This is a genomic window from Streptomyces sp. PL-29, from assembly GCF_058344425.1.
In genome coordinates this window covers 3703862-3818181 of record NZ_CP136996.1, presented here as the reverse complement: position 1 = coordinate 3818181, position 114320 = coordinate 3703862, and the positions used below count along the sequence as shown (strand labels likewise).

Here is a 114320-nt window from a genome sequence, read left to right as displayed (position 1 = left end):
AGAGCGCCGGCTGCCATGCGGGGGCGGGCCATCTTCGCTTCGTGCTCGTTCTCGCTCACGGATCGGACTCTAGCCGCCCGCGACGACGCCCAGTCTGCGGGCCAGGTCTGCCACAGGATGGGCAGGCCGACCCCTTGTGCCGCGTATCCATCCGATGACCAGTTCCCGGCTCAGGTAGTGGTGCCGCACCTGCTCGGGGGCGGCCTGTTCCGCTTCCAGCAGGACGGCCAGGGCTTCGTCGGTGCGGTTCCAGGAGCTCAGCGCCCTGGCGACTTCGAGGCTGTGCCGTACGCGCCGCTCCACGGGCAGAGCGGTCGTGTCGATCCGTGAGCCCAGGTCCGCAGCAATCTGGATGTCGCCGAGCTCGCCGGCGGTGGCCACGCAGTGGATGGCCACGTTGGTCGGGCCGAAGGCCGTCCACATGTGATTGGCGTCGGCGCCGAGTCGTTGCGCCGCCTCGTTTGCCTCGCGGAGGAAGGTCTGCGTGGTCGCCCGGTCTTCTGCCCGTGCGGCGGCCATGGCGCCGGTGAGGAACAGCGTGCCGTACACCGAGAGGTACTCGTCGTTGGCGTTGCCCAGCTCCGGCTGCATGACGGAGGCCGCGTCGTTCACCAGCTGGACCGCGGCTGTGAAGCGGCCGGTGGCCAGGAGGCAGTGGGTGACCGCCCGGAAGAGCGATCCCGTGACTTCACTGCGGCCGCTGTGCTGCGCTGCGGCCAGACCGCGGTCCGCGGCGATCCATGCCAGCTCGGACTCCCCGACCTTGCCCAGCACCATGGCCGCCCCGTGGTAGGCGAGGGCGAGCAGGGCGTGGGCCTCCTCAGCCTCGTGCGCCGAGTAGGCGCGGGACGCGGCGAGGGCATCGGCCAGGACAAGGGGAAGACGTCGGGTGGCGAAGCCGTACCGCGACGCCTGGTAGGCATCGAGCACGTCGGCCACGCTGCCTCGGAGATCCTGCAGGGCAGGTGGTTCCTCGTCGCTGGCGGCGCCGAGTAAAGGGGCGAGCTGCTTGTAGTCCATGAGCGTTTCCCGCAGCGCGGGAACCGTGCGGTGACCGCTGTCGGCCGACCACTCCATGAGGGCCGGCTCGGCAAGCAGGTCTCCGAGGGAGACGTCGAGGGCGTCGGCGAGTGAGGTGATCACCGTGAGGCGATCGAGCTCGATCCGGTTGTTCTCCGCTTTGCTCAGCCAGTCCGTGGTACGTCCGACAAGGCCGGCCAGAACCTCTTGTGAGAGGCCGCGCCGACGCCGGTACCAGGCGACGCGCTCGCCGATGGTCAGGTTCTCTGTCATACCTCGCATGTCCTGATCATCACCTCGTGGCCGAAGTACACCCCGGAAGGTTTTTCCGGGGTACCGCCGGAAGCCCTGGCTACTGTCGCAGCAGACCGAGAACACCGCTGGGAGATGCGCACAAGTCGTCCTGCATCAACTGGCTTTGGCTAACGACGCTCGTCCGTTCCGCCCGTCTTCTTCAGGCAGAGAGATCGGAGATGGCCCAGCCATGAAGCCCGCACCGAAAGACTCCGAACGAGCGATCCAGGCCGCATCGCAGCGCCCCGTGACCGTCGAAGCCGCGGCCGGCTGGAGTTCGCTGCCGGAGTGGCTCACGGTCCGCGCACTGGTGATCGACACGGGCACGGGCCGCCGGGGTGAGGTGCAGCCGTGGCCTTACTACTCCGAGAGTCCGCCCACGAGTGCCTGGCTGCGGCCGGAGGGCGGCGGAAAGGAGTGGACGGCGCCGATCGACGGCCTTCGGCCGGCCCGCGGCCAGCCGGCCGCGTGAAGCCTCAGCAGCTGTGGCAGCGGTTCGAGTGGGCGGCTGGAAGCTGTTTCCGCTGCGAACGGCTCGACGTCGAGGTGACCGTCATCGGATCCATCGCCGCGGGCGACGTCGAGGTCGAGATCCACGCATGCAGGAAGTGCGTTTTCCGCCTGGAGCAGCTGCACTGGGCCCTCGTCGGACGACAGTCTCGGCCACTTGGCCGATAAGCCTTACATCTGTCAACTAACTGGCACAGAAGGGGGTTTCGACGCCGGTAACCTCAGGCGGGCGAGGCGCCGAGCGCCCGTCATATGGCTTGCCTGAAAGCTGAAAGGGAACCGATGGCCCAGGATCAGGAAAACACCGTGGAGCGCACGCTCGTCCTTCTCAAGCCCGACGCGATGGTCCGCGGATACGCCGGAAAGATCATCGCCCGGTTCGAGGACGCAGCACTGAAGATCGTCGGCATCAAGATGAAGCAGATGGACGCCGAATTCACCCGGCGCCACTACTTCGACCTGGAGGAGCGGCTCGGCGCCGACGTCTACAACCTCACCTCCACGTTCATGCAGCAGGGCCCGGTGATCGCTCTCGTGCTGGAGGGCTTCGACGCCGTCGCCACCGTACGCAAGATCGTCGGCAGCACGTACCCGAACGAGGCCCCCGCCGGCACGGTTCGCGGCGACTTCTCGCACTACAGCCGGGGCGCCAGCGTGGCCTCCGGCAAGGCCGTCGCGAACCTGGTGCACGCCTCCGGCAACAAAGCCGAGGCCGATCAGGAGCTGGAGCTGTGGTTCGACAAGGACGAGCTGCACGACTACCGGACCCTCGCGGAGATCTTCACGTACTGAGCCCTACCGATGTCACCAATCGGCTGTCGACGCGTTGAACACCACCAGGCACCAACGTAGGAGAGAAGACGTCATGACCAACCCGACCCGCGTCGCTTCCCTGGCCGAGCTGGAGAACATCTTCCAGCAGGAGCTGCCCACCGACCGATGGGCCGCGGCCGAGACCGCCTTCGCGCTCGCCGTCCGCAGCCGTGACACCGGCGACTGGGAGAAGTCCCGCGAGTGGGTGGCGCAGTGCCTCCAGCTGCTGGAGGGCTTCCCGGACGAGACTGAGGAGCACGTCGCCACCAAGCGCGTGTCCGTCGGTGGCGTGCCGCTCCCGAACTACCTGCACGAGGGTGTCGTGCGTGACCGCTTCGGCGAGCTCGCCTGACGCTCATCCCCGCCGGACGGTGCGGCGCGCACCCGCGTACCGCACCGCCCGGACGCTTGATCAATCACACACCGCACTGAACTGAGCCAGCCCCGCTTCGCCTGGCTCGGGCGGATCACCCATGCCCGATTCCGTAAGGGAGCCACTGTGGCCATCGAGATCGAGATGCGCGCCCGCTTCGACAAGGACGCGCACGAGCAGCTCGTCGAGCGTCTGACACGGGAGGCCGAGGACCTCGGCTGTGACGACAAGAACATCCACTTCTACGTGCTGCCCGACCAGCTGCTGAAGGTCACGGACAACATCGCGGCTGGCTCCGCGAAGGTCACCCTCAAGGCCAGCAAGATCGGCCAGGGCGCCGCTTTCCCGGAGACCGAGTTCGCCATCGGCCGCGAGGACGTTCCGGCCGCCGTGCGGATCTTCAACGCCCTCGGCTTCGAGGACACCATGCACCAGGCGTTCAACCAGCGCCACAACTTCCGCTTCCGCGGTGTCGAGATCGCCGTGAAGTGGAGCGACGCCTGGGGGCACCACGCCGAGTTCGAGGTGCTGCTCGACGACGAGGCCAGTGCCACCGCGCGAGACGAGGCCGTCGCCCGCATCGGCGCCGTGGCCGACGAGCTGGGCGTGCACCTCATGACCGAGGAGGAGCTCGCCGAGTTCACGGCCGCATTCGAGGCCGCCGAGCAGGCCCGCAAGGCGGCCCAGGCCGCGACTGTCAGCTAGGCATCCGCTGTCGCAGACCACCGAGGGGGTGGGCCCGATGAGCACGACTTCGCCGGCCGACAGTCTGGTCGAGCTGGCTGCACGTAAGCAGCTACCGCACCACCAGTTCACCGATCCCGCCACCGTCCGCTGGATCGCCGCCAACCGGCCGGTCCTCTCGGACGGCCCGCCTCCCCGGCTGCGAGCGACTTCGCAGAGGCTCCTTTCCCGCTCGGCCATCCCTTCCGGGTGGCTGGCCGAGGCGAAGTGCCTGGACTCCCTCCACGGGATCCGGCATGCGATGCGCACCGCCGCTCTGGCCGCATTGCTCGCGGAGGCGGCAGGGCTCAGCGACGACGACACCGCGACGCTGGTCCTGGCCGCCGCCGTGCACGACTGCCGGCGCCTCCATGACAAGGACGACCGGGGCCATGGGGCGCGTGCCGCCATCTGGCTCACGGACAACGCCGACATCGTCTGGAACCACTTCGGGCTCGTGGCGACGCCCAGCCGGATCACGACTGCCGCGACGGCCGTGCGGCTGCACGACCTGCCGTACGACGCCTTCTCCGAGGACGATCAGGCAGATCACGCCCGCGCCGAGGACGTCTGCGACCTCCTCAAGGCCGCGGACGCCCTGGACCGCTACCGGCTGCCGAAGCTGCGCTGGTGGCCGGACCCCGCCCAAGTCCGGTCCGAAGGCTTCAGCGGCTTACGTACGACCGCCTTCGAGCTCGTCGTCCGGTCGGAGACCGCGTGGCTGGCCGGGGCGACCAGCGCGGAGGCGGTCCTCGCAGGACTCGAGCAGCTGGAGCTGACCGGCTGATGGACTTCCTCGACGCCTACCAGCAGTGGGCCGACGCCCACGCCTTCTTCGACACGACCCTCATCCCCAGCGCTGTGGACGGCCAGGATCCACTCGCCGAGCAGACCTCCGCGTGGGAGAGCAGGCTCGTGGCCGAGACACCCAACGGCCGGCTGCTCCGGGACAACGCCCTGTTCCGGGCCCTGGGCGGGGACGGCAAACTGCATCTGCTGCACGTCACGCACGCCCTGGAGCAGATCAGCGAGCACGGCTCGCTCTACCCCTCCGGTGGCTGCCTGGTCGGCAGCGTGTACTGCGCGCCCCTCACTCCGACCGAGCGCGGGTACCGGATGCACAACCTCGCCGAGTACGTGCTCACCAGGGAGGCGCCGGCCTTCGTGGCGAAGGCTGGTGTACCCCAGCGCGTGCCGACTCCGCTGATCTTCGAGATTAGTCTGCCGCCCCAGGCGTACCGCGGACTGGCAGGCGTGGACTACCTCCGCCTAGGCTCGATCCACCTCCAGATCTACTCCCGCCTGGAGTACCTGCTCTCCAAGACCGAGCGGCACCAGCTGCGCGAGACCATCGTCAGCAGGATCAAGAACTCCACTGCCTTCCTCGCCCTGGCAGCTGCCGTCGCCTACCAGGGCGCCGTCGTCCAGCCCGCTACGTTCCTGCGGCTGCTGGACGAGACGATCCCCCGACTGCCCATCCTCGGGTACGTGTACTTCGAGGCCCTGGCGGAGTACCTGATGCTGCACTCCACCACGCCCCAGACCAGGGAACGGGCCGAGCTCGGAGAGTTCGACAACTGGCTATACAAGGACATGCTCTTCGCGTCCTTCCCCCACATGGCAGGCAAGTTCGATCTCGCGAAGTTCCGGCCCTCCCCTGACGAGCTGGGCGCGCTCCTCTCCCGGATCGACCCCGGCCTCGACGCGGCCCACGCCCGTGCCTACCTCACCGAGCGGATCAGCCACCTCGTCGCGGCCCGGCTGTTCACGCCCGGCCAGGTCCCGGAGGCCTGGCACCACACCCGCTGGGAGTTCGACAGCCTCTCCACCCAGCTCGGCCCGCTCCTCGGGCACCTGATCCACCGCGAGCTGCGGACCTTCGGCCGGTACCCGGACTTCTACTTCTACTTCGACCAGCACAAGGCGCTCCAGGCATGGAATTACTGGAACCACATGGACATCATCGCGCCCTTCAACGGCACGATCCCCAAGGGCGAGATCGGCATCAACCCCGCGTACCCCGATCTCGACTACCGCGTCTGGCGCGCCGAGCAGGACGACAACGGCCGGCTTCATCCCACCGAGGGACTGACGCTGACCATCGCCCCGCGCCTGGTCGACATCAAGTACACGCTCATGCGCAACAACCAGTGGACCTCACCCACCCCTGCCACGACCTGACGCGAGAGGACGCAAGGCTGATGAATGCCCACCGTACGGACGGCTCCTCCATCGATCTCCTCGGCGAACAGATCATCGCCCTCCTCGCCGACCCGGCCACCACCCATGGCCTCGCGCGCACCCTCCGCGCCGCGGCCAAGGAGATCGAACTCAGCCGCTACCACCGCGCCAGCCAGAAGGCGTTCCCGTCGGGCCGGCTCGACTCCGCGCCGAAGAAGGTCCAGGTCGGCGGTGGATCCCACCGTATCGACGGCTTCTTCAACATCGACGCCGTGCCGCCCGCCGACCTGCTCTGGGACGTCCGGGAGGGGATCCCGTTCCAGGACGACTCGGTGGAGGTGCTGTTCTCCGAGCACTTCCTGGAGCACATCGACTACCCGGTGTCCGCCAAGCAGTACGCCCGCGAGGCCCACCGCGGCCTCGCCCCCGGCGGCCGTCTCATCACCGGGGTTCCGGACGCGGCCTTCGTGCTCGGCACGTACCCGGCCGGACCCCAGCAGGCCGAGGAGATGATCTCCCGCTGGTACGCCAAGCGGGCCTGCCGCAAGGACATCAACACCTACCTCGACCTGATCAACTACGTCTTCCGCGACCAGGACGACGACCCCACGTACAACCCGCACTACTGGGCGTACGACTTCGAGAAGCTCAGCCAACTGTTCACTGAGGCCGGCTTCGCCACGGTCGAGCCTTGGGACTTCGACCCGCGCATGGCCAACCCCAAGCGGCAGTGGGCGAGCGTCTACGTCGTCGCGACCAAGTAGCCGGCTGGCGCAACCTCGCTGGGCTTCCACCTCAGGCAGCCCAGCGAGGCCGGAGCACGCACCTATTGCGTTGCGGGTATCGCGCCCGCTTCCTACCCTCTTGCCCAACGCGTCGACGGAGACGAGTAGCCGAAGATCACGCGAGCAGAGAGAGCCGCCGGTAGCTGGGAAGGCGGACTCGCGCCCGAGGTGAAGACCCTCCTGAGCGCGGGGAGGAACGGCCGCTCGGCCCAATGCCCCGCCGGTTCGCCCCCGTCACAGGGCTGAATGAGGCTGCTGCCCTCGGGTGGCGGCGAAAGTGCGGTGGTACCGCGAGTTCCCTTCTCGCCCGCACTCCCAAGGGATCATGACGACGCCCCTGGAGGGCTGCGATGATCCACACTACGAGCCGCGTTCTGACCTCTGACCTACGCGGCCACATCGACCAGACCGTCTCTGTCTCCGGCTGGGTGAACGCACTCCGGCTGCAGCGCAAGATGCAGTTCGTGATCCTGCGCGACCACTCCGGCATGGTCCAGGTGACCCACAAGCGCGACGGCGGCCCGCTGGAGGCCGTGCTCGAGTCCCTCACCCCGGAGTCCGCCGTCCGGATCACCGGCCGCGTCGTGGACGCGGCCCAGGTCAAGCTCGGCGGTCTGGAGCTCGTCCCCGAGTCGGTCGAGGTGCTGAACCTGGCGGAGGCGCCGCTGCCGATCGACGAGCACACCGGGCCCGAGCACCGGCTGGACTGGCGGTTCCTGGACGTCCGGAAGCGGGAGACCGCCCAGCTGGTGTTCGCCGTGCAGACGACCCTGGAGCATGGGCTGCGCGAGTACGCCATGGAGCACGGCTGCACGGAGATGCACACCCCGAAGCTGATGGGGACCGCCTCGGAGTCCGGGGCGGAGGTATTCAAGCTCGGGTACTTCGACCGGTCGGCCTACCTGGCGCAGTCACCGCAGTTCTACAAGCAGATGGCGGTGGCCGCCGGCATCGACCGCGTCTTCGAAATCGGACCGGTCTTCCGGGCCGAGCCGTCGTTCACCTCCCGGCACGCGACCGAGTTCACCGGGGTCGACGTGGAGCTGTCGTGGATCGACGACGTCAAGGACGTAATGGTCTTCGAGGAGCAGATGCTCGCCCACGCCATCGCCAAGGTCGCCGAGGTCCACGGGGAGCGGATCCGAGAGGTCTTCGGGGTCGAGGTGGCGGTACCGCAGACTCCCTTCCCGCGGATCACGATGGCCGACGCACAGGAGGTCCTGCGGGCCGGCGGTTGGGACCCGGAGGGCGTGAAGGAGGACCTGGACCCGGACGGTGAACGTCGGATCGCCGCGCACATGAAGGAGCAGACCGGGCACGAGTTCGCGTTCATCACCCACTACCCGGCAAGCATTCGGCCCTTCTACCACATGCGCCCTGCGGACCGACCCGACCTGACGCTCAGCTTCGACCTGCTGTGGAAGGGCCTGGAGGTCACCACCGGCGCCCAGCGCGAGCACCGCTCCGACGTCCTGCTGAAGCAGGCGGAGGAGAAGGGCATGAGCACCGAGCCGATGCAGGACTACCTGAACATCTTCCGCTTCGGCTGCCCGCCCCACGGCGGCCTCGGAGCCGGCCTCGGGCGGATCCTGATGGTCATGCTCGGACTGGACTCCATCCGCGAGGCGGCCTTCCTCTTCCGCGGACCGAACCGTCTGACTCCCTGATCGAGTGCGTACCTGCCGCTGCCCCCGCCGCCAGTCTGGCGGTGGGGGCAGCTTGTCCGCGTTCGCGCCAACCTACGGGAGGTTGCGCTCCCGCCATACGGCGTCCATTTCGGTCAGCGCGGTCATCGCGTGGGCGATGGTCTCGCGGGTGACGGCGCGGCCCGGTGCCTGGTACTGGGGGTCGTACCTGGCAAAGGTCTTGGAGCCCCGCGTCTGCGCCAGCGACGTTACGACATCGCACAGGAGATAGGTCGCGACCCTGCGCTGCCGTACGTCTTCCTTGATGCGATCCCGGTACTTGTTCCATGCCTGAAGCACGGTGAGTTCGCCCGTGGTGACCAAGTCGGCGAGGTCAGGGGCCTCGGTGCGGAGGCGGGCCAGGTGCTCTTGGCTGGCTCGTGCCCGGACCTTGTTGGTCAGCGCGATCTCGTGGGCCTTGTCCAGACTGACCGTACGCGTGATGACCGGCTCAACGAGCTCGGGCTCGTGCCGCATGACCATGTCGGCCAGCTCCAGTCGGCCAATGGAGACACCGATCCTCGCGCTGAGGGAACGCATCGCCTCCTCGGGGGAGAGGTGCTCGTTCGTCTCGGTGCCGGCTTGGGCCTTGGTGGCGATCATCGCTGCCTGCCCTGTGGTCAGGTTGCGCTGGCGGATGTTGACGGACAGGGCGAATCCGTCGGGATCGTCGCCTTCGTAGGTGGTGAAGTGGGGCTCGACTCCGAGCACATTGCAGACGGCGAGCCGGTGGCGGCCGTCGAGGAGGGCTCCATCGGGGCCGAGGACGATTGGGTGACGCAGGCCGTGGGTCCTGATCGACTCGGTCAGCTCGTGGAGCTCCTCGCCGGTGAGCGGCGGGAACAATGCAGCGGTGGGGTGGACCTTCAGGGTGGTGCTCCTTGTGGTGTGGGTGTGCCGACGGCACCGTGAGGGTGCCGTGCGGCTCGGTGGGGATGGGCGCGGGGCCCGGCATTCAAATGGTCTGGGGAATCCCCGGTTTGGCTAACCGGGGATCGTCGGCTATACGTGTCGGCCCGCTCACGGCGATCGCGTCCGCATCCGCCTGTGCGCTTCGGTCCGGAGGACAGCCATGGCGGCGCCTGGCCACATGAGCACAGCTGAAGTGTGCTGCGGGGACAGGCATGTCCTGCTGGGGTGCACGGCGGTGCCACTGGCGAAACTCCAGGGGTCAGCGTCGCGGGCGGCTGGGCTGGCTGCTGGGTACTGCTGGCGGCTGTGCGGCGGTTGCCTGCCGACCGGTCACCGACGCCGTGGTGCGGCGGCGGGCGGCTTCGGCGCGAGGGTTCGGGCTGGGGTTCCGGCTGGTGTGCTGGAGGCGAGTGATCAGGACGCGGGCGGGTTGGCGGGCGGTGCTCAGTTCACGCTGGGCTGCGGCCTCCTTCAGGAGCTGGTGGGGTTGGTGGCCTCGGGCTTCCGCGTCGGCGAGGACGGCGGCGAGGGCGGGCCAGCAGGGGTCGGTGAGGATGCGGTCTGCGTGTTCGGGGACCGCGGCGCGTACGTCGTGGGCGAGAGTGCGGCGTGCTTCCTGCTTCGGTTGACGCTGTTCGAGTACGACGAGCGTGGGGGTGAGGGCCTGGTCAGCGGCTGCCTGCAGGTGGTGGAGGGCTTGACGGGCGGCGTCGGCTTGGTGGGCGTGGCCCTTGGCCTCGTGCCAGCGGTTGGCGATGATCGCGGCCCACAGAAGGGCTGCGAGGAGTGCGGCGAGGGCGCTGCCGTCGGGGCCGGTGGCGGTGTGGACGATGTCGCGGACCGCGTAGCGGATGGCGTGGGCGGCGCGGTCTTCTGCCCGGATGTGGGAACGCTGGGCGCGTGCGAACGCCTTCGACGCGGCTTGGAGTTCGGCGCGGAGGTGGGTGGGGGCTTTCTGGGCGGTGGCTTCGAGGAGTTCGCCGAGGGCGGTGATGTGCGCCTGGGCGTGGGTGTCGTCGGCGAGGTCGGTGCGGAAGGTGTCGAGGGCTTCGGCGGCCTGGTGCCAGGCGGTGGTCGGGCGGTTGCGGCGGGCGGTGGGGTGTTCCTCAGGTTGGCCGGCTTTGAGGCGGGCCTGGAGCTTGGGGAGGGTGAGGTCGGGGGCGATCTTCCCGCCGGGGTGGAAGACCTGTTCGCCGTCCTTGTTGAGGTCGCCGGGGCGGCCGGCGGAGTAGCCGAGGAGGTCTCCGGAGGGGCCGCGCCTGGCCTTGATCGCGATGCCGTCGGCTTCGAGGTAGGCGAGGAGTTCCTCGGCGGTGCGGGCGTGGGGGATGGCGGCGCGGATGCGGTCCTGAAGCCATTCCCGGCTGGTCTGTTCCCAGCCGAGGCGCTGGGCCTTGTGCATCTCGGCCTGGGTGGGAGCGCGGGTGCCGGTGCGGTCGCCCTTCTTCAGGCGGCGCAGGCCGTAGTCCTTCTCGATCTGGCGGCATGCGTCGCCGACGCGGATGCCGCTGTCGTGGAGCTTGGGGCGGCGGCCGTCCTCGCGGACGGTGGTGGCCAGGATGTGGATGTGGTCGTCTGCGTGGCGTACGGCGATCCAGCGGCAGGACAGGTCGTCGCCTTCGGGGGCGATGCCGGCCGCGGCAACGATGCGCTGGGCGATCTCGCCCCACTCGGCGTCGGAGAGATGGCGGTCCTCGGGAGCGGCGCGGACGGGGCAGTGCCAGACGTGGTCGATGATCTTCTTGCCGAACTCGCCGTTGCGGATGCGGACGGGTTCGTCGAGGTAGCGGGAGAGCTGGGTGAGGGTGGCGCTCTCGTCGCGGCCGGGGTCGGGCATGCCGAGCATGGCGAAGCCGGCCACGATGTGCGGGTCGGTGTGCTCGTCGTGGCGGCCGGGGCCGTAGAGGTAGGCGAGCAGTCCGCGGGTGTTGGCGCCGGCGGGCTTGATGGCGGCGATCACGATCGTCAGACCTCCCTCGGGTCGGCGGGTTCGCGCAGGGCCTCGGCGATCACCGTGAGCAGGTCGTGGAGTTCGTCGAGGCGCTGGCGTATGTCGGGCGAGGTGAGGTCGCTGTTCAGGGCGCGGGCGATCTGGTTGATGTTGACGCCGATGCGGTTGCATTGGCGGAGGACCTGAGCGCGGAAGACGTGGGTGCGACGTCGGTCTTCGGACAGGGGGAGGTTGGCGGTGAACCGGCCGTCGATGAAGGCCAGGACGATGTCGGCGGCGAGGCCGGATTCGCCCTTGTAGTTGTGCTCGGCGGCGGCCTCGATCAGGCGGGCGCGCTCGGTGCGGGTGAAGCGCAGCGGGCCGACGCGGTCGGTGCGCTTGTTGCCGGTGAAGCGGCGGATCGTGGGCTGGACGCTCTGCACCGTCGGCTCGCCGGCGGCGGGCTGGAGGCTGGGCTCGGTGCGGAGGATCTCGCGCTGGATGGCGCGGAGCTTGTCCTGGTCGGGGCGCCCCTCGGACCCGACCTCCCGGTCTGGCGCCCCCTGGCGCTGGGCCGTCTCCGACACCCCCGGGGCGGAGATCCCCGAAGGCCGGCCTTGAGTCGGACTCGGGGTACTACTGGCTCCGCCAGGGGCCGTCATCCCGAACGCACGCTGCCAACGGTCGGTCAGACTAGGCGATTTCGAGACCGGCGAGGGCGTGGAGTCGGGGTCGTTCGGGTCGAGTGTCACAAGGTGCTTCTCCGATGCAGGGGTGGCTGCTGGCGATGCGGGGACAGGCGGGGTCGGCAGGCGGGTGCCAGCGGCGTTGGCAGAGGTTGCGGCACGCGGTCAGCGAGGAGATGACCGGAAGTCCGACGGTCCCCGGAATACGCGGATGGCTGCCCCGGTGCAGGAGACCGTGGAGTACGGATCGCGGGCTGGGGACGGGGGCCGGTGGTCGGGGACGCGGGTTCTACGGTGATCGCCGGGGACCGTGGCCAGCAGGCAGCCACGGTCCCCGTCCGGCCTTACCGGCGTTGACCTGCGGTGAATATCGGTCAGTGTCCGGGGGCGGTTCCGCTGAGGGCTTGCTGCCTGCGGAGGCCCACGAGATCCTTCTTCACCTTCCCCAGGCGCTCGTTGCTGATCGAGTGGCCCTCGGCTTCGATGGCCGCCCGCATCTGCTTCAGCGTCGGCTTGCCTTCCAGCTTCTCCACGATCGCGAGGAACTCGTCCAGGTCACCGGTTGTGGGTCGGCCGACCTTCCGGGAGGGGACGGCGGGCGGGTCGGCTTTGTGCGGACCGGCATCCAGGTCCGACTCCTCGGCAGCCTCGGCGGCATTGCCACCGGAATCCTCCGGCTCCTCGCCCGCGCGTGCGGGCTGGCATCCGAAGACTTGCCCATCGTCGGGCAGGAGCTGGGCGGCAATCGCCGCAGGGTGGTGGCGGTCGTCCGAGGGACGTGGGGTTGCGGGTTCGGCGACGTGCTGGTGGATCTGCCGCATCAGGGCACCGAAGGCCATGAGGGCGGCGGCCGGGGGGATGGCGGCGATCACATAGTCCAGGAGCGGGACCTCGGTGGTGCCGCGTGTGCCGTAGACGCCGGCCACGTTCAGGGCGATGGATCCGAGGGAGCCGGTGGCGGTCAGGGCGATCGCCCACCAGTCGGTCACGCGGCGCAGGCTGGCGCGGAGCATCAGGAGCTCGCCGGAGACGATGAACGCGTCCAGGGTGGCGGGCCAGGCCCACTGGCGTTCTGGGGCGTTGCCCAGGCCGTGGCGTCCGGCGACCTCGGCCAGATGGGCGTAGGAGAGCCAGAACCCTGCGGCGGTCAGCGCGACGATCACGCATCCGGCGGCGGCCAGCACGTACCGCTCGGCGGTCGGGGCGGTTCTGAGCATGGGGGTGGGTGTGGTCAAGCGGGTGCGCTCCAAGGGCTGAGGAGTGGCCACCGGGCTGTGGGTGGCTGTGAAGGGTGGGGACTCGTCCCACTCGTCCTGTCGCTGGTCAGGGCAGGCACGGGTGCTCGGCTGATGTCGAGTTGACTCGTTGCACTCGTCCGATACCGCGTGCCGGGCGGTCGGTGAGACGAGTTGGTACGGGTGCCGACTCGCGCGTCCTGGGAGCCGCCTTACGGGCTGCTGCATGCCTCCGCCGGGAGGTTTCACCAGGTCAGCAGGCTGGTGATGTCGAGTCGACTCGTTGCGCCTCCCCCACCCGTCCCCGAGCTGACCTGCGCGGGGACGAGTGGGACGAGACGTGGAGGGTCAGGCGCCGGTGGCGGGCGGGGCCTCCGCGGCGGGATTCTCCACCGGGCAGTACCGGGTCCAGGCGTCGGTGAACTGCGCGGGGGTGAAGCCCTTGGCCTGGTTGCCGTCGGGGAAGCGGCGGTTGCCCGAGCCGATGCCGTAGTCGTCGAGCAGGATCTGCAGTCCGCGCGGGGTGAGCCCCTTGGGACTGTGTTCGGACCACGGCGCCTCTGGGTCGGCGTTGAGGAGGTCCAACAGGTGGGTGGTCCGCAGCGCGGGCGGATTGCCGACGCTGGCGAAGGCTTTCCGGATGTCGGTCAGGATGCGGATCTTCAGTCCGCCGTCCTGGTCCCGTCCGGACTCGTAGTCCGTCATGGCCTTGCACGCCGTACGGGCCATCATCGGCCAGCGTCCGCCCGCGAGATCGGCGACGCTGATCAACGGCTCCCACGTGTCGGCGGCGCGGTCGTCGACCGGGAGCTTGGGCTCCAGCGCGATGGCCTCGTCCCGGACGCTGGCCAGCCAAGCTGCGAGCCGCTCCCGCAGTGCCCTGACCGCCAGGTCGTCGCGGCCGTAGCGCCAGGCGGCGACCTTCTCGCTGCGGGCGCGGCGGCGCATGCGGATGACCACGGACCGGTCCATGATCGTGTCGGGCAGGTCTCCGATGCCGGCCAGGGCGGCCATGGCGAAGGTGGAGAACTTCTGCACGTCGTGGTTCGGGCCCGAGACGCGCAGGGTGGGGCGGTTGCGCTGATGTCCCGCGTTGAGCAGGCCGCGCATCTCCTCGTTCTTCTCCGCGACTTTCGCCGACCCGAAGATCGTGTCGACTTCGTCCACCAGCAGGGTCGGCGGGTTGTCCTCGCTGATCGAGCGGAAGATCGCCGCCGCGGACGCGTTGACCGTGATCAGCGGTTCGTGGACCGCCTCGATCAGGACCTCCAGCAGCCGCGACTTCCCGCACCGCCTCGCCGGTCCGACCACCGCCAGGCGCGGGGCGTGCTGCCACACCGTCTGGAGGTGTGTGGCCGCCGCCCACAGCGTGGCGGCGGTCAGGGCCTCCTCGCTGGGCATCACCACGTACCGGCGGATCGTGGCGCGCAGCTCGTCCAGGATCGCCTCCCCCTCTGACGCGGGGGTCGACGGTGCGGGCAGGGGAACTTCCGCCTCAGCGGGGCCTTCGACGGCCGTGTCGAGGCCCCCGGCCGGTGCGTCGTGCAGGTGGGCGCCGGGCTGGCCGGGGACCGCGACCGCAGGCCAGGTCGCCTTGGCAGGTGCGGCAGGGGGCGTGGATGTCGTAGGTTCCAAGGGGCAGCTCCTTCTCGTGTGGCCGCGTGCGTGCTGGCCACTCGGGTTGACCGTGTGATTGCGGGTGGGGATGTTGCCGGGGCCTCCGACGTTGGCGCGTCGGGGGCTCACTTGTTTCCCGTGAGCCCTTGGAGGAGCCGGGCGACGACGAACAGTACGTCCGACCCCTGGCACAGTCCAGCGTTTCTGTGTCAGCTCCGCGCAGAATGGTCTGCTACCTTCTCTCGCCCTCAAGCGGCCAGCCCAAGCAGGTTCACCAGGTCCGCGGTCACCACGCGGTACGCCTTGCCCAGCCGCAGGACCTTGCACGGGTACTCGCCCCGCTTGGCCAGCTCGTAGCCCTTGCTCCGCCCGAGACCGAGCGCACGGTTGCTGGTGTCCAGGTCAATGGCTGCCGGTAGGGCCAGTATCTCCTCGCGACCCATCCCCTTCGACCCGGTTTCAGTCGGGTTCTCGCGCACGCAGTGCTCCTCTCGTCACAGCCGTCGGCGAACGCGGTCCTCACGTCCGGCTCCGGGCCTACGAGAAACAAGTCTGTTCGAGCTAATGTGTCTCCATGACACAACGTGGTTTCGATGATGAAGACGAGGACGACTTCCCAGAGTGGGTGGACCAGGTCATGGCAACCGTGGCCAAGGAGGTGCGGCGACGCAGGAAGGAATTGGGCATGAGCGCCCAGGAGCTGGCCGATGCCTGTGAGGAGATCGGCCACCGGATCCCGCGCAACGTGATCGCCAACATGGAGTCAGGCCGCCGGGCCAGCCTCCCCTTGGTCGACGTCATGGTGCTGGCCGAGGCACTCCACACGAACCCGATCTGCCTGATCTACCCCGTCGGCTACGTCGAAAGGGTTCAGAAACTCCCCCTGCGGGACAGCGAGCAGACCTGGAGTGCCATGCGGTGGTTCACCGGCGCCGAACCCGGTGAGCCGCTCGCTCTCGACCGCATGCTGCGCCTGTTCCATCGGCACGAGAGCGAGCAGCAGGCCCTCAATGCCGCCGAATCCAGCGAGCAACACGAAGCCTGGAAGGCCAAATCGGCCAGCAACGCCACTCAACGCGAAGAGGCCCTCAGCGCCCAAGCCTTCTACGCAGAAAGAGCAGCGCTCGCCAAACAACGGCTGCGCAGCGTACGCGCCTCCATCCGTGAGGAGGGCGGCACACCCCCGCATCTGATGCGAACCCGGTTCATGAGCCCGTTCGACGACGGCTACGAAGAGGAAGACATTTGAAGGGTTCTACCTACCGCCGCTGCTCCTGCCGCGACCCCAAGACCGGCAAGGAACTCGGTGCTTCCTGCCCCAAGCGCAACAGCAGGAACCACTGCACCTACTCCATACGCCAGGAGCTGCCTTTCCGCGAGGACGGCAGTCGGCGTTCGTTCGCCCGTGGCGGCTACACCAACGTCAAGGCGGCACAGGCCGACCTCGACCACGTGCGCGCCCTGCTCGGGCTCGCCGAGGCCGACGACCCCGAAGGCATCCAGCTGCTCGCGGAGATGCTGGCGGAGGTCAGCGGCGAGAAGCTGCCCCTGCCCGACGTGGAGGAGACCCGGCGGCGGCTCAAGGCCGGCCAGGATCTCGTCGGCAGCCTGACCGTCGCCGAGTGGCTGGACCGGTGGCTGGCGGGCAAGCGGATCCGGAAGTCGGGCATCAGCCGGTACGAGACCGACATCCGTGTGCACCTGAAGCCTCACATCGGCCACCGGCGCCTCGACCGGCTGCGCGTGAGTCACCTGAGCGAGATGTTCACGGCCATCGCCGACGGTAACGCCGAGATCCTGGAGCAGAACGCCCAGCGGCGGGCAGCCGTGAAGGAGTTGGCGACGATCCCGTGGAAGGGGGCCGAGAACCGAGCTCGCCGGAAGGCACTGAAGGAGGCGATCGACGCGATGCCGGCCTTCCGTCGCGTGACCGGTCCTGCCACGCGGCAGCACGTGAAGGCCACGCTCCGCGCGTCCCTGAACGACGCGATCGGGCAGCAGATCATCACGTTCAACCCTGCGGCCCACGTCGAGATCGACCCGGTGCGCAAGCCGAAGGCGCTGGTCTGGACGGACGAGCGGGTCGCCAAGTGGGAGCAGACCGGCGAGAAGCCCTCCCCGGTGATGGTCTGGACGCCGGAACAGACGGGCGCCTTCCTCGACTTCGTCGCCGACGACCGGCTGTACGCGATGTGGCACCTGATCGCGTTCCGCGGTCTGCGGCGCGGCGAGGCGTGCGGGCAGCCCTGGTCGGAGACCAACCTCGACCGGCACTCCCTCACCGTGACGGCGCAGCTGGTGCAGGACGGCTGGGAAGTCGAGGAGTCCGAGCCGAAGACGGACAGCGGGTTCCGCGTCGTCGCGCTCGACGACGACACCGCCGGCGTCCTGGAGCGGCACCGCAAGCAGCAGGAGGCCGACCGCTTGGAGTGGGGGTCGGCCTGGGTGAACACCGGCCTCGTCTTCACCCAGGAGGACGGCTCCTGGCTCCACCCGGGCAAGGTGACGGACCTCTTCGAGCGGCTCGTCGCGGCCTCCGGCCTGCCGCCGATCCGGCTGCACGACCTCCGGCACGGCGCGGCCACGCTCATGCTGGCGGCCGACATCGACATCAAGATCGTGTCGGACACGCTCGGGCACAGCGACACCCGGATCACGCGCGACATCTACCAGAGCGTGCTCCCCCACGTCGGCAAGAGCGCCGCCGAGGCCACCGCGAAGTTGGTCCCTCTCCAGCGCAAGGCCGAGCAGGAAGCTCAGGCCAGCAAGGCCGCCAAGGACGCCAAGCGGGCCGCGAAGGCGAAGGCCAAGGGGAAGAAGAAGGGCAAGGCTAAGAAGGCCGCCAAGAAGGGCTGACGGGCCCTCCGCTCACGCATCGCTCACGCACGCAAACCTGCGGCACCCCCGCCGCATGCCCTGCCATGCCCCGAGCAACAGAAAAGGCCAGGTCAGAAAGTATCTGACCTGGCCTTTCTCTGAGCCGCCTTCGGGATTCGAACCCGAGACCTACGCATTACGAGTGCGTTGCTCTGGCCAACTGAGCTAAGGCGGCACCGCTGATCCGACGAGTATTCCCTCGAAGAGGTGCTCTCATCAGCAGCGGCGCCAAGTCTACAGGGTGCGAGGGCGTGCACCGAACCAGGTTTCACACATGCGGATATTTGCCGTAGATCCGGCGCCCCTCGCGGCTCCGGCCCCCGCCCGGCGGGTCAGCACTTCTTGCCGTCCGCCGGGGCCTTGCCCTCCAGCAGGTAGCGGTTGATCGCGGTGTCGATGCAGTCGCTGCCGCGCCCGTACGCCGTGTGGCCGTCGCCGTCGTAGGTGAGGAGGGTGCCCGACTCGAGCTGGTCGGCCAAGGCCTGGGCCCACTTGTACGGCGTCGCGGGGTCACGGATGGTGCCGACGACCACGATCGGCGCGGCGCCCTTCGCGGTCAGCGGCCCCGCCGTGCCCGTGGGCTTCACCGGCCAGTACGCGCAGTTCAGCGAGGCCCAGGCCAGGCCCGCTCCGAAGACCGGGGAGGCCTTCTCGAAGGAGGGGAGGGCCGCGTCGACCGCTTCCGGGCCGCTGAAGGCCGCGGGCTGGTCGAGGCAGTTCACGGCGGCGTTCGCGAACATCAGGTTGGCGTACTTCCCGTCCGCCCCGCGCTCGTAGTAGCTGTCGGCCAGACCCAGCAGGCCTGCGCCGTCGCCGTTCATCGCCGAGGCCAGCGCCTCGCGCAGCTGGGGCCAGGCGTTCTCGTCGTAGAGCGCCGCGATCACCCCGGTCGTCGCGAGGGCCTCGCCGAGCGGCCGCTTGTCGTCGCCGCTGGGCACGGGCTGCGCGTCGAGCTTGCGGAAGAAGTCCTTCAGCCGGGCGGCCACCTCCTGCGGGCCGCCGTTGCCCAGCGGGCAGTCGGGTTGCTTCGCGCAGTCCTTGGCGAAGGAGGTGAAGGCCGTCTCGAATCCCTCGGTCTGGTCCCGGTTGAGGTCGAGGGCCTCACGCGCGGGATCCATCGCGCCGTCCAGGACCAGCCGGCCGACCCGGTCCGGGAAGAGGTTCGCGTACGTCGCCCCCAGCAGGGTGCCGTACGAGGCCCCGACGTAGTTCAGCTTCCTGTCGCCGAGCACGGCCCGCAGCAGGTCCATGTCGCGGGCGGCGTCCACAGTGGAGACGTGCGGCAGGACCCGCTTCGAGCGGGCCTCGCAGCCGGCCGCGAACTCCTTGAAGGCGGCCACCAGGCGGGCCCGCTCGGCTGCGTCGTCCGGCGTCTGGTCCACCTGGGTGTACTTGTCCATCTCCGGGCCCGTCAGGCACTCGACCGGACTGCTGCGCTCCACGCCGCGCGGGTCGAAGGAGACCATGTCGTACCGGGCGCGCACCGGGGCGGGATAGCCGATGCCCGCGTACGCCTGGAGGTAGCCGATGCCGGATCCGCCGGGTCCGCCCGGATTGACCACGAGCGAGCCGAGCCGCTTGCCGGGGCCGGTCGCCACCCGGCGGGCCACCGCGATGTCCACGTCCCCGCCGGCGCCGGGGTTCGCGTAGTCCAGCGGCGCCTTCATCGTGGAGCACTGGAATCCGGGGACACCGCAGTCGCGCCAGGTCAGCTTCTGCTCGTAGTACGGGCGCATCGCGGTGGCGTCGGGGGACGGCGGCACCGACGCCGTGGCGCCGGCCTCGCCTCTCGCGGACGCGGCGGTCCGGAGCGTCTCCGACCCGCCCGAGGTGCACCCGGAGAGCAGCAACCCGGCCGCTGCGATCACGGTCCCGGTGGTACGCAGCACGCGACTGGTGTCCATCCCAGGAGCCTACGTCCTGCCGAGGGGAGCGGGCGGGTCCCCTGCTCCGGACGGACCCCGGCCGCGCGTGGTGTCCGCCCGGCCGCGCCCGGACCGGGCCCGTTCCGGCCCCGACGGCCGGTTCCCCCTTACGGATGAGGCGGTCAACCCGTTGTGGACCCCGAGCGGAGGCCGGGCAGCAGGCGGCAGGCGGCAGGGGTGCCGGATCAGCCCGCGCGCAGCGACATCGTCATCGCCTCCACCGCGAGGAGCGGGGCGACGTTGCGGTCGAGGGCGTCTCGGCAGGCGATGACCGCCTCGATGCGGCGCAGGGTCCGCTCCGGGCCGGAGGCCTTGGCGATGCGCTCCAGGTCCTGCCGTATGTCCTCGTTGGCGATACCGAGGGCAGAGCCGAGCTGGAGGGCCAGGACATCGCGGTAGAAGCCGGTGAGGTCGGTGAGCGCCAGATCGAGGCTGTCGCGCTGGGTGCGGGTCCGGCGCCGCTTCTGCTTGTCCTCCAGCTCCTTCATCACGCCCGCCGTCCCGCGTGGCATCCGCCCGCCCGTCCCGGCGGCGGCGCCCAGGGCCGCCCGGAGCTCCTCGGTCTCCTTGCCGTCGACCTCCTCGGCCATCTGCCGGGCGTCCTCGGAAGCCGCGTCGACCAGTTCCTGGGCGGCCTTGAGGCAGGCGCCGATGTCGTCCACCCGCAGCGGGAGCTTCAGGACCGTCGCCCTGCGCTCCCGGGCCCCCGCGTCGGTGGCCAGCCGGCGGGCACGGTCGACGTGCCCCTGCGTTGCCCTGGCGGCGGCCAGGGCAACCGGCGGCTCGACGCCGTCCCGCCGCACCAGCATGTCCGCGACGGCCGCGACCGACGGGGTGCTGAGGCCCAGGTGGCGGCAGCGGGAGCGGATGGTGGGCAGCACGTCCTCCAGGGAGGGCGAGCACAGCAGCCACACCGTACGGGGCGCCGGCTCCTCCACAGCCTTGAGGACGGCGTTGGCGGACTTCTCGTTCAGCCGCTCCGCGTCCTCGACCAGGATGATCTGCCAGCGGCCCGTCGCGGGGGACGTGTAGGACTTGCGGACGGTGTCGCGCATGTCGTCGACGAGGATCTGGCTGCCGACCGCGGCGACGGTGGAGACGTCCGCGTGGGTGCCGACCATCGTGGTGTGACAGCCGTCGCAGAACCCGCAGCCGGGCTCACCGCCGAGGGCGCGGTCCGGGCTGGTGCATTGCAGGGCCGCAGCGAAGGCACGGGCGGCGGTGACGCGGCCGGCTCCCGGCGGTCCCGTGAAGAGCCAGGCGTGGGTCATCTTCGACGCGGCGGGCGGCGCGGTCCCGTCCGCGGCGGCCGTGACCAGCGCATCGGCATCCCGGGCGGCGGCGGCCAGCTGCGTCCGGATCCGCTCCTGGCCCACCAGGTCGTCCCATACGGGCATCCCGCCCACCACCTCTCACTCTCCGTGCACCCATTGTGTCGGGCGCCACCGACAATTGCGTGCGGCCAGCGCCACCGCGGCGGCCGCCGCCCCCAGCGCCGGCGTACGTCAGCGGCGGCGGCGCGCTCCCCGTTCGCCCTCGTCGTCGTCCCCGTCGTCCCGGCGGCGACCCAGCAGCTCGTCCGCCAGCGTCGGCAGGTCGTCGAGCGGGGTCTCCTCCGCCCACTCCGGTCGGGGACGACGCGGCCGGCCCTCGTCGTCGACGACCGGGAGCTCCCGCGTCCGGTCGTTGCTCGAATCCCGGAAGATGCCCGACGGAACCCGGTCGGCCGGGTCCTCCTCGGTGCGCCGGGCCGTCGGACGCGTGGCGGACCGGTGGCCGGCGCTGTCGCCTCGGCGGCCGCCCGCACCGGAGCGCTCGCCCTGCGGTGCGTCCGGGCGTACGGGCGGCAGCACCGCCGTCTCGTCGGCCGGACGCACCGGTGGCAGGACTGCCGTCTCGTCCGCGGCGGAGACCGGGTCCGGGGCCGGGGCCGGGGCGACCTTCGGCACCGGGACGGTCTCGGTGACGTCGTCCGGGCGGAGCACCCGCTTGACCACGGGGGTCTCGACCGTGACCGCGTCGTCCGGGTGGTGCGGGGCCTTCGTCATGTCGATCCGGGGTCCCGAAGCGGCCGGACCGGACGCCGGAGCAGCGGCGGCAGCGGCCTGGGCCTCCGCGGCTGCGGCAGCGGCGGCGGCCTTCGCGGCGGCCTCGGCCGCCGCGGCCTCCACCAGCCGGCGCGCCTCCTCGGCCTTCAGCAGGGCCTCCTCGGCGCGCCGCTGCTTCTCCAGCCGCCGCTCCTCGGCCTCCGCCCGCAGCCGGGCCTCCTCCTCCGCCTGCCTGCGCAGCCGCTCGGCCTCCGCCGCACGCGCCTTCTCCTCGGCCTCCGCGCGCAGCCGCTCGGCCTCGGCCCGTGCCCGGGCCTCCTCCTCGGCCCGCAGCCGCTCCTCCTCCGCCTTGCGGGCGGCTTCGGCCTCCGCCCTGACCCGGGCCTCCTCGGCCTCACGGGCCTTGCGCGCTTCCTCCTCGGCCCGCAGCCGCTCCTCCTCGGCCTTGCGCGCCGCCTCTTCCTCGGCCTTGCGGCGCGCCTCCTCCTCGGCGAGGCGCCGGGCTTCCGCCTGAGCGGCCACCTCCGCCTCGGAGAGCGGGAGCATCCGGTCCAGCCGGTGCCGTACGACGGTGGTCACCGAGTCCGGATCCTGCCCGGCATCGACCACCAGGTAGCGGCCGGGGTCGGCGGCGGCGAGGGTGAGGAAGCCCGACCGCACCCGCTGGTGGAACTCCGCCGGCTCCGACTCCAGCCGGTCCGGGGCCTCCGTGAACCGCTCGCGCGCCGCCTCCGGCGACACGTCGAGCAGCACGGTCAGGTGCGGTACGAGCCCGCTGGTCGCCCAGCGCGAGATCCGGGCGATCTCCGTCGGGGAGAGGTCGCGGCCCGCCCCCTGGTAGGCCACCGAGGAGTCGATGTAGCGGTCGGAGATGACGACTGCGCCGCGCTCCAGCGCCGGCCGCACCACCGTGTCCACGTGCTCCGCGCGGTCGGCCGCGTACAGCAGCGCCTCGGCGCGGTTCGACAGCCCGGCCGAGGACACGTCGAGCAGGATCGAGCGGAGCCGCTTGCCGACGGGCGTGGCGCCCGGCTCCCGAGTCACGACGACTTCGTGCCCCTTGCCCCGTATCCACTCGGCAAGCGCCTTGACCTGGGTGGACTTGCCGGCTCCGTCGCCGCCCTCCAGCGCGATGAAGAATCCGGTGGCGGCCGGGGCCTGTACGGGCTCGCCGCCGCGCAGCGCGTCGCGCAGGTCGCGTCGCAGCGGCACGCCGCTGCGGTCGTCCGCCTTGGTGAGCACGACCACGGCGACGGGCAGCAGCAGCACGCCGACGATCATCAGGGTGAAGGCGGCCCCGCCGTGCGGGACGGCGGTCCCGGTTCCGGTCAGCCGGTGCGGGCCGATCACCGCGGCCAGCACCGGGGCGGCGACGGCGCCGACGGCCACGGCCACCCGCACGACCGCCTGGAGGTGCTCGGTGACCCGCGCCCGGCGGAACTCCTCGGTCTCCTGGTCCAGCAGGGTGTGGCCGGTGTTGGCCGCGACGCCCGCGGCGGTGCCGGCAAGCAGCGAGAGGAACTGCACGGTCGCCATGTCCGCGACGAGGCCGCTCAGCAGCAGCGCGAGGCCGGCCGCCGCTGTGGCGAGGGCCAGCAGCCGGCGCCGGGACAGGCCGGGCAGCACCTTGCCGGCCTGGGCGGCACGGATGCCTGCGGCGGTACCGCCGACCAGGGCGAGGACGAACAGCGCGAAGGCGGCCGGCCCGCCGCCCAGGTCGAAGGCGTGCAGGACGGACACGGCGACGGCGCAGGACACGGCTCCGGCGACGGCGGCGCAGCTCAGGACGAGCAGGGGGATGGCGCCCGTACGGCCCTTGTCCGGCCGGTCGCCCGCCTTGGGGGCGCGCAGGCCCTCCAGCGGCGAACGGGGCCGCGGGGTGGCGGCCGTGGGCAGCACCAGGGGGAGCAGCAGGGACACCGACGCGGCGAAGAGGCCGGCGGCCACGTACGAGCCGAAGGCGGCCTGGTTCGCGGCGAACCAGGCAACGCCGAGGCCGAGGGCCTTGCCGACGAGGGTCGCGGCGAGCAGCGCGGCCGCCGCGACGGGGAGCGCCGCGAAGGCCGTGCGCAGGGTCAACCGCCGCAGGGCGTCCAGGTGGTCCGGGAGCGGCCGTACGGTGGCCCCCTCCGGCGGCGGCTCCGGCAGCAGGGCCGGTGCCGCGCTCTCCTTGGCCAGCGTCCACAGCCGTTCGGCGGCGCCGGACACGAAGACGGTGGCCAGCAGCGCGGTGAGCGCGTGGGCCGCGATCCAGTCGAGCCACAGCGGGGCGACGACGAAGAGCGCGAGGCGCACCCCGTCGGCTCCGATCATCGTCCAGCGGCGGTCCAGCCGACCGCCGGAGCCGAGGAGTCCGGCCAGCGGGCCGAGCAGGACGGCGCCGAAGAGCAGGGTGGCGAGGATCCGGACGCCGAAGACGGCGGCGACGGCGAGGGCCGCACCGCGGTATCCGCCTCCGAAGGCGCCTTCGGAGGCGGCTGCCTGAAGGGCCAGCAGAACCAGCACCAGCAGGGCGAGGGCATCACCGATGCCGCTCACCAGCTGGGCGCTCCACAGGCGGCGCAGCCGGGGGGTGCGCAGCAGTGCGCGCACCGCACGCTCGCGGGAATCCGCGGCTAGGGCTTCGTCGTAGGTGGGGTTCGCCGGGGCGGTCACGACCGCCGGCTGCTCGGCTCGCGTCATCCGCCCAGCCTATCCGCTGCGCATGGCAGCTGCGGAGGCCTGTGGACGAGCCCGGGTGTGAGCCCGGACCCACCTTCCGGAACCGGTCCCGGACCCGGTCCCGGCCGCTCCGCCGGATACGGCCGGCGGACGCACGAGGGCCCCGCGCTCCGCGCGGGGCCCTCGGCTCGGCTACTCCTCCGCCGGGGTCGCGGCCGTCTTCTTGGCCGCGGTCTTCTTCGTGACCGTCTTCTTCGCGGTCGTCTTCTTGGCAGTCGTCGTCTTCTTGGCCGCCGTCTTCTTCGCGGCCGCGGTCTTCGTCGCGGCCGTCTTCTTCGCCGGGGCCTTCTTGACGGCCTTCTTCGCCGTCTTCTTGGCCGGGCCCTTCGCCCGCTTCTCCGCGAGCAGCTCGTAGCCCCGCTCCGGCGTGATCGTCTCGACGTCGTCGTCCCGCCGCAGCGTCGCGTTCGTCTCGCCGTCGGTCACGTAGGGCCCGAAGCGGCCGTCCTTGACCACGACCGGCTTCTCGCTGACCGGGTCGGTGCCCAGCTCCTTCAGCGGCGGCTTGGCCGCCGCGCGGCCCCGCTGCTTGGGCTGTGCGTAGATCGCCAGGGCTTCGTCGAGCGTGATCGTGAAGAGCTGGTCCTCGGTCTCCAGCGACCGCGAGTCCGTGCCCTTCTTGAGGTACGGGCCGTAGCGGCCGTTCTGGGCCGTGACCTCCACGCCCTCGGCATCCGTACCGACGACGCGCGGCAGCGACATCAGCCGCAGGGCGTCGTCGAGCGTGACCGTGTCGAGGCTCATGGTCTTGAAGAGCGACGCGGTGCGCGCCTTGACCGCGTTCTTGCCGGTCTTCGGCGTGCCCTCGGGCAGGATCTCCGTCACGTACGGCCCGTAGCGGCCGTCCTTGGCGACGATGTCGTTGCCGCTGACCGGGTCCTTGCCGAGCTGGAACTCGCCGCTCGGCTTCGCGAACAGCTCCTCCGCGTAGGCGATCGTCAGCTCGTCCGGAGCCATGTCGTCGGGGATGTCGGCGCGCTGGTGACCCTCGGAGTCCTTCTCGCCCCGCTCCACGTACGGCCCGTAGCGGCCGACGCGCAGCACGATGCCCTCGCCGACGGGGAAGGAGGAGATCTCCCGTGCGTCGATCGCGCCCAGGTCCGTGACCAGCTCCTTCAGGCCGCCGAGGTGGTCACCGTCGGCCGGCACGACCTCGGTGGCGTCCTCGGAGCCGAAGTAGAAGCGCTTCAGCCACGGCACGGCCTGGGCCTCGCCCCGGGCGATCCGGTCGAGGTCGTCCTCCATCTTCGCGGTGAAGTCGTAGTCGACGAGCCGCCCGAAGTGCTTCTCCAGCAGGTTCACCACGGCGAACGAGAGGAAGGAGGGGACGAGCGCGGTGCCCTTCTTGAAGACGTAGCCGCGGTCGAGGATCGTGCCGATGATCGACGCGTACGTCGACGGCCGGCCGATCTCGCGCTCTTCGAGCTCCTTGACCAGCGAGGCCTCGGTGTAGCGGGCCGGGGGCTTGGTCGAGTGGCCGTCCGCCGTGATCTCCTCGGCGGCGAGCGCGTCGCCCTCGGCGACCTGCGGCAGGCGCCGCTCGCGGTCGTCGAGCTCGGCGTTCGGGTCGTCCGCGCCCTCGACGTAGGCCTTCATGAAGCCGTGGAAGGTGATCGTCTTGCCGGACGCGGTGAACTCGGCGTCGCGCCCGTCCGCGGCTCTGCCGCCGATCTTCACCGTGACGCTGTTGCCGGTCGCGTCCTTCATCTGGGAGGCGACGGTGCGCTTCCAGATCAGCTCGTACAGGCGGAACTGGTCACCGGTCAGACCCGTCTCGGCGGGGGTGCGGAAACGATCGCCCGAGGGGCGGATCGCCTCGTGCGCCTCCTGCGCGTTCTTGACCTTGCCCGCGTAGACGCGCGGCTTCTCCGGCAGGTAGTCGGCCCCGTAGAGCTGGGTGACCTGCGCCCGGGCGGCCGCCACCGCGGTGTCGGACAGCGTGGTGGAGTCCGTACGCATGTAGGTGATGAAGCCGTTCTCGTACAGCTTCTGGGCCACCTGCATCGTCGCCTTCGCACCGAAGCCGAGCTTGCGCGAGGCCTCCTGCTGGAGCGTCGTCGTACGGAACGGGGCGTACGGGGAGCGGCGGTAGGGCTTGGACTCGACCGACCGGACGGCGAAGGTGGTGTCGGCGAGGGCTGCGGCCAGCGCCCTCGCGCCTCCCTCGTCGAGGTGCAGCACCTGGCTCTTGAGCTGGCCGTTGGCACCGAAGTCACGGCCCTGCGCGACACGCTTGCCGTCCACCGTGTTCAGGCGGGCGACCAGCGAGGACGGGTCGGACGGGTCCCCGGCGCGGCCGGTGGAGAAGGTGCCGGTCAGGTCCCAGTACTCGGCGGAGCGGAAGGCGATGCGCTCGCGCTCGCGCTCGACGACGAGGCGGGTGGCCACCGACTGCACGCGGCCGGCCGACAGACGCGGCATGACCTTCTTCCACAGGACCGGCGAGACCTCGTAGCCGTAGAGGCGGTCGAGGATGCGGCGGGTTTCCTGGGCGTCGACCATGCGCTGGTTGAGCTCGCGCGGGTTGGCGACGGCGTCGCGGATCGCGTCCTTGGTGATCTCGTGGAAGACCATCCGGTGGACGGGGACCTTGGGCTTGAGGACTTCCTGCAGGTGCCACGCGATGGCTTCGCCCTCGCGGTCCTCATCGGTGGCGAGGAAGAGTTCGTCGGACTCGGCCAGCAGCTCCTTGAGCTTGCGGACCTGCGCCTTCTTGTCGGCGTTGACGACGTAGATCGGCTGGAAGTCGTGCTCGACGTCCACGCCGAGGCGGCGGACCTCGCCGGTGTACTTGTCGGGAACCTCGGCCGCGCCGTTCGGGAGGTCGCGGATGTGCCCGACGCTCGCCTCGACGACGTATCCCGGGCCGAGGTAGCCCTTGATCGTCTTCGCCTTGGCAGGGGACTCGACGATGACGAGTCGGCGGCCGCCCTTTGCGGTCTCGCTAGTCGGGGACAACTTGGCTCTTCTCTCCGGTCGGCACTCGGTCGCAGTACGGCGACGCTGCGGAGTGTGACGGTACAACCCGCCCCCGTGTCAAACGGCACAAGCCCGCAACGGCCACTCGAACGGTAACCCGACAAGTGCCGTTTCTGCCGCCCGGATGCCGCGCCGGACCCGTCGCGATCACCGGGCCGAGTGGCCGGGGGGCCGTCTGGCCCCGCGCCGGTGCCGCGTCCCCGAAGGCCCACGAAGCCCGCCGGGAAACCCCGCAAGCAAGCGGAAGCAGGAGTTCGACCGTGACGGGGCGCGCACGCGCGACCACCGGCGCACAGCGGCCGGTGCGCGCTCCCGTCCAGGCCTACAGAGCAGCCCCGAACAGCGGGAATCACAGCCCCGCGAAGATCGCCGGACCGCGTTCCACGCCCTTCCCCCGCACCCCCGGGCCACTCTCGGGACCCCCCCCGGACCCCGCTGCGCCCCAGTCTGCCGCCCTTGGGGATACGCCGGGCGAACCCCGGGTTACATCACGGTGCCGGCTCCCGCCCGGGGCCCGCCACGGGTTACATCACGGTGCCGGCTCCCGCCCGGGGCCCGCCACGGGTTCCAGGAAACCCTGCTCGACCAGCAGCCGGATGGCCTCCGGAGTCCGGTCCCGCAGCACCACGGGATCCTCCTGCATCAGCTGCGCGATCGCGTCGAGGATCCGCCCGGCGCTGAGTGAGCCGTCACACACTCCCGCGAAGCCCGCGCCGACCGTGTCGACCTTGGTGGCGCGCCGCATTCCGCGGTTCTGCCGGAGCACGACGTGTTCCGGGTCCTCCGCGCCGGGCGCGCCGACCTGCTCCTGGACCACTTCCTCCACCAGCACGAAGCGGGCCTCCAGCAGCGCCGCGTCGTCGTGCTCGCGCAGGTAGTCCTGACGGGCGAAGTGGGCGAGGACGGCCTCGCCGAGCGGCTGCTCCACGGTGTGCGGCCACTCCTCGACCACGATCGAGGGCTCGGCGGCGTCCGTCCGGCGCAGGGTGATCCACCCGAAGCCGATGCTCTTGGTCTTGCGGGCCTCGAACTCGTCCAGCCATTCCTCGTACCGCCGCGCGTACTCGGCGGGGTCGGTGCGGTGATCGCCGGCGTCGCGCAGCCACAGCTCCGCGTACTGGGTGACGTCCTGCACGTCGCGCTGGACGATCCAGGCGTCACAGCCGCGCGGCACCCAGGAGCGGAGCCGGTCGTGCCAGTCCTCACCCTCGACGTGCTGCCAGTTGCCGAGGAACTGCGCGTACCCGCCGGGGTTGAGCCGGGCTCCCGCCTCCTGGACCAGGGTCCGGCAGAGGTCGTCGCCGCCCATCCCGCCGTCGCGGTAGGTCAGCCGGGCGCCCGGGGAGATCACGAACGGCGGGTTCGACACGATCAGGTCGTACGTCGCGTCGCCGACCGGCTCGAAGAGCGAGCCGGTGAGCAGCTCGGCCTCCGGCGCCCCGGAGAGGGCCAGCGTCAAACGGGTGAATCCGAGGGCCCTGGGGTTGACGTCGGTGGCGGTGACCCTCGTCGCGTGCCGGGTGGCGTGCAGCGCCTGGATACCGGATCCGGTGCCGACGTCGAGCGCGGAGCCGACCGGCGTGCGCACGGTGATGCCCGCGAGGGTGGTGGAGGCCCCTCCGACTCCGAGGACGACGCCCTCCTCCCGGCTGCCGATCCCGCCGGCCCCGCCGACCGCGCAGCCGAGGTCCGAGACGATGAACCAGTCCTCGCCGTCGGGACCGCCGTAGGGACGCACGTCCACGGTGGCGTGCACGGTGCCCTCGCCGTCGGCGGCATCCTCGCGCCGCAGCCAGCCGTCGGCCAGGGCCGCCCCGACCGGCATCGCCGCAGCGGCGTGCCCGTACGGCACGGGCTGCTGAAGCAGGAACAGCCGGACCAGGGTCGCGAGTGGGCCGTCTCCGCCGCCCCGGGTGGCGCGCAGGGCGGGGACCGTCTCACTGCGGGCCAGCGCGGCGTAGGCGGGAGCGCCGAGCAGGTCGAGCAGCCCGTCGGCGGTGAAGCCGGCGGCCAGCATCGCGCTGCGGAGCTCGGCGGCGTGGTCGGGGGTGGGGAGGCTGGTGGTACTCACCCGTCCATTGTGTCCGCTGAGGCCCGTCCCGCCGCTCACCACGGGCCCGGATGTACGAAAGGGCGGCCGCGGCCCCCTCCCGGGAGCCCGGCCGCCCGGGTCTTCGTACGGTGCGCGCCCCGTACGGTCCTGCGTCGCCGGTGACTGCCGGACGGCCTACGGAGCCGCGACCTGACAGCCCTTCTGGTTGCTGATGGCCTTGTTGAGACCGCCCGCGTTGAGCGTGGCGAGCGCGTCCTGGCCGCCCTTGTTCGCCTCCTGCAGACCGCCCGCGACCTCCTTGAGGCCGTCGGCGAACTTCGTCTTGTCCGCCGGGTCGAGGGCGTCCATCTTCGCCTTCAGGTCGGCGTACCCCTTCGAGGTCGCCTCGAAGCCCTTGACGGCGGCCTCCTGGGTCGTGGAGCCGTCCTTGACCGGCGGAACACCCGCCTGCTGCAGGGCGCCGCCCATCGTCTTGTACGACTCGGACATGGTGGCGAAGGCAGCCGAGTCCGTCTGCTTGACCTCGTCGGGCTTGCTGCTCTCCGTGGCCACGCGCTTGATGTCGGCGTTGGCGGTCTCGATCTTCTTGAGTTCGGGCTGCCACTGGTCGCAGACCTTCTTGGCCCAGGCGTTGGCCTTCTCGTCGCCGTCGTCCCCGCCGCAGCCGGACAGCACGAGCATCAGCACGGCACTGCCCGACAACGCGGCTGCAAGCTTCTTGTTCACCGGATTGGTCCCTTCGAAGGCTCTCGGCCCGGAAGATACACGCCTGCCATCCGGGGACGCGCAAAGGCGGACGGACGGCGCGTCAGTCCGCGCCGCCTGTCCGCCGTTCGGGCGCACGGCCGGCCCTGCCCGGCCGGGCCCGTCCTTCGAGTGGTGCCTCGGTCAGGAGACCGTCGCCGGGTCGGCCGACTGAGCCACCCGTTCGGCCGTCCCGTCGCTGTCGTCGCCCACCGCGATCCCGCGGCGCTTGGAGACGTACACGGCGCCGATGATGACGCCGATCGCGAGGACCGCGACGATCGCCCGTACGGTCGGGCTGGTGTCCGGGCCGTAGCTGAACTGCACGACGGCGGGTGCGATCAGCAGCGCCACCAGGTTCATGACCTTGAGCAGCGGGTTGATCGCCGGTCCGGCGGTGTCCTTGAACGGGTCGCCGACCGTGTCGCCGATGACGACCGCCTCGTGGGCTTCGCTGCCCTTGCCGCCGTGGTGGCCGTCCTCGACCAGCTTCTTCGCGTTGTCCCAGGCGCCGCCGGAGTTGGCGAGGAAGACCGCCATCAGCGTGCCCGTGCCGATGGCACCGGCGAGGAAGGAGCCGAGCGCGCCCACGCCGAGGCAGAAGCCCACCGCGATCGGCGTCAGGACGGCGAGCAGACCGGGCGTGGCGAGCTCGCGCAGCGCATCCTTGGTGCAGATGTCGACGACGCGCCCGTACTCGGGCTTCTCGCTGTAGTCCATGATCCCGGGGTGCTCGCGGAACTGGCGGCGCACCTCGTAGACCACCGAGCCCGCGGAGCGGGAGACCGCGTTGATGGCGAGGCCGGAGAACAGGAAGACCACGGCCGCGCCCAGGATCAGCCCGACGAGGTTGTTGGGCTGTGCGATGTCCAGGCTGAGGTTCAGTTCCCCGGCCTTGGCACCGACCTCCTTGACCGCGGCGGCGATCGCGTCGTTGTACGAGCCGAACAGCGCGGCCGCGGCGAGCACGGCGGTGGCGATGGCGATGCCCTTGGTGATGGCCTTGGTGGTGTTGCCGACGGCGTCCAGGTCGGTCAGGACCTGCGCGCCGGCGCCCTCGACGTCGCCGGACATCTCGGCGATGCCCTGGGCGTTGTCGGAGACGGGCCCGAAGGTGTCCATCGCGACAATGACGCCGACCGTGGTGAGCAGGCCGGTACCGGCCAGGGCCACCGCGAAGAGCGCGAGCAGGATGGACGTACCACCGAGCAGGAACGCCCCGTAGACGCCGAGACCGATCAGCAGGGCCGTGTAGACGGCGGACTCCAGGCCGACGGAGATGCCGGCGAGAACGACGGTGGCGGCACCCGTCAGGGAGGACTTGCCGATGTCCCGGACGGGACGGCGGTTGGTCTCGGTGAAGTAGCCGGTCAGCTGCTGGATCAGGGCCGCCAGCACGATGCCGATGGCGACGGCGACGACGGCCAGGACGCGCGGGTCGCCAGCGTGGTTGGTGATCGCCGCGTTCTCGACGCCGACGAGGTCCTTGTAGCTGGACGGCAGGTAGGCGTAGACGGCGATCGCGACCAGCACCAGGGAGATCACGGCCGAGATGAAGAAGCCGCGGTTGATGGCGGTCATGCCGCTGCGGTCGCTGCGGCGCGGGGAGACCGCAAAGATGCCGATCATCGCGGTGATGACGCCGATGGCGGGGACGATCAGAGGGAAGGCCAGACCCAGGTCGCCGAAGGCGGCCTTGCCGAGGATGAGCGCGGCCACGAGGGTGACGGCATAGGACTCGAAGAGGTCGGCCGCCATTCCGGCGCAGTCTCCGACGTTGTCGCCCACGTTGTCGGCGATGGTCGCGGCATTGCGCGGGTCATCCTCCGGAATGCCCTGCTCGACCTTGCCGACCAGGTCGGCGCCGACGTCGGCGGCCTTGGTGAAGATTCCGCCGCCGACGCGCATGAACATCGCGATCAGGGCGGCGCCGAGACCGAAGCCCTCCAGGACCTTGGGGGCGTCCGCGGCGTAGACCAGGACCACGCAGGAGGCGCCGAGGAGGCCGAGCCCGACGGTGAACATGCCGACCACGCCACCCGTACGGAAGGCGATCTTCATCGCCTGGTGGGAGACCGTGGTCAGGTCCTTGGCGGGCTCCCCCTCGGCGGGGGTGGCCTGGCGGGCGGCAGCGGCGACGCGCACGTTGGCGCGGACCGCGAGGCGCATGCCGATGTAGCCGGTGGCCGCCGAGAAGATGGCGCCGACGAGGAAGAAGGCGGAGCGTCCCGCCCGCTGATTCCAGTCGTCGGCGGGGAGCAGGAAGAGCAGGAAGAAGACCACGACGGCGAAGATGGCCAGCGTGCGCAGCTGCCTGCCGAGGTAGGCGTTGGCGCCTTCCTGGACGGCGGCGGCGATCTTCTTCATGCTGTCGGTTCCCTCGTCGGCGGCGAGGACCTGGCGGACCAGGAACTGCGCGACGACGAGTGCGGCGAGTGCGACGGCCGCAATGACCATCACGATGAGCCGATTGTCATCGGTGAGTACTGCGGATGCCAGATCAGCGGCGCTATCCGGCGCGAGAGGGGTGAAGAGCCCCGTCATTCGTCCTCCTTGACGTGATGAGCTCAAGATGTGGACGGATTGTAGGGAGCGCACACCGATCAAAACAGTGCGCAGGAAACACAATTGGCGTGCTCCTGCTCCTCAGCAATAGATCACGTCACTCCATTACCCTCGAAAGCGGTAATGGGGCAAAGGCGTTGACGGATGGTCATTGATCCAGGGAAATGAAAAAGGCCCTGCTCAGCAGGGCCTTGATAAAGATCAGAAGATAGGAGGGAATGCGCGCTCCGCGGATCTCACGAAAGATCGGAGGGCGCCGAGACGGGCCAGCTCATCCGGATGGTCCCGCCCGATTCCCCACTGGTCACCTCGACGTCGTCGACGAGCCCGCTGATCACCGCGAGCCCCATCTCGTCCTCGGTGTCCCCGTCGGAGTCCTGGACGGCGGCCATGCCGGACACGGTGTCGGCGGGGATCCCGCCGGGGCCGGGCACCTCGTCGCCGACCTCGATGGAGAACGTCTTGTCCTCTTCGGTCAGCACCACCCGCACGGGTGCGACCAGCCCGTTGCTCCGGTGGAGTCCGACGGCACGCGAACAGGCCTCGCCCACGGCGAGGCGGACCTCGTCGAGGACGGCTTCCTCCACGCCGGCCCTGCGCGCCACGGCGGCCGCGACCAGGCGGGCCGTCCGGACGTGTTCGGGCTGGGCGCTGAAGCGCAGTTCAACGGTGGCCATGCGCATCCCCCTCGGACTACGGGCGTGCCTTGCCAGAGGCCCGGACCGTCAATGGCCCGGTGCCCCTGCTCTCCTTGCCGGCCCCCAAGCTGCCCGGAGACTGCCGGGGGCCGCCTGGAGCCGTCAGTCGGTGGCGTTGACGGCGTCGTCCACCGTGGTGTGGATCGGGAACACCTTGGTCAGACCGGTGATGCGGAAAATCTTCAGGATGCGCTCCTGGTTGCACACCAGGCGGAGCGAACCCTCGTGCGCACGGACGCGCTTGAGACCTCCCACGAGCACACCCAGTCCGGTGGAGTCGAGGAAGTCCACTCGCTCCATGTCGACGACCAGGTGGTAGCTGCCGTCGTTCACCAACTCGACCAACTGCTCGCGCAGCTTGGGCGCGGTATACACATCAATCTCGCCACCGACCTCCACGACCGTACGGTCGCCGACAGTGCGAGTCGACAGGGACAGGTCCACGGATCCTCCAGCACCTTGCTATCGAGCGGCGCCCCCCAGGGGCCTCCCCACCCGAAGGTAGGTGAGGGATTGGCTGCCGCAATGGCATTCAATCACTTACCGGCAGGCGCGCACGACGCCTTCCGACCATTGTCCCGCACGCCGGTGACACACTCGGTCCCGATGGCCAACACTCACGGTCCCGGACGGCCCACGGCAGACGCGGACTCCCGACCCACCCCCGGCACGGTCCTGGACCGCCTGTCACGGGGGCCTTCCCGCTCTGCGCGCATCACCCATACGGAGCACTTGCCCCCTCGGGAGGGCCGTCATGCAGTCTGGCCCGACCGCATCCGAACGGATGTCGTAGCGGCCATCCAGTCCGCCGGGATCGGCCATCCGTGGGAACACCAGGCCGCGGCCGCCGAGCACGCCCTGGACGGCGAGTCCGTCGTCGTGGCCACCGGCACCGCGTCGGGGAAGTCCCTGGCCTACCTCGCCCCCGTCCTCTCGGCCCTCGCGGACGGCGCGCAGGCACCGAACGGCCGGGGCACGACCGCCCTGTACCTGGCCCCCACCAAGGCCCTGGCGGCCGACCAGCGGCGTGCCGTAAGGGACCTGGCCGCCCCGCTGGGCAACGCCATCCGCCCCGCGGTCTACGACGGGGACACGCCCGTCGAGGAGCGCGAATGGGTGCGCCAGTACGCCAACTACGTCCTGACCAACCCCGACATGCTGCACCGCGGGATCCTCCCGGCCCACCCGCGCTGGTCCGCGTTCCTGCGCGCCCTGCGCTACGTGGTGATCGACGAGTGCCACACCTACCGCGGGGTGTTCGGCTCCCACGTGGCGCAGGTCCTGCGCCGGCTGCGGCGGCTGTGCGCCCGCTACGGCTCCGATCCGGTGTTCCTGCTGGCCTCCGCCACCGCGAGCGACCCGGCGTCCGCCGCCTCCCGGCTGACCGGCGTACCCGTGACGGAGATCACCGACGACGCCTCACCGCGCGGCGAGGTGGTCTTCGCCCTGTGGGAGCCGCCGCTGCTCACCGACCTGCGGGGCGAGAAGGGTGCCCCCGTCCGCCGTACGGCCACCGCGGAGACCGCCGACCTACTGACCGATCTGGTGATCCAGGGCGTCCGGACGGTCGCCTTCGTGCGCTCCCGGCGCGGCGCCGAGCTGATCTCCGTGATCGCGCGGGAACGCCTCGCGGAGGTGGACCGGTCCCTGCCCCGGCGGGTCGCGGCCTACCGGGGCGGCTACCTGCCCGAGGAGCGCCGGGCCCTGGAGCGGGCGCTGCACTCCGGCGAGCTGCTGGGACTGGCCGCCACGACCGCCCTGGAGCTGGGCGTGGACGTCTCCGGCCTGGACGCCGTACTGATCACCGGCTACCCGGGAACGCGGGCCTCCCTGTGGCAGCAGGCGGGCCGAGCCGGGCGCTCGGGCCGGGGCGCCCTGGCGGTGCTGATCGCCCGGGACGATCCGCTCGACACCTACCTGGTGCACCATCCGGAAGCACTGTTCCGCCAACCGGTGGAAGCCACCGTCCTGGACCCCGACAACCCGTACGTCCTCGCCCCCCACCTGTGCGCGGCGGCCGAGGAGCTCCCGCTGACCGAAGCGGACCTGGGGCTCTTCGGCCCGGCCACCGGGGAGCTCCTGCCCCAGCTGGAGGCGGCCAGGCTGCTGCGCCGCCGGGCGACCGGCTGGCACTGGACCCGCCGGGAGCGGGCCTCGGACCTGACCGACATTCGGGGCGGCGGCGGTCGCCCGGTGCAGATCGTCGAGGCCTCCACCGGACGGCTGCTGGGCACCGTCGACGAATCGGCGGCCCACACCGCCGTCCACGAGGGGGCCGTCCACCTCCACCAGGGCCGCACCTACCTGGTGCGGCACCTGGACCTGGAGGGCTCCGCGGCCCTCGTGGAGGCGGCGGACCCGCCCTTCTCCACCACGGCCCGGGACACCACCTCCCTCTCCGTCCTGGAGACCGAGACCGAGATCCCCTGGGGCTCGGCCCGGCTCTGCTTCGGCTCCGTGGAGGTGACCAACCAGGTCGTCTCCTACCTGCGCCGCAAACTGATCACCGGCGAGGTCCTCGGCGAGGCCAAGCTGGACCTGCCGCCCCGCACCCTGCGCACCAGGGCCGTCTGGTGGACGGTGACCGAGGACCAGCTCGACGAAGCGCGGATCAACCCCGAAATCCTCGGCGGCGCCCTGCACGCCGCGGAACACGCCGCCATCGGCATGCTGCCGCTGTTCGCCACCTGCGACCGCTGGGACATCGGCGGCGTGTCCGTGCCACTGCATCCCGACACCCTCCTCCCCACGGTCTTCGTCTACGACGGCCACCCCGGCGGCGCCGGCTTCGCCGAGCGGGCCTTCCACACGGCCCGCGCCTGGCTGACGGCGACCCGCGACGCGATCGCCGCTTGCGAGTGCGAGTCCGGCTGCCCGTCTTGCATCCAGTCCCCCAAGTGCGGCAACGGCAACGACCCCCTGCACAAACGCGGTGCCGTCCGACTGCTCACCCGCCTCCTCTCCGAGTCCCCGCGGAACCCCTCCCCCGCCCCCTGACCCGCGGGACACACCCGGGGGCGCACCTCGGCCCCCGGCTGCGCCGGTGCGCTCCCACCCCACACCTCGCCGGGCTCTCCCCGGCAGGTCCCCGGCGCGGCACGGCGTCAGCCCGTCGGCTCCCGGGGCGGCCCCGCGCGGGCTCGGATCTCGGGCCTGAACGGGCCCGCCGCGACCCGGGCGGCCACGTCGGCGACTTCGCCCCCGAGGTGGCACCAGGCGAGCTCCGCACCCTGCGCCCGGGCCACCCGGAGCGCCGTGGTGCAGGCGGTGTCCGGCCCGTGCGCCCAGGTGGCCGCCGCGGCGAGCGCCGCCAGGTCGGCTGCCGCCGCCGCCCGGTGGCGGGCCAGGACGGCCTGGCCGAGCAGCAGCACGCCCGCGAACACCGCGCCCAGCGCCGTCGCCACCAGCGCCGCCCAGACCGTGGCCGAGCCCCGGTCGCGGTTCCGGCTCACGGTGGCGGCCCCACGCTGTCCTCGGCGAGGGCCACCACCTGCGCGCCCAGCCGCAGCGGTATGCCGGCCGGCCCCGGGGCCGGCGCCACGACCCGCACCCGCCAGAGGTCGCCCACCCGCTCCAGCTCCACCCGGGCCCCCGCCGGCGCGGCCTCGCGGGCCGCCGCCACCGCCACCTCCGGGGGCTCCGACCTGGACGCGGCCCGGGCGCCCGCCCGGGCCGCGTCCACGCACCGGATCTGTCCGGCCGCCGCCATCAGGGCCCACACCAGCGACGCCGCGAAGAGCACCAGCGCCGGAATCACCAGGGCCGCCTCCGCCGTCACATATCCCCGGTCCCGCATTCCCCGGCCGCGGCCACCGGACTTCTCCTCAGAACGGCACATCGAGCGCCTTCCCGATGGTGGACTGAAGGGCCGTGGCGACGACGTCACTCGTCACCACCTTGTAGAGAACGGCAGCGAACGCACAGGCCGCGATCGTGCCCATCGCGTATTCCGACGTGGACATCCCCGTATCACTCCGGCGGCCGGCAAGAGCCGTCCGCACACGAAACCAGATGATCCTCATGGCAGTCTCCTGTGGATTTCCGTTATTTGTGTGGTCATTGCGACTTCAGGGGCTGGAGAGAAGTCCTGAGGCCATACCGATCACCACCGGCGCGACCCCGATCGAAAGAAATGCGGGAAGGAAGCACAGCCCCACCGGTGCGGTGACGAGGACCGCCGCCCGCTGCGCCCTGGCCCCGGCCCGGCGGGCCCGGTCCTCCCGGAGCCCGGAGGCGAGCCGCGACATCGGCTCCGCCGCGGGCGCACCGGTCCGCGCGGCCCGCTCCAGGCATTCGGCGAGTCCCCGGGCACCCGGTATCTCCGCCAACCTCCCCCACCCCGAACCCGGTTCGCTGCCGAGCCGCAGCTCCGCCCCGGCGCTCGCAAGCCGTTCGCCCACCGGTCCGCCCAGCGACTCGCCCACCACCTCCGCCGCCTCCACCGGCCCGGCTCCGGCCGCCAGGCACGCGGCCAGCAGATCGGCGGCGAACGGCAGCTGGCGCTCGCCCTCCTGCGGATCCGCCCGGGCCGTCTGCGGCCCGGACCGCAGGCGCCGCACCACGGCCGCGGCCAGACAGCCGACAGCCGCACCGGTCGCTCCGCCGACGAGCACCCAGCCCGCCAGCAGCGCCCCGGCCGGAGCGGCCCACGCCACCGCCGCCCTTCGCAGCACGGAATCCGACACCGGCCCGCGCGGCACTGACCGCGCACCCAGCAGCGCCGCGGTCCTGCGCCGGACGGCGCGCTCCCTGACCCGCGCCGCCAAAGCCGACACCATCCACAGGGCCGCCGCCGCACCCAGGACGATCCCCAGCCTGTGGACGAAGAATCCGGCCATCACCGTTCGCCCGCCCGGACGATCCGCCGGCACCACAAGAGCCCCAGCGCCTCCAGCACCCCGCCCGCCAGCAGGCAGCCCCACCCCATGGGGGTGTGCAGCAGAACCCGCAACGGGTTCGCGCCCAGCCCGGTGCCGATCAACAGACCCACCAGCGGGAGCAGCGCGAGCACCAGCACCGTCGACCGCGCGCCCGCCAACTGGGCCCGCAGCGACTCCTGCCGGTCCCGCTCGGCCCGCAGGGCTCCCTCCAGCCGGTCCAGCCCGGCGGCCAGCCCCGCACCGCCGTCCGCCGACACCCGCCAGCAGGCGGCCATCCCGGCCAGCCCCTCCGCTCCGGGCTCCTTGGCCGCCTGGCGCAGCGCCCCGGACACATCCCCGCCGAACGCCGCGGCAGCCAGCACACCCGCTTCCGCCGCACCCGGACCACCCGGGCCGGCGGCCGTCCGCCGCATGGCCGCCGTCAGCGCCTGCCCGGGCTGGGCTCCGGCCCGCAGCTCGCCCACCGCCGCCCCGCACAGGGCCACCACCTCGGCGGCCCGGGCGGTGCGGGCCCGCTCGCACGCCCGCGCCCGCAGCCAGCGCCGCACCAGTGGTACCGCTCCCGCCCCGACCAGCAGCGGGAGCACCGACCCGCCCAGGACCGCGATCACCGCCCCGGCCGCGAGGCAGGCCCACTCCCGCCACCGCCCGGCCCGCACCCGCAGGGCGCCCAGCAGCAGCTCGCGGCGCGGCGGGCGTCCGCACCCGGGCGGCTGCCACCCTCCGGCGAGCACCGCCCTGGCCCGCCGGGACCCCCGGTCGCCGCCGGTGATCCCCCAGGCGGCCGCGCCCGCGCACAGCACTCCGGCGAACAGCGGCAGCGGCAGCACCGCCCCGGCGCTCACCGGGCACCTCGCAGCAGGGGGCGCAGCCGGTCCCAGCCCTGCTCCCGTACGAAGCCCCGGGCTGCCCACCTCAGCGCCGGTACGGTCACCACCAGTCCGGCGGCGTCCCGCTCCAGCACATGCACCTCGGCCACCCGGCGCCGCCCTTCCCGGTCCCGCACCAGGTGCAGCACCAGGGTCAGCGCGGCGGCCAATTGGCTGTGCAGTGCGCCCCGGTCGAGCCCCGCGGCCGTCCCCAGCGCCTCCAGCCGGGCCGGGACGTGAGCGGCCGCGTTGGCGTGCACCGTGCCGCATCCCCCCTCGTGACCGGTGTTCAGCGCCGCGAGCAGGTCCGCCACTTCGGCGCCGCGCACCTCGCCGACCACCAGCCGGTCGGGCCTCATCCGCAGCGCCTGCCGGACCAGGTCCGCCAGCGTGACCAGCCCCGCCCCCTCCTGATTGGCCGGCCGGGTCTCCAGCCGCACCACGTGCGGATGGTCGGGGCGCAGCTCGGCCGAATCCTCGGCCAGCACGATCCGCTCGCCCGGCCCGACCAGCCCCAACAGGGCACTGAGCAAAGTGGTCTTGCCGGTCCCGGTCCCGCCGGAGACGAGGAATGACAACCGGGCCTCGACCATGTCCCGCAACAGCCGCTGCCCGCCCGGTGGCAGCGTGCCCGCCGCGACGAGCTCGTCCAGTGTGAAAGCCCGCGGCCGCACCACCCGCAGAGAGAGGCAAGCCGAGCCGACCGCGACCGGTGGCAGCACGGCGTGCAGCCGCGTGCCGTCGGGCATCCGGGCGTCCACCCAGGGCCGGGCGTCGTCGAGCCGCCGCCCGGCCACAGCGGCCAGCCGCTGGGCGAGCCTGCGCACGGATCCCGCGTCGTCGAAGGTCACCCCCGTCAGCTCCAGCCCGCCCCCGCGGTCCACCCACACCCGGTCCGGGGCGGCCACCAGCACGTCGGTCACCTCCGGATCAGCCAGGAGCGGCTCCAGCGGGCCCGCACCGACCAGTTCGGAGCGCAACTCAGCTGCCGCACCCAGTACTTCTTCGTCGCCCAGCAGCCTGCCCTGTGCGCGCAGGGCGGCCGCCACCCGCGCCGGGGTCGGCTCCGCCCCGCTCTCGGCAAGCCGCCGGCGCACCGCGTCCAGCAGTACCGCGCTCATGCCGGCACCCCCTGACCGGCGCCGAGGGCCCGCTGCCAGAAGCCGTCGCAGAAGCGGGAGAGAGCACCGCGCCCCTGCGCCCCCGGCGGCTCCCCCTCGGCCACCCGTCCCGGGAGCCCGACCTCGACGGGCACCTCACCGGCCAGCGGAGCCCCCAACAGCCCTGCGACGGACTCCGGATCGAGACCGCCGGGGCAGCGGCCCCGGACGACGACGCGGACGTCCCGGGCCACCATCCGCACCCCGGCGGCCACCCGTCCCGCCGCCGCCACCGAACGCAGCTCACCCGGCACCACCATCAGCACCAGGTCAAGCTGAGCGAGGACCTCGGCCACGGCCTCGTCCACCCGGCGCGGGAGGTCGACCACGACGACGCCGCCCCGGCGGCGCGCCGCGGCCACCACCGCGCGGACAGCGGCCGGAGGCACGACCACACGGTCTCCCCGGTCCCAGCTGAGCACCCGCAGGTCGTGCAGTTCGGGCAGGGACTCCTCCAGCGCTCCGGCTCCGACCCGTCCCCGGGAGGCCGCGAAGTCCGGCCAGCGCAGCCCCTCGGCACCCTCGCCGCCGAGCAGGACGTCCATGCCGCCGCCCAAGGGGTCGCCGTCGATGAGCATGGTCCGCTCACCGGCACGGGCGGCACGGACGGCGAGGGCGCAGGCGAGGGTGGAGGCGCCCGCCCCGCCACTGCCCCCGATCACGCCGACGGCGAGGGCGGGCCGTCCGGCCCCTTCGACGACGTCGGCGATCCGGTCCACGAGCCGGCTCTCGGCGTCGGGGAGGCGCAGCACCTCCTCGGCGCCGATCTCCACCGCCCTTTGCCACACGAGGGGATCGTCCGGGTCCCGTCCGACGAGGAAGACCCCGGTCCTGCGCGGCGCACCCCGCACACGCCTCGCGGCGTCGTCCCCGACCAGCACGAGAGGGGCCGACTCCCAGCCAGCACCGCCCGTGTTGAAGCCAGTCGCGGAAACGGCCGGATCGACCCCGCTCGGGACGGATCCGCCCTCCGCTTCCACGACCGCGCCGCCGCGCGCCGGCATCGTGTGGAGCACGTGCGGTTCGGCCCCCGCCGCCGCGCACAGCCGCAGCAAGTCGTCGAGCAGCAGGGGGTCTTCGGTGATGATCAGCGGTCGTCCCCCAGCGGTCCCGGCCGCGGGCGCGGCTGCTGCGCCGCTGCCCGCCTCCTGCTCCCTTCCGTTCCTCACGGACTTCGGCGTTTCGCACGACTTCGATCGAGCCACGATCTCCGCCCCCTTCTCACTGCAAATCCCCAGCGCCGCGGACTTCGCGGCTGGAATCACCGTGCAGGGATCGGGAAAAAGAAGTGGATCTTGCCCAATAACTGTGGACAACCCATCGATTGTGAATAACCCGGTCACTCTCACAGGTGAGTTCCAGAGCGCACGGGAATCACTACGCAGCGTCACGAGTCTGACGTGGTGAGGGTGCGGAACCGGCGCGCCCCACACAGGAGGAGGGCCGAGGAGATGGCCGTTCAGGGCCGGAGCAAGGGACGCGAACTGCGTCCGGACATGCGACGACCCCCGCCGGGGGGGAGAGCGGGGGTCGTCCCCACGGTCCGACTCGGGGGGGGAGGAGCCAGACCGGGTTAGCACGGTCGCGAACGATCCGTGACTTCCATGGTGTACCCGAGAGCCCTCTCAGGCAAACCCACGCGCCACACCTTACGCCGAATGGTGGGCGCATATGCTCGGTGCGTGGAAAATCAGCCCATGCCGCACTCCTCGCCCCGCACCGCCGCCTTCTTCGATCTGGACAAGACGGTCATTGCGAAGTCGAGCACCCTGACGTTCAGCAAGTCCTTCTACCAAGGCGGCCTGATCAACCGGCGAGCCGTGTTGCGGACCGCATACATCCAGTTCATCTTCCTGGCCGGCGGCGCCGACCACGATCAGATGGAACGGATGCGGGAGTACCTGTCCGCCCTCTGCAAGGGATGGAACGTGCAGCAGGTGCGGGAGATCGTCGCGGAAACCCTGCACGACCTCATCGACCCCATCATCTACGACGAAGCCGCCTCCCTGATCGAGGCCCACCACACGGCCGGCCGCGACGTGGTGATCGTGTCGACCTCCGGAGCCGAGGTGGTCGAGCCGATCGGGGAGATGCTCGGCGCGGACCGGGTCGTCGCCACGCGCATGGTCGTGGGTGAGGACGGCTGCTTCACCGGTGAGATCGACTACTACGCCTACGGGCCCACCAAGGCGGAGGCCGTACGGGAGCTCGCCGAGTCCGAGGGCTACGACCTCTCCCGGTGCTACGCCTACAGCGACTCGGCGACCGACATCCCGATGCTGGAAGCGGTCGGGCACCCGCACGCGGTCAACCCCGATCGGGCGCTGCGCCGGGAAGCGACGGCACGCGAATGGCCGGTGCTGGTCTTCAGCCGGCCCGTCCGGCTGAAGCAGCGGCTCCCCGGGCTGTCGATGCCCGCCCGCCCGGCGCTGATCGCCGCAGCAGCGGTGGGCGCGGCAGCCGCCACGGCCGGGCTCGTCTGGTACGCGAGCCGCCGCCGGGCCCACACCCTGTCGGCGGCCGCCTCAGGCTGATTGCCCCACCTGCACCGATTCAGGCTGCCCGGTTCGCCCCCGGTCGTCCGGAAAGTAAAAAGTGGAGCCAGGGGTTTCGCATAGCAGCGAAGCGGAGTACAAATAAAGCAACGGCCCGCGAGACCAAAGAACATCCGAGAGGATCATCTTTAAAACGCAGTAAGGCCCACGGACCGAAGCATGAACGCCGAGCACCCACGCGACGTCGACCCGTCGATTACGGGCCAGCCGCACCAGGTGACGGGCAAAGTACCCGACCTGATGGGCAACCTTCGAGGACGCTTGGTAACTGGGCGTAAGTGCCAGCGGCGACACCAGAGCAGTACGGTGTCGCCGCAACCCATGTCCGGGCCCGGAACCTCGCGACCGGTTCAGGCCGCGCCGCGCTGCAGGGCCTCGCAGACCGCCGTCGACTCCCGCACGCCGAGCTCGATCGCACGTCCACAGTGCGCAATCCAGGCCGCCACACCCTCCGGGGTCCCGGAGAGATAGCCCGCGAAGGCGGCCAGATAGGCCTCGGCGCCCTGCTCGGCGTGACCGACCTCCGCCGGGCAGATCGCCTTGGGGTCCAGGCCGCTGTTGATCAGGACGATGCGCTCGGCCGCGCGCGCGACCAGCCCGTTGTAGGAGCCGAACGGCCGCAGCGCCAGCAACTCACCGTGCACGACCGCCGCCGTGACCAGGGCCGGGGCCGAACCGCCCGCGATGACGATCCGGGACAGGCCGTCGAGGCGGCCGGCGACTTCGTCCGCCGTCGGCAGCGGCGCCTCCACCAGCGGCTCGACCACCGACTCGCCGGCGAGGCGCGGGCGGCCCACCACGTCGCCCCCGGCCGTGGAGCCGACCGCGACGAGATGCAGGCGCGCCAGGACGCGCAGCGGGGACTGGCGCCAGATGCTGAGCAGCTGCCCGGCCTCCGCCGTGAGCCGCAGCGCAGCCCCCACGGTGAGCGCCTCCGGTTCCGAGCCGAAGTCGGTACGCCGCCGCACCTCTTCCAGAGCCCAGTCCGCGCCGGACAGCGCCGCGCTGCCGCGGGCGCCGCGCAGGGCGGCCTCCGAGGTGATCTCACCGCTGCGGCGGCGCATCACCCGGTGCCCGTAGACCCGGTCCACGGCCTTGCGTACGGAATCCACGGAATCGGCGACACCCGGCAGCCCGGCCAGGGCGGCCAACGGGTCAGAAGCGCTACTCATAAGTAGGGAGCCTACGCACTGTGCGGGCGCGACACCGACCCCTCCTTGGAGTGGTCTTCTTCACTCACCTTGACAACTCAGCGCTACGCAGCCGCTACGCTTGGTGAACATGAAGATCGCTTTCGTGGGAAAGGGCGGCAGCGGCAAGACCACGCTGTCCTCCCTCTTCATCCGCCACCTCGCCGCCAATGAGGCCCCCGTCGTCGCGGTGGACGCCGACATCAACCAGCACCTGGGCGCCGCGCTCGGGCTCACCGAGGACGAGGCGGCCTCGCTGCCCGCCCTGGGCGCCCACCTGCCCCTGATCAAGGAGTACCTGCGGGGCTCCAACCCGCGCATCGCGTCCGCGGAGACGATGATCAAGACCACCCCGCCCGGCCGGGGCTCACGCCTCCTGCGCGTCACCGAGGACAACCCGGTGTACGAGGCCTGCGCGCGAACGGTCGTGCTCGACGGCGGGCCCGTACGCCTCATGGCGACGGGGCCGTTCACCGAAGCCGACTTGGGCGTGGCCTGTTACCACTCCAAGGTCGGTGCGGTCGAGCTCTGCCTCAACCACCTCGTCGACGGGCCCGACGAGTACGTGGTCGTCGACATGACGGCGGGCTCGGACTCCTTCGCCTCGGGCCTGTTCACCCGCTTCGACATGACCTTCCTGGTCGCCGAGCCGACGCGCAAGGGCGTCTCCGTGTACCGCCAGTACAAGGAGTACGCCCGGGACTTCGGGGTCGCCCTCAAGGTCGTCGGCAACAAGGTGCAGGGCCCCGAGGACATCGAGTTCCTCCAGGACGAGGTCGGCGAGGACCTACTGGTCACCGTCGGACACTCCGACTGGGTGCGGGCGATGGAGAAGGGCCGCCCGGCCTCCTTCGAACTGCTGGAGGCGGCCAATCGGTTCGCGTTCCAGGCGCTCCAGGACACCGCCGACGACTCCTACGCGCACCGCGACTGGACCCGGTACACCGAGCAGATGGTGGGCTTCCACCTCAAGAACGCCGAGAGCTGGGGCAACGCCAGGACCGGAGCCGACCTGGCGGAGCAGGTCGACCCCGGCTTCGTCCTGCGCGAGGGCCTGCGCACCCCCGGCGCTATCGACGGCGGCGCGAGCGCTGAGGAGGTCGTCAGCCCTCGTCACCAGTCCCCTCGGCCGGCTCCGCAGCCGGCTTGACGCCGGCGGGGGCGGCCGGCGGCGCCGGCGGCCCCACGGTCAGGAACTTCGTCCAGCCCTCCTTCGGCGCCTCGCCGACGTCGAGGGTGCGCATCCACTCCAAGGCCTTCGGGTCCTGGGCGTCCAACCAGTCCACCAGTTCCCGGAACGGCACGCAGCGGACCTCCTTCTGCGTGCACATGCCCTTGATCGACTCCTCGACGGCACGCATGTAGGTGCCGCCGTTCCAGGACTCGAAGTGGTTGCCGATGATCAGCGGCGCACGGTTGCCCTGGTAGACGCGGTCGAAGGCCTGCCGCAGGCCGTCACGCATCTGGTCGCCCCAGTAGGCATGCTGCGAGGGGTCGCCCTGCGAAGTCGTCCCGGACTGGTTGACCATGTAGTTGTAGTCCATGCTCAGGGTGTCGAAGGCGCGTCCCGGCATGGGCACCAACTGGAGCGGGATGTCCCAGAGCCCATCGGTCTTCTTGGGCCAGATCTGCTTGCTGATCCCGCTGGAGTCGTAGCGGAATCCCATGTCCTTCGCAGCCAGCATGAAGTTCTTCTGGCCTTCGAGGCAGGGGGTGCGGGCACCGATGAGCTCCTTGTCGTAGTCGAAGGGGAGCGCCTCTTCCTTCTTCAGGCCCGCATTGGTCTTCCAGTTCTTGACGAAGGACTTGGCCTGGTCGATCTCGCTCCTCCACTCCTCCACGGACCACGTCCCGACGCCGCCGTCGGGCCCGCAGAAGTGCCCGTTGAAGTGGGTGCCGATCTCGTTGCCCTCCAGCCAGGCCGCGCGGACCTGGGCGGCAGTGTCCTTGATGCCCTGGAGGTCGCCGAAGCCGATGTCGGAGCGGCCGGGCGAGTGCTGCGGAGCGGTGTAGAGGAAACGCTTCTCCTCAGGGAGCATGTACACGCCGCTGAGGAAGTACGTCATCCGGGCGTCGTACTTCTTGCCGACCTCGCGAAAGTGCGAGAAGAGCTTCTGACTGTCCTCGCCGGCCCCGTCCCACGAGAACACCACGAACTGCGGGGGCTTCTCCCCCGGCTTCATCTTCTGGGGCTTCCGCACGTTCGGCTGCGGTCCGGTGTACGCGGTCGAGCCGTCACCGATGGGACGGTTGACGCTGCCGGGGGCCTCAGGTGCAGCCTTGAGCGCGTTGGGGCCTCCGGCGGCCGGGCGCTTCGCGGGTTCCGAGGCGGTGCACCCGGCGACGCCCAGGACCAGCGCCGTGGCGACCAGGCCGCCGGCGATCTTCTTCGTGGCGGCGATCATCCGCCCCACCTCTCCCTCGCTGTTGCATCGCAGGACTTCCGCGCCGCAACGTCCCATGCGGCCCCGGACGAGGAAGGTATGACAAGCCGGACAAAATGCTTAATCACCCATGAGTGCTAATTCGTAGTCCATTTGCCCGAATTGTTCGCTACTCATCTTTACTCTCCATTACCATCCATTTACTGAGTGTTGAGATTCCCGCCGCTTCACCCCTCATCCCCGAGGAGACGGGACCCCATGACAGCCACTTCCCCCACCAGCACACCCCGAGGGGTCCGCAAAGACCTCCCCGCGGACCTCTCCGCCTCCATCACCGTCTTCCTGATCGCCATCCCGCTCTCCCTCGGCATCGCCCTCGCCACCGGAGCCCCTCTGCAGGCGGGCCTGGTCGCGGCCGCGGTGGGTGGGATCGTCGCCGGACGCCTGGGCGGCGCCCCCCTCCAGGTCAGCGGGCCGGCCGCCGGACTCACCGTGGTCACCGCCGAGTTGATCCAGCGGTACGGATGGCGCACCACGTGCGCCATCACCGTGCTCGCCGGTGTCTGTCAGCTCGGCCTCGCCGCCCTGCGCACCGCCCGGTCCGCGCTCATGGTCAGCCCTGCCATCGTGCACGGCATGCTCGCGGGCATCGGCGTGACGATCGCACTGGCCCAACTGCACATCGTGCTCGGCGGCACTCCGCAGAGCTCGGCCGTGGCGAACGTCCTCGGCCTGCCTGCCCAGCTGGCGGACCTGCACCCGGTGGCGCTCGGAGTCAGCGCACTGACCCTGGTCGTCCTGCTCGGCTGGCCGCGGCTGCCCGGGCGGCCGGGCCGTGCACTGCGCAAGGTGCCGGCACCCCTCGCCGCCGTCGCCACGGCAACCGCCGTCGCCGCACTGGCCGGGCTCAGCCTGCCTCGGGTGGACCTGCCGTCCTGGCGCAGCCACGCCCTTCCGGAAATGCCCGAGGGGCCGGTCCTCGGCCTCATCGCCGCCGTACTGACCATCACCCTGGTCGGAAGTGTGGAATCCCTGCTCTCGGCGGTCGCGACCGACAAGCTGATCGCCTCCGAGCGGGGCACGGACAACCGCCCGCCCCGCGCCGACCTCGACCGGGAGCTGCGCGGGCAGGGCGCGGCGAACATCGTCTCCGGAGCCCTGGGCGGGCTGCCCATCACGGGTGTGGCCGTGCGCAGCGTGGCGAACGTCAAGTCCGGCGCGGCCAGCCGGAAGTCCACCATGATCCACGGGTGCTGGGTGCTGCTCGCGGCCTTCCTGCTGGTGCCCCTCCTGGACCTGATCCCGCTGGCCACGCTGGCCGCCCTGGTGATGGCGGTGGGCGTGCAGATGGTCAGCATCACGCACCTGCGCAGCGTCACCCGGCACCGGGAGGCCCTGGTCTACGGGACGACCATTGCGGCCGTGGTGCTCGGCGGGGTGCTGGAGGGCGTGGCCGTGGGCATCGCGGTCGCCGTGGCCCTGGCCCTGCACCGCCTCGCCCGGACCCGGATCACGCTGGAGCGGCTGGACGGCGGCGCCCACCAGGTGCGGGCGCACGGCCAGTTGACCTTCCTCGCGGTGCCACGGCTGAGCCGCGTGCTGGGCCAGATCCCGCACGACGCGCACGCCGTGCTCGAGCTCGACGGCTCCTTCATGGACCACGCGGCCTACGAGACCATCCGGGACTGGCAGCTGTCCCATCTGGCGCACGGCGGAACCCTGGAGGTCACCGGCCGCTCGGGACAGGCAGCCCGGATCACCGGGGCCGAACAAACCGGGGACGGCGGAGCGCACACGCCCGACGGAGCGGACCGGGCCGACGTCCCGGGCGGGGCGCACGCGCCGGGCAGCGGCCACGACGTCCGCCACGCCGAGGGCGGCCACCAGGGCGAGCGGTCGCGTCGCGCCCAGCAGCGCGGGACGCACCAGTGCTGCCGTCCCTGGACCCCCTGGCAGAACCACTGCGACCACCGCGCCGCTTCCACCCGTACCGCCACCACGGCCGCGACGATGGCGGCCGCGGCGGCCACGGACACCGCGGGCGGTGAGGGGCAGGCCGGGGCGCCGGCGCCCCGGCTGCGCGGCGCGGGCCAACTGGCCAGCGGGATCAGCGCCTTCCACCGCGACACAGCACCCCACGTACGGGACGAGCTGGCCCGGCTGGCCCGCGAGGGGCAGCGGCCCTCGCAGCTGTTCATCACCTGCGCGGACTCCCGGCTGGTGACCAGCATGATCACGGCGAGCGGCCCGGGAGACCTGTTCACCGTGCGCAACGTCGGCAATCTGGTGCCGCTGCCCGGCGCGGAGTCCACGGACGACTCCGTCGCTGCGGCCATCGAGTACGCGGTGGACGTGCTGCAGGTGGACAGCATCACGGTCTGCGGGCACTCGGGCTGTGGGGCCATGCAGGCCCTGCTCAGCTCGGCGCCCGGGGTCGCGATGACTCCGCTGCGCCGCTGGCTGCGGCACGGACTGCCCAGCCTGGCGCGGATGTCCAGCCGCCACCACGCCTGGGCCCGGATCGCCGGCAGGCTCCCCGCGGACGCGGTGGAGCAGCTGTGCCTGACCAATGTGGTCCAGCAACTGGAACACCTGAGGGCCCACGAGTCGGTGGCCAGGAGGCTCGCGGAGGGCACCCTGGAGCTGCACGGGATGTACTTCCACGTGGGCGAGGCCCAGGCGTATCTGCTGTCCGAGGGGGATGACTTCTTCGACTGCAGGGTCTTCGACACGGTCGGCCAGCACGCCTGAACCGATACCCTCCGATATCCGTGCCACCGTTTGGCCCCTTCCCGCACCCTGCAGCGGGGAGGGGCCCTTCGCACGCCGTTCCTGCGCGGGCCGCCTTCGTGATATAGGTCTAAACCAATTTCAGGTTACCCCTTGTCACCTGGGCCGCAGACTGATGAGCTATGCCCGGGGACACAACGGACACCCTGGGAAAGGGAGATGTCGTGAGCAATGAGAGCCTGGCCAATCTGCTCAAGGAGGAGCGGCGGTTCGCACCGCCCGCCGATCTGGCCGCCGCCGCCAATGTGAAAGAGGCTGCGTATGCACAGGCCGACGCGGACCGGCTGGGCTTCTGGGCCGAGCAGGCCCGGCGGCTGACCTGGGCCACCGAGCCGACCGAGACGCTCGACTGGACCAACCCGCCCTTCGCGAAGTGGTTCGCCGACGGCAGGCTGAACGTCGCCTACAACTGCGTGGACCGCCACGTGGAGGCCGGCAACGGCGACCGCGTCGCCATCCACTTCGAGGGCGAGCCCGGCGACAGCCGCGCGATCACCTACGCCGAGCTCAAGGACGAGGTCTCCAGGGCCGCCAACGCCCTCACCGAGCTGGGCGTCGAGGCCGGCGACCGCGTCGCCATCTACCTCCCGATGATCCCCGAGGCGGTCGTCGCGATGCTCGCGTGCGCCCGCATCGGTGCCGCGCACTCCGTGGTCTTCGGCGGCTTCTCCGCCGACGCCGTCGCCTCCCGCATCCAGGACGCCGACGCCAAGCTGGTCATCACCGCCGACGGCGGCTACCGCCGCGGCAAGCCCAGCGCCCTGAAGCCCGCCATCGACGAGGCCGTCGCCAAGTGCCCGCAGGTCGAGCACGTGCTCGTGGTACGGCGCACCGGCCAGGACACCTCCTTCACCGAGGGCCGCGACGTCTGGTGGCACGATGCGGTCGCCCGCCAGTCCGCCGAGCACACCCCGCAGGCATTCGACGCCGAGCACCCGCTCTTCATCCTCTACACCTCGGGGACCACGGGTAAGCCGAAGGGCATCCTGCACACCTCCGGCGGCTACCTCACGCAGGCGGCGTACACCCACCACGCGGTCTTCGACCTGAAGCCGGAGAGCGACGTCTACTGGTGCACGGCCGACATCGGCTGGGTGACCGGGCACTCCTACATCGTCTACGGGCCGCTCGCGAACGGCGCCACGCAGGTCATGTACGAGGGCACGCCGGACACCCCCCACCAGGGCCGCTTCTGGGAGGTCGTGCAGAAGTACGGCGTCACGATCCTCTACACGGCGCCCACGGCCATCCGCACGTTCATGAAGTGGGGCGACGACATCCCCGCGAAGTTCGACCTGTCGAGCCTGCGCGTCCTGGGCTCGGTCGGCGAGCCGATCAACCCCGAGGCCTGGGTCTGGTACCGCAAGCACATCGGCGGCGACCGGTGCCCGATCGTGGACACCTGGTGGCAGACCGAGACCGGCGCGATGATGATCTCCCCGCTGCCGGGCGTCACGCACACCAAGCCCGGATCCGCCCAGCGGGCCCTGCCCGGAATCTCCGCCACCGTCGTGGACGACGAGGCGCACGAGGTCCCGAACGGCGGAGGCGGCTATCTGGTACTCACCGAGCCGTGGCCGTCGATGCTGCGCACCATCTGGGGCGACGACCAGCGCTTCATCGACACCTACTGGTCGCGCTTCGAGGGCAAGTACTTCGCGGGCGACGGTGCGAAGAAGGACGACGACGGCGACATCTGGCTGTTGGGCCGGGTGGACGACGTGATGCTGGTCTCCGGCCACAACATCTCGACCACCGAGGTCGAGTCGGCACTGGTCTCGCACCCGTCGGTCGCCGAGGCGGCCGTGGTGGGCGCCGCCGACGAGACCACCGGCCAGGCCATCGTGGCCTTCGTCATCCTGCGCGGCAGCGCCTCCGAGACCGGAAGCCTGGTCACTGACCTGCGCGACCACGTGGGCAGCACGCTCGGCCCGATCGCCAAGCCCAAGCGGATCCTGCCGGTTCAGGAGCTGCCGAAGACCCGCTCGGGCAAGATCATGCGCCGCCTGCTGCGCGATGTGGCGGAGAACCGCGCCGTCGGCGACGTCACCACGCTCGCCGACTCCTCGGTGATGGACCTCATCCAGAGCAAGCTCCCGGCCGCCGCCGGCAGCGAGGACTGACCCGGCGACACCGGCGATCCACGCGGAAACGGGCACTCGGCACGACGCGCCGGGTGCCTGTTTCGCGAATAAAGTAACGATCGCCGGATGCACCGTTGCGTACACCCTGTAAAGTGTTTAAGCGTAAAGAAAGACCACAGGGTGCGCCGGGAAGTCTGGTCGGCAACGAGTTCCGCCATGCCGTCCAACCGCCCCCGGAGGTGCCCCCCGTGGCCGCGCCCAGCCCCACCGACCACAAGAGCCGCAAGCTGCTCGGCCGCCTCTCGCTGCCCGAGAGCCGCTTCATCGCCGACGCCCTGCGCGCCGAGACGGTAGGCGGCGTCCTGCTCCTGGTGGCCGCGATCGCCGCCCTCCTGTGGGCCAACATCCCCGCCGTATCGGACAGCTACGCGAGCGTCCGGTCCTTCCATATCGGACCCGCCTCCCTCGGCCTGGACCTCTCGCTCCAGCACTGGGCGGCCGACGGCCTCCTCGCCATCTTCTTCTTCGTCGCGGGCATCGAGCTCAAGCGCGAACTCGTCGCGGGCGACCTGCGCGATCCCAAGGCCGCCGCGCTCCCCGTGATCGCAGCCCTCTGCGGCATGGCCGTGCCGGCGCTGGTCTACGCCCTGGTCAACCTCACGGGCAACGGCTCGATGGACGGCTGGGCGGTTCCGACGGCCACCGACATCGCCTTCGCGCTCGCCGTCCTCGCCGTCATCGGCACCTCACTGCCCTCGGCCCTGCGCGCCTTCCTGCTGACCCTCGCCGTCGTCGACGACCTGTTCGCCATCCTGATCATCGCGGTCTTCTTCACCAGCGAGATCAACTTCCTGGCGCTCGGCGGCGCGCTCGTGGGCCTGGCCCTCTTCTGGTTCCTGCTCCGCCGCGACGTCCGGGGCTGGTACGTCTACGTCCCGCTCGCCCTGGTCGTCTGGGGCCTGATGTACAACAGCGGCGTGCACGCCACCATCGCCGGCGTCGCCATGGGCCTGATGCTCCGCTGCACCCGTCGGGAAGGCGAGCGAACCTCCCCCGGCGAGCACATCGAGCACCTGGTCCGGCCCGTCTCGGCCGGACTCGCCGTGCCGCTCTTCGCCCTCTTCTCCGCCGGCGTCTCGCTCTCCGACGAGGCCATCGCACAGGTCTTCACGCGCCCCGAGACCCTCGGCGTGGTCCTCGGCCTCGTCGTCGGAAAGACCGTGGGCATCTTCGGCGGCACCTGGCTGGCCGCCCGCTTCACCAAGGCCGAGCTGAACGAGGACCTGGCCTGGCCCGACGTACTCGCCGTGGCCACGCTCGCGGGCATCGGCTTCACCGTGTCCCTCCTCATCGGCGAGCTCGCCTTCGCCGACGACGCGACCCTCGCCGACGAGATCAAGGCCGCCGTCCTGTTCGGCTCCCTCATCTCCGCCGTGATCGCGTGCGTCCTGCTCAAGCTCCGCAACCGCCGCTACCGCGCGCTCACCGAGGCCGAGGAGCGCGACGAGGACCACGACGGCATCCCGGACATCTACGAGGAGGACAACCCCGACTACCACCTGCGGATGGCGAAGATCTACGAGGACCGGGCGGCGGAGCACCGCCGCAAGGCGGAGAAGGCGGCGGCCGCCGCGCTGCGAACCGCGGCCGGGTCCACCACCGAGGCCGACCGTCCGGCATGATCTGAGGGACGACGCAGGGACACGCACGGCGCCGCCGGGTGGCGGACGACGACAGAGGGAGAGAGCGATGAGCGCAGTGGACCAAGAGGCGCAGGGAGCCGAGCGCACACTCGGCCAGCTGGTCGCCTCGGCCACCGCCGAGATGTCCGCCCTGGTTCACGACGAGATCGCCCTGGCCAAGGCGGAACTCCGCGAGGACGTCAAGCGTGTGGGCAGCGGTAGCGCTTCCATCGCCGTCGCAGGAGTGTTCGCCGTCTTCTCCCTCCCGGTGCTGACCTTCGCGGCCGCGTACGGGATCCACAACCTGGGGCTCGGCCTGGCCTGGTCCTTCCTGATCGTCGGCGGCGCGTTCCTGCTGATCGCGGGTGTCCTCGCGCTGATCGCCGTACGGAAGTTCAAGAAGATCAAGCCGCCGGAGAAGTCCATCGCCTCGGTCAAGCAGACCGCCGCGCTGGTCGGGACCGTCAAGCCGCACCCGCGGCCGGTGAGTGACCAGGCTGTGGGTGTGGCACGCTCGTCCTCATGACAGCGCCCACGCCGGACCCCAGCATTCCGCCCACGGCCACCACGGCGGTGCGGCTCGGCCTCCCCGGCGGGGAAGCGGTGACGCACCGGGACGTGGCCGCCAACGGTGCCCGCTTCCACGTCGCCGAGCTCGGTGACGGCCCGCTGGTGCTGCTGCTGCACGGCTTCCCGCAGTTCTGGTGGACCTGGCGGCACCAGCTGACCGCTCTGGCCGACGCCGGGTACCGGGCCGTCGCGATGGACCTGCGCGGGGTCGGCGGCAGCGACCGCACCCCGCGTGGCTACGACCCCGCCAACCTGGCGCTCGACATCACCGGGGTCGTGCGGTCCCTCGGCGAGCCGGACGCCGCTCTCGTCGGGCACGACCTGGGCGGGTACCTCGCGTGGACGGCGGCCGTGATGCGGCCCAAGCTGGTACGCCGGCTCGTGGTGTCCTCCATGCCCCACCCTCGGCGGTGGCGCTCGGCGATGCTGTCGGACTTCGGTCAGTCCCGGGCGAGTTCACACATCTGGGGCTTCCAGCGGCCCTTCCTGCCCGAGCGGCAGCTCGTCGCCGACGACGGCGCCCTCGTGGGGGACCTGATCCGCGACTGGTCGGGGCCGCGTCCCCCCGAGGAGGAGGATCTCGCCGTGTACCGGCGGGCCATGTGCATCCCGTCCACCGCACACTGCTCGATCGAGCCGTACCGGTGGATGATGCGGTCGATGGCCCGGCCCGACGGGCTGCAGTTCAACCGGCGGATGAAGCGGCCGGTCCGGGTGCCGACGCTGCACCTGCACGGTTCGCTCGACCCGGTGATGCGCACGCGCAGTGCCGCCGGATCCGGCGAGTACGTCGAAGCCCCTTACCGGTGGAGGCTGTTCGACGGCCTCGGGCACTTCCCGCACGAGGAGGACCCGGCCGCCTTCTCGACCGAGCTGGTGAACTGGCTGAAGGACCCCGAGCCGGACCGCTGACCACCCGTCGCACGAGGGGCAGTTCGGCAGTCCGATCGTCCTATGGGCTTTCAATTGCCGCGCGCATAGGCCAATTGGACGTCGCGTACGGGGTTACGGACCTTGGGGCCCGGGCACAGAGCCGAGTATGAGCTGGACGCACGACTACGGTGACACCGCGCACGAACGCCGCTCGGCAGCTACGCCGGGCACGCACGAGAGGGCCGGCCGGCACGGCCACGACCCACGGCTCGGGATTTCCCGCATCCTGCGCCGCCGGGCCCGCTGGGTCTCCGCACGCCTGCGGCATCCACGGACGTAGGGACCCGGCGGCGCCGCGTCAGAGGGCGCAGCCCTGGCTCTCGACCCGGCGCTCGGCGGTCCGGCCCTTCTCGATGTCCTCGCGGATCTCGTCCACGGTCAGGGCGTAGCCGGTGTTCGGGTCGTCGAGGGACTTCGCGAAGACGACGCCGTACACCTGGCCGTCGGGCGTGAGCAGCGGGCCGCCGGAGTTGCCCTGACGGACCGTCGCGAACAGCGAGTAGACGTCCCGTCGGACAGTACCGCGGTGGTAGATGTCCGGTCCGTTGGCGTTGATCCGGCCGCGGACCCGGGCCGGGCGGACGTCGTACGCGCCGTTCTCCGGGAAACCGGCGACGATCGCGTCGCTGCTGCTCACCGCGTCCTTGTCGGTGAACTCCAGCGGCGGCGCCTTCAGCTTGGGCACGTCCAGGACGGCGATGTCGCGCTCCCAGTCGTAGAGCACGACCTTGCCGTCGTACAGCCTGCCCTCGCCGCCGATCTGCACGGTCGGCTCGCCGACCCCGCCGACGACGTGCGCGTTGGTCATGACCTTGCCGGGCGCGAACACGAAGCCCGTGCCCTCCAGTACCTTGCTGCAGCTGGGCGCCGTACCGACGACCTTCACGATCGAGCGCTTGGCCACGTCCGCTACGGGGCTGGTGGCGAGCGCCGGATCGGGCGCCTTCACCTCGGTGATGGGCTCGTTGGAGAACGGGCTGAACACCTGCGGGAAGCCGTTGCGCGCGAGAGTGGAGCTGAAGTCCGAGAACCAGCTGTTCGCCTGGTCGGGCAGCACCCGCGCAACGCCCAGGAGCACCTTGGAGTTGCGGACCTCCTTGCCCAGGGTGGGCAGCGAGGTCCCGGCCAGCGCGGAGCCGATCAGCCAGGCCACGAGCAGCATCGCGACCACGTTGACCAGGGCCCCGCCGGTGGCGTCGAGCACCCGCGCCGGGGCACCGGTGATCTGCCGCCGGAGTTTGCCGCCGAGATGGGTGGTCAGCGCCTGGCCGACCGAGGCACAGATGATGACCGCCACCACGGCGATGACGACGACCGTGGTGGACACCTGGGTGCCGTTGTCCGTCACCCGGTCCCAGATCAGCGGGAGCAGGGAAACGGCGACGAGGCCACCGCCGAGGAAGCCGATCACCGACAGGACGCCGACGACGAACCCCTGGCGGTAGCCGACGATCGCGAACCACACGGCGGCGAGCAACAACAGGATGTCCAGCACGTTCACGTGGGCCACCGTCTCACGCGTGCCAGTCGAGCGGGACCTGGCGTGATCGGTCCCACGGACGTTCCCAGCCTGCGAAGTGCAGGATCCGGTCGATCACCCCGGCCGTGAAACCCCAGACCAGAGCCGATTCCACCGTGAAACCGGGGCCCAGGTGGCCCCGCGGGTGGACCGTCGTGACCCGGTGCTCGGGGTCCGTGAGATCGGCCACGGCAACCGTGAACACCCGGGCCGTCTCGGCCGGATCCACCACGCCGACCGGGCTCGGGGTGTGCCACCAGCCCAGGACCGGAGTCACGACGAACTCGCTGACGGGGATGTAGAGGCGGGGCAGCACCCCGAAGAGCTGCACGCCGGAAGGATCAAGCCCGGTCTCTTCCTCGGCCTCGCGCAGCGCGGCCGAGAGCGGGCCCGTGGTGTGCGGATCCCCGTCCTGCGGGTCCAGTGCGCCGCCCGGGAAGGACGGCTGGCCCGCGTGCGAGCGGAGGGTGCCGGCGCGCTCCATCAGGAGCAGCTCCGGACCCCGGAGCCCCTCCCCGAAGAGGATGAGGACGGCCGACTGTCGCCCCCGGCCGTCCTCGGGCGGCAGGAACCGGCTCAGCTGCCGCGGCTCCACGGTCCGGGCGGCCTCGACGACGGGATCGAGCCAGTCAGGCAGCCCCGCGGTGGTGACGGCCGGGCCGCCCCCCGCGCGCACTCCCGCAGCGACCCCGGCCTCGTCCCGTGTACCGCGCGTCATAGGCACCCCTGTCCGCGTTCCTCTGTCAACAGCGTCTCCCACACCGCAAACGCGGTCCGGGTACCGATTCGTTCCTACGCCTGCCGCTCCGCGCCCGCGCCAAGCGGCGGCGCGGGCCGGCCCGGGTAGTCCGGGGGCGGGCTCAGCCGCTGGCCCGGCTGGCCGCCCTTCTCGTACTTGAGCAGCTTCTTCGCCTTCTCCGGGTCCGTCTCGCCCTCCCCGTACGCCGGGCAGAGCGGGGCGATCGGGCAGGCTCCACAGGCGGGCTTGCGGGCGTGGCAGATGCGGCGGCCGTGGAAAACGACCCGGTGCGAGAGCATCGTCCACTCGCTCTTGGGGAAGATCGCGCAGATGTCCGCCTCGACCTTCTCCGGGTCCTCCTGCTCGGTCCACTTCCACCGGCGCACCAATCGGCCGAAGTGGGTGTCCACGGTGATCCCGGGAACGCCGAAGGCGTTGCCGAGGACCACGTTGGCGGTCTTGCGGCCCACGCCCGGCAGCTTGACCAGGTCCTCCAGCCGGCCCGGCACCTCGCCGCCGTGGTCGTCCCGCAGCGCCTGCGAGAGGCCCAGCAGCGACTTGGCCTTCATCCGGAAGAACCCGGTCGGGCGGATGAGCTCCTCCAGATCCTCCGGAACGGCCGCCGCCATGTCCTCGGGGGTCGGATAGGCCGCGAAAAGAGCCGGGGTCGTCTGGTTCACCCGCAGGTCGGTGGTCTGTGCGGACAGCACCGTGGCGACGAGCAGCTCGAAGGGATTGCGGAAGTCGAGCTCCGGATGGGCGTACGGGTAGATCTCGGCCAGCTCGCGGTTGATGCGGCGCGCCCGGCGCACCATGGCCAGGCGGGATTCCGGCTTGGCAGCCCTCGGTTTCTTGGCCGAAACTTTGCCCTGAGGGCCGGCCGCACCCTTCGGAGGGACCCTCGGGGGGACTTGTTCGCCCACAGCTGAATTCGGGGTGTCCGTCACTCCTACGGACCCCTTGGCCTGTGCTCTCACCGGCTTATTGGACACCCGGCCAGCCTAAGGCCGGGCGCCGACACCCGCCCGGACCTCTGGTAACACCACTCCGATTGGCCTCTCGCCGCACAGCATGCCCGTCCGTCCGGCATCCTTGTGATTGATCGCACTGTTTGAGCCGTCCGGCAAAATGGGGAGCACGGTCCCCTGAGCTGGTCGACATAGGAGAGAGACTCGTGGACGACGTTCTGCGGCGCGCCCCGCTCTTCGCGGCGCTCGATGACGAGCAGGCCGCGGAGCTCCGCGCCTCCATGGGCGAGGTGACCCTCGCACGCGGCGACGCCCTGTTCCACGAGGGCGACCCCGGCGACCGGCTGTACGTCGTGACCGAGGGCAAGGTGAAGCTGCACCGCACCTCCCCCGACGGTCGCGAGAACATGCTGGCCGTCCTCGGCCCCGGCGAGCTGATCGGCGAGCTGTCGCTCTTCGACCCGGGCCCGCGCACCGCCACCGCCACCGCGCTGACCGAGGTCAAGCTGCTCGGCCTCGGCCACGGCGACCTCCAGCCCTGGCTCAACGCCCGGCCCGAGGTCGCGACCGCCCTTCTGCGCGCCGTCGCCCGACGCCTGCGCAAGACCAACGACCAGATGTCCGACCTGGTCTTCTCCGACGTCCCCGGCCGCGTGGCCCGGGCCCTCCTCGACCTGTCGCGCCGCTTCGGCGTGCAGTCGGAAGAGGGCATCCACGTGGTGCACGACCTCACCCAGGAAGAGCTCGCACAGCTCGTCGGCGCCTCGCGCGAAACCGTGAACAAGGCCCTGGCCGACTTCGCGGGCCGCGGCTGGCTCCGCCTGGAGGCCCGTGCGGTGATCCTGCTGGACGTGGAGCGCCTGGCGAAGCGCTCCCGCTGACGGCGGCACCGCCGCTGACGTTGCGAAGGGTCCTGCCCGGCCGGGCAGGACCCTTCCGCGCGTCCGGGCGGCTCCGTTCGCGGGGCTCCGCCCCGGGCCGCCCGCGCCTCGGACACCGCCGGGCCCGATCTGTGCACAGTGGAGGCATGGAACACAGGGGTCTGGACGCCTACGGCTACTTCGAGCGGGAGGGCTCCCTGGGGCAGGTGCAGAGCGAGTTCCGAGACGTCGTGGCCGCCGCGCGCGAGCGGACGGCCGAGGCCTACGGGCGCCGCCTGCACAGCGCGTACCTGTACGGGTCCGTGCCGCGCGGGACGGCCCGCCCCGGCCGCTCCGACCTCGACCTGCTGCTGGTGCTCCACCACCCGCCCGCGGACGACGACCGCGACACCGCCGAGGTCCTCGCGCGGGGCATCGACGAGGACTTCGACCAGATCGACGGGGTCGGCGTCCTGCTGCACGACAAGGACACCGTGCTGGGCGAGGAGGAACGATTCGACCTGGGCTGGTTCCTCGCCTGCCTGTGCACCCCACTGCTCGGCGCGGACCTGGCCGAGCACCTGCCGCGCTACCGGCCGGACAGCCTGCTGGCCCGTGAGACCAACGGCGACCTCGCCTCGCTCCTGCCCACGTGGCGCAGGAGCCTGCGGGAGGCTTCCGCACCGCAGGAGTACCGGCGGCTGAGCCGGCTCTTCGCCCGCCGCCTGGTACGCACGGGCTTCACCCTGGTCATGCCGAGGTGGGGCGGCTGGACCAGTGATCTGGCCGAGTCCGCGGAGGTCTTCGGCAGCTACTACCCGGAGCGCGCCGCCCAGATGCGGGCCGCGGCCGCCGTGGCCCTGGACCCGGTCGCGGACCCGGCCGTACCGCGCGGTTACGTCGAGGACCTCGGCCCGTGGCTCGCCGACGAGTACACGGCACGCCACGGCACGAAGAGCCGCCGGCGCCTCGCGGGGGCGGGAACTACTTCTTCGGCTCGGTGAGGGCGAGCGCCTCGACCGCCTGCTTGGCCTCCAACAGGCCCGCGCCGGTGATGCGGCGGTAGGCCTTGATGGCCGGGATCTGCCGGTCCTCGCGGACCAGGGCCCGCACCTCGTCCAGGCCCGCCGGCTCCGGCTCCTCGATGCCCAGGTGGTCCAGCAGCAACGCCAGGCGGCGCTCCGCGCGGTCCGCCTGCACCTGGAGGCTCTTCACCCGCAGCGACACCGCGGACGTGATCCATCCGGCGGTGGCCAGCAGCACGACGAGCAGGAACACGGTGTTCATTCAGGCCCTCCCGGGATCAATCCGTGATCTTGAAGGTACTCGAGCTGGGCCCGGACGGACCACTGCGCCGCCGGCCACAGGGAGGGGTCCACATCCGCGTACACCTCGGCGACGACCGCCTCGGGGGTGGTGAAGCCGTTCTCGACGGCGGTCTCGACCTGGGCGAGCCGGTGCGCCCGGTGGGCCAGGTAGTACTCGACGGCGCCCTGCGCGTCGTCCAGGACCGGCCCGTGGCCCGGCAGGACGGTGTGCACGCCGTCGTCCACGGTGAGCGAGCGCAGGCGGCGCAGGGAGTCCAGGTAGTCGCCGAGGCGGCCGTCGGGATGGGCGACCACCGTGGTGCCGCGCCCGAGGACGGTGTCACCGGTCAGCACCGCCCGGTCGGCGGGCAGGTGGAAGCAGAGCGAGTCGCTGGTGTGGCCGGGGGTGGCGACCACGCGCAGCTCCAGCCCGCCGGTGCGGATCACGTCCCCGGCGGCGAGGCCCTCGCCGCCCAGCCGCAGGGCCGGGTCCAGCGCGCGCACGGCGGTGCCGGTGAGCTCGGCGAAACGGCCGGCGCCCGCCGCGTGGTCGGGGTGCCCGTGGGTGAGCAGGGTGAGCGCGACCCGCTTGCCCGCCTGCTCGGCGGCGGCGAGGACCGCCCGCAGGTGGCCCTCGTCCAGCGGGCCGGGGTCGATGACGACGGCGAGGTCCGAGTCCGGCTCGGACACCAGCCAGGTGTTGGTGCCGTCCAGGGTCATCGCGGACGGGTTGGGGGCCAGTACGTTCACCGCCCGGGCGGTCGCCGGCCCGGAGGCAACCACTCCACGGGGCTGTCCGGGCAGTGCGGCGGCGTCGCTCATACCGGGCCTCCAGGGCCTGTGGGGCGCCCGAACCGGACGCGCTTGGTGAACTCGTCGTGGCCCGGCCAGCTGAGCACCACCTCGCCGTCCTCCAGCGCGGCCTGCGCCAGCACCGGGGCGAGGTCCTGGGACGCGGCCGCGGTGAGCGCGTCCGCGGCGCGCCCGTAGCGCTCCAGCGACCGCAGGGTGGAGATGGTGGGCGGCATCATCAGCAGCTCGCCCTTGTCGTAGCCGCCGGCGGCGTCGGCCGGGCGGATCCAGACGGTCCGGTCGGCCTCGGTGGAGGCGTTGCGGGTGCGCTGGCCCTCGGGGAGGGCGGCCACGAAGAACCAGGTGTCGTAGCGGCGCGGCTCGAACTCCGGAGTGATCCAGCGCGCCCACGCCCCGAGCAGGTCGGAGCGCAGCCACAGGCCGCGGCGGTCGAGGAACTCCGCGAAGGACAGCTCCCGCGCCACCAGGGCCCGCCGGTCCGCCTCCCAGTCGTCGCCGGTGGTGTCGCCGACGACCGTGTCCGGGGCCGGCCCGGCCAGCAGGACACCGGCCTCCTCGAAGGTCTCCCGGACGGCGCCGCACACGATGGCCTGGGCGGTACGGGCGTCGGTTCCCAGTCGGGCCGCCCAGTCCGCCCGGGACGGCCCCGCCCAGCCGACGTGCTGTTCCTCGTCGCGGGGGTCTACCCCGCCGCCCGGATAGGCGTACGCACCGCCGGCGAAGGCCATGGAGGCCCTTCTGCGCAGCATGTGGACGACCGGCCCGTCCGCGGTATCACGCAGGAGCATCACGGTGGCGGCGAGCCGCGGCCGCACCGGGGTGAGCGAGCCGTCCGCGAGCGCGCGGATGCGGTCGGGCCATTCGGGCGGGTACCACTGGCCCCCGGCAGGGGGCTGCTGCTGACCATTCGGCATGGCCGGATGCTACGGCCATCCGGCCCGATGTTCGAGGGTCGCCCGTTCCGGTCGCCGCGCGGCCACCGGAACGGGGCGGGTGCCGCGTCCGGCACCCGCCCCGTTCCGTAGGGCTCCCGCGGGGAATCAGGCCCCGGGGACCAGCTCGACCTGGATCTCGACCTCGACGGGCGCGTCGAGCGGCAGGACCGCCACGCCGACGGCGCTGCGGGCGTGGACGCCCTTCTCACCGAGGACGGCGCCCAGGAGCTCGCTCGCACCGTTCAGCACGCCCGGCTGGCCGGTGAAGTCGGGTGCCGAGGCGACGAAGCCGACGACCTTCACGACACGCGCGATCTTGTCGAGGTCGCCGACGACCGACCTGACGGCGGCCAGCGCGTTCAGCGCACAGGTGGCGGCCAGTTCCTTGGCCTGCTCCGGCGAGACCTCGGCGCCGACCTTGCCGGTGATGGGCATGCTGCCCTTGACCATCGGTAGCTGGCCCGCGGTGTAGACGTAGGCGCCCGACCGCACGGCCGGCTGGTACGTGGCCAGCGGCGGGACGACGTCGGGCAGGGTCAGGCCGAGCTCGGCCAGCTTCGCGTCGACGACGCCGCTCATGCCTTCTCCCGCTTGAGGTAGGCCACGAGCTGCTCGGGGTTGTTCGGGCCGGGCACGACCTGGACGAGCTCCCAGCCGTCCTCGCCCCAGGTGTCCAGGATCTGCTTGGTGGCGTGGACCAGCAGCGGGACCGTCGCGTATTCGAACTTCTTGGTCATGGGAGCGAGGGTAGTGCCTGTGGTGCGGGGCTCATGCGCGCCCCGGGAGCCGAGTGGTTAGGCTCGGGCGGTGTGAGCAGGCTCCAGGTGGTCAGCGGCAAGGGCGGCACCGGCAAGACCACGGTCGCCGCAGCACTCGCGCTTGCCCTCGCGCGCGAGGGCGGACGGACTCTTCTGGTGGAGGTCGAGGGCAGGCAGGGGCTCGCACAGCTCTTCGGTGCCGAAGCGCTCCCCTACGAGGAGCGCAAGATCGCGGTGGCGCCGGGCGGGGGTGAGGTCTTCGCGCTCGCCATCGACGCCGAGCGGGCGTTGCTGGACTACCTCCAGATGTTCTACAAGCTCGGCTCGGCCGGACGCGCCCTCAAGAAGCTCGGCGCCATCGACTTCGCGACGACCATCGCCCCCGGGCTGCGCGACGTGCTGCTGACCGGTAAGGCGTGCGAGGCGGTCCGCCGCAAGGACAGGGCCGGGCAGTACGTCTACGACCACGTGATCATGGACGCGCCGCCGACCGGGCGGATCACCCGGTTCCTGAACGTCAACGACGAGGTGGCGGGCCTGGCCCGGTTCGGACCGATCCACCACCAGGCGCAAGCCGTCATGAAGGTGCTCAAGTCCCCCGAGACGGCGGTCCACCTGGTCACCCTCCTGGAGGAGATGCCCGTCCAGGAGACCGCGGACGGCATCGAGGAACTACGCGCGGCGGGGCTGCCGGTCGGCCGGGTCATCGTGAACATGGTCCGCCCGCACCACCTGGACGAGGACACCCTGCGCACCGCGGCCGGCGACCACCGGGCCGGAGTGGCCCGGGCCCTGTCCCGGGCGGGGCTGGGCGGCGCGCGGCGCGGCGGACTGGCCGAACGGCTGGTCGAGCCGCTGCTCGCGCAGGCCGCCGAGCACGCCGGCCGGGTGGAACTGGAACGCGCCCAGCGCGCCGTACTGTCGAACCTGGACCTGCCGACGTACGAACTGCCCCTGCTCGGGGCGGGGATGGATCTGGCCGGGCTGTACGCGCTGGCCAAGGAACTCCGGAAGCAGTCGGTGGCCGAATGAGCGAGGGGGTGGAGACGGTGGGTCTGGACACACCGCCGCGGCTGGCGATCGACCGGCTGCTGGACGACCGGGAGACCCGCATCATCGTGTGCTGCGGAGCGGGCGGCGTCGGCAAGACCACCACGGCCGCGGCACTGGGCGTACGGGCCGCTGCACGCGGGCGGAAGGTGGTCGTGCTGACCATCGACCCGGCGCGGCGGCTCGCGCAGTCGATGGGGATCGACTCGCTGGACAACACCCCGCGCAGAGTCCGTGAGGCCGGCCAGGACGGCGGCGAACTGCACGCCATGATGCTGGACATGAAGCGGACCTTCGACGAGATCGTCGAGGCGCACGCGGACGCCGAGCGGGCCCGGGCCATCCTCGCCAACCCCTTCTACCAGTCGCTGTCGGCCGGCTTCGCGGGCACGCAGGAGTACATGGCGATGGAGAAGCTCGGGCAGCTGCGGGCCCGGGACGACTGGGACCTGATCATCGTGGACACCCCGCCGAGCCGGTCCGCGCTGGACTTCCTCGACGCGCCGAAACGCCTGGGGTCCTTCCTGGACGGGAAGTTCATCCGGGTGCTGATGGCCCCGGCGAAGGTGGGCGGCCGGGCCGGGATGAAGTTCCTGAACGTCGGCATGTCGATGATGACCGGCACCCTCAGCAAGCTGATGGGGGCTTCGCTGCTGAAGGATGTCCAGACCTTCGTGGCGGCGATGGACACGATGTTCGGCGGCTTCCGCACACGCGCCGACGCTACCTTCCGGCTGCTCCAGGCGCCCGGCACGGCCTTCCTCGTGGTCGCGGCGCCCGAACCGGACGCGCTGCGCGAAGCGGCGTACTTCGTGGAACGGCTGGCTGCGGAGCGCATGCCGCTGGCCGGCCTGGTGCTCAACCGCGTGCACGGCAGCGGCGCCGACCAGCTGTCCGCCGAACGGGCGTTGGCCGCCGCAGAGAATCTTGAAGACGGCGGCATTGTCGATCAGGAGTCCGGGAAAGCTGGACTTCGTGACACGGCCGCCGAACCCCCCGGCGCCGATGACGACACCCACCGCGACGACACCACGACCGTCGACCGGATCACGGCAGGACTGCTGCGCCTGCACGCCGAACGCATGCAGGTGATCTCGCGTGAACAGCGCACGCGTGATCGATTCACCTCGCTTCACCCCGAGGTGGCGGTGGCCGAAGTGGCCGCCCTGCCCGGCGATGTGCACGACCTCGCCGGGCTGCGGGCCATCGGAGAACGACTCGCGGCCGGGGTACCGGCCGGAGCGTAGGCGTCTGTACGAAGGCGGCGGCCGCGTGTTCTACCCGGCTGCCGCGTACGTCTCGTACGCAACGTCGATCTCCGCGTCTGCATCCATGGTGAGGATGCCCGTGCTGCGCTCGTACTCTGTACGGGCGGTTTCGAGCAGCCGTCGCCACGAGGTGACGGTGGGACGCCGGCGCAGCAGCGCACGTCGTTCCCTCTCGGTCATTCCGCCCCACACGCCGAACTCGACGCGATTGTCGAGCGCGTCGGCCAGGCATTCGGTCCGCACCGGACACCCGGTGCACACCGCCTTGGCCCTGTTCTGTGCCGCTCCTTGAACGAACAGTTCATCCGGATCGGTAGTGCGGCAGGCTGCCTGCGCACTCCAGTCGGTAACCCAGCCCATCCCGGCGCCGTCCTCTCCCGAATCGAGGCTCCCCCACGGCGGTAGCGGCATATTCACCGCTGCCAGTTGAGGACGTTACGGAAGCCGGGCACAGCGCAACACCCCCGACGGGCCCAATCTTGAATGGTCCGAACGGACTATGGGTAAGCGGCAGATCACCCGACGGAGTGATCCGGCGACATGCCCGACCATTCCGGCGATTCGGGTGTAATCGGCGGATCGTGTTCACGGGGGCGACAAGATTCGGACATCAGTCCACCCCATTCGGGAAGGGTGAAAATCAAGCCGAGGGGTTGATGTCGCACCGGACTGCTGTGACAGTTGGGGTCAGCTTAGGCCAAGGCATTCGCGCGTGTCCGGTGAATGAGAACGTAGGCTGCCCTCCATGGGAAAGAAGCGCTCGGGCGGCGGGCTCACCGGGAGCCAGCAGGCCGCCAAGTTCCTCGGGGTGTCCGTTCTCTCCGGAGTCGTGCTGGCCGGCATGGCGATTCCGGCTGCAGGCGCCCTGGGGCTGGCCGCCAAGGGCACGGTCGAAGGATTCGACGAGATCCCGGCCAATCTGAAGACACCGCCGCTGAGCCAGCGGACCACGATTCTGGACGCCGAGGGTGGCTTGATCGCCACCGTCTATTCACGAGACCGGCAGGTGGTACCGCTCACCTCGATCTCCCCGTACATGCAGAAGGCCATCGTCGCCATCGAGGACTCCCGCTTCTACGAGCACGGCGCGGTCGACCTCAAGGGCATCCTGCGCGCGGTCAACCGCAACGCGCAGGAGGGCGGCGCGGCACAGGGCGCGTCCACCCTCACCCAGCAGTACGTGAAGAACGTGTTCGTCGAGGAGGCGGGCGACGACGAGACCAAGGTGCGCGAGGCCCAAGAGAAGAGCCTCGGCCGCAAGATCCGCGAGCTGAAGTACTCGATCCAGGTCGAGGAGGAGCTCGGCAAGAAGAAGATCCTCGAGAACTACCTCAACATCACCTACTTCGGCCAGCAGGCCTACGGGATCGAATCCGCGGCCCAGCGCTACTTCAGCAAGCCGGCCAAGGACCTGACCCTGGAGGAGTCCGCGCTGCTGGCCGGCGTCGTGCAGTCGCCGAGCCGCTACGACCCGGTGAACGACGCGCAGGAGGCGATGAAGCGCCGCAACGTGGTGCTCCAGCGGATGGCCGACACCAGGGACATCTCGCAGGCGGAGGCCGACGAGGCGAAGGCGAAGCCGGTCACCCTGAAGGTCACCAGGCCCCGGAACGGCTGCATCACGGCGGTCAAGGGCGCGGGCTTCTTCTGCGACTACGTGCGCAACTCCTTCCTGACCGACCCGGTCTTCGGCAAGACGCGCGAGGAGCGGGCGAAGATCTGGAACCAGGGCGGGCTGACCGTACGCACCACCCTGGACCCGCAGTCGCAGGACGCGGCCAACGAGTCGATCAAGGACCACGTCTACCAGGAGGACTCCGTCGCGACGGCTGTGACCATGGTCCAGCCGGGCACCGGACGCGTGCTGGCGATGGGCCAGTCCAAGCCGTACGGCTTCGGCAAGAACGAGACGCAGATCAACTACTCCGTGGACAAGCGGATGGGCGGCTCGAACTTCGGCTTCCAGGTCGGCTCGACCTTCAAGCCGTTCATCGCCGCCGCCGCCCTGGAGCGGGGCATGCCCCCGACGAAGGTCTACCAGGCCCCGAACAAGATGGACTACCCGAGCCCGATCCGCCGCTGCGACGGCTCGAACTACGTCAACACCAAGAAGGAGTCCGCGGAGAACGAGACCGAGGACGAGATCGGCCCCTACTCGCTGCGCACGGCGATGGAGAAGTCGATCAACACCTACTTCGTCGAGATGATCTCCGAGATCGGCCTGTGCCCGGTGTCCGAGATGGCGGCGAAGCTGGGCGTGGTGCCGGCGAGCGGCGCGAAGCTGGCCGACGGCCCCGCCATCGCGCTCGGCTCGGAGGAGATGTCCCCGCTGACGATGGCCAACGCGTACGCGGCCTTCGCCAACCGCGGCGTCTACTGCACCCCGATCGCGATCGAGTCGATCACGGACGCGCACGGCAAGGCGCTCGCGGTGCCCAAGAGCAAGTGCGAGCGGGCGATGTCACAGAACACCGCCGACACCATCAACACCCTGCTGAGCGGTGTGGTCGACTCCGGCACCGGTGAGCGGGCCGGCCTCACCGACCGCGACAGCGCGGGCAAGACCGGTACGACGGACTCCCGCTACAACGCCTGGTTCGTGGGCTACACCCCGAACGTCTCGGGCGCGGTGTGGGTCGGCTCCGGCGGCGCGAGGAAGATCACGATGGAGAACATCGTGATCGGCGGCAAGTCCTTCGCCAAGGTCTTCGGCGGCGGTCTGCCGGGCCCGATCTGGAAGGACGCGATCACGGGCGCGCTGTCCGGCCGCGAGGCCCCGCGCTTCACCACCGTCCACATCGCGGAACCGAGCGTGCCCTCCGGCGGCTCCCGCGGCAACAAGCCGTCGACCGGCAACCCGAGCCGGCCCGGCAAGCCCGGCGGCGACGGCAAGCCCGGCGGACGGCCGGACGGCCAGAACGCCGGCCAGACCGGCGGCCCCACGGGCGGCGGTGCGGGCCAGCCGGACATCCCCTTGCCCGGCATCTCCCTCGATCCGGGCACCGTGATCGGCGGCCCCGACGGCCCGTAGCCGCAGCGGGCCGCACGCGGCGACCACATGAGGGAGGGCCCCAGCCGACCGGCTGGGGCCCTCTCCCTTTCCGTCTCCGGGGTTCCTACGCGAGCGCCTTCTTCACGGCGGCGGCGACCCGCCCGCCCTCCGCCAGTCCGGCCACCTTCGGGGTCACGATCTTCATGACGGCGCCCATGGCCCGCGGGCCCTCGGCGCCCGCCGAGCGGGCCTCCTCCACGGCCTCCGCCACGATCCCGGCGAGCTCCTCGTCGGAGAGCTGCTTGGGCAGGTAGGTGTCCAGGAACTCACCCTCCGCGCTCTCGCGCGCGGCCTGCTCGGGACGACCACCCTGCGCGAAGGCGTCCGCGGCCTCGCGGCGCTTCTTCGCCTCCTTGGCGATCACCTTGAGGACCTCCTCGTCGGAGAGCGCACGGGCCTCCTTGCCCGCGACCTCCTCCTTGGTGATGGCGGCAAGGGTCAGGCGCAGCGTGGACGAGTGCAGCTCGTCGCGCGCCTTGATGGCGGTGGTGAGGTCTTCCTGGAGCTTGGCCTTGAGCGTGGTCATGCAGGTGAGTCTGCCAGGTGCGGGGACGGTGGCGCTCACCCGTTTTCCGGTCTGCGACGATGGGTCCATGCGTGCGCGTTACGGAGTACCACTGAAGGCGGCTGCCGGTATCGCTGCGGTGGGGGCCGCGGGTGTGGCCTACGCCGCCGGTTTCGAGGCGCGGTCCTTCCGACTGCGCCGGGTCACGGTGCCGGTGCTGCCGCCGGGGACGCGCCCGCTGCGCGTACTCCAGGTCTCGGACATCCACATGGTCGGCGGGCAGCGCAAGAAGCGCGCCTGGCTGCAGTCGCTGGCGGGCCTGCGCCCCGACTTCGTCGTGAACACCGGCGACAACCTCTCCGACACGGAAGGCGTCCCCGAGGTCTTGGACGCCCTGGGCCCGTTGATGTCCTTCCCCGGCGTGTACGTCTTCGGTTCCAACGACTACTACGGACCGCGGCTGCGCAACCCCGGGCGCTACCTCATCGAGAAGGTCCAGGGCCGGCACGGCCTGAACGGCAACAAGCCGGTCGTCGGTGCCGTGCACAACCCGTGGGAGGAGATGCGGGACGCCTTCGACGCGGCGGGCTGGCTGAACCTCACCAACACCCGGGCCCGGATGAAGCTCGACGGGCTGGAGCTCGCCTTCACCGGTCTCGACGACCCGCACATCAAGCGGGACCGCTACGAGAGCGTCGCCGGCGGACCCGAGGCGGACGCGGACTTCTCGCTGGCCGTGGTGCACGCCCCGTACCTGAGGGTCCTCGAATCCTTCACCGCTGACCGGTACCCGCTGATCCTCGCCGGCCACACGCACGGCGGGCAGCTGTGCGTCCCCTTCTACGGGGCCCTGGTGACCAACTGCGACTTGGACACGAAGCGGGTGAAGGGGCTCTCCACCCACGAGGCGGCGGGCCACCGCTCCTACCTGCACGTCTCGGCCGGCTGCGGCACCAACCGCTTCACCCCGGTCCGTTTCGCCTGCCCGCCGGAGGCGACGCTCCTGACGCTGACACCGAAGGTCTAGGGGCCCCGCACCCCCTCCGCGAAAACCGGATTTCGTCTCCGGCGAGAGGTCCGCTAAAGTAATCGATGTCGCCAGGACAGCAACACTTCAGGGCGACGATCGGGGTGTAGCGCAGCTTGGCAGCGCGCTTCGTTCGGGACGAAGAGGTCGTGGGTTCAAATCCCGCCACCCCGACTTCGTAAGACCAGGTCAAGGGCCTGATCCGCATCGCGGGTCAGGCCCTTCCTGCGTTTACGGGCCTGTCTTGGGAGCCATCTGGGAGCCGACCTCGGAATCCGGCTCCCACGGGGGCCGGGCCGAGCGCCCGCCCGCTTGGAAAGCTCACCGCATGGCTTGTGCCGGCACGAGCCCCGACGGTACGACGATCACATGCACCGTTGGTCACCCCTCAACGATCGCCAGCTCACCCTCCTGACACGGATCGGGGAGGGCGTCGAACCTGTCACGTCAGACACCCCCGAATTCGCCGCCACCGCCCGAGCCCTGAAGGAGCGGGGGCACATCGTCATGCCCAAGGAGGGCGGGAGATGGCAGGCGGAGATCACCGAGGTCGGGCGCTTCTACCTTCAGCACGGCCATCACCCCGACAGGCCCAAGCCGGCGCCGCGGAAGTCTCGCCCGGCAACGCCGTCCGGACACGGGAAGCAGGAATCCGACCACCTCGAGCAGCAGGCCGCTGCCGAGCAGAAGCTCCCCATGCAGCGCGTTGTCAGGGCCCCACGGCGTTCTCCTGCGGACATCGGGCAGGCCCTGATCGCCGAGGTACAGCAGGCCGGCCGCTTCCTGCGCATCTCCAACCCGGACGAGGCGGAGCGAGCCCGCTACCGAAGGGCTTTTGACGCGGCTCGTCGGTGTGCGCCTGCCGGGTACCACCTGAAGTACAGCGGGCGGGCCAAGGGGGATTTCTTCCTGGGGCTGCTCCGGGTGACCGGCGAGGATGACACGGAGTGGAATCGGATCCGTCTGGCGCGAAGTCGGGTGATCACCGACGTGGACGATGTCCTCGCTGCCGTGACCGCGGACCACAGCGCCTTCGAGATCTCCGACGGGGTGCTTCCCCGCGTGCTGTCCCTGCTCCGCCTCATCGCCGAGCAGGCCCTCCCCCTCCACGGGGAGATCGCGGTGTCCAAGAAGCGCAGGCAGGCGAGGCCACTGCTCACGATCCATGGCCGTACGTACGAGATCACCTTCAAGGAACGTCAGAAGCAGGTCCGGTATGTGCCCAAGCCGGCGGGCCGCCGCACGTACGACTGGCAGCGGGTCGTCCCGGCGCAACGGTTCGAGCCGTCCGGCGAGCTAGAGATGGTCCTCGCCCAGCAACAGGGCTACCAGTACGGCTGGAAGAAGGAGTGGGCCGACACCGAGAAGAAGCCTCTTGAGGACCAGATCGGTTCGGTACTCCGGGCGCTGAGAACCCGGGCCGATGAGCAGGAACGGGCCCGGCTGGAGCAGGAGGCCGAACAGCGTCGGCTTCGGGACGAGCGGGAACGGCAGCAAGCCGAGAACCGCCGACTGGAAACCGAAAGGCAAGAGCGCGCCCAACGGGAGTGGGAGGCCGCGGTCGGCGCGGCTTCGATCAAGGCGGTGGACGCGGCTCGGGCCGAACACTTCGGCACCGCGCTGGAGCAGTGGCGAGCCGCAGGAGATATCCGGACCTTCTGCACGGCGCTGGATGAAGCCGCCGCCCAGACGGAGGACCCCGTCGAGGCCCAGCGGCTCCGGGAGTGGTCGGCGTGGGGCAGGGCGGAGGCCGACCGCCTGGACCCCACCCTGAACGGGAAGGGTCTCGGTGCCCGGAACTTCCACGCCGAGCCGACGGGGGACGAGTTGCGGCCGTTCCTCGATGGCTGGCACCCGCACCGCCCGGAGAAGGTGAAGGCGCCGGTGGAGCCCACACCGCCCAAGCCGGAGCCCGAGCGGTGGCGCGACGGCTTCAGCGACGTACGTCGGGACCAAGGCTGGAGACATGGACCCCAAGGCCGCGCTCAATGGTGGAGGCGATGACGCCGTGCCCACGGTCCCGGAGCGCCTTCACTGCCTGCTCGACCAGTTCGCCGAGTCGCAGGACCTCGGCGCGTAGGGCGACGAGCTCGTCGTAGCGCTCGGCCTTCTCCTCACCGCACCACTCCCGGACCGTGCGCAGGGCGGCCGCCTCGGCGTCCAGCTTGCGGTCGTCCCGGCGGTGGTACGAGTGCCAGGAGGGCCGGGCGCGCTCCTCGTCCACGGCCTGCTGCCGCCGGTCCACCTCCGGCAGGACCTCCTCTGCCAGCCGCTTGGCCACCTGCCGTGCGATCCGCTCGGCCACCGGCCAGCCAACCAGACAAAGGCCGTTGCGGTCCTCGTGGACCATGGCATCGTCGCGAAGCTCGGCGGGGTCCATGCCAACCAGCGGCGCCGTCTCGTCGAGGTGGCCGAGCTCCAGCACGCCCGCGTCGGCCACCGCCTTGCGCAGACGCAGTCGCCCCTTGGGGTGGACGAAGCCCAGGATCATCCGCGCCGCCTCGCACTCGGCGCTGCCCCGTACCTCCCTCGACGCCTCGGTCAGGGCGAGCTCCGCCGTGTCATCCGCACGGAAGGCATCGACGTCAGCCCAGAGAGCGACCAGACAGCCCGCGCTGACCCACTCCTGCAGTCCAGCCTCATCACCGTCCAGGAACCGCACGTGGATCCCTGACCTGCCGGAGGCTCCCACCCGGACGATCTCCACCTGGCGCAGGGCACCGCCCAGCTCCTTCGGCTTGGCCCGATAGGCCCAGCACTCTCCGATCTCCATGCCTCCATTGAGCCAGGCCGACGGCACCGCCGTGTGCCCATCCACGAGATCTCGCCGGGGACCGACCTCGGAATCGCCTCCCAAGCCGTCCGTGATCTACCGCAAAGCGAGTGCCCCATGTCACAACCCGCACGTAGGCTCGGGGCAGTCGGCGTGGGAGCGCCGGGCTGACGGACTGGGGCAGGGGGACAGCGTGGATCATCTCTTCACCGTCGACGGGGACTCGGCCACGCCGGTCTCACCGACCACGCTGGCAGCGGAAGGCCTCCTCGAACGGCAGCACCTCCAGGAGTGGGTGATCGAGCACCCTCAGGTCCTCGGCGAATCGGTGCTCGTGATCACCTCCGAGTTCGATCGGTGGGCCGACACGGACGGGGTGCCGGCGCGCGACCGCTTGGACGTCCTGGGCCTGGATGCCACCGGGCGCCTCGTGGTGGTCGAGCTGAAGCGGGGTAGCGCCGACCGCGACGTCCACCTCCAGGCGATCACCTACGCCGCCCTGGTGTCCCGGTTCGACCTCGACACCCTGGCCCAGGCGCACCGTGACTTCCTGAAGGGCAGGGGCGAGAGCGTCGAACTCGACGAGTGCCGACAGCGCCTCTTGAACCACGTGGACGGGGACTGGAGTCCGGAACTGCTCCAGCGCCCCCGACAGGTGATCATCGCGGCCGGCTTCCCCAAGCAGGTCACCCACACCGTCGTGTGGCTGTCGGAGATGAACCTCGACATCGACCTCATCGAGGTCGGCCTCTGGAAGGTCAAGGGACAGCTCGTCGCCGGATTCACCAAGGTCTATCCGACCCCGGAGGTCGAGGAGTTCACTCTCGCTCCGGCCCGGATCGAGGCCAAGGCCGCGGCCCGGAAACTGGAGGAACGCTCACGTGCCCGCAACGCGGTGCACGTTCTCGTCGACGCCGGACTGCTGCCGGACGGGGCTCGGCTGCGGCTGGTACCGAGGCATGGCGCACCGGAATCCGTCCGCGAGGACATCCGGGCCTGGGTGGGTGAGGACGGCAGACGCGCGAGCGCCACATGGAGCAACAACACCGCCGAGCCACTGACCTGGGAAGCCGACGGTAAGCCGTACACGCCGACCGGGCTGGCCAACCACATCTTCACCAGCGTGACCGGCCGCAAAGCCGACGGGATACAGGGCACCACCTGGTGGGACGTCGATGCCAAACCCGTCCCGGACACCGTCGACCCCGACGAGTGGGCAGCGCTGGCGGGCAGCCACCTCGCGGACCTGGCCAAGCAGCTCAGCGGTACCCGTAAGGACTGGTCGAGTCTGCACGCTCTCCTGGAAGCCATCCCGTCCGGGCGATGGACGACCTACGGAGACGTGGCGACTGTGATCAACAGCCATGCCGTCCCGGTCGGTACTCACCTGGCGACCTGCGGCAAGTGCCCCAACGCATGGCGGGTGCTCACCACGTCAGGGGCCGTCAGCTCCGGCTTCCAGTGGCCGCGCACAGAGACTCCCGCGGATGTCCTCGGCACTGAGGGCATCCGCTTCGAGGCGGGCGCCGCTTCTCGGGAAACGCGCCTGCCGCTGGACGACCTCCGGCGTCTCCTGCGCAACTGACGTGCTGCCGGGCGCGGCACGCACCCCGTCCGGCTACCGTACGGCCGATCGAGCTCGCAGAAGCGTGTCGAGTGCACGCACCGGGGACCTCGGGGTCATAGACAGGCGGGTATCGAGCGCTGCCTCCCACTGCTGGGTGAGGCCCGCGAGCAGGCACTGGCGCATGCCCGAGGTCACGTGGGCGTAGCGCGCGGAGACCGAGCCGTCGATGTGGCCCATGCGCTCGTCCATGAGGACCTTCTCCGTGCCGAGGTCCTCCATGTGGGTGCGGTGGGAATGGCGTAGGCCGTGCGGGGTGAGGCCCCTGGCGATAGCCGTCCAGCAGGCGTCGGCGCGCCCCTGGGCGTTGCGACCCCGGACCGGGATGCCCGGGAACGGGTCGCCAAGGAGCGGAACCGGACGGGGCTCCTGCGGCGCCTTCTTCGGGTACCAGCCCGTCGTCGCCGGGTGGAAGAGCCAGGTGGCGAAGCCGTTGCGGCGCCAGTGGGCGGCGTGTTCCGTGGGTGCCCCGCCGCGTACGAAGCCCAGCTCGGTGATGGCGAGTTCGACCCGGGTGCGAGTGGCCTCGCGCACGCGGTCGGGGTGGTTCAGGACGTTGGACACCGTGCCCGTGGAGACGCCGGCGCGGCGGGCTACGTCGACCAGCTTCGCGCCCTGGTGGCCTCCGGTGCGGGCGGTGCCCTGGCCTTGGAAGACGTACGTCCTGCCATGGCACGGGCACGGCTTGGGCTTGGTACGGGCGACGTGGTCGGCCACGAGGGCCGAGAGCCAGTCGGGGGCGTCGATGGTGCGGTAGCTGTCGTCCTTGGGCGGGCAGCGGACCATCACCCCTGAGTCGAGCTCGTACAGCTGCCACTCCACACGCACCGAGCCCCGGCGGGCGAACTCGGTCTCCAGGCCGACGATTTCGCCCCAGCGCATGCCGGTGTACGCCTTGAGGATCACCGCGACGAACTCGTCGTCCCGGCCGGAGAGCAGGGCGGCCCGCTCGGCGATCAGGAGGGCGCCGAGCGCGTCCGTGACGACCTTCTCCGGGCCGCGGTCGGCGGAGCGGCCGGCCCGCTTGCCCCTCCCCCGGCGCTTGGCGGCGGGGTTCGCGTCGATGAGTCCCTCGTCGACGGCGTCGGCGAGGATGAGGTGGAGCGTGGCCCGCCACGTCTTGACGCTGGAGGCTGCGTAGGAGGCGCGTTCCTTCTTCTCCCACAGCGCGACGTCGGTACGGAGAATGCCAGCGAGGGCCTTGTCCTCGAAGTCGGGGAGCAGGTGTTCCTCGATGTGGCGGCGGTAGTTCTGCATGGTGGACGCGGCCAGGTCCTGGGCGCCGTACCAGCGGCTCGCGTACTCGCCGAACGTCTCCTGGCCCAGCGACGGGTCACGTACGTCGCCGCGCCGGAAGCCGATCTCCGCCTCGTCGGCGGCCCGCTTGGCCTCTCGCTTGGTGGCGAACTTGATGGTCGCTCCGGTCGAGTCGACGACCGTGTTGTGCTTTCGGGCGCCGCCTTGTAACGACCGCGCCAGTAGTTGCTGCGCTTCTCCGCGAAGCCCACTGTTTCCTCCCCTCTTGGTTGCTCGTCAGCTACGCGGTGGTGTCGAAATCGTCCTGGCGTGCGCGGCGGGGTCGACGGGCGCGGAGGCGGGCGGATGGGGCTGCCGTGCGCGACGGCACCGTGCGGACGGAGGGTGCGACTGGTTCGGGTGCGATCGCCGGCCGCACTTCGTACAGGCGGATGATCTCCGCGAGGTGTTCAGCGGTGAAGCGGTACGCACGTCCGACCCGGGTGAACGGGATGCGTCCCCGGCTGGCCCGGTCCTTGACCCACCAGGCGGAACAACCGAGGGCATCGGCTATCTCCTTGGGGCGGAACAGACGGGGAAGGGCGGAGGAGTCGGAACAGGCTGCGGCCATGGGCGATTGACGCAAGAAGGATCCTCATCAGGTACGGCGGAGTAGGTCGAGGGTTCGACCGCGGTTCTGGAGTGGGCAGATGGCCTGAGCGGAGTGGCCGGCGGCGACACTGGCACGCCGCAGGCCGGGCTCGTGCGGCTACGCGGCGGGCTGGAGCAGCACGAGCGGGGAGACGCCGAGGGCGGCGGCGATCGCGACGAGGTCGTCGACGTCGCAGCGGCGGCGTCGGCGTTCGATGCGGGAAATCGTCGTGACGGTCATGGGGTGGCCCAGCGCGGTGGCACGGGCTGCCAGCTGGCGCCTGGGCGACACCGCGGGCGGTGCGGGCTCGCTCGATGGCACGGGCGACTCGATTCCCGGCCGGACCGATTTCCAGAGGTGTCGGGGGCATGCATATTTTGTAACTTGGGATCCCCGGTTTGGGTAACCGGGGATCTGCTGCTACATTCCGCCGCTTTGTTGTCAGGTTCCCTACCCTGCCGCCGAAAAATTGCGAAACATAGCAGCGGATCCCCGGTTGACCAAATAATGACCCGTCAGGTCCGTCGGCTGGAGGATCGCCCATAGTTCGCACCCTTCCAACCTGCACAGATAGAGCACCTGGAGGTAGAGGCGGGGAGTGGCGCGGTCATTGCCGAAGCGTTGCGACTTGCCCTATTCGTCCCGCCAATTCCCGAGCTATTTGGTCAACCGGGGATTCGGGTTTACCGTTTTTACACACCCACTGGGACATGTTCGCCGTGAGCTGTTTGCTTTCTCGGTGGAATGCTGGACTTGCGCGAACCAATGTGGCTGTCTTGTCCATGCGCCCCGGACGCTGACCCCGGGGGACACGGCAAGCCCCGGCTCTCCAAAGCCGGGCAGCGAAGCTGCCAGCACCGCACGCCGGCAGGCCGCAACCGTCACACCCCACCCTCCCCTTCCCCCACCCGAAACGGGCTACCCCCTGCCCGCCCTTACCAAGGAGCCGCCACCCGATGAGTCACGACGCCCGCGCATGGGTGTGGGACCACAGCCGCAGCAAGGGCACCGCCCGCATGATCCTCGTGCTGATCGCCGACCGATGCGTCGATGGCCGCTGCATCGCGTACGCCTCGGTCCCCGCCCTCATGAAGCGGGCCAACGCGTCCCGCAGCGCCGTGCGGGACGCCCTCGACAAACTGATCGCCAGCGGCGAGCTGGCGTGGATCGAGGATCGCAAGGGCCCTCGCGGCGAGAGGTACTACCACCTCCCCCACGCGGCTCGGTTCCTCGCCGAGCAGGCCACAGCGAGGGACCGGGATCCGGCCCCCACCGGGCCGGAATCCAGCCCGTCGAAGCCATTTGCAGAGGGGCCGGAAGCCGGCCCCGGGGACCGGAATCCAACCCCTGGGGGGACCGGATTCCAGCCCGGCCGGGGGCCGGAATCCGACCCCCAGAACAGTAGAGAACTACAGATGAACGGTAGTAAGAGCAGCAGCTCCCCGCTCATCCCCGCCGCCCAGTGGCACATCGACGACGCCACCGAGACGTGGCTGCGGCAACAAGGCCACCTCGGCCGGCTCGGCGAGCAAGCCCTGCGAACGGCTGACGAGAAGTGGCGCAACTACCGGGCGGTCTGGGGACCGCGCAACGCCGCCGCCTGGTCCGCCGACTGGCGCGAGTGGATCACCCGCGAACACACTCCCGCTCCTGGCCGCCCGCACCTGCGCTCCCTGCCAGGCGGCGCCTCCACCGGTCCTGCGACCGGAAGGACCCGCGCCGAACAGCACACCAGCGCCCTGCTCGACGCCCTCACCGAGTTTGAAGCCCATGACACCCCTACCGGAACGGAATAACTACCCTGGACCTCCGAGAGATCGCCATCCTGCTCGCCTACGTCGGACGCCTCGACACCCGCACCGCCCACACGGACAGCGGCACTGCCCGTGACCAGATCGCCCAGTGGCACGAGATCCTGGCCGACGTTCCCTTCACCGCCCACGGCTGGGACGTCCGCGAAGCGGTAACGGCGCACACCCGCACCTCCGGATTTCGGATCATGCCGGTGGACATCGCCCGCCAGTGGGACGCCTACCGCCGCGACCGCCTGGCACGGCACACCGATCCCCTCCCGGTCGCGGATCCGGACGACGTGACCGCATACCTATCCGAACTGCGCGGAAACCGGCGCGCCGTCGCGGTCGGCGAGACAGCACCGTCCACCCTCCACGAGCTCACCGCCGACCCACACCCTGACGTCGAGGCCCGCCTGCGCTCCGTCGGATCCGTCATCCCTCCAGCGGTACGCGCCCAGCTCGCGCCCTACCGGTCCGGTCGTGCGGGCCGCGAAGCCGTCGCCGCCACGGCTCCCACCCGGCAGTCGGCCCCGCCACGCCCGACCACAGGCGTGGCGGGCGGCATCGGCACTCCCCCTTCGGGTCCCGCTCGCTCCAGCAGACGCTGAGCCGCCCCCCGCTCGTGCCGGTCCGGCCTCCGGGTCGGCCACCCCACCGTGCTCCTGGTCTCGTCGCAACGGCCTCGCCCGCCTCCGGCGCCGCCTCCCCACCTCATCGCCATCACCACACCGCCCGCCCGTGCCTGCATGGCGCGGGCGGGTCTCCGGAGACCCCTGCATGACACCACTCGCGCTGCCCGAACTCGGGCACTGGAACGCCACGTCCCTCACTCTCATCGCACTCGCACTGACCTGCCCCGCCCTGCTGATCAGGCGGCTGGCACAGCAGCGCACACGTCGGAACGGCGGCATCCGCAAGCCTGCGTCGCCCGCCGTCACCATCGCCGCGCTGGCCGCGGTCGGCTGCACCGCGTACAGCGCCGACACCAGCTGGCGGTTCGCCGCCGACTACCTGGACATGAGCGGCACGGCCGAACGCGCCGCCATGTTCGCCGCCGCGGAGTTCGCCCTGTTCGTCACGGCGCTGCTGGCACGGCAGAACCTCCACGGCCCCAAGCAGGCACCCGGTTTGCCGGGCACCCTGACCTGGGTGATCACCACCGTGCAGGTGATCCCCGCGTACGCCGAGTCCGGCCTGGTCGGCGGCACCGTGCGAGCCTTCGTGGGCCCGGTCCTGGCCGCACTGCTCTGGCACCAGGCCATGGGCATCGAGCTACGCCTCCACAAGCCGGAAGCCGCCTCCCACAGCATCCTCGCCCGGACCGGCCGCGAGATACGCGAACGCTTGCTCTCCCGCCTGGGCATCGCCGAACGCGATCGCGACGCGGCACAGATCACCCGCGATCGCGCCACCCGCAAGGCCGTCGCCCTGGCCGCGCGCCTCGCCGAGCGCACCCCGAAGCAGCGCAGCGGGTGGCGCGGCCGGCGCATCGCACGGCGGTTGTCACGGGCCGTCGCCCAAGCCGCAGTGGGCATCGACGACCGCCGCATCCCGCCCCGCTACCGCGAGGCACTCGCCACGCAACCCGAAGTCCTGGGCTGGGTGGAGGCGGTCACCCGCGCCGGGCGAAGCGGGCCGGCCGGTACCCGGGGCATCTCCTACGGCCCCTCGCTGCTGATCGCCGGACCCACCGGCATCGGCAAGACCCATCAGGCCTACGGAGCCGTCCGCTCGCTGCTGGCCGCCGGAGTACGCGCCTGCGCTGGCGGGCGGTCACCTCCGCCGACCTCTACGCCCAGCTCCGGCCCCGGCCCAACCACGACCCCGAGCGGGAGATCCAAGAGCTCGGCAGGTGCCCGCTGCTGATCCTGGACGACCTCGGCGCGGCCAAGCAGTCCGAGTGGACCGAGGAGCTGACGTACCGGCTGATCAACCGCCGCTACACCGAGATGCTCCCGACCCTGATCACCACCAACCTGCCGATCGTGGAACTCCGCACCGCAGTCGGGGACCGCGTCGCCTCCCGCCTGGCAGAGATGACCACCTGCGTCATCCTCACCGGCCCGGACCGCCGACGCGCACCCCCGCTGGCAGCCTGACGACTACGGTCCCCCATGCGCCACGGTCCCGGTGCCCCTTGGGGACCGTCCTATCGCGACGTTTCGGTCCCACCCGAGCGGGACCGTCCCCAAATCCACACCTCGGTCCCGCCAAGGGAACCGTCCCCAGACGATCGGGGACGGTCCCGGATTGCCGCCCGGCGACGGGGACCCTCCCCGCAACCACCACGGTCCCCTGCGAAGGACATGGGGACGGTCCCCACATCGGGACCGTCCCGGAACGCTTTCCGCAGGTCAGATGGCCTATAGGTGACTCGGCCCCCAATTGCCCGCCCGACATCCCCAGATGGTGGGGACCGTCGTGATGGTCCCCACCATTTGGGGACCGTCCCCATGTCCGATCGGGGACCGTGAGGTCATCGGATTCCGGGACGGGAGGGGACCGGTCCCCCACCGCGTCCACGGGGACGGTCCCCGGTCCGGTCCCCGATCCTTCTCCCGCAGTCCCCGGGCTCGGGACGGTCCCCCATTTCCTTCCGGTCCCAGTTCGGGACGGTCCCCGATTCCCCTGGTCCCGGTGGTCCGCGGCGGCCCGGTCCCCGAAGGGCTGCGGGGACCGGCCCCGCACGCCTTGCCCGGGGGACCAGCCAGCCGCCCACGCCACGCCCCGGTAGGCGCCTGCCCCGAGACCGCGAGCCGACCACCCCACTCACCTCACCCCGCAGGAGAACGACCCATGACAGCGGCCCCGCAGCACCACGACGACACACCCTCACCGCCTTCGAAGTCATCTACCCTGATGGACCATTGGCGGCGTGCATTCGGGATGACGGCAGCTCCTGGCGGAGCAAGGTATGACGTTGGACCGTCCAAGGGCCGGTCCAACGTGGAAGCCTCCGCCCCGGGGGTGGCGGAGGCAGGCCCCCGGCGCGAGGGCGCACCGGGGACAGGGGGTGCGCGTGCCGCCGACGAGGCCGCGCTGCGCCGTGTCGCCCGCCGCCGCGCCCACCAGGACGTGCAGCGCAAGGAGCGCGTCGACGTCCGCTACAGCATCGACGAGAAGCGGGCGATCCTCGACGAAGCCCGTCGCCTCGGTCTGGCCGGCGCGCACCTCGTCGGCGCCATCGTCATGGCCCACCTCAACGACGACCTCACCCTGCCCGAGCAGCGCACCCCCGTCGACGACCTGATCGACGAGTACGCCGCCCTGCGCAAGCAGGTCTACAGGGTCGGCACGAACGCGAACCAGATCGCCAAACGCCTCAACGAAGGCGGGACGACACACCCCATGGACGCCGCTGTGCTTGCCGAGGCCGGACGGCTGGCGGCCTTGGTCCAGGAGGCGGTCACGGCTGTCGACGTCGCCGCCATCGTGGCCGCCACAAACCGTTGGGCGGCCTGATTGATCGCGAACATCGTCAAGCCCGGCCACAAGACCCGGGGCGTCCTGAACTATCTCTACGGGCCCGGCCGCGCCAACGAACACACCGACCCCCACCTCGTCGCCGCGTGGGACGACTTCGTGCCTGACCCCGGCCGCAACCCCGCCGCCACACTCGCCCAGCTCGCCGACGTCCTCGACCTGCGGGTCAAGCAGGCCGGCTCGAAGGCGCCGAAGAACCACGTGTGGCACTGCTCGATCCGCGCCGCGCCCGAGGACCGCCACCTGACCGACGACGAGTGGGCCACCATCGCCCGCCGCATCCTCGATGCCACCGGCATCGCCCCCGCCGGCGACCCCGACGCCTGCCGCTGGGTCGCCGTCCGCCACGCCGACGACCACATCCACATCGTCGCCACCAAGGTCCGAGGAGACCTCCGCCCGCCCCGGAACTGGAACGACTTCCTGCGCGCCGACAAGGAACTCGTCGCCATCGAGAAGGAATACGGGCTGCGGCAGGTGCCGCGCGGCGACCGCACCGCCGCCAAGCGCCCCACCCGCGCCGAACGGGAGAAAGCCCAGCGCACAGGCCGAGCCACAACCGCCCGCGAACGCCTGCGCACCACCGCCCGCACCCTCCTCGCAGCAGCCACGACACCAGAGGAGTTCTTCCGCCTCCTCGAAGGCTCCGGGGTTCTCGTGGAGATCCAGCGATTCCCCTCCGGCGACATCCGCGGCTACAAGGTCGCCCTCGCCGACGACACCAACAAGGACGGCCAGCCCGTCTGGTTCTCCGGCTCCACCCTCGCCCCCGACCTCTCCTACCCCAAGATCAATGAACGCCTCACCGCCACCGACACCAGTCCAGCGGCACCGCCGGAGTCCCATGCCTGGCGTCGCGTCGCCCGGGCCACCGACCGGGTGCCCGAGCTCCTCGACCACAGCGAGGACGAGGCCGGACAGGCGCACATCACCGTGCTCGCCGAAACCCTCGACGTCCTACCCCTGGCCGCCCCTCCGGCCTTGCGGCCCGGACTCCTGCAGGCAGCCACCGCCTTCGAGCGGGCCAGCCGCTCTCGCATCCGCGCCCAGCACCAGCAGGCTCAGGCCACCCGCAGCGCGGTGAAGGCGATCCTGCGTGAACCCGCCCCGAAGGACGGAGTCCTCCTCGCGGTCCTCCTCGACGCCGTTCTGCTGGCGGCCGTGGCCGCTCAGCACTGGCACCGCACCCGCGGCCACAACCAACAGGCGGAGGCCGCACGACAGGCAGCCGAGCACCTCCAGGCCGCGTACCAGGTCGCGGCAGCCGAGCCGCTGGCCGTGATCCACCAGCGTGGAACCGAGCTGCCCGAGTGGATTCGCCGTCAGCAAGCGGCGACCGTGCGCCGAGCGCTCCCGGAACAGGCCGAACAGATCCTCGCCGAGCCCGGCTGGCCCGCCCTCGCAGCCACCCTCGCCCAAGCCGGCGCCGCCGGCCACAGCCCCGCCGCCCTTCTCACTGAGGCCACCGCCCAACGAGAACTCGACACCGCCACCAGCGTCAGTGAAGTCCTCACCTGGCGGCTGCACCGCCTCGCCGACCTGACCCAACGCACCACCAGCCGTGGCCCGGCACCCCAGTCGGCTACCTACCGTCCCGTCCGCACCGACCAGCAGCGCCGTACACGCTGAATCCCATCCCGTCATCCGATAAGGAGCACACCCTGAAGATCCACCCCGTCACCAGCCTGTTCCCGATGCTCAGCCAGGGCGAGCTGCTCGACCTCGCCGAGTCCATCAGGACCGAGGGCCAACACGAGGACATCGTCCTCGACGCCGACGGCGTCCTCCTCGACGGCCGCAACCGTCTGGCCGCCTGCGAGATCGCCGGCGTCGAGCCCCGCTTCACCACCTACACCGGAGACGACCCCACAGCGCTGATCTTCTCCAAGAACATATTCCGCCGACACCTCAGCAAGGGGCAGGAGGCCGTGATCACCGTGATGGCGTGTTCATTTTCGGGACACTCCCTGCGGGACCTGGCCAAGCTCCACGGCCTCAGCCGCAGCCGCCTGTCCGCCGCCAACGTCGTCCTCAAGCACTCCCCCGACCTCGCCGAACAGGTCCGCACCGGCACCCTCAGCCTCGACAACGCCTACAACACAGTCTCCGAGCGCAAGGCCCGGGCCGTAGCCCTACAGAAGCAGTACGACCGCCTCCGCGAGCACGCCCCCGACCTCGCCGAGCAGGTAACCGAAAGCGAGATCACCCTCGCCGACGCCACAGCCGCGCTGAACGAGCGGCTGGAGACAGAACGGCTCTGGCAGTACGTGATCAATGCCGACACCGCGCGTCTCGCCGATGGCGACACCACCCCGCCTCTGGCCGAGCTCGTCGAACGGGGAGACATCACCTGGCCCGAGGCACACCAGCGTGCCGAGGAGTTCGCTGTCCACCGACGGGACACTATCCAGCGATCCAGGCAGGCTCTCCATCTCATCGCCGAGCAGTGGACCGTCATCCAGGACCTCGCCGCCCGACCCGGCACGCCCTATGCCCGGGACATCCTCGACGGTCTCGCACCCGAAGCCCGCTCCCTCGCCCAGTCCCTCATCACCCTGGCCTGATGCGCCACACACCTTGGGGCCGGCGCCGAATGCGCCGGCCCCAAGGGGCTTGCCTCCTCCGAACAGGACGGTTCTCAGGCGGTCTACCGGTCAGCGACTACGGCGGTGACGGCCCCGCCCCCTCGTCCCGAAGCGGTGCTCGGGACCGTGCCCCGGCGACTGCGCGAGGCGGGCGGGCGAGTCATGCGTCCGGAGGGAGTGCCAGATGCGTGCCTGGAGTTCCTTGATGCAGGCACCGCAGGCGTACATGCGGGCCTGGGCTCCGGCGACGGTGGCCGGACCGATCCACAGGACCCTGGTCTGCTGCTGTCCGCAGTAGAGCCAGCAGACGCCGTCGACCCAGTCGTTGCCGTCGTCGGTGGCCGGCGGGTCGGGCAGGCCGCCTCGTGCGAACTCGGCGATGCCCGGGATCACCAGATGGTGCCGTAAGCCGGCCTCGGTGATCACCGGCTCGCCCCCGGCACCGGACCGGTGCCCAGGTCGCCGATCGGGGCCCACTCGTCCTCCAGGATCGAGTAGGTGATCGAGTCCCGCCACGCTCCGCGGACGAAGACGTGATCGCGGATGCGGCCGTCCTCAGTCATACCCGCCCGCAGAAGGGTCCGCGCGGACGCCTCGTTGAGAGGGGAACGGGCCGCCCAGATGCGGTGCAGGCCGAGCGTCCGGAACCCGAGCGCGCACAGCAGGTGGACGGTCTCCGTGCCGAGTCCCTTGCCCCACTCAGCCGGGTGCAGGGCGAAGCCGATGGTGGCCGCCTGCTGCGGTTCGGTCGCCAGGCGCGCGTAGCCGATCAGCCGGTGCTCGCCGCGCCGGGTGATGGCGAGGCAGTACTCAGTCCTCGGGGTGTCCGTGGCGGAGGCGATGGACCGGTCGACGATTGCCTGGACCTGTTCGGGGGTGCGGGGTTCGAAGCTGAGGTACCGGGTGGCCTCGGGGTCGCCGTAGATGGCCAGGATGGCGTCGGTGTCCTCGGGCTCGACTTCGCGCAGGGCCAGGTTCGGGCCGGTCAGGTGGACTGGGGTCATGGGCGCGGAGCCTACCTGCGGGTTCATCGGACGAGGACGGAGGTCGGGGTGGCGGTGAAGGCTTCGATCTCCTCGCGCAGACCAGCCGCCGCGCCGCCGTTGCGGTGCCCGTCGGCGTGCAGGGCAACGTGGACGCGCTGGGCGCTGCTGGTGATGCCGAAGTTCCGCTGCTCGATGGGGAGGTCGAGGACGGGTCGTACGGCTTCGACGGCGCCCTCGATCTCACCGCGGGCGATGCGGGCGAGGGCGAGGTCGGTCTGCGCGCCGGCCTCGTCGCCGAAGGCCCACTCGTCCTCGGCGGCGTCGCGGTACGCGGTGACGGCGGCCTCCGAGCGGCTCTCGCCGAGTGCCGGGTCGTCGCCGAGGTGCACGGTGGCCTCGGCGACGTAGTACAGCTGCCGGGGTACAGGGAAGGTCATGATGCCGCCGAAGGCGTCGAAGTCGTCGGGTTCGACGGCCGCGCGGGCGTCCTCGGCCTGCTGGATGGCGGTGCGGGTGGCGTCGGCGTCGCCAATCAGGGCGTGGGCGCGTGCGGAGAGACAGGCGAGCCAGACGCCGGTCGTGCCACGGACCTTGCCGGCGACGCTCTGACCGAGGGTGGCGTAGTCGGCGGCCTCGGCGGGACGGCCGGCCCAGTAGGAGATGAGCGACTGCAGGGAGCGGACCCAGGCGCGCATGGGGTGGTGGTCGGCGTTGTCGGCGCACACGAAGGCGGTGCGGGCCTGCATCATCGCGGCGCTCGGGTTGCCCAGGTCGTGGCTGGCCTTGGCGAGCATGCCGGAGGTGATCCCGGCGAGCAGGTACAGCTCGCGGGCCTGCAGGGGTTTGACGCGGCCGTGCTCCAGGAGGCGGAAGGTGAGGTCCTGCACCTCGACCAGGTCGCCGAGCAACGTCGGCAGTGCCAGCCTCGGGTACGCGGCGGTGAGCCGCCGCACTTCGTCATGGATCTGGCCCAGGGTCTCCGGGCCGATGCTGCTGCCCTCCGCCATCGCGGTGAACCGAAGCGCACGACGAGCCGCCATCGCGACCTGCCTTTCCAATTCCGTTGTGCCCGCGTCGAAGCGGGGCTCGCTGCTGAACGGGCCGCCGACAGGCAGTGCCGCTGCCTGCTCGGTGGGGAGGAGGACAGGAGCCGGCCGTGGCGGCGGGACGACGAGCGGGGGATCAGCTGAGGCGGGTGCGGTCCGCGACGCGGCCGGGGCGGGAGCGAGAAGGACATCGACGCCGACACCGAACATCGCTTCCAGCACCCGGCACTGGTCGGGGTAGGGGCGGGTCTTGACCGCGCCGCCGTACCAGCGCTCGAACTGCCGCTTCGAGACCGACAGCCCCCGGAGCCGCGCATCGTTCTCGTCGTCGGCGATCGAGCTCGCCGTCGCTTCGAGCCGGAGGCGGAAGGTCTCGTAGACCTGCCAGTGCCGCCGGAGCGTCAAGACCCGTAAGAGCGTGGGAGTTTCAGCCACGGCAGATCCTCTCCGTACCCGTTCGTCTGCAACCGACGATAGCCCCGGCCGATCGGCAGCGGACCCGTTCGGACGGCTCCAGGCCGAGATGACGGCGGCCATGACGGTGGTCATGACGCACGATGACGCGAGTCGGCCACCGGGCGGGCGCGGGCCGGGCGCGGGGCGGCTGTGAGGACGGTCCCGTGACGGCGACGACGTCGTATCCATGTCGCACCGCCCACCGCCATGCTGAACGCCACTTCGCCTGGCGTGTGCTCCGACCGCGAGGCGTCAGATCGGGAGCCCAAGGCAGCGGCTCCGCCTGATCACCCCATCCAGCACCGCGTACCCACCGGCCCCGCTCGTCGTCGGGCCGGTGACGGGAGGGAACCGATGGACACCCTGACCGCCCTTGCCGGGCAGATCGCCCAGCTCGACGCCGTCGACCCCGCTCAGCTGGAGCGGATGCGCCACGAGGCCCTGACGGCCCGCGCCCCCTGGAAGGAGGAGTACAGCGCCTACCAGTCCGGGGGCTGGTGGACGACTTCGCTGATGAACGCTTCCGGCGACGCCGCCGACGTGACGATCGGCGACTGCGCCGCCCGGCCGACCGACCTGCTGTCGCAGATGCCGGCCACGGCCGCGCTCCTGACCGAGCTGGGCCTGAACTACATGTGGGTGCGGCTCGCCCGGCTGGAGGCCAACGCCTTCCTGTGGGAGCACCGCGACTACGACGAGCTCGACCAGGTCGAGCGGCACCGGCTGCACATCCCCCTGCACACCAACACGTCGGCGTTCCTCGTCACCGGCGGCGCCAAGGTCCACATGACCGGCGGGCGGATCTGGCGGCTGACGCCGACGTACGCCCACGGGGTGTGCAACCTGCTGGGCCCGGACCGGGTCCACCTGATCGCCGACGTGTACGCGGACGACGCTTACCAGCGCCTGGCCCGCCGGCCCTCGCTCGCCCCGGCCGCCGCCGAAGCGCTGCCCACCGCCGACCACACCGTGCTCGCCGAGCGGCTCCAGGCCGCCCGCGCCATGGCCGGCCTCGGCTACACCGACGCGGCCGAGCGGATGCTGCTGCGGCTCTTCTACACCTACGCGCTGCCCGTGGGCACGGTCTACGACCTGATCGCCGAGGTGCACACCTCGCTCGGCGACGAGGAGGCCGCCACACGCTGGACGACCGCCAAGCGCCGCCTGCTCGCCCTCACGGCCTGACCGCCACGGCCGCAAGCCGAAATCAGAACGGAGGACGCCCGTGTCCACCCTGCAACTGGCCGCGCTCACCTACGCCAACCGCCCGGCCCAGCTCCCGCTGCTGTCCCGGCTCTCCGAGATCCTGGCCGCCTCCCCCGCCGTCACGCAGCTGATGGTCCGCGGCTCGCTCGCCCACGGCACCGCCGACCGCCTCTCGGACGTCGACTTCGTCGTCGGCGTCCACGACGCCCAGCTCCCCGCCTTCGTCGAGGCCCTGAACGACCTGGTGTCCGTCGAGGCCGGCGCCCTGCTGCCCGGCTGGCGCGACACGATCGTCGCCGACCTCGGCGGAGTGGGCATGGTCTTCCTCGTACCGGACGACGGACGCCTGCACCAGATCGACATGTACCTCGTGCCCGCGTCGCACGTCCCGGGCCTCCGGGCGAGGGTGTCCACGGCCTTACTCCTCGACCGTGAGCCGCCGCCCGCCACTCCCGAGGAGCGCACGGTGGCAGCGCGCTTCGCGGCCGAGTTCCTCGCCCGGCCCCGTACCTGCACCGAGCTGCTGATCGAGCACCTGGTGCTGGCCGTGCTGCTGCACAAGCGCATCAAGCGGGGCCAGCGGTTCATCGCGTACGCCGAATGGCACCGCCTCCACACCGCGACGAAGGACCTGATCAAGACGGCCCTCGCCCCCACCTCACGGTTCTGGGGCTGGTACCAGCTGCGCGAGGAGATCGCGGTCACCCCGATCGGCCGGGTCTGCCTCCGCGACCTGGAGGCGGCGATCAGCGGACCGGCCGTCCCGCTCGCCGCCGATGTCGACGCGGCCGTCGAGCGGACGCTCGCCCTGGTCGAGCGGGCCTGTCCCGAGGCGCTGAGCGGCCTGGAGACCGCCGTCGCCGCGTACCGCAGCTACCAGGAGCTGGTGTGAGCGCGCCCCGCCGACCGGGGCCGGTGGGCGAGGGTCCGACCGCCGTCTTCTTCGGCGGAGTCCGCCCCGCCTCCGCCGATGAGGAGAAGCTGGCCGAGGAGATCGGCCGGGCCCTGGCGGAGGCGGGGTACCAGCTCCTGCACGGCGGCTACAACGGCCTCATGGAGGCCGCCGCACGCGGAGCCTCCTCCCAGGGAGCCGCCGTCACCGCGGTGACCCTCATCGACAAGCACGACACTTGGGGCGCGTTCAACCCCTACGCCACCGCGTCCGTCCACCTCCCCGACCTCGGCACCCGGCTCAACCACTACCTGGCCCACGCCGACCTCATCGTCGCCATGGGCGGCGGCATCGGCACCCTCCACGAGCTGACCGCCGCCGTCTACTACGCGACCACCGTCCGGCCCGTACCGATCTGCCTCGCCGGGTCGACCACCCTGCGCCTGCTCGCCTTCCTGCGCGAGGAGAAGTGGCTGTACGAGACGCCCACCCGGCCCCTCAGCTTCCTCCACACCGCCGGGTCCGCCGATGCCTTCCGCTCCCGCCTCACCGCGCTCCGCACAGCATCGATCGGAGGAGCATGACCACCACCGCGACGCCGCCGCCCCTGGCCGAACTGGCCACCCGGATCGCCGAAACCGCCTGCGTCACCGCCCCGTTCCAGCTCGCCGACGGCGCCAGGCTCGCCGCCTACTTCGACGAGTACCTTCTGGCCGCCGATCCGGCGCTCCTGCGCGACACCGCCGCCGCCATGACCGCGCTCGTCCCCGAGGACGCCCAGCTCCTGGCCGGCATCGAACTCGGCGGTGTCCCCCTCGTCGTCGCCCTGTCCGCCGCCACCGGACTGCCCGCCGTCTTCCTGCGCCGCCGCCCCAAGGCGTACGGCTCCCGGCGCCAGATCGAGGGTGCCGCCTTCAACGGGTTCCGTACCGTCCTGGTCGACGACGTGGTCCGCTCCGGGGCACAACTGCTCACCATGGCCCGGACTTTACGGCTCGCGGGGGCGCCGGTGTCCGACGCGCTGTGCATCCTTGAGCGCCCTCTCGGCGGCCGAACACTGCTCGCCGAGCACAACGTCACTCTTCACCCCCTGTTCGCCGAGGCCGACTTGCCCGCGCCCCGGAAGGAGGATTCGAAGTGAAACGGGCCGTGCTGTTCGACCTCGACGGCGTCCTCGTCGACAGCCGCCACGCCCAGCTCGCCACCCTGGCGGGCTTCGCGACCTCCGCCCTCGGTCGGCGCGTCACCGTCGCCGACCTGCCGGCCGGGGCCGAGACCACCCCGCGCGAGCACGTCCTCGCCGAACTCGGACACACCGGAACGATCAACCAGGACGCCTGGGACGCGGCGACGGCCACGGCCACCCTCACCGCCGAGGTGTTCCCGTTCGTGGCCGACACCCTCGCCGCGCTCCGCGCCGCCGGCGTCGGCACCGGCATCGTGACCCTGCGAAGCCGCCAGCGGGTCGACTGGCTCCTGCCACCCGCCGTCCTCGACCTGATCGACGTCGTCGTCTGCTACGAGGACGCGGCGCCGAAGCCCGCGCCGGACGGCCTCCTGCTCGCCCTCGACAAGCTCGGCGTGACGCCTGGCGACGCCGTGTTCGTCGGCGACATGGAGTCCGACATGCACGCGGCCCGGGCGGCCGGCGTGACCCCGGTCGGCTCCGGCTGGGGCTTCTCCGACCCGGCGACGCTCACCCGGGCCGGCGCCGCCGTCGTACTCCCCCACGCCGACGACCTCGCCGGAACGCTCCTGTCCCTGACCGGCACCGGGCGACGGGGCGCATAAATCCAAGCGATCTTGACGCCAGACCCGCTACGCTGGGTGGCGCAGTCGCAGCGGACCGTTGCGTCCGGTGACGGCTGCGCCACCTCAGACAACGGATCTGGAGTCATGGTCTACACCGTGGGGGCGCGAGCTATCTGCGTCGAGCTGGAGAACTGAGAACCCCTCAGTCCCTGTTCTCGGCCCGGCTCGGCGTGTGATCGACCCCCATCTCTCCACGACTCTTCCGTGAGGGCCACACCACCATGCGCTCGACGCAGATCCGCTCCACCTTCCTGGACTTCTTCACCTCGCGCGGCCACCGCCAGGTCCCGTCCAGCCCGCTCATCCCCTCCGACCCGACGCTGCTCCTCGCCAACGCCGGCATGAACCAGTTCAAGCCGTACTTCCTCGGCGAGGTCACCCCGGACTTCCCTCGTGCCACGACCATCCAGAAGTGCGCCCGTACCTCCGACATCGACAACGTCGGCCGTACGAACCGGCACGCCACGTTCTTCGAGATGATGGGCAACTTCTCCTTCGGCGACTACTTCAAGGCCGACGCCATCGCCTACGCCTGGGAACTCCTCACCCAGGGCTACCACCTGGAGAAGGACCGCCTCTGGATCACCGTCTACCAGGACGACGACGAAGCCGAGCAGCTCTGGCGCAAGATCGGCGTCCCCGCCGAGCGCATCCAGCGCCTGGGCATGGAGGACAACTTCTGGTCCATGGGCGTCCCCGGCCCCTGCGGCCCCTGCTCGGAGGTCAACTACGACCGGGGACCGGCCTTCGGCCGCGAGGGCGGACCGGCCGTCGACGGCGAGCGGTACGTGGAGATCTGGAACCTCGTCTTCATGCAGTACCAGCGTGGTGAGAGCGACAAGAAGGGCGACTTCCCGATCCTCGGCGACCTCGCCCAGCAGAGCATCGACACCGGCCTCGGCGTCGACCGGCTCGCGGCGATCCTCCAGGACGTCGAGAACGTCTGCGGCACCGACCTACTCCACCCCACCCTCACGACCGTCCAGGAACTCGCCGGCCGCGACTACCCCGGCAGCGGCGAGGAGAAGGTCTCCTTCCAGGTCGTCACCGAGCACGCCCGCTCCATCGCCTACCTGATCGCCGACGGCGTCCTGCCCGCCAAGGACGGCCGCGGCTACGTCCTGCGCCGCCTGATGCGGCGCGCGATCCGCCACGCCCGCCTCCTCGGCATCGACCAGCCCGTCCTCGCCCCTGCCACCGCCAGCGTCATCGCCAACCTCGGCAGCGTCTGGCCCGAGCTGACCGCCCAGGCCGCCCTCATCGAGCAGGTCGTCACCGCCGAAGAGGAGTCCTTCACCCGCACCCTCGCCCAGGGCACCCGGCTGCTGAACGCCGCCATCACCCGCAGCCACGAGAACCGGTCCACGACCCTGACCGGCGAGACCGCCTTCGAACTGCACGACACCTTCGGCTTCCCCGTCGAGCTGACCGTCGAAGCCGCCCGCGACGCCGGCCTGACCGTCGACGAGGACCGCTTCGCCAACCTGCTCGCCGAACAGCAGCGACGCGCCAAGGCCGGCGGCAAGGCCAAGACCGCCGAGGCGCTGCGCCGTCAGGACGCCTACCGCGAGCTGTCGGCCCGCCACGGCCGTACCGAGTTCGTCGGCTACGACCGCCTCGACGCCGAGGCCACCGTCCTCGGCCTCATCTCCGACGGCACCGTCGTGCCCGGCGCCGAGCAAGGAAGCACCGTCGAACTGGTGCTGGACCGCAGCCCGTTCTACGCCGAGTCCGGCGGCCAGGTCGGCGACACCGGCACCATCCGCACCTCCGGCGGCGCGCTCCTTGAGGTCCTGGACACCAAGCCCGGCCTGGAGGGCTTCCACGTCCACACCGTCTGCGTCGCCGAAGGCGAGATCCGGGCCGGCGAGCAGGTCGAGGCCCTCGTGAACGGGGCCCGCCGGGAGGCCGTCGCCCGCTCCCACTCCGCCACCCACGTCCTGCACGCCATGCTTCGCCGCACCCTCGGCGACCACGCCCGCCAGCACGGCTCCCTCGTCGACGCCGGCCGCCTCCGCTTCGACTTCGCCCACTTCTCCGCCGTCGACCGCCTCCAGCTCGCCGCCATCGAGGCCCTCGTCAACGACCACCTCCTCGCCGACCCCGAGGTACGCGTCTGGCACGCCTCGCGCGCCGAGGCCGAGGCCGCCGGTGCGACCGCCCTGTTCGGCGAGAAGTACGGCGACCACGTCCGCATCGTCGACATCGGCGACTTCTCCCGCGAGCTCTGCGGCGGCACCCACATCGGCCACGGCTCCCACGCCGGCCCCGTCCGCATCGTCGGCGAAGCCTCCATCGGCTCCAACCTCCGCCGTATCGAAGCCCTCACCGGCCGCGACGCCCTCGACTACTACGACACCGAGCGCCACCTCCTCGAAGAACTCTCCGCCCTCCTCGGCACCCGCCCCCAGGACGCCCCCGACGCCCTCCGCAAGCGCCTCGACGCCCTCGCCTCCGCCGAACGGGAACTCGGCCGCCTCCGCGAGACCGAACTACGAGACCGCGCCCACCAGCTCGCCGCCTCCGCCCGCACCGTCACCGGCGGCCGGGTCGTCACCGAGAAGTTGACCGGCCTTGGCCCGGACGAGCTCCGCACGCTGGCCCACCACACTGCTGGCCTCCTCGACGGCGGCCGGGCCGTCGTCGTCCTCGGCACCGAGCACGACGGCAAGGCCCTTCTGGCAGCCGCGGTCACCCGCAGCCTCCACGGCACCGGCACCGAGGCCAGCCACATCCTCATCCCCGCCGCGCGCACGGTCGGCGGCGGAGCCGGCGGCAAGGGCCCGCTCGCCAGCGCCGGCGGCCGCCGCACCGAAGCCCTGGACGAGGCGCTCACGATTGCTGCTCAGGATGCCGCCCGCGCCCTCGGCCAGTAGCCGACGGACTGCTGGTGCCGCCACAAGCGGCACCAGCAGTCCGTGTCACAGCCCGTGTCCGCCGGGCGCCAGCTCCTTCAGGAGCACCACGCTCTCGTAGTTCGTCACACCCCACCGCCAGGACCCGACCGGCACGTAACCGCGCCTGCGGTACCAACCGACCAGATCGACCGCCTCGGCCGACGTATCAATCACTACCTGCGCAGACCCGAGCGCGGCAATACGTTCCTCCGCCAAGGCCAACAGTCGCTGCCCAAGACCCGCCCTCCGGTACGAGGGGTCCACCGCGAGCTGCCAGAACGACCCCGCCCCCGCCGGAGCCGGATATCCCTCCGGAGCCTTATACGGAACCGCCACCGTGACGGTGCCCACCGGCTCACCCGCCCGCAGAGCCAGCCAGCACTCGCCCCCACCCAGCCTGTAGGCCGTGTCCCCCATCGACTGATACGAGGCGAAGAAGACTCGGCCTTCGGCCGCATGGGCGGAGTAGGCGCGGTGAAGCAGACGCGTCAGGTGCGCAACGGAGTCACCCTCGGCGAATGACCGGACCACGACCGATTCACGGCTGCCGAGCCGTTCCGACCTGTCTGCTGGTGATCCGTCCACGCGATCAAGTATCGGCCGGAGAGAGATGCGCCGCCTGCTGAGCTGCGAGTGCACCGCCATACACCTGGGGCGGGGCGCGTTTGACTGCGCCCCGCTCCGCAAACGCGCAGCCTGTCCGCTACCGCGGGTCCGCAGGAAATGGCCTGCCCGCCGGGAGCAGCGATCGCTCCGGCGTAGCGCGAAGCGGGAAAAACTGCAGGTGAGCCGCGTCCGGACGGCAGTCCTTTGATTCTCTTGCACAGCCATCCGGTGAGCCCCGGTCCGCAGGGTTCCAGCCCTTTAGACTGGGTATTCCCACTGGTCGCGTTCGCGGTCAGCTGTACATCCCAGCCTCGGTGGACTTCCTGCCATACAGCTGGGATGTTCGTGCGACAGACGGACTCGTTCGCACGTTCGAGTCCGGCCTGCCGAGTGCAGCCGAGCAAGCGGTGGGCAGTGCGCGTGTATGGAGGACGAATGACGGATCTGCATGTGGTCGAGATCTGCGCGGGAGCGGGTGGCCAGGCCCTCGGTTTGGAGCGCGCAGGCTTCGAGCATGCCCTGGCGGTAGAGCTCGACGCGAATGCCGCCTCCACGCTTCGCCGGAACCGTCCGGCCTGGCACGTGGTGGAAGGCGATGTAGCAGATCCCGGAACATGGACCCCTGAGGACTACCGCACCGTGAACGGCGAGCAGCTGGACCTGCTCGCCGGTGGTGTCCCATGCCCCCCGTTCACGATCGCGGGCAAGCAGCTCGGGGCAACGGACGAGCGCGATCTGTTCGCCTGGGCGGTCAACCTCGCCGAGCGGGTGCGGCCGAAGGCGCTGCTGCTGGAGAACGTCCGAGGGCTGAGCGCCAACCGCTTCGCGGCATATCGCCAGAACGTCCTGGACACCTTGCAGAGCGCAGGCTACGCAGCGCAGTGGAAGCTGCTCCATGCTTCTGACTTCGGCGTTCCCCAGCTCCGTCCGCGCTTCGTGCTCGTAGCGCTTCTTCCTGAGTACGCAGAGTACTTCTCCTGGCCGGAGGAACGTCCCGATGCCCGTCTGACCGTGGGAGCGGCGCTTGAGGGCTTGATGGCAGCCAAGGGCTGGGAAGGTGCCAAAGCCTGGGCCGACGGAGCAGGCGACATCGCGCCCACCATCGTGGGCGGATCGAAGAAGCACGGTGGCGCGGACCTCGGCCCGACCAGGGCCAAGGCAGCGTGGGCAAAACTCGGCGTAGATGGCATGGGTGTCGCAGACGAAGCCCCCGAGCCAGGCTGGAAGCCTGCTGAGGGCAAGCCCGGGCCGAAACTCACCGTCGAGATGGTCGCCCGCATCCAAGGGTGGAAGCCCGAAGACAAGTGGTTCTTCGAAGGGCGCAAGACAACCACCTACCGGCAGGTAGGCAACGCCTTCCCGCCACCCGTCGCCGAGGCCGTCGGCCGGTCCATTGCGCGAGCCCTGCGGAAGGAAGGGGAGCGGAATGACCTCGTGGAAGCGACGGAGGCGATCCACGACCCGGTGTACAAGCTGCTCCGTGGCATGGAGCGCCCTCTCGGCATCGACCAGATCATCAAGCGGCTGGAGAAGTACGGGCAGTACCTGTCCGAGCCGGAAGTCGAAAGGCATCTCGCCCACTTGGAGCGGGATTTCATCATCACGCGCGTCCCGCGCTCCAGCGGGGCGCTGGGATACAAACTCGGCGAATTCAAGGCATTCGTCGGGCAGGAAGGCCATCAGCGGCATGAGCTCTTCGCGGTGAACCAGGCGAAGATCAGCTGACCGCTGGACCACACCCCTCGCCGCACGGGGGCAGGGTCGGCTTGCCCCGGCGCTTCAGCGCCGCAGCCTCCTGCCGCCGTGCGGTGACCGTGTCGACGACAGTACGCGCGCATGCCTCCGGGTCGAGATGCGCCCAGAAGCGGAGCACCAGCCAGCCTGCCTCGCTGAGGCGGTCGTCCGTATCGCGGTCGCGCTGGACATTGCGGCCGATCTTGTCCTCCCAATACGGCCGGTTGGTCTTGGGCATGACGAAATGCTCCGGGCAGCCGTGCCAGAAGCAGCCGTCGATGAAGACCGCCACCTTCACAGGCCGGAAGACCATGTCAGCCGTGCGGCGCATCTTCGGAAGCGGCTTGGCAGCGACGCGGTAGCGGAGCCCCGCAGCATGCACCAAGGAGCGCAGAAGCAGCTCCGGCGCGGTGTCGCGGTTTCGGTTGCCGAGCATGCTCCGCCGGTTCGCCGCCGACGAGGCCCACGAACCCTCAGGAGGTTGCCACCGCGGGAGCTCTCCCGCTGCTTCCTTCTCGCTCATATCTCCGGCAGCTTCGGTACAGCCTGTTCTGGATCAGCAGGCCCGGCGAGGACCCACTCCCGCCCGTCGAGCTCCACCCGCGGAGCCGCACCGTGCTCGGGCCGCGCCTCAGCGAGCCGCGCGCTCACAGACTCGCCCGGACCTGGCACCGGCAAACCGAGCGCTTCAGCGATGCGGCCGTGGCTGGAGTAGTGGCCCAGGATAACGATGCCGCGGGGTTGGAGCCGCGAACGCGACCCGCCGTTGTAGCGCACCCGCTTCATATAGTCCTCCTGCATGGCCACGGTCGCGACAACGGTCCGGCTGACGCGTCGGCCCTGGGCGCGCAGGAAGAGCTCGTCCACCCTCCGCTGTCCGCTCTTGTGGGAGAAGATCGCGTCGATGTCCGGCCCGGACAACCTCAGCAGCATGTTCTCCTGGAGCGGAGCCCGGTCGAAAAGCCACTTCACTGCCTGGCGCCCCGCGGCGCTCAGCGTCTTCTTGGCATCCCGGTTGCCGCCGCTGTTCAGCCGCTCAGGCAGGGCACGCACCAAGCCGGCGGACCAGCTCGACCGCTCATCGCTGGCCCAGACCACAAGCAGCAGGTGGCCGAGCGCCTCCGGGGGGATCATCCAGGCGCCCAGGGTCTGGGAGTACTTGCAGTCGACGTCGATCCCGGCGATCGAGTAGTCCATGTCGCGGCCGTCTGCGAACCCGAATTCACGCTGCAGGTTGATCTCGATCAGCGTGCCGAGGTGCGCCTTCTCCGTTTTGTACAGCTGCCCCCAGCGATAGCGGCCTGTGTGCTGGCCGTCCAGCAGCATGTCGATGCTCCGCCGGACCGCTGCGGCCATCCTGCGGCCGTCCGGATCGGCCGCAAGGAGATTCCGCGCCACAGCAGTCAGCTCGCGGTCTGCCTCATTGCCGTCGTCGCCGAGAGGCCACAGCGGGGTCTGCATACTCGTTCCGTCGCCATCCACGACGGGACTCTATCCATGCCGCGGGCAAGCAGGGCAGTCGCATCCGGGACAGCAGTGGCACACTTCGGCTGTGATTCGGGAACCAGCTGAGCTCAGCATCGACGAAGACGGGAAGGTCTCGCTGCCTATCGGACTCCTGGCGGAGGCAGGCCTTGGCACCGGGTCCCGCATCATGGCGTTCAGCGACGGGGACGGCCGCATCGTGCTCCAGCGGGAGGCAGATGCCTTGGAGAGGTTGCTGCAGGAGGGGACTCTGTGAGCTGAACCCTACAGCGCGCCCGTTTCAAGATGCTCGAGGACGGCCCGCATATCGGCCGCGTCCATCCCTGCGGCAACAGGGGCTTCTTCCTCCGGATCGCTGAGCTCGCGCACTGCGGGGTCGTCCAGGATCCTGCCCATGAATTCCAGCTTCTTCGCCAGTCTCATGGCGACGATCTCGTCGACCGTGCCCGCGGCTGCGAGCACGGTGATCCTGGTCTCGACGTCAGGACTCAGCCCAAGGCGGTGGATGCGGTCCAGGCTCTGCAGAAAGCGGCCAGCCTGGAAATCGCGATCGATGTAGACCGCGTCATGGCAGTCCTGGTGCAGGCTGATGCCTTCTCCGAGGGTCGCAGGGTTCGAGATGAGGACGGAGCAGTCAGGATCCTCCCTGAACCGGCGGAGCTCTGCTTCTCGGTCCTGGGTGCCACCGTGGACCGCAGCAGGCTGGAAGGGCGCCAGCAGCCGCTGCAGAGACGTAATGCTGCGGACGAAGCTCGCCCAGACCAGGGTCTTCCGCCCCAGTGAGGCATTCTCCGCAACGATGGCCAAGACCTCCTTGTACTTGGGTGCCACCTCGTACTCCGGAAGGCGGTGGAGGAGTTCCGACAGAGGGGCGTTCTCCGAAGCCTGCAACGGCGGGACGCGGAACTCGAGAGGCTCGTACCGAGTCGATCCGCCTACTAGAAGGGCAGGGCTGGTCGCAGCCATCAACATGCGCAGCACTGCTTTGCCGAGAGCCTGGAAGTCCATGCGGTCGGCAGCGGCCCTCGCAGAGACCTTGCCTCCAGCCTTGAGCGCCTCGTAGATCTCTTCGTGCAGAGGCGGCATCGCCAGCCGCCGCAGCCGGAGCTCTACTGGCGGCAGCCCCAGCTCTGCTTTTGTCGTACGAGTGAACATGGGTCTCAGCACCTGGCTCGCATAGGCGAGGTCGCCGCCGTCGACGGCCTGGGTCACCACTCTGCGCCCGTGGCCTGGCCACACGAAGGACAGGAGGTTCTCCAGGTCCTTGGCACCGTTCGGTGCCGGCGTGCCGCTGAGGATCATGCGAACGCGGCTGAGCGGACCGAGCGCGAGGCAAGCTGCGCCCCAGACACCGGCCCCCCCCAGCTTCATCCGGTGGGCTTCGTCGACGACAAGCATTGCGGGAGCTGCTCTGAGCCAATCGGAGAGCGCAGGCAGCGCCCCGTGCAGGCGCTCGTAGTTGACGATGAGGAGATCGGCAGAAGGAGGAGAGCCCTTGCCCATCACATGCGCCTGGAGCGGCTCAGCAAAGCACGCATCGGCTTCGTACCGCCATGCTTCGAACGCCGACTTCGGGCTGACCACGAGGATGCGGGACACCTCGCCCCGCTCTCTCAGTGCTGAGAAGACGGCCAGGGAGACCCGGGTCTTCCCAGCTCCGGGCACGCTGAAGTTAGCCCCGTTGCCCATCGAGAGCAGCCGAGCCGTGTCTCGCAGCTGGAACGGGGCCAGAGGGGCCTTCCAGCTTGCCCCGAGCAGGGTAGGGATCTGGTCGGCAGTGACAGCGTCCTCGCCAACCTCACCGCTGAGCAGCCTCTCGGCCGCGTCAGCGGTGTCGAGCATCTCTGTGACGAGACGCCGGAAGTCCTCCTCCCAGACGACGCTTTCCGGTTCAGGCCAGGAAGCCAACGCGCTGATGCTCGCAAGGAAGCTGTCCACGGGGACTGCGGCCGACAACCGGTCTGTCATCCGTCCGCTGGGAAAGCTGGCGATCATCTGCCCGAGAGCACTGCGGCAGGCAGGCACCGTCCTCAGCGATGCCCGGGTACGGGTGATGTCGAACCCGATCGTCAGACTGGGCTCGCCTGCCATCTAGCGAGCCCTCCCGAGAGTCTCGATGAGCCAAGTCACCCCGTCACCGGGATCCTGCACAGTGCGCTTGGCTTCAAGCGCGAGCTTCTGCAGTTTCTTCCGGAGGTCGGTGACGGCGTCGTCGAAGGCGTCCTCGTCAAGGCTGCTCTGAGCCCGGGACATGACGAGATCCGTGATGCACTGCTCGATGTCCCGGCCTGCATCGGCCAGGCGGGCGGGTGCTGCCTGCTTGCGCTTCTGGATGCGTGCATCACGGCCGGCGAATGTGATGGCTTCATCCATCGCATCGCGCAGTCTTTTTGCCTCCTTCTGCGCTTCATCGGCAGCATCCTGCTCAACAGATCCGCCAGGCTGGATGGCGACCCTCAAACGCAGAACGGTGTCGGTCAGCGATTTGGCCGCACTGAGGTCGGCGGAGGGGCCCTTAACCGCCCTACCCAAACCCGGGATGGCGGTACTCGCAGCAGGCCCGGCCGGTGCACTGCCCTCGGGAAGCACCTTCGACAGGTAGCGCTGGTTGAAGTCGTGGCCGATGAAGCGCACGTCGGTCTTGGCGAACCCGAGCAGCATGGCAGCCAGCCGACTCTCCAGCAGCAGCTCGGCCTTCTCCGGGTTCGTCGCGTACTGCTTGACGTAGGCGCGCTGGAGCTCGCGGAACTTCTCCGCCTGGTCCTCGAACGCCACCAGAGACAACTGGCCGCCAGCCGACCGGCTGCGTTCGATCAGCGACTCGATGTTCGCCAGCACCCACTGGTCCTGCCGGCACCGCTCCGCTGTTGTACGGAAAATTGAGGCGATTACCGCCAAGGGCGTCCCCCGGTCAACGAGTTCCTGCACCGCAAGGAGCCGGTTGATGTACGAGTAGTCGCGGCGGTGCTCCTTGCGCAGCTGCAGGGACAGCTCGATTGCCGCGATGTCCTGCCAGTCGCAGCTCTCCGGCAGGACGGCCACGCGCATCTCGTGCGTGGGCCCGTACAACTGGACCAGACCTGCGCGGCGGGTGTTGCCGTTGACGAGGACGCCCTCACGGGTGATCAGGCCGGGATCTGTCTGGCCGTACTCCTTCAGGCTGGCGACTAGTTCGTCGAACTCCGGATCCGTCCTTGCCGGATCCGCGGGAAGCACCTGCAGCAGCCGGTCCAAATACGCCTGGCTCTCGCTGCTCCAGGGGTCGTCAGCCAGTGCTGCCGCCTGCTTGGGGTCGTGGCTGGACTGGGCGCGAATGCGATGGGTGGCAGGGTTGTAGTAGAGATTCCCCGCCGGCATCTGAATGACTTCCAGGTGCTCAGGGTGCCCGCGCCACTCCACCGTCAGTGTCTCGCGAGGACCGCTGCCGGCCTCGACTTCCCGCAAACGGGACCGGACCAGCGCGCGGTTCTCCTCAGCGCTCGGCGGCAGAGCGTAGTCCTGTGCCATTTCCTTGTTCCTGCTTCCCTACGTCTTGTTGTCCAGGGGCCTCTGTGTGCTGAGATCGGCTTCAGGCGGTACCAAGCTGCGAGCGCAGCTTCGCTCGCGACTCTTCAGGCAGGGAGCGGTAAGCACTCCAGAGCCGGTCCAGCGCGGTGAACTCCCGCTGGTCGTCAGCCAACCAGCCCTCCAGGACGCGGCGATCCGAAGGGCTGAGCACTGCCGCTGCCCTGATGACCTCGCCGAGATCCGCCACTAGCGCACGGCCGCCGACTCTGCACCGCCGGCACTCAGTGACCAACTCCGTTGTCCGGCCTCCACCAGGCTTGATGACCTCTCTCCGAGCGATGTCGAGCTGGGCGGCTTCGTCTGTGCCGTCGTACAGCTCACCGGGGGTGATACCGCAGGAGCGGCACATGTTCCCGTCCCTCGCCAGAACCTCCCGCCGCCGTCCTGCGCCGATGGCTGCAGTGCCGGCCCTGCGTGTCGCCCGCCCGGGCAACCAGACCGGATCGCCCTGCTCGACGAAGCGCTGCTCGTGAGAGTCCAGCGTCGCGTCCTCGCGGTTCGTATCGATTCGCCATCCGAAGTCCCGTAGGTCCCTCATGCGGCGGTCGACCTGCGAGACACCAGGGAAGGCAGCACGGAGCTGCTCCTTGGTGAACGTCTTGCCCACTCCGACCTCGGATACGAGCCATAGCGCAGCACGCTTCATCGTTCCCAGGCCGGGATCCAGCCAAGAGGGCAGGGGTGCTTCCATTCGAGCCAAACCTCCTCGGAAGGGCAGTGAAAGGCGCCAACGGCCCCAACAGCCACCCATTACTAGCACGGAAAGCGCTATCGATTCCAGCGATCAGGCATCTTTACAACACCAGTAAAGATGGCCATCCAGATTGCCCGGAATGCGACGCTTCAGCCACTTCAGTCACTCGCTGAAAATAGTCCGCCCGATGGCTGGAGAACCCGAGGCCTCGCACCCCGTGAACGGATAGGCTCAGACCGATTGATCGTCTCCGTGCGCAGCCCCGGCAACCGGAAGGGGTCCCTTCGCTGTGCCAGCTTCAGGCCATATTGGAAGTTCCTACGCATCCGGCACTACTGGCGAGGTAAAGGAGTTCGCCGCAGCCCTGCGGATCGTCATCCAGTACGTCCAGCCGGGAGCCGCCTTGCATGTCGCAGCGGAGGCCCTGCATGTTTCGCCGTCCCAGCTGTCCCACTGGCTCCACGGGCGGCGACTTCCCGGCAGGGATGCGGTACACCTCATGTCCGAGCTGGCGCAACAGGGCGCCTACCGCATGGGAGTAGCGCTTGAGCTCGGACCCGCCGAACTCCAAGCACTGCTGTGCGCAGCCCGGCGGTCGAAAGGGCACCCTTCAGCCGACTGCACCTGTTCGGAGGGGGACCGGCGCAACGGGGCGACATCCAGCGAGGGGGACCGGCGCAACAGCCACAGCGCTTCGCCGGTGGGCGCCGACCAGCTCGACGCACCTCCAGACCTCCCCGGGGTGCTGGCCGAAATGAAAGCCGACCAGAGGATCGCCCTGCTTGCCGACCTGGCCGCCTCATGGGAAGAATCAGAAATCGCCCACGCAGCCGACAAACTGGCACGCGCCGGGATGGAGGCGGAAATGGAGGCGCTTATCCGTTACGCGAGAAAGGCAGGAAAGGATTCGACAGAGATAGCGGTCGCTCTCGCCATGCGCCGCATTCGGCTAGGATGATCCGCGTCGCAAATCCTCGCAGGTGACAAAATGAGGTCCGAGTAAGTTTTCACTCGGTTCCACCGCTCCACGCGCGCCATTGCATATCGTCAGTCACAACACGGGAAAGGCCCGGCCGCCTGGCTACCAACCTGAGCCGGCGCCTTCCCCGCCGAAACATCCCGACTAGTTCACTGATCAGGAGCTTCGCATTGAAGTGTAAGGCTGTCCTGGCACTCCTTGCCAGGAAGATCAAGGCTGCCCTGCACCGCCCTCCCCGCGTCGGCGGCGCCTCCGAAGGGGCGGTGCAGGGGTGGCCCTCGCCGCGGGCGCGGCGCCGGCTGCGGTTCCTCCGCTGGGTGCTCACCGTCCAGGCACTCAAGGGCGCAGTGTCAGCCGTAGCGGGTGTAGCAGCCCTCTGGCTGCTGCGGTCCTTCATCGACCTGATCCTGCATCTCTGACCGGAGGGCGGGGCAGGAAGGCCGAACCGCCGGCAGCGACCGGCGCCTGATGCTGGCGGCGGTCTCCCCAGGAGCCATCTGGGAGCCTATCCACTCCCCAAGTCCCTCCCAGACCATCTGAGACCGCCCCACACCAACCTCCTGACCTGCGGAAATGCCATCGCTGCTGGCAGGTTCCGCAACCGAACCTCGTTCGGGACGAAGAGGTCGTGGGTTCAAATCCCGCCACCCCGACTTCGTAAGACCAGGTCAAGGGCCTGATCCGCATCGCGGATCGGGCCCTTCCTGCGTTGCCGGGGCCCGTCAGTAGGGGCGGGGTGACATGATGTGGGGCTCTGTGGCCGGGGCCTCGAAGACGCAGCGGGGGATGCCCGGGCCGGGGGTGGCACGGACGGAGACCTTCGTCGGGGGGTCCGTCGGCAGCTCGACGCGGACGGTCACGGGGTGGTCGTGGTGGGTCGTCGCATGGCCCGTCTCCTTGCCGTCGACCAGGACCTCGACGACCGCGGTGCGGCCGGTCTGGACCGTGGCGCTGACCGAGTGGCCTGCGTGGTCGATGTGGAAGTGATGCCGCCGCCTCATGGGACCGCCTCCCGCCGCTGCCCCCACCGTTCCAGCGTAGCCAACACCCGCTACGCGCTCTCGTGGAGCGCGGCCAGTTCGGTGCGGGCCAGCGACGGGAAGTCAGGGGAGGGGGCCGCCGCGGCCAGGGCGTCGAGGTGGTCGAGGACCGCCGCGACCGTGGTGAACGGGCCGACCGGGCGGAGCAGCCAGAGGCGGCCCCGGGGGCGGGGCGGGAGCCCGAGCGCGGCGAGGGCCTCGTCGGTCTCCCGGTCCAGGTCGCGCAGGTCGGGTTCGGGGAGCGGGGCGCACTCCACGCCGGTGATGTGGCCGTGACCGTCGAGTGCGGTGTCCACGGCCCAGTGGGTGGAACGGTCGGGGATCCAGGTGCGGGCCGCGGGGGGCCAGACGTACGGGAGGAAGATCCAGCGCAGGTCCTCGGGGGCCGGCTCCCAGCCGAGTGCCTCCAGCTCCCGCATCTCGGGCAGCCGGTCGGCCTCCAGTTCGCTGCGGCCGCTGCGGCGCTGTGCGAGCGGGTGCGGCGTTCCGTCCTCGTCCCACGACATGCGGGCACGCTATCCGAAGCGGTGGCGGATCCACGTGACCTGCGCGGCGGGCGCCCCCGTCAGGCGTCCAGGGGGTTGGCCGCGATACGGGTGGCCGCGCCGCCCGCGACGTAGGCGGCGGCCGCGCAGCCGGGCTTGCGCTCCGCCTGGTCCTGGACGAGGGCGGTGAAGGCGGGGCCGAAGCCGGCGCGCGGGTGGGCGGCGAGGAGCCGGGCGGTGAAGGCCGGGGCGAACTCGGCGAGGCGCAGGCCGGAGACGTCGGCGCTGGTGCCCACCTGGAGGAGGTGGCTCTCGGCGTCCTGCGCCGCGCTGACGTCGTCCCGCATGTGCAGGACGATGATCTCCTCGGCGCGGGCCCGGCGGTCCGCCGGCCAGCCCAGGCCCGCCGTCAGCACGCGCGCCACGTGGCCGCCCGCCTCCTCGAAGGGCAGGGTGTGGCTGTCGAACGGCGCGGTCAGGCCCAGGTCGTGCAGGAGGGCCGCCACGTAGAAGAGCTCCCGGTCGTACTCCAGGCCGTGGTCCTGCGCGTACCGCGCGCCGAAGGCGTAGGAGCGCACGCTGTGGTTGAGCAGCGCCGTGTCCGCGTACTCCGAAGCGATCTCCAGGGCGGCACGGGCCGATGTGGTGTCGAGGGTCCACGTCATGGCACGTCAGCGTAGGCGGCGGGTGAAGTCGACGTCCGCCGGGGGCTCCCCGGGCCAGGACAGCCGGGTCGGCACGGTCGGGGTCTCGGCGAGTACGGAGCCGCGCGAGACCACGTAACGGGGCCGCACCTGGCGGCGAATCGCCTCCTCGGGCGTGGGCGCGGGCAGCAGCACGAAGGAGGCGGGGGCTCCGGCGGTGATGCCGTACGCGTCGGCGCCGAGGCCGAGCACGCGTGCCGCACGGTCCGTCACCATCGAGAAGGCCACCGGGATGTCGTCGGCGCCGGTGAGCTGGGCGGCGTACAGGCCGACAAGGGCGGTCTGCAGCGGGTTGGCGGTGCCGAGGGCGTTCCAGGGGTCCATCACGTCGTCGTGGCCGAAGGCCACGTTGACCCCGGCCGCCAGCATCTCCCGGACCTGGGTGAGGCCGCGCCGCTTGGGGTAGGCGTCGAAGCGGCCCTGGAGGTTGAGGTTGGCGAAGGGGTTGGCGATCAGGTTGATGCCCGAACGGGACAGCAGCCTCTGGAGTTTGAAGCTGTAGGCGCCGTTGTAGGAGCCCATGGCCGTGGTGTGGGAGGCGGTGGCCCGCTCGCGCAGGCCCGAGCGCAGGGCGAGGGTGGCGAGCACCTCCACGAAGCGGGACTGCTCGTCGTCGATCTCGTCGCAGTGGGCGTCCACCCGCAGGCCGTGTTCCTCGGCCAGTGCGAAGGCGGTGTGCAGCGAGGCGACACCGTCCTCGCGGGTGTCCTCGAAGTGCGGGATCGCGCCGACGACGTCCGCCCCGCGGGAGACGGCCTCGCGCAGCAGTGCCTCGCCGTCCGGGTAGGAGACGATGCCCTCCTGGGGGAAGGCGACGATCTGCAGGTCCATGACGTCCCGCACCCGGTCGCGGACCTCCAGCAGCGCGTCGAGCGCGGTGAGGGACGGGTCGGTGACGTCGCAGTGGGTACGGACGTGCAGGACGCCGTGGGCAGCCTGCCAGCGCAGCACCTCGGTGGCCCGCGCGACCACGTCCTCGCGGGTCAGGGTGCGCTTGCGCTCGCTCCAGCAGGCGATGCCCTCCCACAGGGTGCCGGAGGTGTTGGGGCGCGGCTCGCCGGCGGTCAAAGCCGTGTCGAGGTGGATGTGCGGTTCGACGAAGGGTGCGGTGAGCAGGCTGCCGTGCGCCTCGACGAGGACGCCGGTGGCCGGCGGTTCCTTCTGGTCGTCGTGGGGGACCACCCGCGCGATGCGGCCGTCCTCCCCGACCTCGACGTCGGACAGGCCTGGTGTGTGGAGCAGCCGGGCGCCCCGGACGATCATCCGCATGGCGCCAGCGTACGGACGAAGGCGGTCGGCCGCGCTCGTTCAGCCGCGCCTGGCCTGGGCCTTCTGCTGCATGCCGCGGGTCTTCGCCGCCGTGGAGTGCGGGTCCTTGACCGCGGCCTTCGCACGGGCCTGGGCAGCCGTGTTCTTCGCCAGTGCGCGTTCGGATTCCTGGTGCATGTGGTGGCCGGTGCGGGCCTTCTTGGCCATGATCGTTCCTCCTTGGAGTACGGGTTCCACTGTGCGCCCGTTCGGAGCAGTCGGCACCCCGGGGGGCGCTGCGGCCACAATGGGCGCATGACCAGCGACAGCGAGATCACCCCCGACATGCCCGACTGGGAGAAGCGGTTCCGCGCACCGCGCGTCGGGCTGCCCGAATGGGCCGAGGACGCCCCGGACCGTTCGCTCTTCGTCTCCAACGCGACCGGCACCTTCGAGATCTACGCCTGGGACCGCGCCACGGGTGTGCAGCGGCAGGCCACCGACCGCCCCAACGGCACCACCGACGGCACCCTCTCCCCCGACGGCGAGTGGATCTGGTGGTTCTCCGACACCGACGGCGACGAGTTCGGAACCTGGGTGCGCCAGCCCTTCGCCGGCGGCCCCGACGAGCCCGCCACTCCGGGCCTCGAACCCTCCTACCCGGCGGGGCTGGCCATCGGGCGCGACGGCACCACGGTCGTCGGGCGCTCCACGGACGAGGACGGCTCGACCGTCCACGTGGTCCGCCCGGACGGCTCGGAGCCCGCGGTGATCTACCGGCACCGGGAGTCCGCGGGCGTGGGCGACCTGTCGCGCGACGGCACCCTGCTGGCCATCGAGCACACCGAGCACGGCGACGCCATGCACTCCGCCCTGCGCGTCCTCACCCTGGACGGGAGCACCGTCGCCGAGCTGGACGACTCCCGCGGCGGGACGGAGGAGCTCGGTCTGGAGGTGCTCGGCTTCGCCCCGGTCGCGGGCGACACCCGGCTGCTCATCGGCCACCAGCGGCGCGGCCGCTGGGAGCCGCTGGTGTGGGACGTGGCCACGGGGGCCGAGCAGGATCTCGCGATCGACCTGCCGGGCGACGTCAGCGCCGAGTGGTACCCGGACGGATCCGCGCTGCTGGTCGCGCACAGCTTCGAGGCGCGCACCGAGCTGTGGCGCTACGACCTGGCCGCGGGGGAGCTCGTACGCGTGGACACGCCGCCGGGGACGGTGTCCGGGGCCACCGCGCGGCCCGATGGGACGGTGGAGTACCTGTGGTCCTCGGCCGCCGAGCCGCCGGCGGTGCGGTCCACCGCGGGCGGGGCCGTCCTGGATCCGCCGGGCCTGCGGCCGCCGGGCTCGCTGCCGGTGGAGGACGCCTGGGTGGAGGGTCCGGGCGGCCGGATCCACGCGCTCGTCCAGCGTCCGTCGGGGCACGGCGACGGCCCCTTCCCGACGATCTTCGAGATCCACGGCGGGCCGACCTGGCACGACAGCGACGCCTTCGCCGCGACCCCGGCGGCCTGGCTGGACCACGGCTTCGCGGTGGTCCGGGTCAACTACCGGGGCTCGACGGGATACGGCCGCGAGTGGACCGACGCCCTCAAGCACCGGGTCGGCCTCATCGAGCTGGAGGACATCGGGGCGGTCCGCGCGTGGGCGGTCGCGTCGGGCCTCGCGGACCCGGAGCGGCTCGTCCTGTCGGGCGGCTCCTGGGGTGGCTACCTGACGCTGCTGGGCCTGGGCACGCAGCCGGAGGCCTGGGCCGTGGGCCTGGCCGCCGTGCCGGTCGCGGACTACGTGACGGCCTACCACGACGAGATGGAGGCGCTGAAGGCCCTGGACCGCACCCTCTTCGGCGGTACCCCGCAGGAGGTCCCGGACCGGTACGAGGTCTCCTCCCCGCTGACCTATGTGGACCGGGTGAAAGCCCCGGTCCACATTGCGGCCGGCGTGAACGACCCGCGCTGCCCGATCCGGCAGATCGACACCTACGTGGACCGGCTCGTGGCGCGCGGGGCGGTGCACGAGGTGTACCGGTACGACGCCGGGCACGGCTCGCTGGTCGTGGAGGAGCGGATCAAGCAGGTACGGATGGACCTGGAGTTCGCGCTGAAGCACCTGCCCGCCCGACCCTGAGGACCGGTGGCCGGTGCACCCCCCGTACCGTGGTGGGGTGCACCGGTTTCTCCTGACCCCGCGCTGGTGGGGGATCAACGTCTTCGTCGCGCTCGCGGTCCCCTTCTGCCTGTTCATGGGGTCCTGGCAGCTCGGCCGGTTCGAGGCGCGGGTGGACAGCCACCGGGAAGCGACCGCAGAACGGCCCGTCGACCGGGCGGCCGCGCCCCTGGACTCGCTGCTCCCGGTCGACACGGAGACCTCCGGGCGGATGGCTTCTGCGTCCGGGGAGTACGGCGAGCAGATGCTGGTGCCCGAGCGGCGGCTCGACGGCGCGACCGGTTTCTACGTCCTGACGCTGCTGAAGACCGACTCCGGCAAGGCCCTGCCGGTGGTCCGGGGATGGCTTCCCGGTGCCGCGGACCCCGCGAAGGCGCCGGCCGCGCCGACGGGCCGGGTCGAGGTGACCGGCGCCCTGCAGGCCTCGGAGAACTCGGGGACGAAGGGGGTCCACGCCCAGGGGGGCCTGCCCGCCGGACAGCTCGGCGTGATCGCCGCGGCCACTCTGGTCAACATCGTCCCGCACGACCTGTACGACGCGTGGCTGACCGTGCAGACCCCGGTGGACGGGATGCTCCCGGTGCCTGCGCAGGCGCCGACCAACACCGGGCTCGACCTCAAGGCCTTCCAGAACCTCGGCTACACGGGCGAGTGGTTCGTCTTCGTCGCCTTCGTGCTCTTCATGTGGTTCCGGCTCTACCGCCGCGAGGTGGAAACCCTGCGCGACGCGGAGGCGGGCCTGCTCGACCCCGCCGACCCCGCCAAGCCTGCCGGCCCGGCCGACCCGCCTGCGCAGGATCAGTCGTCGACCGGGATCGCACCCGTCCGGTAGACCGTGCCGCCGCAGGCGTCGGGGATCGACGTCCGCGTCGTCGGCGCGGCGCTGGTCCGGGGGGTGTGGGACACCTCGACGACGCTCGGCGCCTGGGGCGTGCCCGTCTGGGGCTCCGACGCGGCACCGCTGCCCGGGGCGCCCGAGGTGCCCGCCGAACCGGTCTGCGGCGGCTTGCCGCCGCCGTCCGAGCCGTTCGCGGCACAGGGCTCGCCCGGCGGCACCCACGCGAAGCGGACCTCGTAGGACTTGTTCGGCGCGAGCACCACCACCGAAGGCTGCGCCGACGGGTCGGGCAGCAGACCGCTGCCCGGGTCGCCCGCCGCGTGGTCGACCACGGCGACCCCGGAGCCCGGGACCAGCGTCGCCACGGGCGCGGAGGCCGCGGTCACGTTGTCCCGGCCGGTGACGGCGCAGCCCCGGGAGGAGACGTTGGTGACCCGGAAGCCGCCGGCCACCCGGCCGTCGCCCTCCGGGTTGCGCACGTAGCCCACGACGCCCAGCTGCTCGGCGCCGCATCCGGGGACGCCCGGCGAAGCCACCGGCGGCAGCGGGCCGGTGCCCGCCGCCGGGTCGGACGCGGAACCTGCCGGGCCGCCCGGGTCGCCGGTGCCCGCCGGGCCCGATGCCGGTCCTCCTGTCGTGGCACCGCCCTGCGAGGCGTCGGGCTGCCCGGTGGCACCGCCCGCGTCCACGGAGCCGCTGAGGGAGCCGCCGGCCTTCGGGTAGGCGCCGTATCCGTTCTGGTGCGGGTCGGAGGCGCCGCTGTGTTCGTCACCGGAGTGCGCCTCGTGCCCGGCCACGGTCCGGCGGTCCGCGTCCGTGCCCTCGCCGCCCGCGAGGTGCAGCGCGGCCGGGATCGCGGTCCCCGCGATCAGCGCGGCCGCGGCCGCGCCGACGACGGCCCGGCGCCTGCGGGCCCGGCGTCGCGCGGGTACGGCGTGCAGGATCCGCTCCAGCGCGTCCCCGGAGGGCCGGATGCCCTCGACGGCGCCGCGCAGCAGGATCCGCAGCTCGTCCTCGCCGCTCGCGCCGTCCGGCGCGGTGTGGTCGTCCCTCATGACTGCGCAGCCTCCATCGCCACCCGCAGCGCGGCAATGCCCCGCGATCCGTACGCCTTGACCGAGCCGAGCGACACTCCCAGCGTCTCGGCGACCTGGGCTTCCGTCATGTCCGCGAAGTAGCGCAGCACCAGCACCTCGCGCTGGCGGCGCTGGAGTCCCCGCATCGCCTTGATCAGATCGTCCCGTTCCAGCTGGTCGTAGGCGCCCTCTTCGGCGCTCGCCATGTCCGGCATGGGCTTCGACAGCAGCTTGAGGCCGAGGATGCGGCGGCGCAGGGCGGAACGCGAGAGGTTCACGACGGTCTGGCGCAGGTACGCCAGGGTCTTCTCGCGGTCGCGGACCCGGTTGCGCGCCGAGTGCACCCGGATGAACGCCTCCTGCACCACGTCCTCGCAGGAGGCGGTGTCGTCGAGGAGCAGCGCGGCGAGGCCGAGGAGTGAGCGGTAGTGCGCCTGGTAGGTGGCCGTGAGGTGGTCGACGGTGGTGCCGGCCACCACGTCGGCCGCTCCGGCCGCTCCGGCCTCGTCGGCTCTGTCGGCCTCGTCGGCCCTGTCGTGGGCCTTGCCGTTCGCTTCCGCGTCACCGCTGTCGCGCTGTTCGGGCACGAGACCGCCGGGGGTCCGTGCGGGGGCCTGTGGGGTCCCCGTCGGAGGGACGGGAACGATCACGGGAAGACCGCCGCCGGGCGTGCGGACGTCCCGGCGCGGCGGGAGGACCCCCGTGCGTGCCGGCAGGACGGCCGATTCGAGCAGTGCCTGTGCCACGCCTGTAGGACACGCGTCCCCCGGTCAGGGTTGTACGCGCGCAGAGGCCTCGGCAGGGAACTCCGTATTGTCCTCATGCGTACCCGCTCTTCCCGATTGCCCCGTCCAGCGAAACGGCAGTCGGGCCATCACCTTGATCAAGGGATCGGCACCGATCCTACAAAGCGAATTACGCACATTCACCTGCGATCAGTTCCGCGATCTGTGTGGCGTTCAGCGCCGCGCCCCGGCGGAGATTGTCGGCGCACACGAAGAACTCCAGCGCGTACGGGTCGTCGAGCGCGGCCCGCACGCGCCCCACCCAGGCCGGATCCGTCCCGGCGGCGTCCACGGGGGTGGGGAACTCCCCCGTCCCGGGATCGTCCACCAGCACCACGCCGGGCGCGGTCTCCAGGATCTCCCGGGCGTGCGCCGCCTTGACCTCGTTCTCGAAGCCGGCCCGCACCGTCAGCGAGTCACCGGTCAGGACCGGCACCCGCACGCAGGTCACCGACACCGGGAGCGCCTCCAGTTGAAGGATCCGGCGGGTCTGCGCGCGTACGGCCAGCTCGTGCGAGGACCAGCCGTCCTCGTTCAGCTCGCCGCACCACGGCACCACGTTCAGGGCCAGGGGAGCCGCGAAGGGTCCGGTGTCCTCGCCCACGGCACGGCGCACGTCGCCGGGCTGCTCGCCCAGGGAGGTCCCCGCGACCAGCGACAGCTGGCGGCGCAGCGCCTCGGAGCCGGCCCGGCCGGCCGCGCTCGCGGCCTGGTACGTGGAGACGGCCAGCTCGGTCAGGCCGTACTCGGCGTGCAGCGCCCCCAGCGAAGCGATCATCGCGGCGGTGACGGTGTCCGGGCTGGCGACGATCCCGCGCGGCCTGATGCGTGCCGCGTGGGCGTTGATCTCGGGCACCACGAGCGGTACCTCGGGATCCTCCCGGAAGGCGGCGGACTGGTCGACGACGACCGCGCCGCGCGCGGTGGCGACGGGCGCCCAGCGGGCCGAGACCTCGGCCGGGGTGAGGAAGAGCGCGACATCGCCCGCCCCGAGGCCGTCGAAGGCGTCCTCGGTGAGGGCGAGCACCTCGCACTCCTGTCCGCGGACGGACAGCATGCGGCCGGCCGACCGCCCGGAGGCGATCAGCCGTATGTCGCCCCAGACGTCAGCCCGCTCGGACAGCATCCGGAGCAGGACCGAGCCGACTGCTCCGGTCGCCCCGACGACGGCGAGAGCCGGAGCCGGGGCCGACCGGGCGGCGGTCATCGTCCGGTGCCTCCGTAGACGACGGCCTCGTCGCTGTCGGAGTCGAGGCCGAAGGCCGTGTGCACGGCGCGGACGGCCTCGTTGACGTCGTCCTGGCGGGTCACGACCGAGATGCGGATCTCCGAGGTGGAGATCAGCTCGATGTTGACGCCCGCGTCGGACAGCGCCTGGAAGAACGAGGCGGTGACGCCCGGGTTCGTCTTCATACCGGCGCCGACCAGGGAGATCTTGCCGATCTGGTCGTCATAGCGCAGGGAGTCGAAGCCGATCGCGCTCTTCGCCTTCTCCAGGGCGTCGATGGCCTTGTGGCCCTCGGCCTTGGGAAGCGTGAAGGAGATGTCGGTGAGGCCCGTCGAGGCCGCCGAGACGTTCTGCACGATCATGTCGATGTTGATCTCGGCGTCCGCGATGGCGCGGAAGATCGCCGCGGCCTCACCCGGCTTGTCCGGGACGCCGACGACCGTGATCTTGGCTTCGGAGACGTCGTGAGCGACTCCGGAGATGATGGCGTGCTCCACCTGCTCGTCCCCTTGCGGATTCTCGTTGCTGACCCAGGTGCCCGGCAGTCCCGAGAAGGACGAGCGGACGTGGATCGGGATGTTGTATCGGCGTGCGTACTCGACACAGCGGTGCAGCAGCACCTTGGAACCGGAAGCCGCCAGCTCCAGCATGTCCTCGGAGGAGATCCAGTCGATCTTCCGGGCCTTCTTCACGACGCGGGGGTCGGCGGTGAAGACGCCGTCGACGTCGGTGTAGATCTCGCAAACCTCGGCGTCCAGTGCCGCGGCGAGCGCCACGGCGGTGGTGTCCGAGCCTCCGCGGCCCAGCGTGGTGATGTCCTTGGAGTCCGCGGACACGCCCTGGAAACCGGCGACGATGGCGATGTTGCCCTCGTCCAGCGCGGTGCGGATCCGGCCCGGCGTGACATCGATGATGCGCGCTTTGTTGTGCACCGAGTCGGTGATGACGCCTGCCTGGCTGCCGGTGAACGACTGGGCCTCGTGGCCCAGGTTTTTGATTGCCATGGCCAACAGGGCCATGGAGATCCGCTCTCCCGCGGTCAGCAGCATGTCGAATTCGCGTCCGGCAGGCATCGGCGAAACCTGCTCGGCGAGATCGATCAGCTCGTCCGTCGTGTCGCCCATCGCGGACACCACCACGACCACTTGGTGGCCGTTCTTCTTGGCGTCCACGATCCGCTTGGCGACACGCTTGATGCCCTCGGCATCGGCTACGGAGGAGCCTCCGTACTTCTGCACGACAAGGCCCACGTGCGCTCCTCGGTCAGTCCGTCTCATTGCGGGTGCAGTCTAACGAGCGACCGGGATCCGACCTCCTCGTACCGCATCATGAGACGAAAAGATCACAATCCGGGTTCCGTGCCGGAGGGTCACGTGCGGCCCAGGCCGCCGAGCTCCTCCGCCATGACCTTCCCCGCCTGCTCCGCCAGGTCGTCCTCGGTCAGGTCCTCGTCCGTGTCCAGGCCGTCCAGGGCCGCCAGCGGCTGGTTCAGGCGCACGTGCGAGATCAGGGACTGCAGGGCGCGCAGGGTCGCCGAGGCCGTCGGGCCCCAGTTGGTGAAGTACGAGAACTGCCACCACCACAGCGCCTCGGTGATGCGACCCGCCTGGTGGTGGATGAGGCCGTGGCGCAGGTCGGCGACCACGTCGGCCAGGTCGTCGGAGATCCGGTGGGCCACCGGGGCCTTGCGCGGCTCGTACGGGTCGAAGACCTCGGAGTAGACGTCGACCGGCTCCAGCATGATCGCAAACCGCTCGCGCAGGTCGTCGACGTCCGGTTCCGGGCCGAGATCGGGCTCGTAGCGCTCTTCGGGCAGCACGTCCTGGTACGCGCCCAGTCGCCCGCCCGCCAGCAGCAGCTGGGACACCTCCAGGAGGAGGAAGGGCACCGCACTGTCCGGATCCTCGCCCTTGGCGACCTCGGTGACCGCGACGATGAACGACTCGATCTGGTCCGCGATCGAGGCGGCGAAGTCGTCCGGATCCTGGCCGAGAGCGTGCAGCGTTGCGTCAGACATCGAGAAGTCGCCTTCCTTCAAAGGCCCGCCCCAGCGTGACCTCGTCCGCGTACTCCAGATCTCCCCCGACGGGGAGCCCGCTGGCCAGGCGGGTGACCTTCAGGCCCATGGGCTTGATCATGCGGGCGAGGTAGGTGGCGGTCGCCTCGCCCTCCAGGTTGGGGTCGGTGGCGAGGATCAGCTCGGTCACCTCACCGTCCGCCAGCCGCGCCAGCAGCTCGCGGATGCGCAGGTCGTCCGGGCCGACGCCCTCGATCGGGCTGATCGCGCCGCCGAGGACGTGGTACTTGCCCCGGAACTCACGCGTCCGCTCGATCGCGACCACGTCCTTCGGCTCCTCGACGACACAGATGACCGTCGCGTCCCGGCGCGGGTCGCGGCAGATGCCGCAGCGCTCCTCCTGCGCCACGTTCCCGCACACGGCACAGAACCGGACCTTGTCCTTCACTTCGAGCAGCGCGTGCGCGAGGCGGCGGACGTCGGTGGGCTCGGCCTGCAGGACGTGGAAGGCGATCCGCTGCGCGCTCTTGGGCCCGACGCCGGGCAGCCTGCCCAGTTCGTCGATCAGGTCCTGGACCACGCCTTCGTACAACGGACTGCCTTCTTTCGTCTTTCGTGGGATGGGTCGAGCGGGGAGGAAGGAGGGAGAGTACTGCTAGAACGGCAGGCCGGGAATCCCGCTGCCACCGCCCAGGCCCTGCGCGAGGGGGCCCAGCTTCTGCTGCTGGAGCGCCTGGGCGTTCTCGCCCGCCGCCTGGACCGCCGCGACCACGAGGTCGGCCAGCGTCTCCGTGTCCTCCGGATCCACGGCCTTCGGGTCGATCACCAGGGCGCGCAGCTCACCGGAGCCGGTGACGGTCGCCTTGACCAGGCCGCCGCCGGCCTGGCCCTCGACCTCGGTCCGCGCCAGCTCCTCCTGCGCGGCGGCGAGGTCCTGCTGCATCTTCTGGGC

At 70.9% G+C, this 114320-nt stretch carries 101 protein-coding genes, 2 tRNA genes and 3 pseudogenes (2 of these 106 running past the window's edge); 44 read left to right on the top strand and 62 right to left on the bottom strand.

Annotated features, from left to right (window positions below):
- Together R4Z63_RS17490 and R4Z63_RS17485 are read right to left on the bottom strand one after the other, a co-directional pair.
- Positions 1 to 59 carry the 5' portion of an NUDIX domain-containing protein gene (locus tag R4Z63_RS17490; RefSeq protein ID WP_384447344.1) on the bottom strand. Its footprint begins 454 nt before the window's first position, so 59 of the gene's 513 nt are visible here — the first part of the coding sequence; its start codon is at positions 57 to 59; the stop codon falls past the left edge of the window.
- A 10-nt stretch (positions 60 to 69) separates the two neighbouring features.
- Positions 70 to 1293: a helix-turn-helix domain-containing protein gene (locus R4Z63_RS17485; RefSeq protein WP_384447472.1), complete on the bottom strand. Its 1224-nt coding sequence runs from the start codon at positions 1291 to 1293 to the stop codon at positions 70 to 72.
- Positions 1294 to 1561: 268 nt separating this feature from the next.
- On the opposite strand from R4Z63_RS17485, the gene R4Z63_RS17480 reads away from it, so the two are divergent.
- The 8 genes from R4Z63_RS17480 to aspS all read left to right on the top strand — a co-directional run bounded on the left by R4Z63_RS17480 (position 1562) and on the right by aspS (position 8366).
- Entirely contained in the window at positions 1562 to 1786 is a 225-nt protein-coding gene (locus R4Z63_RS17480) for a hypothetical protein (RefSeq protein WP_384682762.1), read from the top strand.
- 320 nt (positions 1787 to 2106) lie between these two features.
- Entirely contained in the window at positions 2107 to 2616 is a 510-nt protein-coding gene (locus tag R4Z63_RS17475; protein ID WP_384447339.1) for a nucleoside-diphosphate kinase, read from the top strand.
- 73 nt (positions 2617 to 2689) lie between these two features.
- Entirely contained in the window at positions 2690 to 2989 is a 300-nt protein-coding gene (locus tag R4Z63_RS17470; protein WP_370413501.1) for a hypothetical protein, read from the top strand.
- A 147-nt stretch (positions 2990 to 3136) separates the two neighbouring features.
- A complete protein-coding gene (locus tag R4Z63_RS17465) occupies positions 3137 to 3715 on the top strand; it encodes a hypothetical protein (protein ID WP_384447337.1) in 579 nt (192 codons plus the stop codon).
- A 37-nt stretch (positions 3716 to 3752) separates the two neighbouring features.
- Positions 3753 to 4520, top strand: a complete 768-nt coding sequence (locus R4Z63_RS17460; RefSeq protein ID WP_384447335.1) for a hypothetical protein — start codon at positions 3753 to 3755, stop codon at positions 4518 to 4520.
- Positions 4520 to 5914 (top strand): hypothetical protein, encoded by a 1395-nt coding sequence (locus R4Z63_RS17455; protein WP_384447333.1) that lies wholly within the window; start codon positions 4520 to 4522, stop codon positions 5912 to 5914. The genes R4Z63_RS17460 and R4Z63_RS17455 overlap by 1 nt, the downstream gene beginning before the upstream one ends.
- 20 nt (positions 5915 to 5934) lie before the next feature.
- Positions 5935 to 6678 (top strand): class I SAM-dependent methyltransferase, encoded by a 744-nt coding sequence (locus R4Z63_RS17450; protein WP_384447331.1) that lies wholly within the window; start codon positions 5935 to 5937, stop codon positions 6676 to 6678.
- Between the two features lie 371 nt (positions 6679 to 7049).
- Positions 7050 to 8366, top strand: coding sequence for an aspartate--tRNA(Asn) ligase (gene aspS, locus R4Z63_RS17445; protein WP_384447329.1), 1317 nt, complete (start codon positions 7050 to 7052; stop codon positions 8364 to 8366).
- Between the two features lie 72 nt (positions 8367 to 8438).
- Here the strand turns inward: aspS and R4Z63_RS17440 are convergent, their stop codons facing one another.
- The 6 genes from R4Z63_RS17440 to R4Z63_RS17415 form a co-directional block, all read right to left on the bottom strand.
- Positions 8439 to 9230 (bottom strand): ParB N-terminal domain-containing protein, encoded by a 792-nt coding sequence (locus tag R4Z63_RS17440; protein ID WP_384447327.1) that lies wholly within the window; start codon positions 9228 to 9230, stop codon positions 8439 to 8441.
- Positions 9231 to 9555: 325 nt separating this feature from the next.
- On the bottom strand, positions 9556 to 11256 hold the full coding sequence (locus R4Z63_RS17435; protein WP_384447325.1) for a relaxase/mobilization nuclease domain-containing protein: 1701 nt from the start codon (positions 11254 to 11256) through the stop codon (positions 9556 to 9558).
- Positions 11257 to 11261: 5 nt separating this feature from the next.
- Positions 11262 to 11813: a MobC family plasmid mobilization relaxosome protein gene (locus R4Z63_RS17430; RefSeq protein ID WP_384447323.1), complete on the bottom strand. Its 552-nt coding sequence runs from the start codon at positions 11811 to 11813 to the stop codon at positions 11262 to 11264.
- Between the two features lie 473 nt (positions 11814 to 12286).
- Positions 12287 to 13129 carry a DUF2637 domain-containing protein gene (locus R4Z63_RS17425; protein WP_384447322.1) on the bottom strand — a complete coding sequence of 281 codons (843 nt, stop codon included), beginning with the start codon at positions 13127 to 13129 and terminating at the stop codon, positions 12287 to 12289.
- Between the two features lie 366 nt (positions 13130 to 13495).
- A complete protein-coding gene (locus tag R4Z63_RS17420; protein WP_384447320.1) occupies positions 13496 to 14782 on the bottom strand; it encodes a DUF3631 domain-containing protein in 1287 nt (428 codons plus the stop codon).
- A gap of 230 nt (positions 14783 to 15012) precedes the next feature.
- A complete protein-coding gene (locus tag R4Z63_RS17415) occupies positions 15013 to 15243 on the bottom strand; it encodes a hypothetical protein (protein WP_030025806.1) in 231 nt (76 codons plus the stop codon).
- A 95-nt stretch (positions 15244 to 15338) separates the two neighbouring features.
- Between R4Z63_RS17415 and R4Z63_RS17410 the strand changes: the two genes are divergently transcribed.
- Both R4Z63_RS17410 and R4Z63_RS17405 read left to right on the top strand, forming a co-directional pair.
- Entirely contained in the window at positions 15339 to 16013 is a 675-nt protein-coding gene (locus R4Z63_RS17410; RefSeq protein ID WP_384447317.1) for a helix-turn-helix domain-containing protein, read from the top strand.
- Positions 16010 to 17620: a tyrosine-type recombinase/integrase gene (locus tag R4Z63_RS17405; protein WP_384447315.1), complete on the top strand. Its 1611-nt coding sequence runs from the start codon at positions 16010 to 16012 to the stop codon at positions 17618 to 17620. Before R4Z63_RS17410 ends, R4Z63_RS17405 begins: the two co-directional genes overlap by 4 nt.
- Positions 17621 to 17742: 122 nt before the next feature.
- Here the strand turns inward: R4Z63_RS17405 and R4Z63_RS17400 are convergent.
- The 10 genes from R4Z63_RS17400 to bldG all read right to left on the bottom strand — a co-directional run bounded on the left by R4Z63_RS17400 (position 17743) and on the right by bldG (position 33818).
- Positions 17743 to 17816, bottom strand: a tRNA-Thr gene (locus R4Z63_RS17400).
- Positions 17817 to 17973: 157 nt separating this feature from the next.
- Positions 17974 to 19545: an alpha/beta hydrolase gene (locus R4Z63_RS17395; RefSeq protein WP_384447313.1), complete on the bottom strand. Its 1572-nt coding sequence runs from the start codon at positions 19543 to 19545 to the stop codon at positions 17974 to 17976.
- Between the two features lie 206 nt (positions 19546 to 19751).
- Positions 19752 to 20963, bottom strand: a complete 1212-nt coding sequence (locus R4Z63_RS17390) for a DNA polymerase III subunit delta' (RefSeq protein ID WP_384447311.1) — start codon at positions 20961 to 20963, stop codon at positions 19752 to 19754.
- A gap of 108 nt (positions 20964 to 21071) precedes the next feature.
- On the bottom strand, positions 21072 to 24296 hold the full coding sequence (gene tmk, locus R4Z63_RS17385; RefSeq protein ID WP_384447309.1) for a dTMP kinase: 3225 nt from the start codon (positions 24294 to 24296) through the stop codon (positions 21072 to 21074).
- Between the two features lie 171 nt (positions 24297 to 24467).
- Entirely contained in the window at positions 24468 to 27293 is a 2826-nt protein-coding gene (topA, locus tag R4Z63_RS17380; protein WP_384447307.1) for a type I DNA topoisomerase, read from the bottom strand.
- Positions 27294 to 27843: 550 nt separating this feature from the next.
- Complete coding sequence (locus tag R4Z63_RS17375; RefSeq protein WP_384447305.1) at positions 27844 to 29385, bottom strand: DUF7059 domain-containing protein; 1542 nt, start codon at positions 29383 to 29385, stop codon at positions 27844 to 27846.
- 156 nt (positions 29386 to 29541) lie between these two features.
- Positions 29542 to 30093, bottom strand: coding sequence for a hypothetical protein (locus tag R4Z63_RS17370; protein WP_037921045.1), 552 nt, complete (start codon positions 30091 to 30093; stop codon positions 29542 to 29544).
- Positions 30094 to 30255: 162 nt separating this feature from the next.
- Positions 30256 to 32655, bottom strand: coding sequence for a sodium-translocating pyrophosphatase (locus R4Z63_RS17365; RefSeq protein ID WP_037921043.1), 2400 nt, complete (start codon positions 32653 to 32655; stop codon positions 30256 to 30258).
- 257 nt (positions 32656 to 32912) lie between these two features.
- A complete protein-coding gene (locus R4Z63_RS17360) occupies positions 32913 to 33353 on the bottom strand; it encodes an ATP-binding protein (protein WP_037921040.1) in 441 nt (146 codons plus the stop codon).
- Between the two features lie 123 nt (positions 33354 to 33476).
- Positions 33477 to 33818, bottom strand: coding sequence for an anti-sigma factor antagonist BldG (bldG, locus tag R4Z63_RS17355; RefSeq protein WP_030028781.1), 342 nt, complete (start codon positions 33816 to 33818; stop codon positions 33477 to 33479).
- 81 nt (positions 33819 to 33899) lie between these two features.
- Between bldG and R4Z63_RS17350 the strand changes: the two genes are divergently transcribed.
- Positions 33900 to 36371, top strand: a complete 2472-nt coding sequence (locus tag R4Z63_RS17350) for a DEAD/DEAH box helicase (RefSeq protein ID WP_384447302.1) — start codon at positions 33900 to 33902, stop codon at positions 36369 to 36371.
- 107 nt (positions 36372 to 36478) lie between these two features.
- On the opposite strand, the gene R4Z63_RS17345 is transcribed toward R4Z63_RS17350, so the two are convergent.
- The 7 genes from R4Z63_RS17345 to ssd are packed head-to-tail and all read right to left on the bottom strand — an operon-like array spanning position 36479 to position 41452.
- Positions 36479 to 36826, bottom strand: coding sequence for an Rv3654c family TadE-like protein (locus R4Z63_RS17345; protein ID WP_384447300.1), 348 nt, complete (start codon positions 36824 to 36826; stop codon positions 36479 to 36481).
- Positions 36823 to 37212 carry a TadE family type IV pilus minor pilin gene (locus tag R4Z63_RS17340; protein WP_491522559.1) on the bottom strand — a complete coding sequence of 130 codons (390 nt, stop codon included), beginning with the start codon at positions 37210 to 37212 and terminating at the stop codon, positions 36823 to 36825. The genes R4Z63_RS17345 and R4Z63_RS17340 overlap by 4 nt, the downstream gene beginning before the upstream one ends.
- A complete protein-coding gene (locus R4Z63_RS17335; RefSeq protein ID WP_384446063.1) occupies positions 37199 to 37396 on the bottom strand; it encodes a DUF4244 domain-containing protein in 198 nt (65 codons plus the stop codon). The genes R4Z63_RS17340 and R4Z63_RS17335 overlap by 14 nt, the downstream gene beginning before the upstream one ends.
- A gap of 45 nt (positions 37397 to 37441) precedes the next feature.
- Positions 37442 to 38212, bottom strand: coding sequence for a type II secretion system F family protein (locus R4Z63_RS17330; RefSeq protein ID WP_384446062.1), 771 nt, complete (start codon positions 38210 to 38212; stop codon positions 37442 to 37444).
- Positions 38212 to 39099 carry a type II secretion system F family protein gene (locus tag R4Z63_RS17325; RefSeq protein WP_384446061.1) on the bottom strand — a complete coding sequence of 296 codons (888 nt, stop codon included), beginning with the start codon at positions 39097 to 39099 and terminating at the stop codon, positions 38212 to 38214. Before R4Z63_RS17325 ends, R4Z63_RS17330 begins: the two co-directional genes overlap by 1 nt.
- Positions 39096 to 40244 (bottom strand): TadA family conjugal transfer-associated ATPase, encoded by a 1149-nt coding sequence (locus R4Z63_RS17320; protein ID WP_037921029.1) that lies wholly within the window; start codon positions 40242 to 40244, stop codon positions 39096 to 39098. The genes R4Z63_RS17325 and R4Z63_RS17320 overlap by 4 nt, the downstream gene beginning before the upstream one ends.
- Positions 40241 to 41452 (bottom strand): septum site-determining protein Ssd, encoded by a 1212-nt coding sequence (gene ssd / locus R4Z63_RS17315; RefSeq protein ID WP_384446060.1) that lies wholly within the window; start codon positions 41450 to 41452, stop codon positions 40241 to 40243. Before ssd ends, R4Z63_RS17320 begins: the two co-directional genes overlap by 4 nt.
- Before the next feature lie 528 nt (positions 41453 to 41980).
- On the opposite strand from ssd, the gene R4Z63_RS17310 reads away from it, so the two are divergent.
- Positions 41981 to 42817, top strand: coding sequence for an HAD family hydrolase (locus tag R4Z63_RS17310; protein ID WP_037921017.1), 837 nt, complete (start codon positions 41981 to 41983; stop codon positions 42815 to 42817).
- A gap of 371 nt (positions 42818 to 43188) precedes the next feature.
- Here the strand turns inward: R4Z63_RS17310 and R4Z63_RS17305 are convergent, their stop codons facing one another.
- Complete coding sequence (locus R4Z63_RS17305; RefSeq protein ID WP_037921014.1) at positions 43189 to 44010, bottom strand: Fic family protein; 822 nt, start codon at positions 44008 to 44010, stop codon at positions 43189 to 43191.
- Between the two features lie 109 nt (positions 44011 to 44119).
- Here R4Z63_RS17305 and R4Z63_RS17300 point away from each other — a divergent pair, with 109 nt between their 5' ends.
- Complete coding sequence (locus tag R4Z63_RS17300) at positions 44120 to 45178, top strand: ATP-binding protein (RefSeq protein ID WP_384446059.1); 1059 nt, start codon at positions 44120 to 44122, stop codon at positions 45176 to 45178.
- Here the strand turns inward: R4Z63_RS17300 and R4Z63_RS17295 are convergent.
- Positions 45132 to 46433: a polysaccharide deacetylase family protein gene (locus tag R4Z63_RS17295; RefSeq protein ID WP_037921012.1), complete on the bottom strand. Its 1302-nt coding sequence runs from the start codon at positions 46431 to 46433 to the stop codon at positions 45132 to 45134. The two genes, R4Z63_RS17300 and R4Z63_RS17295, sit on opposite strands and share 47 nt — an antisense overlap.
- 237 nt (positions 46434 to 46670) lie before the next feature.
- Between R4Z63_RS17295 and R4Z63_RS17290 the strand changes: the two genes are divergently transcribed.
- The 5 genes from R4Z63_RS17290 to R4Z63_RS17270 all read left to right on the top strand — a co-directional run bounded on the left by R4Z63_RS17290 (position 46671) and on the right by R4Z63_RS17270 (position 54450).
- A complete protein-coding gene (locus R4Z63_RS17290) occupies positions 46671 to 49163 on the top strand; it encodes a SulP family inorganic anion transporter (protein ID WP_384446058.1) in 2493 nt (830 codons plus the stop codon).
- Between the two features lie 161 nt (positions 49164 to 49324).
- Positions 49325 to 51325 (top strand): acetate--CoA ligase, encoded by a 2001-nt coding sequence (gene acs, locus R4Z63_RS17285; protein ID WP_384446057.1) that lies wholly within the window; start codon positions 49325 to 49327, stop codon positions 51323 to 51325.
- A gap of 209 nt (positions 51326 to 51534) precedes the next feature.
- Complete coding sequence (nhaA, locus tag R4Z63_RS17280) at positions 51535 to 52968, top strand: Na+/H+ antiporter NhaA (protein WP_106967577.1); 1434 nt, start codon at positions 51535 to 51537, stop codon at positions 52966 to 52968.
- A gap of 67 nt (positions 52969 to 53035) precedes the next feature.
- The gene (locus R4Z63_RS17275) at positions 53036 to 53494 is read left to right on the top strand and encodes a phage holin family protein (RefSeq protein ID WP_037921007.1); all 459 of its coding nucleotides are present in this window, start codon (positions 53036 to 53038) and stop codon (positions 53492 to 53494) included.
- A complete protein-coding gene (locus R4Z63_RS17270; protein ID WP_384446056.1) occupies positions 53491 to 54450 on the top strand; it encodes an alpha/beta fold hydrolase in 960 nt (319 codons plus the stop codon). The genes R4Z63_RS17275 and R4Z63_RS17270 overlap by 4 nt, the downstream gene beginning before the upstream one ends.
- A gap of 319 nt (positions 54451 to 54769) precedes the next feature.
- On the opposite strand, the gene R4Z63_RS17265 is transcribed toward R4Z63_RS17270, so the two are convergent.
- From R4Z63_RS17265 to nth, 3 genes are all read right to left on the bottom strand, one after another.
- A complete protein-coding gene (locus R4Z63_RS17265; RefSeq protein WP_037921510.1) occupies positions 54770 to 55972 on the bottom strand; it encodes a MarP family serine protease in 1203 nt (400 codons plus the stop codon).
- Between the two features lie 13 nt (positions 55973 to 55985).
- Positions 55986 to 56708, bottom strand: coding sequence for an NUDIX hydrolase (locus tag R4Z63_RS17260; RefSeq protein ID WP_078556361.1), 723 nt, complete (start codon positions 56706 to 56708; stop codon positions 55986 to 55988).
- A gap of 74 nt (positions 56709 to 56782) precedes the next feature.
- Positions 56783 to 57652: an endonuclease III gene (gene nth, locus R4Z63_RS17255; RefSeq protein WP_384446055.1), complete on the bottom strand. Its 870-nt coding sequence runs from the start codon at positions 57650 to 57652 to the stop codon at positions 56783 to 56785.
- Positions 57653 to 57903: 251 nt separating this feature from the next.
- Here nth and R4Z63_RS17250 point away from each other — a divergent pair, with 251 nt between their 5' ends.
- Both R4Z63_RS17250 and R4Z63_RS17245 read left to right on the top strand, forming a co-directional pair.
- On the top strand, positions 57904 to 58578 hold the full coding sequence (locus tag R4Z63_RS17250) for a Crp/Fnr family transcriptional regulator (protein WP_003981529.1): 675 nt from the start codon (positions 57904 to 57906) through the stop codon (positions 58576 to 58578).
- Positions 58579 to 58724: 146 nt separating this feature from the next.
- Entirely contained in the window at positions 58725 to 59561 is an 837-nt protein-coding gene (locus R4Z63_RS17245) for a nucleotidyltransferase domain-containing protein (protein ID WP_384446054.1), read from the top strand.
- On the opposite strand, the gene R4Z63_RS17240 is transcribed toward R4Z63_RS17245, so the two are convergent.
- The 5 genes from R4Z63_RS17240 to sp36 all read right to left on the bottom strand — a co-directional run bounded on the left by R4Z63_RS17240 (position 59542) and on the right by sp36 (position 62349).
- Positions 59542 to 59844 (bottom strand): hypothetical protein, encoded by a 303-nt coding sequence (locus R4Z63_RS17240; RefSeq protein ID WP_037920983.1) that lies wholly within the window; start codon positions 59842 to 59844, stop codon positions 59542 to 59544. The genes R4Z63_RS17245 and R4Z63_RS17240 overlap by 20 nt on opposite strands.
- Positions 59841 to 60686 carry an MBL fold metallo-hydrolase gene (locus tag R4Z63_RS17235; RefSeq protein ID WP_384446053.1) on the bottom strand — a complete coding sequence of 282 codons (846 nt, stop codon included), beginning with the start codon at positions 60684 to 60686 and terminating at the stop codon, positions 59841 to 59843. Before R4Z63_RS17235 ends, R4Z63_RS17240 begins: the two co-directional genes overlap by 4 nt.
- A complete protein-coding gene (locus R4Z63_RS17230; protein WP_384446052.1) occupies positions 60683 to 61591 on the bottom strand; it encodes an NUDIX hydrolase in 909 nt (302 codons plus the stop codon). Before R4Z63_RS17230 ends, R4Z63_RS17235 begins: the two co-directional genes overlap by 4 nt.
- A gap of 126 nt (positions 61592 to 61717) precedes the next feature.
- A complete protein-coding gene (locus tag R4Z63_RS17225) occupies positions 61718 to 62191 on the bottom strand; it encodes a RidA family protein (protein WP_037920972.1) in 474 nt (157 codons plus the stop codon).
- On the bottom strand, positions 62188 to 62349 hold the full coding sequence (sp36, locus tag R4Z63_RS17220; protein WP_007264966.1) for a Sp36 family protein: 162 nt from the start codon (positions 62347 to 62349) through the stop codon (positions 62188 to 62190). The genes R4Z63_RS17225 and sp36 overlap by 4 nt, the downstream gene beginning before the upstream one ends.
- 72 nt (positions 62350 to 62421) lie before the next feature.
- Between sp36 and bagA the strand changes: the two genes are divergently transcribed.
- Both bagA and bagB read left to right on the top strand, forming a co-directional pair.
- Positions 62422 to 63402 (top strand): ATPase BagA, encoded by a 981-nt coding sequence (bagA, locus tag R4Z63_RS17215; protein WP_037920961.1) that lies wholly within the window; start codon positions 62422 to 62424, stop codon positions 63400 to 63402.
- A complete protein-coding gene (gene bagB, locus R4Z63_RS17210) occupies positions 63399 to 64667 on the top strand; it encodes an ATPase BagB (protein WP_384446051.1) in 1269 nt (422 codons plus the stop codon). The genes bagA and bagB overlap by 4 nt, the downstream gene beginning before the upstream one ends.
- Positions 64668 to 64697: 30 nt before the next feature.
- Here the strand turns inward: bagB and R4Z63_RS17205 are convergent, their stop codons facing one another.
- Complete coding sequence (locus R4Z63_RS17205) at positions 64698 to 65048, bottom strand: WhiB family transcriptional regulator (protein ID WP_181382488.1); 351 nt, start codon at positions 65046 to 65048, stop codon at positions 64698 to 64700.
- Between the two features lie 385 nt (positions 65049 to 65433).
- On the opposite strand from R4Z63_RS17205, the gene R4Z63_RS17200 reads away from it, so the two are divergent.
- Positions 65434 to 67719 (top strand): transglycosylase domain-containing protein, encoded by a 2286-nt coding sequence (locus R4Z63_RS17200; RefSeq protein ID WP_384446050.1) that lies wholly within the window; start codon positions 65434 to 65436, stop codon positions 67717 to 67719.
- A gap of 85 nt (positions 67720 to 67804) precedes the next feature.
- Here R4Z63_RS17200 and R4Z63_RS17195 read toward each other — a convergent pair whose 3' ends face one another.
- A complete protein-coding gene (locus R4Z63_RS17195; RefSeq protein ID WP_037920949.1) occupies positions 67805 to 68266 on the bottom strand; it encodes a GatB/YqeY domain-containing protein in 462 nt (153 codons plus the stop codon).
- Positions 68267 to 68333: 67 nt separating this feature from the next.
- Here R4Z63_RS17195 and R4Z63_RS17190 point away from each other — a divergent pair, with 67 nt between their 5' ends.
- The 3 genes from R4Z63_RS17190 to R4Z63_RS17180 all read left to right on the top strand — a co-directional run bounded on the left by R4Z63_RS17190 (position 68334) and on the right by R4Z63_RS17180 (position 71276).
- The gene (locus R4Z63_RS17190; protein WP_384446049.1) at positions 68334 to 69272 is read left to right on the top strand and encodes a metallophosphoesterase; all 939 of its coding nucleotides are present in this window, start codon (positions 68334 to 68336) and stop codon (positions 69270 to 69272) included.
- Positions 69273 to 69372: 100 nt separating this feature from the next.
- Positions 69373 to 69446, top strand: a tRNA-Pro gene (locus R4Z63_RS17185).
- Between the two features lie 195 nt (positions 69447 to 69641).
- Positions 69642 to 71276: a cell envelope integrity TolA family protein gene (locus R4Z63_RS17180; protein WP_384446048.1), complete on the top strand. Its 1635-nt coding sequence runs from the start codon at positions 69642 to 69644 to the stop codon at positions 71274 to 71276.
- Here R4Z63_RS17180 and R4Z63_RS17175 read toward each other — a convergent pair.
- A complete protein-coding gene (locus R4Z63_RS17175; RefSeq protein WP_384446047.1) occupies positions 71206 to 72045 on the bottom strand; it encodes a PE-PGRS family protein in 840 nt (279 codons plus the stop codon). The two genes, R4Z63_RS17180 and R4Z63_RS17175, sit on opposite strands and share 71 nt — an antisense overlap.
- Before the next feature lie 193 nt (positions 72046 to 72238).
- Between R4Z63_RS17175 and R4Z63_RS17170 the strand changes: the two genes are divergently transcribed.
- Positions 72239 to 73630, top strand: coding sequence for a DNA-binding protein (locus R4Z63_RS17170; protein ID WP_384446046.1), 1392 nt, complete (start codon positions 72239 to 72241; stop codon positions 73628 to 73630).
- Positions 73631 to 73663: 33 nt separating this feature from the next.
- Here R4Z63_RS17170 and R4Z63_RS17165 read toward each other — a convergent pair.
- The 3 genes and pseudogenes from R4Z63_RS17165 to R4Z63_RS17155 all read right to left on the bottom strand — a co-directional run bounded on the left by R4Z63_RS17165 (position 73664) and on the right by R4Z63_RS17155 (position 75878).
- Positions 73664 to 75177, bottom strand: a pseudogene (locus R4Z63_RS17165) (LacI family DNA-binding transcriptional regulator).
- A 29-nt stretch (positions 75178 to 75206) separates the two neighbouring features.
- Positions 75207 to 75536 (bottom strand): helix-turn-helix domain-containing protein, encoded by a 330-nt coding sequence (locus R4Z63_RS17160; protein ID WP_384446067.1) that lies wholly within the window; start codon positions 75534 to 75536, stop codon positions 75207 to 75209.
- 138 nt (positions 75537 to 75674) lie between these two features.
- A complete protein-coding gene (locus tag R4Z63_RS17155; RefSeq protein WP_384446045.1) occupies positions 75675 to 75878 on the bottom strand; it encodes a helix-turn-helix domain-containing protein in 204 nt (67 codons plus the stop codon).
- A gap of 635 nt (positions 75879 to 76513) precedes the next feature.
- Between R4Z63_RS17155 and R4Z63_RS17150 the strand changes: the two genes are divergently transcribed.
- The 6 genes and pseudogenes from R4Z63_RS17150 (at position 76514) to R4Z63_RS17125 (ending at position 83400) form a co-directional block, all read left to right on the top strand.
- Positions 76514 to 77353 carry a helix-turn-helix domain-containing protein gene (locus R4Z63_RS17150; RefSeq protein WP_384446044.1) on the top strand — a complete coding sequence of 280 codons (840 nt, stop codon included), beginning with the start codon at positions 76514 to 76516 and terminating at the stop codon, positions 77351 to 77353.
- Between the two features lie 5 nt (positions 77354 to 77358).
- A pseudogene (locus tag R4Z63_RS17145) lies at positions 77359 to 77859 on the top strand (zinc finger domain-containing protein); the annotation flags it as partial.
- 982 nt (positions 77860 to 78841) lie between these two features.
- Positions 78842 to 79452, top strand: a pseudogene (locus tag R4Z63_RS17140) (ATP-binding protein).
- 847 nt (positions 79453 to 80299) lie between these two features.
- Entirely contained in the window at positions 80300 to 80815 is a 516-nt protein-coding gene (gene mobC, locus R4Z63_RS17135; protein ID WP_384446042.1) for a plasmid mobilization relaxosome protein MobC, read from the top strand.
- Positions 80816 to 82465 (top strand): relaxase/mobilization nuclease domain-containing protein, encoded by a 1650-nt coding sequence (locus tag R4Z63_RS17130; RefSeq protein ID WP_384446041.1) that lies wholly within the window; start codon positions 80816 to 80818, stop codon positions 82463 to 82465. It begins immediately after the preceding gene.
- 65 nt (positions 82466 to 82530) lie between these two features.
- The gene (locus R4Z63_RS17125) at positions 82531 to 83400 is read left to right on the top strand and encodes a plasmid replication/partition related protein (RefSeq protein ID WP_384446040.1); all 870 of its coding nucleotides are present in this window, start codon (positions 82531 to 82533) and stop codon (positions 83398 to 83400) included.
- 90 nt (positions 83401 to 83490) lie between these two features.
- Here the strand turns inward: R4Z63_RS17125 and R4Z63_RS17120 are convergent, their stop codons facing one another.
- From R4Z63_RS17120 to R4Z63_RS17110, 3 genes are read right to left on the bottom strand one after another with little or no spacing between them, the layout of a single operon-like run.
- The gene (locus tag R4Z63_RS17120; protein ID WP_384446039.1) at positions 83491 to 83847 is read right to left on the bottom strand and encodes a hypothetical protein; all 357 of its coding nucleotides are present in this window, start codon (positions 83845 to 83847) and stop codon (positions 83491 to 83493) included.
- Positions 83844 to 84425, bottom strand: a complete 582-nt coding sequence (locus R4Z63_RS17115) for a GNAT family N-acetyltransferase (RefSeq protein WP_384446038.1) — start codon at positions 84423 to 84425, stop codon at positions 83844 to 83846. The genes R4Z63_RS17120 and R4Z63_RS17115 overlap by 4 nt, the downstream gene beginning before the upstream one ends.
- A gap of 23 nt (positions 84426 to 84448) precedes the next feature.
- A complete protein-coding gene (locus R4Z63_RS17110; RefSeq protein WP_384446037.1) occupies positions 84449 to 85888 on the bottom strand; it encodes an NsdA family TPR-like regulatory protein in 1440 nt (479 codons plus the stop codon).
- Between the two features lie 375 nt (positions 85889 to 86263).
- On the opposite strand from R4Z63_RS17110, the gene R4Z63_RS17105 reads away from it, so the two are divergent.
- The 6 genes from R4Z63_RS17105 (at position 86264) to alaS (ending at position 92695) form a co-directional block, all read left to right on the top strand.
- Complete coding sequence (locus R4Z63_RS17105) at positions 86264 to 87094, top strand: aspartyl/asparaginyl beta-hydroxylase domain-containing protein (protein WP_384446036.1); 831 nt, start codon at positions 86264 to 86266, stop codon at positions 87092 to 87094.
- Positions 87095 to 87134: 40 nt separating this feature from the next.
- Positions 87135 to 88007 carry a hypothetical protein gene (locus R4Z63_RS17100; protein WP_384446035.1) on the top strand — a complete coding sequence of 291 codons (873 nt, stop codon included), beginning with the start codon at positions 87135 to 87137 and terminating at the stop codon, positions 88005 to 88007.
- On the top strand, positions 88004 to 88591 hold the full coding sequence (locus tag R4Z63_RS17095) for an LOG family protein (protein ID WP_384446034.1): 588 nt from the start codon (positions 88004 to 88006) through the stop codon (positions 88589 to 88591). The genes R4Z63_RS17100 and R4Z63_RS17095 overlap by 4 nt, the downstream gene beginning before the upstream one ends.
- A complete protein-coding gene (locus R4Z63_RS17090; protein WP_384446033.1) occupies positions 88588 to 89148 on the top strand; it encodes an orotate phosphoribosyltransferase in 561 nt (186 codons plus the stop codon). Before R4Z63_RS17095 ends, R4Z63_RS17090 begins: the two co-directional genes overlap by 4 nt.
- Positions 89145 to 89798, top strand: coding sequence for an HAD family hydrolase (locus R4Z63_RS17085; protein WP_384446032.1), 654 nt, complete (start codon positions 89145 to 89147; stop codon positions 89796 to 89798). The genes R4Z63_RS17090 and R4Z63_RS17085 overlap by 4 nt, the downstream gene beginning before the upstream one ends.
- Before the next feature lie 242 nt (positions 89799 to 90040).
- The gene (alaS, locus tag R4Z63_RS17080; protein ID WP_384446031.1) at positions 90041 to 92695 is read left to right on the top strand and encodes an alanine--tRNA ligase; all 2655 of its coding nucleotides are present in this window, start codon (positions 90041 to 90043) and stop codon (positions 92693 to 92695) included.
- A gap of 45 nt (positions 92696 to 92740) precedes the next feature.
- Here the strand turns inward: alaS and R4Z63_RS17075 are convergent, their stop codons facing one another.
- On the bottom strand, positions 92741 to 93301 hold the full coding sequence (locus tag R4Z63_RS17075) for a GNAT family N-acetyltransferase (protein WP_384446030.1): 561 nt from the start codon (positions 93299 to 93301) through the stop codon (positions 92741 to 92743).
- A 456-nt stretch (positions 93302 to 93757) separates the two neighbouring features.
- Here R4Z63_RS17075 and R4Z63_RS17070 point away from each other — a divergent pair, with 456 nt between their 5' ends.
- The gene (locus R4Z63_RS17070) at positions 93758 to 95047 is read left to right on the top strand and encodes a DNA cytosine methyltransferase (RefSeq protein ID WP_384446029.1); all 1290 of its coding nucleotides are present in this window, start codon (positions 93758 to 93760) and stop codon (positions 95045 to 95047) included.
- Here the strand turns inward: R4Z63_RS17070 and R4Z63_RS17065 are convergent.
- From R4Z63_RS17065 to R4Z63_RS17045, 5 genes are all read right to left on the bottom strand, one after another.
- Positions 95040 to 95579 carry a very short patch repair endonuclease gene (locus R4Z63_RS17065; protein ID WP_384446028.1) on the bottom strand — a complete coding sequence of 180 codons (540 nt, stop codon included), beginning with the start codon at positions 95577 to 95579 and terminating at the stop codon, positions 95040 to 95042. The two genes, R4Z63_RS17070 and R4Z63_RS17065, sit on opposite strands and share 8 nt — an antisense overlap.
- Positions 95576 to 96538 (bottom strand): NaeI family type II restriction endonuclease, encoded by a 963-nt coding sequence (locus tag R4Z63_RS17060; RefSeq protein ID WP_384446027.1) that lies wholly within the window; start codon positions 96536 to 96538, stop codon positions 95576 to 95578. The genes R4Z63_RS17065 and R4Z63_RS17060 overlap by 4 nt, the downstream gene beginning before the upstream one ends.
- Before the next feature lie 267 nt (positions 96539 to 96805).
- Positions 96806 to 98632: a DEAD/DEAH box helicase gene (locus R4Z63_RS17055; protein WP_384446026.1), complete on the bottom strand. Its 1827-nt coding sequence runs from the start codon at positions 98630 to 98632 to the stop codon at positions 96806 to 96808.
- Complete coding sequence (locus R4Z63_RS17050; RefSeq protein WP_384446025.1) at positions 98633 to 100048, bottom strand: ParB N-terminal domain-containing protein; 1416 nt, start codon at positions 100046 to 100048, stop codon at positions 98633 to 98635.
- A gap of 61 nt (positions 100049 to 100109) precedes the next feature.
- A complete protein-coding gene (locus R4Z63_RS17045; RefSeq protein ID WP_384446024.1) occupies positions 100110 to 100799 on the bottom strand; it encodes an HNH endonuclease in 690 nt (229 codons plus the stop codon).
- Between the two features lie 502 nt (positions 100800 to 101301).
- On the opposite strand from R4Z63_RS17045, the gene R4Z63_RS17040 reads away from it, so the two are divergent.
- Together R4Z63_RS17040 and R4Z63_RS17035 are read left to right on the top strand one after the other, a co-directional pair.
- Positions 101302 to 101760 carry a hypothetical protein gene (locus R4Z63_RS17040; RefSeq protein WP_384446023.1) on the top strand — a complete coding sequence of 153 codons (459 nt, stop codon included), beginning with the start codon at positions 101302 to 101304 and terminating at the stop codon, positions 101758 to 101760.
- Between the two features lie 191 nt (positions 101761 to 101951).
- Positions 101952 to 102200 carry a hypothetical protein gene (locus R4Z63_RS17035; RefSeq protein ID WP_384446022.1) on the top strand — a complete coding sequence of 83 codons (249 nt, stop codon included), beginning with the start codon at positions 101952 to 101954 and terminating at the stop codon, positions 102198 to 102200.
- Between the two features lie 303 nt (positions 102201 to 102503).
- Here the strand turns inward: R4Z63_RS17035 and R4Z63_RS17030 are convergent, their stop codons facing one another.
- From R4Z63_RS17030 to R4Z63_RS17010, 5 genes are read right to left on the bottom strand one after another with little or no spacing between them, the layout of a single operon-like run.
- The gene (locus R4Z63_RS17030; protein ID WP_037920892.1) at positions 102504 to 102782 is read right to left on the bottom strand and encodes a hypothetical protein; all 279 of its coding nucleotides are present in this window, start codon (positions 102780 to 102782) and stop codon (positions 102504 to 102506) included.
- Between the two features lie 50 nt (positions 102783 to 102832).
- Entirely contained in the window at positions 102833 to 103327 is a 495-nt protein-coding gene (locus R4Z63_RS17025; protein WP_384446021.1) for a DUF5956 family protein, read from the bottom strand.
- Positions 103328 to 103386: 59 nt separating this feature from the next.
- Entirely contained in the window at positions 103387 to 103971 is a 585-nt protein-coding gene (locus R4Z63_RS17020; protein ID WP_384446020.1) for an HD domain-containing protein, read from the bottom strand.
- 6 nt (positions 103972 to 103977) lie between these two features.
- Positions 103978 to 105279, bottom strand: coding sequence for a cytosine deaminase (gene codA, locus R4Z63_RS17015; RefSeq protein WP_304949872.1), 1302 nt, complete (start codon positions 105277 to 105279; stop codon positions 103978 to 103980).
- A 39-nt stretch (positions 105280 to 105318) separates the two neighbouring features.
- Positions 105319 to 105486, bottom strand: coding sequence for a hypothetical protein (locus R4Z63_RS17010; protein WP_384446019.1), 168 nt, complete (start codon positions 105484 to 105486; stop codon positions 105319 to 105321).
- Between the two features lie 87 nt (positions 105487 to 105573).
- Between R4Z63_RS17010 and R4Z63_RS17005 the strand changes: the two genes are divergently transcribed.
- Both R4Z63_RS17005 and R4Z63_RS17000 read left to right on the top strand, forming a co-directional pair.
- On the top strand, positions 105574 to 107385 hold the full coding sequence (locus R4Z63_RS17005; RefSeq protein ID WP_384446018.1) for a S9 family peptidase: 1812 nt from the start codon (positions 105574 to 105576) through the stop codon (positions 107383 to 107385).
- Positions 107386 to 107422: 37 nt separating this feature from the next.
- Positions 107423 to 108256 carry an SURF1 family protein gene (locus tag R4Z63_RS17000; protein WP_384446017.1) on the top strand — a complete coding sequence of 278 codons (834 nt, stop codon included), beginning with the start codon at positions 107423 to 107425 and terminating at the stop codon, positions 108254 to 108256.
- Here the strand turns inward: R4Z63_RS17000 and R4Z63_RS16995 are convergent.
- The 7 genes from R4Z63_RS16995 to R4Z63_RS16965 all read right to left on the bottom strand — a co-directional run.
- Positions 108223 to 109317 carry a hypothetical protein gene (locus tag R4Z63_RS16995; protein ID WP_384446016.1) on the bottom strand — a complete coding sequence of 365 codons (1095 nt, stop codon included), beginning with the start codon at positions 109315 to 109317 and terminating at the stop codon, positions 108223 to 108225. The two genes, R4Z63_RS17000 and R4Z63_RS16995, sit on opposite strands and share 34 nt — an antisense overlap.
- Positions 109314 to 110084 (bottom strand): SigE family RNA polymerase sigma factor, encoded by a 771-nt coding sequence (locus R4Z63_RS16990; RefSeq protein ID WP_384446015.1) that lies wholly within the window; start codon positions 110082 to 110084, stop codon positions 109314 to 109316. Before R4Z63_RS16990 ends, R4Z63_RS16995 begins: the two co-directional genes overlap by 4 nt.
- Before the next feature lie 169 nt (positions 110085 to 110253).
- Complete coding sequence (locus tag R4Z63_RS16985; RefSeq protein WP_037920883.1) at positions 110254 to 111330, bottom strand: aspartate-semialdehyde dehydrogenase; 1077 nt, start codon at positions 111328 to 111330, stop codon at positions 110254 to 110256.
- Positions 111327 to 112601: an aspartate kinase gene (locus R4Z63_RS16980; RefSeq protein WP_030838740.1), complete on the bottom strand. Its 1275-nt coding sequence runs from the start codon at positions 112599 to 112601 to the stop codon at positions 111327 to 111329. The genes R4Z63_RS16985 and R4Z63_RS16980 overlap by 4 nt, the downstream gene beginning before the upstream one ends.
- 119 nt (positions 112602 to 112720) lie before the next feature.
- Positions 112721 to 113368 (bottom strand): DUF5063 domain-containing protein, encoded by a 648-nt coding sequence (locus R4Z63_RS16975; protein ID WP_037920878.1) that lies wholly within the window; start codon positions 113366 to 113368, stop codon positions 112721 to 112723.
- The gene (recR, locus tag R4Z63_RS16970; protein ID WP_037920876.1) at positions 113361 to 113960 is read right to left on the bottom strand and encodes a recombination mediator RecR; all 600 of its coding nucleotides are present in this window, start codon (positions 113958 to 113960) and stop codon (positions 113361 to 113363) included. The genes R4Z63_RS16975 and recR overlap by 8 nt, the downstream gene beginning before the upstream one ends.
- Positions 113961 to 114023: 63 nt before the next feature.
- Positions 114024 to 114320 carry the 3' portion of a YbaB/EbfC family nucleoid-associated protein gene (locus R4Z63_RS16965; protein ID WP_078556344.1) on the bottom strand. Its footprint extends 48 nt past the window's final position, so 297 of the gene's 345 nt are visible here — the last part of the coding sequence; its start codon lies off the right edge, out of view — the gene reads right to left on this strand; its stop codon occupies positions 114024 to 114026.

Excerpts from the sequence above, each read along its gene's own strand:
- R4Z63_RS17485 (WP_384447472.1), bottom strand. The coding sequence starts at position 1,293 with ATGACAGAGAACCTGACCATCGGCGAGCGCGTCGCCTGGTACCGGCGT.
- R4Z63_RS17475 (WP_384447339.1), top strand. The coding sequence starts at position 2,107 with ATGGCCCAGGATCAGGAAAACACCGTGGAGCGCACGCTCGTCCTTCTC.
- R4Z63_RS17470 (WP_370413501.1), top strand. The coding sequence starts at position 2,690 with ATGACCAACCCGACCCGCGTCGCTTCCCTGGCCGAGCTGGAGAACATC.
- R4Z63_RS17460 (WP_384447335.1), top strand. The coding sequence starts at position 3,753 with ATGAGCACGACTTCGCCGGCCGACAGTCTGGTCGAGCTGGCTGCACGT.
- R4Z63_RS17455 (WP_384447333.1), top strand. The coding sequence starts at position 4,520 with ATGGACTTCCTCGACGCCTACCAGCAGTGGGCCGACGCCCACGCCTTC.
- R4Z63_RS17450 (WP_384447331.1), top strand. The coding sequence starts at position 5,935 with ATGAATGCCCACCGTACGGACGGCTCCTCCATCGATCTCCTCGGCGAA.
- aspS (WP_384447329.1), top strand. The coding sequence starts at position 7,050 with ATGATCCACACTACGAGCCGCGTTCTGACCTCTGACCTACGCGGCCAC.
- R4Z63_RS17425 (WP_384447322.1), bottom strand. The coding sequence starts at position 13,129 with ATGCTCAGAACCGCCCCGACCGCCGAGCGGTACGTGCTGGCCGCCGCC.
- R4Z63_RS17410 (WP_384447317.1), top strand. The coding sequence starts at position 15,339 with ATGACACAACGTGGTTTCGATGATGAAGACGAGGACGACTTCCCAGAG.
- R4Z63_RS17395 (WP_384447313.1), bottom strand. The coding sequence starts at position 19,545 with ATGGACACCAGTCGCGTGCTGCGTACCACCGGGACCGTGATCGCAGCG.
- R4Z63_RS17390 (WP_384447311.1), bottom strand. The coding sequence starts at position 20,963 with ATGCCCGTATGGGACGACCTGGTGGGCCAGGAGCGGATCCGGACGCAG.
- tmk (WP_384447309.1), bottom strand. The coding sequence starts at position 24,296 with ATGACGCGAGCCGAGCAGCCGGCGGTCGTGACCGCCCCGGCGAACCCC.
- R4Z63_RS17365 (WP_037921043.1), bottom strand. The coding sequence starts at position 32,655 with ATGACGGGGCTCTTCACCCCTCTCGCGCCGGATAGCGCCGCTGATCTG.
- R4Z63_RS17360 (WP_037921040.1), bottom strand. The coding sequence starts at position 33,353 with ATGGCCACCGTTGAACTGCGCTTCAGCGCCCAGCCCGAACACGTCCGG.
- R4Z63_RS17350 (WP_384447302.1), top strand. The coding sequence starts at position 33,900 with ATGGCATTCAATCACTTACCGGCAGGCGCGCACGACGCCTTCCGACCA.
- R4Z63_RS17340 (WP_491522559.1), bottom strand. The coding sequence starts at position 37,212 with ATGTGCCGTTCTGAGGAGAAGTCCGGTGGCCGCGGCCGGGGAATGCGG.
- R4Z63_RS17335 (WP_384446063.1), bottom strand. The coding sequence starts at position 37,396 with ATGAGGATCATCTGGTTTCGTGTGCGGACGGCTCTTGCCGGCCGCCGG.
- R4Z63_RS17330 (WP_384446062.1), bottom strand. The coding sequence starts at position 38,212 with ATGGCCGGATTCTTCGTCCACAGGCTGGGGATCGTCCTGGGTGCGGCG.
- R4Z63_RS17320 (WP_037921029.1), bottom strand. The coding sequence starts at position 40,244 with ATGAGCGCGGTACTGCTGGACGCGGTGCGCCGGCGGCTTGCCGAGAGC.
- R4Z63_RS17310 (WP_037921017.1), top strand. The coding sequence starts at position 41,981 with ATGCCGCACTCCTCGCCCCGCACCGCCGCCTTCTTCGATCTGGACAAG.
- R4Z63_RS17305 (WP_037921014.1), bottom strand. The coding sequence starts at position 44,010 with ATGAGTAGCGCTTCTGACCCGTTGGCCGCCCTGGCCGGGCTGCCGGGT.
- R4Z63_RS17300 (WP_384446059.1), top strand. The coding sequence starts at position 44,120 with ATGAAGATCGCTTTCGTGGGAAAGGGCGGCAGCGGCAAGACCACGCTG.
- R4Z63_RS17295 (WP_037921012.1), bottom strand. The coding sequence starts at position 46,433 with ATGATCGCCGCCACGAAGAAGATCGCCGGCGGCCTGGTCGCCACGGCG.
- R4Z63_RS17290 (WP_384446058.1), top strand. The coding sequence starts at position 46,671 with ATGACAGCCACTTCCCCCACCAGCACACCCCGAGGGGTCCGCAAAGAC.
- acs (WP_384446057.1), top strand. The coding sequence starts at position 49,325 with ATGCCCGGGGACACAACGGACACCCTGGGAAAGGGAGATGTCGTGAGC.
- R4Z63_RS17275 (WP_037921007.1), top strand. The coding sequence starts at position 53,036 with ATGAGCGCAGTGGACCAAGAGGCGCAGGGAGCCGAGCGCACACTCGGC.
- R4Z63_RS17270 (WP_384446056.1), top strand. The coding sequence starts at position 53,491 with ATGACAGCGCCCACGCCGGACCCCAGCATTCCGCCCACGGCCACCACG.
- R4Z63_RS17260 (WP_078556361.1), bottom strand. The coding sequence starts at position 56,708 with ATGACGCGCGGTACACGGGACGAGGCCGGGGTCGCTGCGGGAGTGCGC.
- R4Z63_RS17245 (WP_384446054.1), top strand. The coding sequence starts at position 58,725 with ATGGAACACAGGGGTCTGGACGCCTACGGCTACTTCGAGCGGGAGGGC.
- R4Z63_RS17240 (WP_037920983.1), bottom strand. The coding sequence starts at position 59,844 with ATGAACACCGTGTTCCTGCTCGTCGTGCTGCTGGCCACCGCCGGATGG.
- R4Z63_RS17235 (WP_384446053.1), bottom strand. The coding sequence starts at position 60,686 with ATGAGCGACGCCGCCGCACTGCCCGGACAGCCCCGTGGAGTGGTTGCC.
- R4Z63_RS17230 (WP_384446052.1), bottom strand. The coding sequence starts at position 61,591 with ATGCCGAATGGTCAGCAGCAGCCCCCTGCCGGGGGCCAGTGGTACCCG.
- R4Z63_RS17225 (WP_037920972.1), bottom strand. The coding sequence starts at position 62,191 with ATGAGCGGCGTCGTCGACGCGAAGCTGGCCGAGCTCGGCCTGACCCTG.
- sp36 (WP_007264966.1), bottom strand. The coding sequence starts at position 62,349 with ATGACCAAGAAGTTCGAATACGCGACGGTCCCGCTGCTGGTCCACGCC.
- bagB (WP_384446051.1), top strand. The coding sequence starts at position 63,399 with ATGAGCGAGGGGGTGGAGACGGTGGGTCTGGACACACCGCCGCGGCTG.
- R4Z63_RS17205 (WP_181382488.1), bottom strand. The coding sequence starts at position 65,048 with ATGGGCTGGGTTACCGACTGGAGTGCGCAGGCAGCCTGCCGCACTACC.
- R4Z63_RS17200 (WP_384446050.1), top strand. The coding sequence starts at position 65,434 with ATGGGAAAGAAGCGCTCGGGCGGCGGGCTCACCGGGAGCCAGCAGGCC.
- R4Z63_RS17195 (WP_037920949.1), bottom strand. The coding sequence starts at position 68,266 with ATGACCACGCTCAAGGCCAAGCTCCAGGAAGACCTCACCACCGCCATC.
- R4Z63_RS17190 (WP_384446049.1), top strand. The coding sequence starts at position 68,334 with ATGCGTGCGCGTTACGGAGTACCACTGAAGGCGGCTGCCGGTATCGCT.
- R4Z63_RS17180 (WP_384446048.1), top strand. The coding sequence starts at position 69,642 with ATGCACCGTTGGTCACCCCTCAACGATCGCCAGCTCACCCTCCTGACA.
- R4Z63_RS17175 (WP_384446047.1), bottom strand. The coding sequence starts at position 72,045 with ATGGAGATCGGAGAGTGCTGGGCCTATCGGGCCAAGCCGAAGGAGCTG.
- R4Z63_RS17160 (WP_384446067.1), bottom strand. The coding sequence starts at position 75,536 with ATGGCCGCAGCCTGTTCCGACTCCTCCGCCCTTCCCCGTCTGTTCCGC.
- R4Z63_RS17150 (WP_384446044.1), top strand. The coding sequence starts at position 76,514 with ATGAGTCACGACGCCCGCGCATGGGTGTGGGACCACAGCCGCAGCAAG.
- R4Z63_RS17125 (WP_384446040.1), top strand. The coding sequence starts at position 82,531 with ATGCTCAGCCAGGGCGAGCTGCTCGACCTCGCCGAGTCCATCAGGACC.
- R4Z63_RS17115 (WP_384446038.1), bottom strand. The coding sequence starts at position 84,425 with ATGACCCCAGTCCACCTGACCGGCCCGAACCTGGCCCTGCGCGAAGTC.
- R4Z63_RS17105 (WP_384446036.1), top strand. The coding sequence starts at position 86,264 with ATGGACACCCTGACCGCCCTTGCCGGGCAGATCGCCCAGCTCGACGCC.
- R4Z63_RS17090 (WP_384446033.1), top strand. The coding sequence starts at position 88,588 with ATGACCACCACCGCGACGCCGCCGCCCCTGGCCGAACTGGCCACCCGG.
- alaS (WP_384446031.1), top strand. The coding sequence starts at position 90,041 with ATGCGCTCGACGCAGATCCGCTCCACCTTCCTGGACTTCTTCACCTCG.
- R4Z63_RS17070 (WP_384446029.1), top strand. The coding sequence starts at position 93,758 with ATGACGGATCTGCATGTGGTCGAGATCTGCGCGGGAGCGGGTGGCCAG.
- R4Z63_RS17065 (WP_384446028.1), bottom strand. The coding sequence starts at position 95,579 with ATGAGCGAGAAGGAAGCAGCGGGAGAGCTCCCGCGGTGGCAACCTCCT.
- R4Z63_RS17055 (WP_384446026.1), bottom strand. The coding sequence starts at position 98,632 with ATGGCAGGCGAGCCCAGTCTGACGATCGGGTTCGACATCACCCGTACC.
- R4Z63_RS17050 (WP_384446025.1), bottom strand. The coding sequence starts at position 100,048 with ATGGCACAGGACTACGCTCTGCCGCCGAGCGCTGAGGAGAACCGCGCG.
- R4Z63_RS17045 (WP_384446024.1), bottom strand. The coding sequence starts at position 100,799 with ATGGAAGCACCCCTGCCCTCTTGGCTGGATCCCGGCCTGGGAACGATG.
- R4Z63_RS17040 (WP_384446023.1), top strand. The coding sequence starts at position 101,302 with ATGTCCGAGCTGGCGCAACAGGGCGCCTACCGCATGGGAGTAGCGCTT.
- R4Z63_RS17030 (WP_037920892.1), bottom strand. The coding sequence starts at position 102,782 with ATGAGGCGGCGGCATCACTTCCACATCGACCACGCAGGCCACTCGGTC.
- R4Z63_RS17025 (WP_384446021.1), bottom strand. The coding sequence starts at position 103,327 with ATGTCGTGGGACGAGGACGGAACGCCGCACCCGCTCGCACAGCGCCGC.
- R4Z63_RS17020 (WP_384446020.1), bottom strand. The coding sequence starts at position 103,971 with ATGACGTGGACCCTCGACACCACATCGGCCCGTGCCGCCCTGGAGATC.
- codA (WP_304949872.1), bottom strand. The coding sequence starts at position 105,279 with ATGCGGATGATCGTCCGGGGCGCCCGGCTGCTCCACACACCAGGCCTG.
- R4Z63_RS17010 (WP_384446019.1), bottom strand. The coding sequence starts at position 105,486 with ATGGCCAAGAAGGCCCGCACCGGCCACCACATGCACCAGGAATCCGAA.
- R4Z63_RS17005 (WP_384446018.1), top strand. The coding sequence starts at position 105,574 with ATGACCAGCGACAGCGAGATCACCCCCGACATGCCCGACTGGGAGAAG.
- R4Z63_RS16995 (WP_384446016.1), bottom strand. The coding sequence starts at position 109,317 with ATGAGGGACGACCACACCGCGCCGGACGGCGCGAGCGGCGAGGACGAG.
- R4Z63_RS16985 (WP_037920883.1), bottom strand. The coding sequence starts at position 111,330 with ATGACCGCCGCCCGGTCGGCCCCGGCTCCGGCTCTCGCCGTCGTCGGG.
- R4Z63_RS16975 (WP_037920878.1), bottom strand. The coding sequence starts at position 113,368 with ATGTCTGACGCAACGCTGCACGCTCTCGGCCAGGATCCGGACGACTTC.